93 protein-coding genes, 1 pseudogene, 2 riboswitches and 1 other annotated feature (1 of these 97 only partly in view) are annotated in these 115,343 nt (G+C 35.4%); of the genes and pseudogenes, 73 read left to right on the top strand and 21 right to left on the bottom strand.

The window, feature by feature from the left end; all coding sequences use genetic code 11:
- On the top strand, nucleotides 1-482 hold the 3' portion of the coding sequence (gene cbpB / locus ACTQ54_RS05480) for a cyclic-di-AMP-binding protein CbpB (protein WP_441755133.1). It extends 13 nt beyond the left edge of the window; the window shows 482 of its 495 coding nt (coding positions 14-495); the start codon falls outside the window, past its left edge; its stop codon occupies nucleotides 480-482.
- A 53-nt stretch (nucleotides 483-535) separates the two neighbouring features.
- Here cbpB and ACTQ54_RS05485 read toward each other — a convergent pair whose 3' ends face one another.
- Nucleotides 536-1,414, bottom strand: coding sequence for a mechanosensitive ion channel family protein (locus ACTQ54_RS05485; protein WP_441755134.1), 879 nt, complete (start codon nucleotides 1,412-1,414; stop codon nucleotides 536-538).
- A gap of 174 nt (nucleotides 1,415-1,588) precedes the next feature.
- On the opposite strand from ACTQ54_RS05485, the gene ACTQ54_RS05490 reads away from it, so the two are divergent.
- The 3 genes from ACTQ54_RS05490 (at nucleotide 1,589) to ccpA (ending at nucleotide 3,936) form a co-directional block, all read left to right on the top strand.
- Nucleotides 1,589-2,131, top strand: coding sequence for a DUF948 domain-containing protein (locus tag ACTQ54_RS05490; protein WP_441755135.1), 543 nt, complete (start codon nucleotides 1,589-1,591; stop codon nucleotides 2,129-2,131).
- Nucleotides 2,132-2,151: 20 nt separating this feature from the next.
- Entirely contained in the window at nucleotides 2,152-2,712 is a 561-nt protein-coding gene (locus tag ACTQ54_RS05495) for a YtxH domain-containing protein (protein WP_441755136.1), read from the top strand.
- Between the two features lie 225 nt (nucleotides 2,713-2,937).
- Nucleotides 2,938-3,936, top strand: coding sequence for a catabolite control protein A (gene ccpA, locus ACTQ54_RS05500; protein ID WP_441755137.1), 999 nt, complete (start codon nucleotides 2,938-2,940; stop codon nucleotides 3,934-3,936).
- Between the two features lie 219 nt (nucleotides 3,937-4,155).
- On the opposite strand, the gene ACTQ54_RS05505 is transcribed toward ccpA, so the two are convergent.
- Nucleotides 4,156-4,956, bottom strand: coding sequence for a hypothetical protein (locus ACTQ54_RS05505; RefSeq protein ID WP_441755138.1), 801 nt, complete (start codon nucleotides 4,954-4,956; stop codon nucleotides 4,156-4,158).
- Nucleotides 4,957-5,128: 172 nt separating this feature from the next.
- Nucleotides 5,129-5,219, top strand: a riboswitch (SMK box riboswitch).
- On the opposite strand from ACTQ54_RS05505, the gene metK reads away from it, so the two are divergent.
- Nucleotides 5,217-6,410, top strand: a complete 1,194-nt coding sequence (gene metK / locus ACTQ54_RS05510; protein WP_441755139.1) for a methionine adenosyltransferase — start codon at nucleotides 5,217-5,219, stop codon at nucleotides 6,408-6,410. It overlaps the preceding riboswitch by 3 nt.
- Here the strand turns inward: metK and ACTQ54_RS05515 are convergent.
- A complete protein-coding gene (locus ACTQ54_RS05515; protein WP_441755140.1) occupies nucleotides 6,400-6,975 on the bottom strand; it encodes a tRNA (mnm(5)s(2)U34)-methyltransferase in 576 nt (191 codons plus the stop codon). The two genes, metK and ACTQ54_RS05515, sit on opposite strands and share 11 nt — an antisense overlap.
- Before the next feature lie 145 nt (nucleotides 6,976-7,120).
- Here ACTQ54_RS05515 and ACTQ54_RS05520 point away from each other — a divergent pair, with 145 nt between their 5' ends.
- The 14 genes from ACTQ54_RS05520 to dnaJ all read left to right on the top strand — a co-directional run bounded on the left by ACTQ54_RS05520 (nucleotide 7,121) and on the right by dnaJ (nucleotide 28,438).
- Nucleotides 7,121-9,070 carry a LysM peptidoglycan-binding domain-containing protein gene (locus ACTQ54_RS05520; RefSeq protein ID WP_441755141.1) on the top strand — a complete coding sequence of 650 codons (1,950 nt, stop codon included), beginning with the start codon at nucleotides 7,121-7,123 and terminating at the stop codon, nucleotides 9,068-9,070.
- Between the two features lie 47 nt (nucleotides 9,071-9,117).
- Nucleotides 9,118-9,330: a binding site (T-box leader), on the top strand.
- Nucleotides 9,331-9,395: 65 nt separating this feature from the next.
- Nucleotides 9,396-11,813 carry a leucine--tRNA ligase gene (leuS, locus tag ACTQ54_RS05525; RefSeq protein WP_441755142.1) on the top strand — a complete coding sequence of 806 codons (2,418 nt, stop codon included), beginning with the start codon at nucleotides 9,396-9,398 and terminating at the stop codon, nucleotides 11,811-11,813.
- A 69-nt stretch (nucleotides 11,814-11,882) separates the two neighbouring features.
- Complete coding sequence (locus tag ACTQ54_RS05530) at nucleotides 11,883-14,915, top strand: oligosaccharide flippase family protein (RefSeq protein ID WP_441755143.1); 3,033 nt, start codon at nucleotides 11,883-11,885, stop codon at nucleotides 14,913-14,915.
- Nucleotides 14,915-15,634, top strand: a complete 720-nt coding sequence (locus tag ACTQ54_RS05535; protein ID WP_441755144.1) for a pseudouridine synthase — start codon at nucleotides 14,915-14,917, stop codon at nucleotides 15,632-15,634. The genes ACTQ54_RS05530 and ACTQ54_RS05535 overlap by 1 nt, the downstream gene beginning before the upstream one ends.
- An 18-nt stretch (nucleotides 15,635-15,652) precedes the next feature.
- Nucleotides 15,653-17,065: a dipeptidase PepV gene (pepV, locus tag ACTQ54_RS05540; RefSeq protein WP_441755145.1), complete on the top strand. Its 1,413-nt coding sequence runs from the start codon at nucleotides 15,653-15,655 to the stop codon at nucleotides 17,063-17,065.
- A complete protein-coding gene (locus tag ACTQ54_RS05545) occupies nucleotides 17,062-17,844 on the top strand; it encodes a TrmH family RNA methyltransferase (RefSeq protein ID WP_441755146.1) in 783 nt (260 codons plus the stop codon). The genes pepV and ACTQ54_RS05545 overlap by 4 nt, the downstream gene beginning before the upstream one ends.
- Before the next feature lie 165 nt (nucleotides 17,845-18,009).
- Nucleotides 18,010-18,594: an HD domain-containing protein gene (locus tag ACTQ54_RS05550; RefSeq protein WP_441755147.1), complete on the top strand. Its 585-nt coding sequence runs from the start codon at nucleotides 18,010-18,012 to the stop codon at nucleotides 18,592-18,594.
- A gap of 739 nt (nucleotides 18,595-19,333) precedes the next feature.
- Complete coding sequence (pheS, locus tag ACTQ54_RS05555) at nucleotides 19,334-20,359, top strand: phenylalanine--tRNA ligase subunit alpha (protein WP_441755256.1); 1,026 nt, start codon at nucleotides 19,334-19,336, stop codon at nucleotides 20,357-20,359.
- Nucleotides 20,359-22,782 carry a phenylalanine--tRNA ligase subunit beta gene (pheT, locus tag ACTQ54_RS05560; RefSeq protein ID WP_441755148.1) on the top strand — a complete coding sequence of 808 codons (2,424 nt, stop codon included), beginning with the start codon at nucleotides 20,359-20,361 and terminating at the stop codon, nucleotides 22,780-22,782. Before pheS ends, pheT begins: the two co-directional genes overlap by 1 nt.
- A 2-nt stretch (nucleotides 22,783-22,784) precedes the next feature.
- Complete coding sequence (locus ACTQ54_RS05565) at nucleotides 22,785-23,597, top strand: metallophosphoesterase (protein ID WP_441755149.1); 813 nt, start codon at nucleotides 22,785-22,787, stop codon at nucleotides 23,595-23,597.
- 149 nt (nucleotides 23,598-23,746) lie between these two features.
- Nucleotides 23,747-24,760 carry a heat-inducible transcriptional repressor HrcA gene (hrcA, locus tag ACTQ54_RS05570; protein ID WP_441755150.1) on the top strand — a complete coding sequence of 338 codons (1,014 nt, stop codon included), beginning with the start codon at nucleotides 23,747-23,749 and terminating at the stop codon, nucleotides 24,758-24,760.
- 24 nt (nucleotides 24,761-24,784) lie between these two features.
- Nucleotides 24,785-25,345 carry a nucleotide exchange factor GrpE gene (gene grpE, locus ACTQ54_RS05575; protein WP_441755151.1) on the top strand — a complete coding sequence of 187 codons (561 nt, stop codon included), beginning with the start codon at nucleotides 24,785-24,787 and terminating at the stop codon, nucleotides 25,343-25,345.
- Between the two features lie 22 nt (nucleotides 25,346-25,367).
- The gene (gene dnaK, locus ACTQ54_RS05580; protein WP_441755152.1) at nucleotides 25,368-27,197 is read left to right on the top strand and encodes a molecular chaperone DnaK; all 1,830 of its coding nucleotides are present in this window, start codon (nucleotides 25,368-25,370) and stop codon (nucleotides 27,195-27,197) included.
- A gap of 92 nt (nucleotides 27,198-27,289) precedes the next feature.
- Nucleotides 27,290-28,438, top strand: a complete 1,149-nt coding sequence (gene dnaJ / locus ACTQ54_RS05585; protein ID WP_441755153.1) for a molecular chaperone DnaJ — start codon at nucleotides 27,290-27,292, stop codon at nucleotides 28,436-28,438.
- A gap of 65 nt (nucleotides 28,439-28,503) precedes the next feature.
- Here dnaJ and ACTQ54_RS05590 read toward each other — a convergent pair whose 3' ends face one another.
- A complete protein-coding gene (locus ACTQ54_RS05590) occupies nucleotides 28,504-28,962 on the bottom strand; it encodes a hypothetical protein (protein WP_441755154.1) in 459 nt (152 codons plus the stop codon).
- A gap of 154 nt (nucleotides 28,963-29,116) precedes the next feature.
- Here ACTQ54_RS05590 and ACTQ54_RS05595 point away from each other — a divergent pair, with 154 nt between their 5' ends.
- The 5 genes from ACTQ54_RS05595 (at nucleotide 29,117) to ACTQ54_RS05615 (ending at nucleotide 35,728) form a co-directional block, all read left to right on the top strand.
- Nucleotides 29,117-29,881 carry an endonuclease/exonuclease/phosphatase family protein gene (locus ACTQ54_RS05595; RefSeq protein WP_441755155.1) on the top strand — a complete coding sequence of 255 codons (765 nt, stop codon included), beginning with the start codon at nucleotides 29,117-29,119 and terminating at the stop codon, nucleotides 29,879-29,881.
- A 9-nt stretch (nucleotides 29,882-29,890) separates the two neighbouring features.
- Complete coding sequence (locus ACTQ54_RS05600; RefSeq protein WP_441755156.1) at nucleotides 29,891-31,264, top strand: FGGY family carbohydrate kinase; 1,374 nt, start codon at nucleotides 29,891-29,893, stop codon at nucleotides 31,262-31,264.
- A gap of 150 nt (nucleotides 31,265-31,414) precedes the next feature.
- Entirely contained in the window at nucleotides 31,415-33,238 is a 1,824-nt protein-coding gene (gene lepA, locus ACTQ54_RS05605) for a translation elongation factor 4 (RefSeq protein ID WP_441755157.1), read from the top strand.
- 85 nt (nucleotides 33,239-33,323) lie between these two features.
- Nucleotides 33,324-35,042 (top strand): ABC transporter ATP-binding protein, encoded by a 1,719-nt coding sequence (locus tag ACTQ54_RS05610; RefSeq protein WP_441755158.1) that lies wholly within the window; start codon nucleotides 33,324-33,326, stop codon nucleotides 35,040-35,042.
- Between the two features lie 11 nt (nucleotides 35,043-35,053).
- Nucleotides 35,054-35,728, top strand: coding sequence for a uracil-DNA glycosylase (locus ACTQ54_RS05615; protein WP_441755159.1), 675 nt, complete (start codon nucleotides 35,054-35,056; stop codon nucleotides 35,726-35,728).
- A 154-nt stretch (nucleotides 35,729-35,882) separates the two neighbouring features.
- Here the strand turns inward: ACTQ54_RS05615 and ACTQ54_RS05620 are convergent, their stop codons facing one another.
- Nucleotides 35,883-36,551 (bottom strand): CPBP family intramembrane glutamic endopeptidase, encoded by a 669-nt coding sequence (locus tag ACTQ54_RS05620; protein ID WP_441755160.1) that lies wholly within the window; start codon nucleotides 36,549-36,551, stop codon nucleotides 35,883-35,885.
- Nucleotides 36,552-36,696: 145 nt separating this feature from the next.
- Here ACTQ54_RS05620 and ACTQ54_RS05625 point away from each other — a divergent pair, with 145 nt between their 5' ends.
- The 10 genes from ACTQ54_RS05625 to ACTQ54_RS05670 all read left to right on the top strand — a co-directional run bounded on the left by ACTQ54_RS05625 (nucleotide 36,697) and on the right by ACTQ54_RS05670 (nucleotide 47,212).
- Nucleotides 36,697-38,583, top strand: coding sequence for an ABC-F family ATP-binding cassette domain-containing protein (locus ACTQ54_RS05625; protein ID WP_441755161.1), 1,887 nt, complete (start codon nucleotides 36,697-36,699; stop codon nucleotides 38,581-38,583).
- 12 nt (nucleotides 38,584-38,595) lie between these two features.
- Entirely contained in the window at nucleotides 38,596-39,540 is a 945-nt protein-coding gene (locus ACTQ54_RS05630; RefSeq protein WP_441755162.1) for a thymidylate synthase, read from the top strand.
- A gap of 16 nt (nucleotides 39,541-39,556) precedes the next feature.
- On the top strand, nucleotides 39,557-40,048 hold the full coding sequence (locus ACTQ54_RS05635; RefSeq protein ID WP_441755163.1) for a dihydrofolate reductase: 492 nt from the start codon (nucleotides 39,557-39,559) through the stop codon (nucleotides 40,046-40,048).
- Entirely contained in the window at nucleotides 40,045-41,055 is a 1,011-nt protein-coding gene (locus ACTQ54_RS05640; RefSeq protein ID WP_441755164.1) for a serine hydrolase, read from the top strand. Before ACTQ54_RS05635 ends, ACTQ54_RS05640 begins: the two co-directional genes overlap by 4 nt.
- A 173-nt stretch (nucleotides 41,056-41,228) precedes the next feature.
- Nucleotides 41,229-42,398, top strand: a complete 1,170-nt coding sequence (locus tag ACTQ54_RS05645) for a Gfo/Idh/MocA family protein (RefSeq protein WP_441755165.1) — start codon at nucleotides 41,229-41,231, stop codon at nucleotides 42,396-42,398.
- A 15-nt stretch (nucleotides 42,399-42,413) separates the two neighbouring features.
- The gene (locus ACTQ54_RS05650) at nucleotides 42,414-43,427 is read left to right on the top strand and encodes a Gfo/Idh/MocA family protein (RefSeq protein WP_441755166.1); all 1,014 of its coding nucleotides are present in this window, start codon (nucleotides 42,414-42,416) and stop codon (nucleotides 43,425-43,427) included.
- Nucleotides 43,420-44,283 (top strand): sugar phosphate isomerase/epimerase family protein, encoded by an 864-nt coding sequence (locus ACTQ54_RS05655; protein WP_441755167.1) that lies wholly within the window; start codon nucleotides 43,420-43,422, stop codon nucleotides 44,281-44,283. Before ACTQ54_RS05650 ends, ACTQ54_RS05655 begins: the two co-directional genes overlap by 8 nt.
- Before the next feature lie 14 nt (nucleotides 44,284-44,297).
- A complete protein-coding gene (locus ACTQ54_RS05660; protein WP_441755168.1) occupies nucleotides 44,298-45,371 on the top strand; it encodes a Gfo/Idh/MocA family protein in 1,074 nt (357 codons plus the stop codon).
- A 97-nt stretch (nucleotides 45,372-45,468) separates the two neighbouring features.
- On the top strand, nucleotides 45,469-45,876 hold the full coding sequence (locus tag ACTQ54_RS05665) for a hypothetical protein (protein ID WP_441755169.1): 408 nt from the start codon (nucleotides 45,469-45,471) through the stop codon (nucleotides 45,874-45,876).
- Nucleotides 45,877-45,890: 14 nt separating this feature from the next.
- A riboswitch (Fluoride riboswitch) is annotated at nucleotides 45,891-45,968 on the top strand.
- Nucleotides 45,969-46,021: 53 nt separating this feature from the next.
- Complete coding sequence (locus tag ACTQ54_RS05670; RefSeq protein ID WP_441755170.1) at nucleotides 46,022-47,212, top strand: cation:proton antiporter domain-containing protein; 1,191 nt, start codon at nucleotides 46,022-46,024, stop codon at nucleotides 47,210-47,212.
- Nucleotides 47,213-47,365: 153 nt separating this feature from the next.
- Here the strand turns inward: ACTQ54_RS05670 and ACTQ54_RS05675 are convergent, their stop codons facing one another.
- Nucleotides 47,366-49,699, bottom strand: a complete 2,334-nt coding sequence (locus ACTQ54_RS05675; RefSeq protein ID WP_441755171.1) for an ABC transporter ATP-binding protein/permease — start codon at nucleotides 49,697-49,699, stop codon at nucleotides 47,366-47,368.
- Nucleotides 49,700-49,808: 109 nt separating this feature from the next.
- Nucleotides 49,809-50,450, bottom strand: a complete 642-nt coding sequence (gene trhA / locus ACTQ54_RS05680; RefSeq protein WP_441755172.1) for a PAQR family membrane homeostasis protein TrhA — start codon at nucleotides 50,448-50,450, stop codon at nucleotides 49,809-49,811.
- A 153-nt stretch (nucleotides 50,451-50,603) separates the two neighbouring features.
- On the opposite strand from trhA, the gene ACTQ54_RS05685 reads away from it, so the two are divergent.
- From ACTQ54_RS05685 to ACTQ54_RS05745, 13 genes are all read left to right on the top strand, one after another.
- The gene (locus tag ACTQ54_RS05685) at nucleotides 50,604-51,263 is read left to right on the top strand and encodes a DUF2140 family protein (protein ID WP_441755173.1); all 660 of its coding nucleotides are present in this window, start codon (nucleotides 50,604-50,606) and stop codon (nucleotides 51,261-51,263) included.
- A 15-nt stretch (nucleotides 51,264-51,278) separates the two neighbouring features.
- Nucleotides 51,279-51,494 (top strand): YozE family protein, encoded by a 216-nt coding sequence (locus ACTQ54_RS05690; RefSeq protein WP_441755174.1) that lies wholly within the window; start codon nucleotides 51,279-51,281, stop codon nucleotides 51,492-51,494.
- Nucleotides 51,495-51,511: 17 nt separating this feature from the next.
- Complete coding sequence (gene deoD, locus ACTQ54_RS05695) at nucleotides 51,512-52,237, top strand: purine-nucleoside phosphorylase (protein ID WP_441755175.1); 726 nt, start codon at nucleotides 51,512-51,514, stop codon at nucleotides 52,235-52,237.
- A 12-nt stretch (nucleotides 52,238-52,249) separates the two neighbouring features.
- Nucleotides 52,250-53,704, top strand: a complete 1,455-nt coding sequence (locus ACTQ54_RS05700) for a S41 family peptidase (protein WP_441755176.1) — start codon at nucleotides 52,250-52,252, stop codon at nucleotides 53,702-53,704.
- Nucleotides 53,704-54,297, top strand: a complete 594-nt coding sequence (gene lepB, locus ACTQ54_RS05705) for a signal peptidase I (protein WP_441755177.1) — start codon at nucleotides 53,704-53,706, stop codon at nucleotides 54,295-54,297. The genes ACTQ54_RS05700 and lepB overlap by 1 nt, the downstream gene beginning before the upstream one ends.
- An 18-nt stretch (nucleotides 54,298-54,315) precedes the next feature.
- Nucleotides 54,316-55,176 carry a ribosome biogenesis GTPase YlqF gene (ylqF, locus tag ACTQ54_RS05710; protein WP_441755178.1) on the top strand — a complete coding sequence of 287 codons (861 nt, stop codon included), beginning with the start codon at nucleotides 54,316-54,318 and terminating at the stop codon, nucleotides 55,174-55,176.
- Nucleotides 55,169-55,963, top strand: a complete 795-nt coding sequence (locus ACTQ54_RS05715; RefSeq protein WP_441755179.1) for a ribonuclease HII — start codon at nucleotides 55,169-55,171, stop codon at nucleotides 55,961-55,963. Before ylqF ends, ACTQ54_RS05715 begins: the two co-directional genes overlap by 8 nt.
- Nucleotides 55,964-56,054: 91 nt before the next feature.
- On the top strand, nucleotides 56,055-56,960 hold the full coding sequence (dprA, locus tag ACTQ54_RS05720) for a DNA-processing protein DprA (RefSeq protein WP_441755180.1): 906 nt from the start codon (nucleotides 56,055-56,057) through the stop codon (nucleotides 56,958-56,960).
- Between the two features lie 171 nt (nucleotides 56,961-57,131).
- Nucleotides 57,132-59,189, top strand: coding sequence for a type I DNA topoisomerase (gene topA, locus ACTQ54_RS05725; protein ID WP_441755181.1), 2,058 nt, complete (start codon nucleotides 57,132-57,134; stop codon nucleotides 59,187-59,189).
- Between the two features lie 136 nt (nucleotides 59,190-59,325).
- On the top strand, nucleotides 59,326-60,255 hold the full coding sequence (xerC, locus tag ACTQ54_RS05730; protein WP_441755182.1) for a tyrosine recombinase XerC: 930 nt from the start codon (nucleotides 59,326-59,328) through the stop codon (nucleotides 60,253-60,255).
- The gene (gene hslV / locus ACTQ54_RS05735) at nucleotides 60,252-60,776 is read left to right on the top strand and encodes an ATP-dependent protease subunit HslV (protein ID WP_441755183.1); all 525 of its coding nucleotides are present in this window, start codon (nucleotides 60,252-60,254) and stop codon (nucleotides 60,774-60,776) included. The genes xerC and hslV overlap by 4 nt, the downstream gene beginning before the upstream one ends.
- 17 nt (nucleotides 60,777-60,793) lie before the next feature.
- Nucleotides 60,794-62,197 carry an ATP-dependent protease ATPase subunit HslU gene (gene hslU, locus ACTQ54_RS05740; RefSeq protein WP_441755184.1) on the top strand — a complete coding sequence of 468 codons (1,404 nt, stop codon included), beginning with the start codon at nucleotides 60,794-60,796 and terminating at the stop codon, nucleotides 62,195-62,197.
- Between the two features lie 16 nt (nucleotides 62,198-62,213).
- Entirely contained in the window at nucleotides 62,214-63,110 is an 897-nt protein-coding gene (locus tag ACTQ54_RS05745; protein ID WP_441755185.1) for an aldose 1-epimerase family protein, read from the top strand.
- Nucleotides 63,111-63,174: 64 nt separating this feature from the next.
- Here ACTQ54_RS05745 and plsY read toward each other — a convergent pair whose 3' ends face one another.
- Nucleotides 63,175-63,813, bottom strand: a complete 639-nt coding sequence (gene plsY / locus ACTQ54_RS05750) for a glycerol-3-phosphate 1-O-acyltransferase PlsY (protein WP_441755186.1) — start codon at nucleotides 63,811-63,813, stop codon at nucleotides 63,175-63,177.
- A gap of 220 nt (nucleotides 63,814-64,033) precedes the next feature.
- Here plsY and parE point away from each other — a divergent pair, with 220 nt between their 5' ends.
- From parE to ACTQ54_RS05785, 7 genes are all read left to right on the top strand, one after another.
- Nucleotides 64,034-66,136 carry a DNA topoisomerase IV subunit B gene (gene parE / locus ACTQ54_RS05755; protein WP_441755187.1) on the top strand — a complete coding sequence of 701 codons (2,103 nt, stop codon included), beginning with the start codon at nucleotides 64,034-64,036 and terminating at the stop codon, nucleotides 66,134-66,136.
- On the top strand, nucleotides 66,129-68,612 hold the full coding sequence (parC, locus tag ACTQ54_RS05760) for a DNA topoisomerase IV subunit A (RefSeq protein WP_441755188.1): 2,484 nt from the start codon (nucleotides 66,129-66,131) through the stop codon (nucleotides 68,610-68,612). The genes parE and parC overlap by 8 nt, the downstream gene beginning before the upstream one ends.
- Nucleotides 68,613-68,858: 246 nt before the next feature.
- Nucleotides 68,859-71,087, top strand: a complete 2,229-nt coding sequence (gene pflB, locus ACTQ54_RS05765; protein WP_441755189.1) for a formate C-acetyltransferase — start codon at nucleotides 68,859-68,861, stop codon at nucleotides 71,085-71,087.
- A gap of 72 nt (nucleotides 71,088-71,159) precedes the next feature.
- Nucleotides 71,160-71,933 (top strand): pyruvate formate-lyase-activating protein, encoded by a 774-nt coding sequence (pflA, locus tag ACTQ54_RS05770; RefSeq protein WP_441755190.1) that lies wholly within the window; start codon nucleotides 71,160-71,162, stop codon nucleotides 71,931-71,933.
- 195 nt (nucleotides 71,934-72,128) lie between these two features.
- Nucleotides 72,129-72,803, top strand: coding sequence for a SatD family protein (locus ACTQ54_RS05775; RefSeq protein WP_441755191.1), 675 nt, complete (start codon nucleotides 72,129-72,131; stop codon nucleotides 72,801-72,803).
- Nucleotides 72,796-73,476, top strand: a complete 681-nt coding sequence (locus ACTQ54_RS05780; protein ID WP_441755192.1) for a hypothetical protein — start codon at nucleotides 72,796-72,798, stop codon at nucleotides 73,474-73,476. The genes ACTQ54_RS05775 and ACTQ54_RS05780 overlap by 8 nt, the downstream gene beginning before the upstream one ends.
- A gap of 77 nt (nucleotides 73,477-73,553) precedes the next feature.
- Entirely contained in the window at nucleotides 73,554-74,483 is a 930-nt protein-coding gene (locus tag ACTQ54_RS05785; protein ID WP_441755193.1) for a manganese-dependent inorganic pyrophosphatase, read from the top strand.
- A gap of 209 nt (nucleotides 74,484-74,692) precedes the next feature.
- On the opposite strand, the gene ACTQ54_RS05790 is transcribed toward ACTQ54_RS05785, so the two are convergent.
- Complete coding sequence (locus tag ACTQ54_RS05790) at nucleotides 74,693-76,402, bottom strand: Rqc2 family fibronectin-binding protein (protein WP_441755194.1); 1,710 nt, start codon at nucleotides 76,400-76,402, stop codon at nucleotides 74,693-74,695.
- Nucleotides 76,403-76,814: 412 nt separating this feature from the next.
- Here ACTQ54_RS05790 and ACTQ54_RS05795 point away from each other — a divergent pair, with 412 nt between their 5' ends.
- From ACTQ54_RS05795 to nrdH, 4 genes are all read left to right on the top strand, one after another.
- Nucleotides 76,815-77,789: an ABC transporter substrate binding protein gene (locus tag ACTQ54_RS05795; protein WP_441755195.1), complete on the top strand. Its 975-nt coding sequence runs from the start codon at nucleotides 76,815-76,817 to the stop codon at nucleotides 77,787-77,789.
- 2 nt (nucleotides 77,790-77,791) lie between these two features.
- The gene (locus ACTQ54_RS05800; RefSeq protein ID WP_441755196.1) at nucleotides 77,792-78,688 is read left to right on the top strand and encodes an ABC transporter permease; all 897 of its coding nucleotides are present in this window, start codon (nucleotides 77,792-77,794) and stop codon (nucleotides 78,686-78,688) included.
- A complete protein-coding gene (locus ACTQ54_RS05805; RefSeq protein ID WP_441755197.1) occupies nucleotides 78,688-79,488 on the top strand; it encodes an ABC transporter ATP-binding protein in 801 nt (266 codons plus the stop codon). Before ACTQ54_RS05800 ends, ACTQ54_RS05805 begins: the two co-directional genes overlap by 1 nt.
- 176 nt (nucleotides 79,489-79,664) lie before the next feature.
- Nucleotides 79,665-79,892, top strand: a complete 228-nt coding sequence (gene nrdH / locus ACTQ54_RS05810; RefSeq protein WP_441755198.1) for a glutaredoxin-like protein NrdH — start codon at nucleotides 79,665-79,667, stop codon at nucleotides 79,890-79,892.
- 64 nt (nucleotides 79,893-79,956) lie between these two features.
- On the opposite strand, the gene ACTQ54_RS05815 is transcribed toward nrdH, so the two are convergent.
- Nucleotides 79,957-81,120 (bottom strand): AraC family transcriptional regulator, encoded by a 1,164-nt coding sequence (locus ACTQ54_RS05815; protein ID WP_441755199.1) that lies wholly within the window; start codon nucleotides 81,118-81,120, stop codon nucleotides 79,957-79,959.
- Between the two features lie 317 nt (nucleotides 81,121-81,437).
- Between ACTQ54_RS05815 and ACTQ54_RS05820 the strand changes: the two genes are divergently transcribed.
- From ACTQ54_RS05820 to ACTQ54_RS05830, 3 genes are all read left to right on the top strand, one after another.
- Nucleotides 81,438-82,637, top strand: a complete 1,200-nt coding sequence (locus tag ACTQ54_RS05820) for a CapA family protein (RefSeq protein WP_441755200.1) — start codon at nucleotides 81,438-81,440, stop codon at nucleotides 82,635-82,637.
- Between the two features lie 84 nt (nucleotides 82,638-82,721).
- Nucleotides 82,722-84,350, top strand: coding sequence for an LPXTG cell wall anchor domain-containing protein (locus ACTQ54_RS05825; protein WP_441755201.1), 1,629 nt, complete (start codon nucleotides 82,722-82,724; stop codon nucleotides 84,348-84,350).
- Nucleotides 84,351-84,468: 118 nt separating this feature from the next.
- Nucleotides 84,469-84,852 carry a hypothetical protein gene (locus ACTQ54_RS05830; RefSeq protein WP_441755202.1) on the top strand — a complete coding sequence of 128 codons (384 nt, stop codon included), beginning with the start codon at nucleotides 84,469-84,471 and terminating at the stop codon, nucleotides 84,850-84,852.
- A gap of 232 nt (nucleotides 84,853-85,084) precedes the next feature.
- On the opposite strand, the gene ACTQ54_RS05835 is transcribed toward ACTQ54_RS05830, so the two are convergent.
- On the bottom strand, nucleotides 85,085-85,993 hold the full coding sequence (locus tag ACTQ54_RS05835) for an ArsR/SmtB family transcription factor (protein WP_441755203.1): 909 nt from the start codon (nucleotides 85,991-85,993) through the stop codon (nucleotides 85,085-85,087).
- A 192-nt stretch (nucleotides 85,994-86,185) separates the two neighbouring features.
- Between ACTQ54_RS05835 and ACTQ54_RS05840 the strand changes: the two genes are divergently transcribed.
- From ACTQ54_RS05840 to ACTQ54_RS05870, 7 genes are all read left to right on the top strand, one after another.
- Nucleotides 86,186-87,217 carry an aldose epimerase family protein gene (locus ACTQ54_RS05840; RefSeq protein ID WP_441755204.1) on the top strand — a complete coding sequence of 344 codons (1,032 nt, stop codon included), beginning with the start codon at nucleotides 86,186-86,188 and terminating at the stop codon, nucleotides 87,215-87,217.
- A gap of 19 nt (nucleotides 87,218-87,236) precedes the next feature.
- Nucleotides 87,237-88,409: a galactokinase gene (locus tag ACTQ54_RS05845; protein WP_441755205.1), complete on the top strand. Its 1,173-nt coding sequence runs from the start codon at nucleotides 87,237-87,239 to the stop codon at nucleotides 88,407-88,409.
- Between the two features lie 26 nt (nucleotides 88,410-88,435).
- On the top strand, nucleotides 88,436-89,941 hold the full coding sequence (gene galT, locus ACTQ54_RS05850) for a UDP-glucose--hexose-1-phosphate uridylyltransferase (RefSeq protein ID WP_441755206.1): 1,506 nt from the start codon (nucleotides 88,436-88,438) through the stop codon (nucleotides 89,939-89,941).
- 61 nt (nucleotides 89,942-90,002) lie between these two features.
- Nucleotides 90,003-91,880, top strand: coding sequence for a family 20 glycosylhydrolase (locus ACTQ54_RS05855; RefSeq protein ID WP_441755207.1), 1,878 nt, complete (start codon nucleotides 90,003-90,005; stop codon nucleotides 91,878-91,880).
- 4 nt (nucleotides 91,881-91,884) lie between these two features.
- On the top strand, nucleotides 91,885-93,306 hold the full coding sequence (locus tag ACTQ54_RS05860) for an alpha-L-fucosidase (RefSeq protein WP_441755208.1): 1,422 nt from the start codon (nucleotides 91,885-91,887) through the stop codon (nucleotides 93,304-93,306).
- An 18-nt stretch (nucleotides 93,307-93,324) separates the two neighbouring features.
- On the top strand, nucleotides 93,325-94,080 hold the full coding sequence (locus ACTQ54_RS05865) for a sugar-binding domain-containing protein (protein WP_441755209.1): 756 nt from the start codon (nucleotides 93,325-93,327) through the stop codon (nucleotides 94,078-94,080).
- Nucleotides 94,032-95,594, top strand: coding sequence for a glycoside hydrolase family 2 TIM barrel-domain containing protein (locus ACTQ54_RS05870; protein WP_441755210.1), 1,563 nt, complete (start codon nucleotides 94,032-94,034; stop codon nucleotides 95,592-95,594). The genes ACTQ54_RS05865 and ACTQ54_RS05870 overlap by 49 nt, the downstream gene beginning before the upstream one ends.
- A gap of 55 nt (nucleotides 95,595-95,649) precedes the next feature.
- Here the strand turns inward: ACTQ54_RS05870 and ACTQ54_RS05875 are convergent, their stop codons facing one another.
- Nucleotides 95,650-96,264, bottom strand: a complete 615-nt coding sequence (locus ACTQ54_RS05875; RefSeq protein WP_441755211.1) for an SDR family oxidoreductase — start codon at nucleotides 96,262-96,264, stop codon at nucleotides 95,650-95,652.
- A 346-nt stretch (nucleotides 96,265-96,610) separates the two neighbouring features.
- Here ACTQ54_RS05875 and adhE point away from each other — a divergent pair, with 346 nt between their 5' ends.
- The 3 genes from adhE (at nucleotide 96,611) to ACTQ54_RS05890 (ending at nucleotide 100,841) form a co-directional block, all read left to right on the top strand.
- Nucleotides 96,611-99,190 carry a bifunctional acetaldehyde-CoA/alcohol dehydrogenase gene (adhE, locus tag ACTQ54_RS05880; protein ID WP_441755257.1) on the top strand — a complete coding sequence of 860 codons (2,580 nt, stop codon included), beginning with the start codon at nucleotides 96,611-96,613 and terminating at the stop codon, nucleotides 99,188-99,190.
- A 123-nt stretch (nucleotides 99,191-99,313) separates the two neighbouring features.
- Nucleotides 99,314-100,126 (top strand): metallophosphoesterase, encoded by an 813-nt coding sequence (locus tag ACTQ54_RS05885; protein WP_441755212.1) that lies wholly within the window; start codon nucleotides 99,314-99,316, stop codon nucleotides 100,124-100,126.
- A gap of 94 nt (nucleotides 100,127-100,220) precedes the next feature.
- Nucleotides 100,221-100,841, top strand: a complete 621-nt coding sequence (locus tag ACTQ54_RS05890; RefSeq protein WP_441755213.1) for a carbonic anhydrase — start codon at nucleotides 100,221-100,223, stop codon at nucleotides 100,839-100,841.
- Here the strand turns inward: ACTQ54_RS05890 and ACTQ54_RS05895 are convergent.
- On the bottom strand, nucleotides 100,838-101,581 hold the full coding sequence (locus ACTQ54_RS05895) for a PAS domain-containing protein (RefSeq protein WP_441755214.1): 744 nt from the start codon (nucleotides 101,579-101,581) through the stop codon (nucleotides 100,838-100,840). The genes ACTQ54_RS05890 and ACTQ54_RS05895 overlap by 4 nt on opposite strands.
- A gap of 198 nt (nucleotides 101,582-101,779) precedes the next feature.
- Between ACTQ54_RS05895 and ACTQ54_RS05900 the strand changes: the two genes are divergently transcribed.
- Together ACTQ54_RS05900 and ACTQ54_RS05905 are read left to right on the top strand one after the other, a co-directional pair.
- The gene (locus tag ACTQ54_RS05900; RefSeq protein ID WP_441755215.1) at nucleotides 101,780-102,814 is read left to right on the top strand and encodes a DNA/RNA non-specific endonuclease; all 1,035 of its coding nucleotides are present in this window, start codon (nucleotides 101,780-101,782) and stop codon (nucleotides 102,812-102,814) included.
- A gap of 196 nt (nucleotides 102,815-103,010) precedes the next feature.
- Nucleotides 103,011-103,277, top strand: coding sequence for a hypothetical protein (locus ACTQ54_RS05905; RefSeq protein WP_441755216.1), 267 nt, complete (start codon nucleotides 103,011-103,013; stop codon nucleotides 103,275-103,277).
- A gap of 739 nt (nucleotides 103,278-104,016) precedes the next feature.
- Here ACTQ54_RS05905 and ACTQ54_RS05910 read toward each other — a convergent pair.
- From ACTQ54_RS05910 to ACTQ54_RS05945, 8 genes and pseudogenes are all read right to left on the bottom strand, one after another.
- Nucleotides 104,017-104,196, bottom strand: coding sequence for a hypothetical protein (locus ACTQ54_RS05910; RefSeq protein WP_441755217.1), 180 nt, complete (start codon nucleotides 104,194-104,196; stop codon nucleotides 104,017-104,019).
- A gap of 19 nt (nucleotides 104,197-104,215) precedes the next feature.
- On the bottom strand, nucleotides 104,216-105,181 hold the full coding sequence (locus ACTQ54_RS05915; protein ID WP_441755218.1) for a tyrosine-type recombinase/integrase: 966 nt from the start codon (nucleotides 105,179-105,181) through the stop codon (nucleotides 104,216-104,218).
- Nucleotides 105,182-107,536: 2,355 nt separating this feature from the next.
- On the bottom strand, nucleotides 107,537-109,123 hold the full coding sequence (locus ACTQ54_RS05920; RefSeq protein WP_441755219.1) for an IS1182 family transposase: 1,587 nt from the start codon (nucleotides 109,121-109,123) through the stop codon (nucleotides 107,537-107,539).
- Nucleotides 109,124-109,291: 168 nt separating this feature from the next.
- Nucleotides 109,292-109,951 carry a hypothetical protein gene (locus tag ACTQ54_RS05925; protein WP_078755731.1) on the bottom strand — a complete coding sequence of 220 codons (660 nt, stop codon included), beginning with the start codon at nucleotides 109,949-109,951 and terminating at the stop codon, nucleotides 109,292-109,294.
- A 2-nt stretch (nucleotides 109,952-109,953) separates the two neighbouring features.
- Nucleotides 109,954-111,738, bottom strand: coding sequence for a hypothetical protein (locus ACTQ54_RS05930; protein ID WP_441755220.1), 1,785 nt, complete (start codon nucleotides 111,736-111,738; stop codon nucleotides 109,954-109,956).
- 166 nt (nucleotides 111,739-111,904) lie between these two features.
- Complete coding sequence (locus ACTQ54_RS05935; protein WP_441755221.1) at nucleotides 111,905-113,338, bottom strand: 6-phospho-beta-glucosidase; 1,434 nt, start codon at nucleotides 113,336-113,338, stop codon at nucleotides 111,905-111,907.
- Between the two features lie 16 nt (nucleotides 113,339-113,354).
- On the bottom strand, nucleotides 113,355-114,797 hold the full coding sequence (locus tag ACTQ54_RS05940; RefSeq protein WP_441755258.1) for a glucose PTS transporter subunit IIA: 1,443 nt from the start codon (nucleotides 114,795-114,797) through the stop codon (nucleotides 113,355-113,357).
- 122 nt (nucleotides 114,798-114,919) lie between these two features.
- Nucleotides 114,920-115,216: pseudogene (locus ACTQ54_RS05945) on the bottom strand (transposase); the annotation flags it as partial.
- Nucleotides 115,217-115,343 lie beyond the last annotated feature (127 nt).

Genomic DNA, 115,343 nt, shown 5'->3' on the forward strand with positions numbered 1-115,343 from the left:
TACTTGAAGAAGTTCTTTGGGAGAACGTCGAAGAAATAATGATAAAAGCAGACAATGTTGCTAATGTGGCAACAACCAATACATTGAATCACGGTCTATTAGTTCTATCACAAATGAAATATACAGTCATTCCAGTTCTAACTCCTAAAAGCAAACTCGCTGGACTTGTCAGTATGCCTTTAATTATTAATGGTGTTATGACAGATGATGCTTTTTTGACTGAACAATTAGATACCATGCAAATTAAAGAAGTAATGCTTGATAATCCTGTTACCATTAATCTAGACGCAGATTTAGAGGATGTTTTGTCCTTATTAATTGATCATAGCTTTATCTGTGTTGTTAGTGAAAATGATAACCATTTTCTTGGTATCGTCACTCGAAGCGCTGTTCTAAAAAAGTTCACAAAATTTGTTCATACTTTTAATCGACAAGCGGAATTAAAAGAAGTGATTGATTTTATTTCGGTATTTCAATCATAAAATTAATACCTGTTATCATCACTTTGAAATAAGATGATAGCAGGTATTTTAGTTTATCCATTAAATGAACTCGTTGGGAATTTGATTCCATTTTCTTGAAAGGCTAGCAAATAAGCTTGATAAAACACACTTGTTAAAGCATACTGTCTGCCGTTAATGACTGAAAAATTGACCCGATAATTAAAGGTTTGATTTTCACCACGGACAATGCCATCGATATTCGGTTCTTTGGTGATTTCTTCCTGATAGTCTTGATACAATTTTGCTGTTTCGGCTTCTACGATTTTCATAATTTCTTTGATACGACTTTCATCATCGATGGGTAAGTCAATCATAACAGAAATCGGTTGGCGCGATTGATTCATGACTAAACGAATTTCACTGTTCGGAATATAGTAAAGAAAACCTGTCGCGGCTCTTATCTCGGTAGAACGAATGCCAACATTATAAATAGTACCAGATATCTCCTTTTCAGGAAGTGAGATAAAATCACCTACTTCAAAATGATTTTCTAAAATAATAAAGAAACCGTTTATGACGTCAGTCACAAACTCCTGGGCACCAAAACCGAGAGCAATCCCAGCGATTCCTGCACTCGCAACGAGAGTACCTATTGGAAAACCAAACAAACTTAAAATAATATAAGCATAAATGAAATAAAGAATATAATTAAAACCATTTTTAACCAAATTAGTAATTGTAGAAACTCTTTGTTTAGATGACCGGCGTGTCCCTTTACTGATATGAGTTGCTAGTCGATCTGTCAGAAGATGATTAATAATATAACGTAGTATAATAAATAATATCGTAAAGAGCACTAGTTGGATGATTACCTCAACTAAATCAACAGCCATTTCTCCCCATCGATTTGAAAAGAGTGTTCGTAATTCATCCCATAATGTTAATTCGATGTCTACTTCAAGTTCTTCCATTGGATAACCTCCTATCAGTTTTTTTACTTCTTTATCTTAACATATAAGTCAGCTTTGAAGAATAAATAAAATTTTAAAAAAATTTATTTGTTGAAAAGTGTTTTCAATTGTAAGAATACATCTTTCATGCTATATTAAATATAGATTTTAACAGTAAAGGAGTGAGGAACAAGCATGACATTAGGTGGTATAGCAGGCTTGATTGCAGCGATAGCATTTGCTGTTTTAGTTGTATTTATTTGCCTCAATTTAAGTAAATTATCAAAAATTATGGAAGATATTCAAAAAACGGTTCAACATGTTAATTCAACAATTGATGTTGTTACTAAAGATGTTGATAATTTATCAATCGAGGTAGAAGGATTATTAAATAAAGCAAATACTTTAGTTGACGATGTGAACGGTAAATTAGGGAAGACAGATCCGTTATTTACTGCAATTGGTGATTTGGGTGTGACTGTATCTGATTTAAATGAATCGACCAAAGATATGGCAAGTAATTTAGTTCATGGTGTTCAAAAGAAAAGAAAGAACCCTATTGATCGATTTGTTAAGACAGCCAAAGGATTTACAAAAACAAAAGATTACGTCAATCCTACTGAAGTAGCAGATTCAACAACTGAAGATTCAGCTGCTTTAACTCAGTTACAAAAAGAATTAGAAAGCTTAGCTAAAAATTCTCCTTCGAAAACCGCAGGGGAAATTACAATTAAATAAAGAATAGGAGATGTGTAATAATGGGAAGAAGAGATAATAGTAATGGGAAGTTTCTTTTAGGTGCAATGTTTGGGGCTTCAATCGCAGGAATCACTGCTTTGTTATTTGCACCAAAATCCGGTAAAGAATTACGCGAAGATATTTCCAAAGAAGTAGATTTAATGGTTGATAAAGCAAGTGATTATACTGATTACGCAGTAGAACGCAGTGTAGAAATGTATGATGCAGCGGCTGATGCCACTGAAGATATTAAAGTTAATTTGAAAAAATCAACGGATAATATTAAAAAACAATTCGGTGACTTAAAAGAAGATGCCAAAGATGAATGGAATCACTTAAAACATTCAGTCAATGAATCGGGTGAACGTCTTGCAGAAGAAACAGAAGATACGAAAGATAGTTTATCTGAATTCGGCGATGTTTTAGCAGATGAAACCAAACGCGTAGCGGATGAAGTAGCGGATGGAACGAGCCGTGTGGTTGATGAAGCGGGCGATCAAGCAGAAGATGTTGCTGATGAAGCAAAAGATGCGTATAATGAAGTAAAAGATGCTGCTGAGGATGCAGCTGACAAGGCTTAATTTTAAAATCGCTGGTCTTTGTTATAAAGTCCAGCGGATTCTTTTATTCAAAATCCTGATAAAATATTCTAATAAAACACACTGTTTTCTCTAAGATTATTCAAAAACCATTTTCACTTACTCATTGATGAGACAAATTTTAAATGTAAATAAAACGCTTGCATGTTGATGAGCAATATGTTAAATTATTTTTGAAAGAGTATTTTAATTGGAAGTGGGGATCTTATGGAAAAACAAACGATTACAATATATGATGTAGCCAGAGAAGCTGGCGTTTCTATGGCAACCGTTTCACGCGTTGTTAATGGGAACCCAAATGTTAAACCAAGTACACGAAAAAAAGTATCAGAAGTAATCGAGCGATTGGACTATCGTCCGAATGCCGTTGCTCGTGGATTAGCAAGTAAGAAAACAACAACCGTTGGAGTTATTATTCCAAACGTCACAGATTTATTCTATTCATCATTAGCACGTGGGATTGATGATATAGCATCAATGTACAAATACAATATTATCTTAGCAAACTCTGATGAAAATCGTGAAAAAGAAGTTCAAGTATTAAATACTTTACTAGCTAAACAGGTTGACGGAATAATTTTTATGGGAAGCACCATCGATGAGGCTATTTTAAAAGAGTTAAGAAGAACGACTACTCCAGTTGTATTAGCTGGAACCGTGATTTCTGAACCTGATATTTTATCAGTCAATATTGATTATCGCTCAGCAACAAAAGAAGCAACGACGAAGTTACTTGAACGTAACAGAACGGTTGCCGTTGTAACAGGACCAGGCGAATATGAAATCAACAAAGATCATATTGTTGCAGGTTATCGTGATGCATTTGATTTGCATAATGTGGCATTTAATAATGACTTGGTGATTCAAAGTGAGTATACTTTTAATGACGGTGACAAAATCGTTGATTTATTATTAGATGCAGGAGCCAATGCAGTTGTTGTATCAAAAGATGAAGTGGCGATTGCTATTTTAAATACCCTTGTTGAACGTGGTATAAACGTTCCAGAGGATTTTGAAATTATTACAAGCAATAACTCGATGTTAACCCAAGTGGTACGCCCACAACTAACAAGTATCCAATTCCCGCTGTATGATATCGGTGCAGTTGCGATGCGTTTGTTGACTAAAGTAATGAATAATGAAGAAATTGATGAGCGAAAAGTTCTCTTACCTCATAAGATTTTTACACGTCAATCGACAAAATAATTATGCGAGGTTAAATCATGAAAAATTCATGGCAAAAAATTAAAATTTACATTGCAATGGGAGCACTTATTTATCAAGTCTACCAATTAAGCAAAACCTTAAGAGAAGTCAATAAAGCTAACAATTAATATTTTACCAGCTAAACATCCTAGGATGTCTAGTTGGTTTTTTTATACAAAAAAACCGAATTCTAGCTAAACTAAAATTCGGAAATTCTTTTTAAAATAAATAACTCAAAGTATACAACAAATTAAAAATCAGCAAAACTGACGAGAAATAATTAATTTTATTTTGAGCTTGGGGCTCCTTAGTTGTTGAAATGATTAAAGGTAAGACTAAAACCGCGCTGACAATTAACATCACGATTTGTGCCATAAAGTATGATTGGCTAGGTAATGAATAATAGAAAGCTAAGGCAATTGCAACTAAACTAAAAGCAAAACTTAATTTACTCACTAACTGATTTGAAATTGCTTGTGCTTTATGGCTAATAATGGATCGAAGGGATGAGTGCTCCAGTTGTAAGCCAGCATTTAAGATAACAATTGGCAATAAAGCAAATAAGAAACTGTTGGTCACTGTTTGCGTTTGTATATAAAAAGCAATCGTCTGCAAGACAAAACTATTAAAAAAGACATTTAAAACAAAATGATAAAAAGTTTGTGTAAAATCATAAGGAAAATATTGGATATGGATAAACACCAGATATAAAATCAATAATAAATTAATAATCCAATGCTGGTTCAGTAAAAAGTAAATACTCGAAGAAATAAGGATGACCTCAAGTATGGCGATAATCACGATGGAAGTAGATTTTATTTCCTTTTTAACAAACCGTATAAAAAAGTATTGATCGATTAATTGGGTACATAACACAATAAAAAAAAGAACTATAAAATCGCCCCAATTAAATTGTTGGGTTAAATTGTAGCTAACCGCAGATCCAAAAAAGAAATAGGAAAAAGGAGCTACGATTATTTTAAGTAAGGGATGTTGTAAAAACTTAATAAGTGATTTCATCAAAAAAACCTTTCATTCATACAAAATATTTATTTAAAATAGAACTGTATTTTATAGTAAAGGAATATGAAAAGATAATCAATAAGAAGAAATAGTTTTCATCAGATTGTAAGAATTTTAGCAAGTTCTACTAAAAACTAATGATTAATTTTCAATTGTTCTGTATAATCAATTGTGTTACAATTCGCAATTCCCGATAGGGTTTAATTCTTTTTGAATTCAACATGCCTTGTAACCGAAAATAAAAAGGGGGAATTTATTTGTTAGAAAGAAAGTTATTTACTTCAGAATCCGTGACAGAAGGGCATCCAGATAAGATTGCCGACCAGATTAGTGATGCAGTCTTAGATGCGATTTTAGCACAAGATTCCTGTGCTCGTGTTGCTTGTGAAACCATTGTGAATACTGGGATGGTAGTCGTTTTTGGTGAAGTGACAACGAGTGCTCAAATCGATATCCAAAAAATTGTCCGTCAAAAAATAGCTGAAATTGGTTATGTGGATGGGAAATATGGCTTTGATGCAGAAAATGTCGCTGTCTTGGTAGCACTTGATGAACAATCGGCGGATATTGCTCAAGGAGTCGACCAAGCCGTCGAAACGAGAGGATCCAACACTGAACAAGAAATTGGTGCAGGCGATCAAGGGTTAATGTTTGGTTATGCGACGAATGAAACAAAACAATTTATGCCTTTAGCCATTGAGCTCAGTCATTTATTAGCCCAACAATTAACAGCTGTCCGGAAAAATGGAATCTTAGATTATTTAGGTCCGGATGGAAAAACACAAGTAACGATTGAATATGACGAAGAAAATCAAGTTCATCGCATCCATAACTTAGTCATCAGTGCTCAACATAGTCCCGATATTGAACTGGCTCAATTGAAAGCTGATATCATCGAACATGTGATTAAACCGGTTGTTCCGGAAAATTGGCTCGATGCTGAAACAAAATACTACATTAACCCAACTGGTCGCTTTGTAATTGGAGGCCCTGTGGGGGACTCCGGTTTAACTGGACGCAAGATCATTGTTGACACCTACGGTGGATTTGCACACCATGGAGGTGGGGCGTTTTCAGGAAAAGACGCTACGAAAGTAGATCGATCTGGTTCCTATGCGGCCCGTTACATCGCCAAAAACATCGTCGCTGCTGGTCTTGCTGAACGTTGTGAAATCCAAATTGCTTATGCCATTGGTGTAGCAGAACCTGTGTCCATCATGATTGATACATTTAACAGCAGTGCATTGACCAACGATCAGCTAACTCAAATGGTTCGCCAGTTATTTACTTTAACACCGAGTGGTATTATAAAAATGCTCGATTTAAGAAAGCCAATCTATGGTCAAACAGCTGCTTATGGACATTTTGGTCGTTATGATATTGAATTTCCTTGGGAAAAATTGGACCGCGTAGATGATTTGAAAGAAGCGGCTAAACAATTCAATCTTTAATCCGTTCAATGACCAAAACAAATGGCGGATTATTCGCTTGATTAATAAGCTGATATTGTAAAACTTGAAAGAACGTTTGTGGCCAAGAGGGTAATTTTTGGAGCAAGCGTTCTTTTTCTATTTGCCCTTCAGGGTGACCAGGGTATACGACCACAATTATTTTACCCCCTTTAACTAAATATCGCTGCATCTTTTCTAAAGCTTCCATGGTTGAATCTGCTCGTGTTGTGATAGAGTGATCTCCTTTGGGTAAATAACCTAAATTAAAAATTGCCCCATGAATTTGAGCGTCATTTTCTAAATATTGTTCAATATTAGCATGTGAATCCAAAATGAATTGATGGTTTGTAGCAGTGGTATTTATTTGATTGATCTTGGCTTGGCTTGTTTCCAAGGCTTGTTCTTGAATATCAAAAGCGAGTAAAGAACCTTTAAAGTCGGGATGTTGCATAAGATATAGACTATCGTGACCATTACCAAGGGTAGCATCAATAAATTGACCTTTTGGAAAATGTTGAATCAATTCATCCAGAATAAAATGAGAGTATTGAATAGCGTTTAACATAGAATCTCCTTTACATTACATAACTGTGACAAATATTACTTTTATTAAAAGTAGACTAAAAGACAACGATTTATGTATTTTTTATGAATTTATTTTATATAATTGATGAACGAGAAACAATCATTAAGATTGGGAGGAAATTGAATTGAGTCTTAAACGTCAAGATATCATTGATTCTAAAAATGCGCTAAGAAAGCTATACTATACAAAACAAATTATGACGACTGTTAATAAAGGTCTCGTTTTGCTTAGTGCGACTGCTGTTTTAACACAAGTAGCGACACAGCCCACAAAGGTAGAGGCTAATGATTCTGTCTTTACGACACGTGTTAGCAAATCGACCTTTTTATCTACTATTTCTGAGCATGCGCGTGCCATTGCTGCTAGCAATAATCTATATGCATCTGTCATGATTGCACAAGCTGCTTTGGAAACAGGCTGGGGTAATAGTACATTAGCTCAAGCACCTTACAATAATTTATTCGGAATTAAAGGTATTTATAATGGAAATTCCGTTGACATGAACACACTTGAAGATGATGGGACAGGTTCTTATTATGGCATTGTCGATTCATTTAAAATGTATCCTTCAATTGCGGAATCTTTAGCTGATTATGCTGATGTTATTATTGGCACAGGGTCACAATGGCGAGCTGAATTCTATTCAGGAGCTCGTTATAGCAATACGACCTCTTATCAAGATGCAACAGCACATTTAACAGGTCGGTATGCTACAGATACGCGCTACGGCAGTAAATTAAATCAGATTATTGAAGAAAATAACTTAACGCAATATGATATGATTCGCGAGGGGACCACACCGGTAGTGACAAATCCACCTGCTGAAGCAGTAACCCCGCCAAGCAATGGTAAAACTTACCGTGTTGTTGCAGGTGACACTTACTGGTCATTGGCGAAAAGATTTGGTATAACCGTAGCGGCTTTACAAAGCGCGAACAACGCAACAAATTCAAACCTTTTAATTGGAATGACATTAAATATCCCTGTTGCTGGCGCTGAACAAGGTGGGAATGAAACAACCACTCCTGAAGTTGAAACCCCAGTAACGCCAACACAACCTGAAGATAATAAAACAGAAACGCCAACAACGAGTTCAAATGTCTATGTTGTTAAATCTGGCGATACCTTCTGGTCTATTTCTAAAAAATATGGAACAACTGTTGCGAATTTATATGCTTTAAATGGTACAACTTCTAGTGCATTGCGCGTTGGACAAGCCATTAAAGTCCCTGGACAAGCTGATCCAACAACTAAACCAGAAGAAAATAATGCGAATCAAAACAATAATAACAATAGTAATAATGGTAACAACAACCAAAATAATAATACGCCAACACCAACACAACCAACAGCTAATACCTATACCGTTAAAGCTGGTGATACCTATTGGGCCTTGGCACAACGTTTTGGGACGACAGTTGCTAGTTTACAACAATTAAATGGTACAACATCAAGCAATTTAAGTGTTGGACAAAGTCTAAAAGTTCCATCAACGACATCGAATAGCAATGGAAATAATAGTAACCAATCGAATAATAGCAACAACAATTCAAATACCCCAACGAAACCAGTTGAAAACAAACCTACCGTTCCAAGTAACAACAATACCAATGGTTCATATGTTGTCAAAGCTGGCGATACTTATTGGGCAATTGCTAATCGTTATAATACAACCGTTGCAAACTTGCAAAGCTTAAACAATGCTACTAGTTCACTCTTATCTGTTGGTCAAACATTAGTTGTTCCAACTCAATCAACAATTGTTACTACACCAACTGTTACTGCACCAACTGAAAACAAGCTTGAAACAGTAACGCCAGTTGAAGAAGTTGTCACAGAAGTTGAAGAAACTGTTGTTGAAACGGCTACTCCAGAAGTGGTTGTTGAAACGGCTACTCCAGAAGTGGTTGAGGAAACAATAACTGAAGATGTGGCTGAAGTAGTCCAACAACATACGGTCAAAGCTGGTGAAACACTTTATTCTATCGCAAAACGTTATAACTTAAATGTTTATGATCTAATTGCACAAAATGGTGGAACAGTTATTCGTATTGGACAAGTGATTAGCTGGTAAGCGACTTGAAAGAATGCTAAAAGCATGATATGGTAATCAAGAATTAAATAATAAACTGTAGTAGAAATAGTAGGAAGTCATCCAGTAATAGAGAGCTTATGTGTGGTGGAAATAAGTCTGGAAAGCTTTTGAACTCATCTATGTTGGGCTATTTTGAATAAAGTAGAAATAGACGCTTAAGCTGTGTTATAGCTACTGAGGTAAATAAGTTTAGGTTATTTACGAACATAGGTGGTACCGTGCATGATTGCGCCCTATATTATTTAGTTTAACTAGATAATGTAGGGTTATTTTTATAGAGATATTTATTTTATGGAGGAAGAAAATGACTTATCAACATCGAATTATTGAATCAAAATGGCAGCAATATTGGGAAGACAAAAATATTTTTAAAACAGAAGACCGAGGGGTAGATTATCCTTCGTATTATGTTTTAGATATGTTTCCTTATCCATCAGGTAAAGGTTTACATGTTGGGCATGCCAAACCTTATACAGCGACTGATATTATTGCTCGTATGAAACGTGCGCAAGGTTATGATGTTTTGCATCCAATGGGATGGGATGCTTTTGGATTACCGGCTGAGCAATATGCTTTGGATACAGGGAATGATCCAGCGGTATTTACTGAGGAAAACATTCAGACTTTTAAACGTCAAATCAATGAGTTAGGTTTTTCTTACGATTGGGATCGTGAAGTGAATACAACGGATCCAGATTTTTATAAATGGACGCAGTGGATATTTATTCAATTGCTTGAAAAAGGTTTGGCATACCAAACAGATGTGATGGTTAACTGGTGTCCAGCTCTTGGAACGGTTTTAGCCAATGAAGAAGTTGTTGATGGGGTTTCAGAACGTGGGGGGCATCCTGTGTTCCGTAAACCAATGCGTCAATGGGTATTGAAAATTACAGAATATGCGGATCGTTTGTTAGAAGATTTAGAAGAGTTAGATTGGCCTGAAAGTCTAAAAGAAATGCAACGTAATTGGATTGGAAAGTCTGAAGGTGCTTTGATTAACTTCCCAGTTGTTGGTAAAGATCAAATTATTCAAACTTATACAACCAGACCGGATACGCTTTTTGGTACGTCGTATATTGTAGTGGCTCCTGAGGGAGATTTGGCTAAAGGATTGATTACGCCAGATCAAGAAGAAGAAGCATTAGCCTACATTAGCCAAGTAGAGTCTAAATCAGAATTAGAGAGAACGTCATTGACGAAGGAAAAAACTGGTGTGTTCTCAGGTTCTTATGTTATCAATCCTGCAACGAATGAAGAAATTCCCGTTTGGATTGCTGAATATGTAATCGCATCTTATGGAACAGGAGCGGTAATGGGGTCTGCTGGTCATGACAGCCGTGACTTTGAGTTTGCGACTAAATTTAATTTACCAATTATTGAAATTATTGATGCGGGTGAACAAGGACTGCCTTATTTGGAAGATGGCATTCATGTGAACTCTGAATTTTTAAATGGTTTAAATTCAGAAGAAGCGATTACGAAAATGATTGATTGGTTGGAAGAAAATAACCATGGGGAGCGGCAAATTAATTACCGTCTGCGTGACTGGGTCTTCTCAAGACAACGTTATTGGGGTGAGCCAATTCCTGTTATTCACTGGGAAGATGGTACAACAACCGCTGTTCCAGAAGAAGAATTGCCTTTACTTTTACCAGTGACCGACAAAATCCAACCAAGTGGAACGGGTGAATCACCACTTGCTAACATTGAAGAATGGGTAAATGTTGTTGATGAGAAAACAGGCATGAAAGGGCGTCGCGAAACAAATACGATGCCACAATGGGCGGGTAGTTCATGGTACTTCTTACGCTATATGGATAATAAATCACAGGATACATTGGTTTCAAAAGAAGCGATTGAAAAATGGCATAATGTTGATTTATATGTTGGAGGTGCTGAGCATGCGGTTCTTCACTTATTATATGCTCGATTCTGGCATAAATTCCTATATGATTTAGGAATCGTTGATACAAAAGAACCATTCCAAAAGTTATTTAATCAAGGAATGATTTTAGGGTCTAATAATGACAAGATGTCGAAATCTAAAGGGAATATTGTTAATCCAGATGATGTGGTTAAGGACTATGGAGCAGATACGTTACGCTTGTATGAAATGTTCATGGGACCATTAGACGCTTCTATTGCTTGGAGTGAAAATGGTTTAGAAGGTAGTCGCCGTTTCCTAGATCGTGTATGGCGCCTGTTTGTTAATGAAGAAGAAGGTGTCTTAAATACATCGATCCAAGAAAGTGATGACAAAACATTAGAACGTGTTTACCATCAAACCGTTAAAAAAGTGACCGAAGATTATGAACAATTGCATTTTAATACGGCTATTTCACAAATGATGATTTTCTTAAATGAAGCTCGAAGTGCAGATGTTGTTCCAATGGAATATGCTAAAGGCTTTATTAAGCTATTAGCTCCAATTGCTCCGCATTTAATGGAAGAAATTTGGTCCATTATGGGTGAGATAGAAAGTGTATCACTTGCGACTTGGCCTGAATTTGTAGAAGCATTAACCATTGAAGATCAAATTGAAATAGTTATTCAAATTAATGGTAAAGTTAGAACCAAGAAAATGATTGCTTCTGATTTATCTAAAGAAGAATTAGAAAAAATTGCTTTAGAAGATGAAACCATTCAAGCTGAGATTGCCAATAAGACTCTACGTAAAGTTATTGCAGTACCAAATCGTTTAGTGAATATTGTAGCTAATTAATAACAATCAGCATAAAAATAAGGTATACTATCAATAGATAACTTTTGTCTGCAAGGAGATGAGAACCGTATGCGGAATAATTTTAATTCACGGGATAATGAATCGGATTTAGAAAAAACGATTCAGTTTACTGCGGATGATTTAAAGAAATTACGCAGTCCAAATCGTCAGCCATTGGATGGGGATTATTTTACTAATAACCAATTCAATGAAGATGATGTTGATGATGAAAATTGGCAAGAAGAATTCAGTGATGATTTGGATGCTGAAAGCGAAAATATTTATTATGATGAAGACGATCGTGTTGAAGATGCAGAAGTAAATCCATTAGGTAAAGCTGTGGATTGGGATTATGGATATGTTGAGGATTTTGAAGCCGATGACGATTCACAAATGGGTGATTGGGATAATGACTCGTATGAAGAACAGGCTGAAGTAGAAGTGAATGAAGATGCTCCTGCTGACGAAAATCCCTTTGTCTATCATTCGATTCAAAATCGTTTACGTGAATCCATTGAAAAAGAAAAGTATGAGGATTTAAAAGAAAAAGAAGAACGGAAGAAAAATAGCTTTTTTAATACTTTATTTTCTAGTGACAATCAGGTGAAATATAGCACGCAGAAAATTGATGATTTAGATGATTATAATCAATTTGATGAATCGGATGATGAAGACTTTGATGAAAGTCTAGATACTTTTGTTCCAGAATATAATGAAGCGGATGTCACTATTGATGAATCTTATGAAGAGGAAATTTATGATCAAGTTTCTGCGGCGAGTTCAGATTTTCAAATGGATGACTTTATAGAAGAAGAAGCCGCAAATGCTGAAGTGAACTCGGAAGAAAAAGCAAAACCTTCTTTTTTCAGTCGTTTGTTTAATCGTAATCGAACAGAGGTCGTAGATGAGCAGGATGATTTTTCGGGTGTGATTGAAGTGCCTCAGGAAGATTCGGATACGGAAGTTGAATTTGAAAATGATGATGTGGCGCCGATGGATGAAGCTATTCAAGAGGATTTAACGGAGGATGAATCCGTTGAAGAAGAGATTCCTGAAGAAGTTGTTCAAGAAGCATCAACAGAAGCTGAAGTTGTAACTCAGCAGAAGTTACCTCGAAAAGCCTCTAAAGGTAAAAATAAGAAAAAACGTAAGCATGGTAAATCAGCTGCAAAAACAGAAGTTGCACCTGCGCCAATGGTAGCTAAAGAAGAAGTAGATGCTGAAATAAATCCAACGTCTGATGAAATTATAGCTGAAGAAAATCAAGTTGATGAAAGTCAGTTTGAAGAAGTTGCTGAAATAATAGAAGCAGCTGAAGTAAATGAAGTTAAAGATAAAGACCTGAAAAAAGAAGCCAAGGAATTTGGTGAAAAGGTGAGTCAAGCAACCGCACATTATCAAGAACCCCTCATTACAGATGCAAGTTTAAATGAGATGCGTGGTCAAGAAGATATTGTGGTTGAAAACAAAATGGAAGACCAGGCAGAAAATCGCTTTGCGAAAGGCGCTGCATGGTTATCCATTGGGAATATTGTGTCACGTATTATCGGCGCCTTATATGTTATTCCATGGGCTTCCATGTTGGGTGCAAACTATACGCGCGCAAACACCTTGTATAGTGTCGGTTATAAACCTTATTCCTTATTCTTAGCGGTTGCTACAGCTGGCTTCCCAAGTGCGATTGCTAAACAAATGTCGTTCTACCATTCTAAAAAAGAATATCGAGTAGCTGATAAACTCTTTAAAAATAGTATGTATATTATGCTATTAACAGGTCTTGTCAGTTCATTGATCTTATTTTTTGCTGCACCATTTCTAGCGGGAATGTCGGCGACAGATAATCCAGCGGCTGGAGCGATTGTGATTCGTTCTCTAGCACCTGCCTTATTAATTTTACCGGCGATGAGTCTTTTAAGAGGCTATTTCCAAGGCTTTGATGATATGATTCCTACTGCTGTTTCGCAAATACTGGAGCAGTTTGTCAGAGTTATTTATTTATTGGTAGCAACTTATGCCGTGATGGAAGTAATGAAGGGGACAGCAACTACTGCTGTTGCGCATTCAACCTTTGCAGCTTTTGTGGGAGCTTTAATTTCTCTATTATATTTAGTCTTTATTTACTTTAGAAAACGTCCTTTAATAAAAGAGTTGATGAATGAATCCGAAAATCGAATTGATTTAGACTTTAAACAAAGTGCCAAAATAATGGTCATGGATAGTATTCCGTTTGTAATTTTAGGATCTGGGATAATCCTTGCACAAATTATTGATACCTACTCATTTAGACAAATCATTCAAGCTACATCAACGATGTTACTGAGTGATATTAGTGAGTTGTATGGGGTACTAAGTCTGGATGTGGACAAATTAGTGATGATTATTATTTCGCTAGCCATTGCGATTGCATCATCATCCGTTCCATCGGTAACAAGTTTGTTTGCTCAAAAAGATTATCCAAGAACCAGTCGTTTAATTCAAAATATTGTAACGGTCTTTTCATTTATCATGTTACCTGCAGCCGTTGGTTTAGCAAGTATTGCTAACAATATGTATTTCTTCTTCTATCCATTAGGAAATGAACAAGGACCAACTGTTTTGATCTTGGGAGCATATCTAAGTATTGTTCTCGGTGCTTATACGATTCTTTCTACCGTCCTTCAATCGATGAACTTTAGACGGATTGCCGTGAGATATTTATTAATTGGGCTGGTATTAAAAGTCATTTTACAATTCCCATTTGTAGCCTTATTACATGCGAATGGGGCGCAATTGGCCACACTGTTTGCTTTCCTAATTACGACTGTCTTAATGTGGATTAAAATCCATAGCACCATCATCATTGATTATGTTTCCTTAGCGAAAGATTTAGTGGTGATTGTTGCTAGTACAGCTTTAATGGGGATTTCAACCTCACTATGGAATACTGTTTTTGATATGATGTTTGGACCTGTTGGACGATTGCTTACTTTTGTGAAAATTATGTTAGTTGTCCTTATTGGTATGTTAGTTTACTTAGGTATTATGGCTTTATTTGGTAAATTAGACATCCTTATAGGGAATCGCTATAAGAATTTACAAGATAAAATGCAGGTGTTTTATTAATGCGAATTGATCGATTTTTAGCCAATGAAGGTCTTGGTTCAAGAAAAGAAGTGAAGCAACTTCTAAAAGCCGGTCTTGTGAAAATCAATGATATAGTTGTTAAATCACCTAACCAACACCTTGATGTTGAAACGGATGAAGTAACGTTGAATGATCATCTAATTAGCTATCAACCTTTTGTGTATTTGATGTTGAATAAGCCACAAGATGTCGTGAGTGCGACTCAAGACAATCTTCACCCAACAGTGATCGATTGTCTTGATGGTGCTTACGGTCATTTAGAACTTTTTCCTGTTGGTCGATTAGATATCGACACAACAGGATTGCTTTTGTTAACGAATGATGGGCAATTTGCACACCGAATTCTTTCACCGAAAAACAAAATACCTAAAACCTATGCAGCGAGGGTTACAGACGAAGTGACAGCTGAAGATCAAGAAGCATTTGCTTCTTCTATGGACTTAGGCGATTTTGTAGCCATGCCTTCTGAGTTAGAGATTTTAGGCTATGATGCTGATTTAAATCAAACGGATACACACGTCACTATTTATGAAGGTAAATTTCATCAAGTAAAACGCATGTTTGAAAAAGTAGGCAAGGAAGTACTTCAGTTGGAACGCCTCCAAATGGGATCGCTCGTTTTAGATGAAAATTTAGACTTTGGTCGGTGGCGTGAATTAAGTGAAACTGAATTAGAACATTTATTAAGTAATTTATAACATGCTAGGAGGAGAAAAATGGAAAATATTAATTGGTTAAAAGAAGTTGAATCGCGACAAGATGCACTGATTGAAGATTTGTTTCGTCTATTAAAGATTGATTCTGTTCGTGATGATGAAAAAGCAACAGCTGAGGCTCCTGTGGGACCTGGTCCATTAGCTGCCTTGGAAGAATTTCTAACAATGGCTCAAGAAGATGGTTTTGAAACCAAACAATTTGGACCTTGGGCAGGTCGTGTAGAAATTGGTTCTGGTGATGAACTAATGGGGATTTTAGGTCACGTTGACGTTGTTCCAGCAGGAAGTGGCTGGGAAACTGATCCATTTGAACCTGTTATCAAAGATAATCGTATTTATGCTCGTGGTTCAAGTGATGACAAGGGACCAACTGTAGCAGCTTATTTTGCAATTAAATTATTACGTGAATTAGGTGTTGAATTTAATAAACGTGTGCATTTAATTATTGGTACCGATGAAGAGAGTGGTTGGCAATGTATGGACCACTACTTTAAAGAAGCTGAAATGCCTGATTTTGGTTTTTCACCTGATGCGAATTTCCCGATTATTAATGGTGAAAAAGGGAATGTATCAGCGATATTTACTTTTCCGCAAGTTGAAATAACTACGGTTGGTTATTCCTTAGTTTCATTCAAAGCTGGTTTGCGTCCAAACATGGTACCCGAAGATGCAAAAGCAGTTATTGAAGGATCGAATATTGAATTTATTCAAGAAAGTTTCGAGATATTTGTTGAACAACATGAGGACATTACAGCTGAATCGTCTGTAAGTGAAAACCGCATTGAACTAACGGTTTACGGAAAATCTGCTCACGGTTCAACGCCAAGTAAAGGGGTTAACTCAGCGACTTATTTAGCAAACTTTTTACAAAAATTCGAATTTAACAGCACGTCAGCAGGCGACTTTGTGCACTTATTAAGCCAATTGTTACATCTAAACTTTAATGGCGCTAAATTGGGTGTTGCCCATCACCACGAGGTAATGGGAGATGTCAGCATGAATGTGGGGATTGCTAACTTTGATATCGAAAAAGGTGGCAAAATCGATGCGAACTTCCGCTTCCCTGAAGGAACTGACCCTGAAACCATGTTAGGTCAAATAAATACCGCAGTTGAAAACTTTAGAGTAAACGTTGATATGACTGATGGGAAAGAGCCTCACTATGTACCAGCTGATGATCCATTAGTTGAAACATTATTAGATGTTTATCACAAACAAACTGGCTTTGAAGCGCATGAACAAAGTATCGGTGGCGGAACTTACGGGCGTTTGATGCCTCGTGGTGTAGCCTATGGGGCTTTATTCCCAGATTCAATTGACACCATGCATCAAGCCAATGAGTTTTTAGCGCTTGAAGATTTAACACGTGCGACTGCCATTTATGCAGAAGCAATTTACCGTTTAACACGATGAGTCGATTTGAAGCAAGCATTACATCCAAAAAAAATATGCAGTTGAAAAATTGGCGCAAGCTGAAGACGGCTAAAGGCCGCCAGCAAGCGCAGAGATATTTAATTGAAGGATGGCATTTGGTTGAAGAGGCAATTGCTAACGAGGCGGGCATTGAAACCGTGATTGTGAGTGAGGCCAATGTGGGAATTTTCTACGAGACTTTCACAACCTTGGCTGCTCCGGTCGAAATCATTTCAGATTTCCTGGTCGAAGAAATTGCTGAAACCCGGACGTCGCAAGGTGTTTTTGCTGTGTTACGATTGCCAGAAGTCGATGAAACTTGGGAACCCACCGCTAATAAATATCTCCTGATCGACAGTGTACAAGATCCTGGCAACTTAGGAACCATGATTCGTACGGCTGATGCAGCCGGATTTGATGGGATTATTTTAGGTGAAGGCACCGTTGATTTATTTAATGATAAAGTGGTCCGTGCGACCCAAGGTTCTTTATGGCATTTGGATATTCAAATGATGCCACTGGAAAAGGCTATTAGCTTGTTTAAAGCTAAGGGGATAGCTGTTCTAGCGACGGCTTTGCATCAAAATGCCTTAGACTATCGGCGAGTGGAATTCGATGAGGGAAAAGTTGCAATTGTTGTGGGCAATGAAGGTAATGGGGTACAAGCGTCCCTTTTAGACTTAGCGGATCAATTAATTTACATTCCGATGCATGGTCAGGCAGAATCTTTGAACGTTGCGGTTGCGGCAGCTGTTTTAATGTTTCATTATATTGTGTAAGTGTAAAAGTGTTTTATTACGATTTGCAGTCAAACTCAATAATGAAGCGCTTTCTGTAATAAGTTGACCTATTTTTTAATTAAATCTTTACAATATATTCACACAACATTTACAATCATTGGGTATAATAAAGGAGTAAGTTAAAAATGTGGAGGAATGCTGTTAATGACGAAAAAGTGGCAATCAGATGCTGATTATCAAACGTTAATTGAAGATTTAATCGAACATGTTGATGTTCAAAAATTGGAATCATATGTTCATCATAAAGTAACCAATCGTTTAGCTCATTCACTCTCAGTGTCATATCGTAGCTACCTTTGGGCAAAACGGTTTAATTTGGACACACGTGCTATCGCTAGAGCTGGTTTGTTACATGATCTATTCTTTTACGAAGGCTGTAACAAGCATGAAGTAGGCGGTAGAGGACACAATTATGAACATCCAAGAATTGCTTTAGAAAATGCATTAAAAATTACAGCATTGTCGGAAAAAGAGCAAGATATTATTGTCAAACATATGTTTGGTACAACCCTAGCGGCACCAAAATACGCTGAAAGTCTGATCGTAAGTTTGATCGACAAGCAATGCTCTATTATGGAAGTTAGTGGTGGCATCCGCGATGCAATATTCAATCGCTATCGCACTGCGTCATCTTTCTTCAGACGACAATTATCATTTAGTCCAGCCTATAGCAGTGAACAACACTATATGCAGATTGACGAAAATGAATTTAATCGTTATACTAAATAAAAATTTAAATAAATATCTCCAGCGATGATGAAATCCAGATACAATGCAACCACAGGGAAACTTAGCCTAGACTGAAACTAAGTTACGTCAGTCATTTTATCTTTTCAATTTCAGAGCTTATCTGTAAAAAATATTATTATATTTGAAAAGGATACCGCCAATCACGGTTATGATATTCGAGTGCTAACCTCTAAGTAGGTTAGAACGAGGGTGGTACCACGATGATTCGTCCCTATTTATAGGGGCGGATTTTTTGTTTTATCGAGAGTTTTGTGTATTGTGTGGGTTGGTGCTGTGGTGAGATGGTGAATGGGTTTACGTGGTATAAATGCGGATTAATGTGGGTGAAGAGTGGGTTTACCTGAGATATGAGCGGGTTAATGTCGGTGAACGATAGCGTTGACATACATTAAGTTGATTTAATGTGTGTGAAAGGTTGTGTTGACATACAATAACGAATTTTAATGTAGGTCAAAAGTGTAAGTGACATACATTAAATAAAGTAAATTCATGATAATATGCATAAATCAAGAAAATTATCAAACGCGAACCCAACAAAAGGAATTACTTCCCTGCGTTAACCCAAAGAGTAACAAACAAACTGACAACCAACCACCCGTACACCAAAAACCATCTCATCTCACCAAAAATAAATTAATAATCAAATCAAAACGATTTGAATTGGAGGGATTAAAGAATGAGCGATCATTTAAAGGAAAGTACAGAAGAAATTCTAGCGATGGAAACTGTTGCGATTGATGAAATCAACGCCAGTGAGTCGTTAAAAGATTTAGATGCGATACGTGTCAAATATATTGGGAAAAAAGGAAAGCTGACGGATATCTCTAAAGTCATGCGTCACTTGAGTAATGAAGAACGTCCCCAACTTGGGCAAGCCATGAATCAATTCAAAGATAACTTCAATACGGCATTAGAAGCACACAAAGAAAAGCTAGAAGAACAAGCCTTAGCAGAAAAACTGGCTTCTGAAAAAATTGATGTGACACTTCCAGGTAAGCAACCACTAAGAGGAAGCCGTCATATTATTACGCAAATTATGGAAGAAATCGAAGATTTATTTATTGGGATGGGTTATCAAGTAATTGAAGGACCTGAAGTAGAAACCGATAGTTACAACTTTGAGAAAATGAATTTACCGAAAAACCATCCGGCGCGTGATATGCAAGATACCTTCTACATTGACGAAGAAACCCTACTACGGACGCATACATCACCAGTTCAAGCACGGACAATGGAAGAACACGATTTTGAAAAAGATGGTCCATTGAAAATGATTAGTCCTGGGAAAGTCTTCCGCCGTGATACAGACGATGCGACGCATTCGCACCAATTCCACCAAATTGAAGGGCTTGTTGTCGATAAAAACATCACACTCGCTGACTTAAAAGGAACCTTATTACAATTTGTCCAAGCACTTTTCGGAGAAGACCGTGAAATTCGTTTGCGTCCTTCTTACTTCCCATTTACGGAACCTTCAGTGGAAGTCGATGTATCTTGTTTCAAATGTGGTGGGGAAGGCTGTAATGTATGTAAGCAAACGGGCTGGATTGAAATCCTAGGATCCGGTGTTGTTCACCCAGATGTACTGGAAATGTCTGGTATTGATTCAACTCAATATTCCGGTTTTGCCTTCGGTTTAGGTCAAGAACGGGTGGCAATGTTGAAATACAATATTGACGATATTCGTCATTTCTACCAAAACGATTTACGTTTCTTATCACAATTTAGAGGAGGGGACAATTAATGCAATTATCAATGGAATGGCTAAGTGACTTTCTAGATTTATCCGCATGGTCCGGCAAAAAACTCGCCGACGCCATGTCACTCACAGGAATTGAAGTGGAAGGCGTTGAAAACCTCGCCGATCAACTTTCAAATTTAGTCGTTGGAGAAGTTGTTGAAATGAGCCCAATGCCTGACAGCGACCATTTAAAAATCACCCAAGTAAATATCGGTGCCGATCAACCGCTACAAATTGTTTGTGGTGCGCCTAACGTCCACGAAGGAGCCAAAGTAATTACCGCTATTGATGGAGCGACACTACCCAATGGCATGCAAATTACAAAAACAGAATTACGCGGTGTTGAATCAAACGGGATGCTATGTTCACTGCAAGAAATTGGCTTTAGTGATCGTGTAGTCGCCAAAAAATATGCGGATGGGATATTTATTTTATCGGAAGATGCGCCAGTAGGTGCAGATGTGATTGACTACTTAAAATTGGATGATCCGATTCTTGAACTTTCAATCACACCTAACCGTGCCGATGCCTTAAGTATGCGCGGGTCGGCTTATGAAGTGGGTGCCATTGTTGAACAAACACCTACATTCAAGCCTCTCACTACAGAAAACACCATCAATGAGTCAGACTTGTTCGATGCAGTTTCAATCAGTATTGAAAGTCCAGAATTATCACAAGCCTATCAGTTACGTCTCATCGAAAATGTGACGATTAAAGAAAGCCCAGTTTGGCTACAAATTCGCTTGATGAAAGCTGGAATCCGTCCAACTAACAATGTCGTTGATGTGACCAACTATTTCCTTCTATTATATGGCCAACCAATGCATGCGTTTGACTATGATCAATTAGCAAACAAACACATTAATGTTAGCCGTGCTAAAGAAGATACAAACTTCACTACTTTGGATGGTGTTGAGCGTAAATTATCTAGTCAAGATGTACTCATCCAAGCAGGTGACGAAGCGGTTGCTATGGCAGGCGTTATGGGTGGCCTAGATTCAGAAGTAACGGATGAGACGACCAATGTCTTACTAGAAACAGCTGTTTTTAATGCACAAAACGTCCGTAAAACATCCAAGGCTTTCAATTTACGTTCAGAATCAAGCTTAAGATTTGAAAAAGGTACGAATCTGGCGACGATTACCGAATCCGGAGATCAAGCAGGGATATTTATTGCTAATTTAACAAACGGAAAGGTTGTTGCAGGACATAAGGAAGCCAGCACGCTTGAAGTGGCTGACAAGGAAATTACGGTTCCGTTGGCTTCAATCGAAAACAAAATTGGCATTACTGTTACGAACGAAGAATTACAACACATTTTTGACCGTCTTGGATTCAAAGTAAATATCACGGCAGACGACTTTACAGTGACTGTTCCACCAAGAAGATGGGATATTACCATTGAAGCAGATGTGCTTGAAGAAGTTGCTCGGATATATGGCTACGATAAGATTCCTACTACTTTACCGACTGTGCCAATTACACCAGGTAAATTGAGTCCGCGCAAAAAAGCTATTCGTCATATCCGCCATGTCTTGGAAGGCTACGGCTTAAATGAAGTTATTAGTTATATTTTAACGTCTGAAGCAGAAGCAAACTTAATTAAATCACAAGACTATCCATTTGTTCGTTTATCTTTCCCGATGAGTGAAGAACGTTCTATTTTACGCCAAAGTTTATTTGCTAGTTTCCTAGAAATCGCGCAATATAATCGGGCACGTAGAAATAAACCGCTTGCTTTTTATGAAGTGGGTAAAGTTTATTACGGACAAGGAAAAAATGTTCAACCGATTGAAAGCGAACGCTTAGCAATTTTAATTTCAGGTTCACTGACAAATAAAAACTGGCATTCAGATGAAGAAGTCGTTGATTTCTATAGTATCAAAGGGATGCTAGATGGCTACTTTGACAGTATTCGTTTAAGCAGTGATATTTATTATAAGGAAGAAGCGGAGATGGATGCGATGCATCCAGGGCGGACAGCGACTGTTTGGTTAGCTGATCAACAGATTGGTTATGTGGGGCAAATTCATCCGACAGTGGCGCGAAATCATGACTTAGAAGTGAATACCTATTTTGCGGAAATTGATTTGGATCTTATTTTCAGTGTTGAAAAAGATTTAACAACGCAAAGTCCGATACCAAAATATCCAGCGGTATCGCGTGATATTGCCTTATTGGTTAATGATGATGAAACTCATGCGAATTTAGAAGCCAAAATGTACGAACAAGCAAGTTCAATCCTAAAATCGATTGAATTGTTTGACCGATATCAAGGGGATTCCATTGGTGCAGGTAAAGTGTCCTTGGCTTATCATTTAACTTTCCAAGATCCTAACCGTACCTTAACCGATGACGATGTGAATCAAGAAATGGATAAAATTATCCGTTCGCTACAAACCATCGATGGCTTGGAAATCCGTTAGTCATGAAATTAGGTTTTATTTCGGATTTACACATTGATGTCAATCCTAAAGAAACGATGGAGGATTATTTTATTGCCATTTCCAAAGCCATTTTTGATCAAGAATTGGATTATTTCTTTATCGGTGGGGATATTGCTAATCACCACTCCATCACACTTGATTTTGTTGAAAAACTACAAACCCAAGTAAATATCCCTGTCTACTTTGTTCCGGGTAATCATGATTACTGGCAAAGAGATGAAATGCTTTTATCAGGCGATGAAATTCATCAAAAATTTGTCGAACATCCACAATCTTTGATGAAAAAGCCAATCAAAATTAATAATCGATACACCGTTGTTGGCCATGGTGTTTGGTACAATCATGCATATTATGCAGACCGATTTTCAAGCGAGGAATTAGAAATTGGAAAATACCGGCATGGGCTTTGGCAAGATAAAAAATTTATTCAATGGCATAAAACCGATAAAGAAGTTTCAAAGCAATTTGCTGCCGAGCTAGAAAAAGATTTGGTAAGTGTACAAACGGACGCAATCATTCTTGTGACCCATATGATTACCCATCCAGCTTATATCGTGCCGATGCCCCATAAAGTCTTTGATTTTTTCAATGCATTTATTGCAACAGATGATATTTTACCATTTTATGATCAATATCCCATAAGCCATAGTATCATGGGACATGTCCATTTTAGGGCGCAACGTGACTATAAAAATACTAAAATGATTGTGAATTCACTGGGGTACCGACGCCAATGGCGAATGAAAAACCTAAGTGATGAGCTGAAACAAAGCATGTATATAATAAATATCTGAATAAAAACCATTGGACTAGCACTCTGTAATAAAGAGTGCTAATTTTTTTGTTTTTTTGGGTAAAAACCCTTGACAAGCGAGTCGAATGGCGGTATTATATAGACATGTTAGCACTCGTAACAAATAAGTGCTAAAAGTGAGGTGAGGATATGTTAACGCCGAGGCAACAACAGATTCTAAGTCTGATTGTCCAGCTTTACGGTGAGCTAGAAGAACCAATTGGTTCAAAAACGTTATTAAAGGAAAGTCTTTTAAAGGTAAGTTCAGCTACCGTTCGTAATGAGATGAAAACACTGGAAGATCAAGGTTATTTATTAAAAACCCATACTTCAAGTGGACGCATTCCATCGTTTAAAGGTTATCGCTTGTATATTAATCATTTGATAACTGAGAAACAGCCTGTTAACTTATTAGAACAAGATAGTGAAGCTTTTAATATGTTATTCCGCGAAAGATCTAGTAACCCTATCCAACTTGCGCAAATGGCAGCCAATATTTTGGTTGAATTAACCGGATATGCTGCTGTTGTTTTAAACCGTACCGCTGTTAAACACTATATTGATGAGTTTCGACTTGTTTATTTAAATGATAATAGTGTGATTGCGACTCTGTTAACCGATCAAGGGCATGTGGAGAGTCAGTTGTTTAATCTGAATTTTTCTACCACTAAAGAAGCAATTAGCCAAGTATCTGATTTAGTTAATTCAGAATTAAATGAACTGTCACTTGAAGCAGCTTCTCAAAAGTTAAAGTTAACAATTCCATTGTTAACCCAAAGATTGGTCGGCTATCAATTAAATTTTTCATCATTGATTGATAAAACAAACCATACTTTACAAGGTCATCGGTATTATGTTATTGGTAAAAATAATATTTTTGATTTGGTTGAACATAAATCTGGTGAACATATTAAGGAGTTATTTAACTTAATTGATGGTTCGTCTAGAATGCTACAACTATTAGAAAATCGTCAAAATGGTATTGAAGTACTTTTTGATCAAGAAATATTAAATAATCATTTAAATCAACTAACATTGGTGACTGGGACATACCCATCGAATGATTTATCAATTACAGTTGGTCTTTTAGGTCCAACAACCATGCCATTTGACCGTATTATTGCAATGATTGAAAAAATGATTGAAGAATTAACGATTATATAAAATGAATATTGAGGGGTGTATTGATTGGCAGAAGAAAATAAAGAAATCATTGATGAAAAAATCGATGAAACTTTGACTGATTCTGAAGAAATGGATCAAGAAGAAACTTCTACTGAAGAAGTTATCGAAGAAAAAGATCCTATTTCAGAATTAGAAGAAAAGATTCAACAATTAGAAGAGCGTAACCTACGTTTACAAGCGGAGGTTGCCAATATGCAACGAAGAAACAACCTAGATCGCCAAGAAGCAGCAAAATATCGTTCGCAAAAGTTAGCGACGCAATTATTAGATGTCGTTGATAATTTAGAACGTGCCTTAGAAACAAGATCTGAGTCAGAAGATGCTGTGGCAATCAAAAAAGGTGTTGAAATGGTTTATAACCAACTAATCAATGCATTTGATGCGGAAGAAATTAAAGTGATTAATCCAATTGATGAACCATTTAATCCTACCTTCCACCAAGCGGTAAGTACACTACCAGCTAAAGAAGGTCAAGATAAAGATGTTGTTGTAAATGTTTTACAAAAAGGTTATAGCGTTCACGATCGTGTACTAAGACCAGCAATGGTTATCGTGAGTAATTAATTTATAAAGGAGATAATAAAATATGGCAAAAATTATAGGTATTGACTTAGGTACAACTAACTCAGCAGTTGCAGTTTTAGAAGGTAACGAAGCAAAAATTATTCCAAATCCGGAAGGAAATCGTACAACTCCTTCAGTTGTTGCGTTTAAAAATGGTGAAATTCAAGTAGGGGAAGTAGCAAAACGTCAAGCAGTAACGAACCCACACACAATTGCTTCTATTAAACGTCATATGGGTGAAGCAGGCTACAAAGTAAACTTAGATGGTAAAGATTATACACCACAAGAAATTTCAGCCATGGTTTTACAATACTTAAAATCATATGCAGAAGATTATTTAGGTGAAAAAGTAGATAAAGCCGTTATTACTGTTCCAGCTTACTTTAACGATGCTCAACGTCAAGCGACAAAAGATGCTGGCCGTATCGCTGGTTTAGAAGTTGAACGTATTGTTAACGAACCAACTGCAGCAGCACTTGCTTATGGTTTAGATAAAATGGATAAAAACGAAAACATCTTAGTATTTGACTTAGGTGGAGGTACATTTGACGTTTCTATCCTTGAATTAGGTGACGGAGTATTTGATGTATTATCTACCGCTGGTGATAACAACCTAGGTGGAGATGACTTTGACAACAAAATTATCGACTACTTAGTAGCTGAATTCAAAAAAGAAAATGGCATTGACTTAAGCAAAGACAAAATGGCTTTACAACGTTTGAAAGATGCAGCTGAAAAAGCTAAAAAAGACTTATCAGGTGTTACTTCAACTCAAATATCCTTACCATTTATTACAGCTTCAGATGCTGGTCCATTGCACTTAGAATCTACTTTAAGCCGTACTAAATTTGATGAATTAACAGTTGATTTAGTTGATAGAACGAAAAATCCAGTACGTCAAGCGATTAAAGATGCTGGCTTATCTAAAGATGAAATTGATGAAGTTATCTTAGTAGGTGGATCTACACGTATCCCTGCAATTGTTGAAGCCGTTCGTAGAGAAACTGGTAAAGAACCTAACAAATCAGTTAACCCAGACGAAGTAGTAGCAATGGGTGCTGCTATTCAAGGTGGGGTTATCTCTGGAGACGTTAAAGATATTGTCTTACTTGACGTAACACCATTATCATTAGGTATTGAAACAATGGGTGGCGTATTTACTAAATTAATCGACCGTAATACGACAATCCCAACATCTAAATCTCAAGTATTCTCAACAGCAGCTGATAACCAACCAGCTGTAGATGTACACGTATTACAAGGTGAACGTCAAATGGCAGCGGACAACAAAACACTCGGACGCTTCCAATTAACGGATATTCCACCTGCACCACGTGGAGTACCACAAATTGAAGTAACCTTTGATATCGATAAAAACGGTATTGTTAACGTAAGTGCGAAAGATTTAGGTACGCAAAAAGAACAAACCATTACAATTAAATCATCTTCAGGTTTAACGGATGAAGAGATCGAACGTATGGTACAAGATGCAGAAGCGAATGCTGAAGCTGATAAAGCTCGTCGTGAAGAAGCTGACTTACGCAATGAAGTTGACCAATTAGTCTTCACAACCAATAAAACATTAGCTGACTTAGGTGATAAAGTTTCTGAAGAAGAAGTTAAAGAAGCTGAAGCAGCTAGAGATGAATTACAAGCAGCAATTGATGCAAATGACTTAGACCAAATGAAAGAAAAACGTGACCGTCTAAACGAAGTCGTTCAAAATCTATCTGTTAAGTTATACGAACAAGCTGCACAGCAAGCACAAGCTGAAGCAGAAGCAAACTCAACATCAGAAAATTCTGATAATGACGATGTTGTTGATGCAGATTTCGAAGAAGTTGATGAGTAATAAATATCTCTACTAAAAAATGCTTGGAAACCAAGGATCTGTCCTTGGTTTTCAGTTTTTAGGTTAATAAGATATTTTTAAGGAGGTAAAAAATGGCAGAAAAACGTGATTTATATGAAGTACTAGGGGTATCACGTGATGCATCCGATGCAGAGATAAAGAAAGCATACCGTCTACTTTCTAAAAAATACCATCCCGATATTAATAAAGATTCTGATGCTGATGAAAAATTTAAAGAGATTGCTTCAGCCTATGAAGTATTAAGTGACCCTCAAAAAAGAGCGGCTTATGATCAATACGGTCATGCGGCCAATGATCCAAACTTTAATGGTGGATTTGGTGGGTTCGGCGGCGGATTCGGTGGCGCTGGCGGCTTCTCAGGATTTGATGATATATTTGATACATTCTTTGGTGGAGCAGGGGGTCGTGCAAGCCGTAATCCAAATGCCCCAAGAAAAGGGAATGATTTACAATATACCATTACCCTAACGTTTGAAGAAGCAATTTTTGGTAAAGAGGAAACCATTAGTTACCAGCGTAATGAAGAATGTCATACTTGTCATGGTTCAGGTGCAAAACCAGGAACTAGTCCTGTTAATTGTAGCAAATGTCATGGTAGCGGTGTGATTCAAGTTGAGCGTAATACTCCATTTGGGCGTGTCATGACTCAAGCAACCTGTGATGTATGTAATGGTACAGGTAAAGAAATTAAAGAAAAATGTACGACTTGTCACGGTAGTGGAACGGAATCACAAAGACATTCAGTTAAAGTTACTGTGCCAGCAGGTGTTGAAACAGATCAACAAATGCGCTTAAATGGCCAAGGTGAAGCTGGATCCAACGGTGGTCCGTATGGAGATTTATATGTAGTTTTCCAAGTGAAGAAGAGCGATAAATTTGAGCGTGAAGGTACTGAAATTTACTATGAGTTACCAGTTTCCTTTGCCCAAGTTGCCTTAGGAGACGAGGTCGTTATCCCAACTGTCCATGGAAATGTTAAGTTAAAAATTCCAGCAGGAACACAAACGAATACAACTTTTAGATTAAGAGGTAAAGGGGCACCTTCAATTGGTGGAGGTTATACAGGTGACCAACACGTGACCGTTAATGTTGTGACACCTAAAAAACTATCGGAAAAAGAGAAGAATTTGTTTGCTGAATTAGCTAAACTTTCCGGTGAAGATGTTAAAGGTTCGGATCCTGGCTTCTTTGACCGTATTAAAGATGTTTTTGATAAATAATGTATACAAATTAAAAGAGCAAATCTCAATTAGTGAGGTTTTGCTCTTTTTTGTATTTGTCTTAATTAGTCAGATGTCCCATCAGTTCGTGCACTAAAAATAGTTCTGACTTTATCTTCAATTTGACGAATATTATGTTTTGTAGGGAAATGCTCAACCATAATATTAGGCGTTACGACACCTTTAGGTAATTTAAAGTTAGTAATAATTAAATCTGAATCAAGTTTATTCACTTCTTCTGCTGTCAGTGTAAGGTTGTTGTACACCGTAAATTGAGGATTAACTGTTAGTTGAGAGTTAATATAGTCAGCTATAAACTCTCCATGCGATTTGTGACCATCACTAATAATTGTTACATTCAATGAATAGTATATTTTATTCAGTTGAGTGAATAGGTTATCCCATATTGTTAGTAGAGTATAAAGGCTATGATTTATATTTTTATCTTCTAAGTCTAAACCTAAATTCTGACGAAAGCTACTAACAATTTTATGTAATTGTTCAGTAACAGTTGGAAATAGCAATCTAAACTCCCTAATAAAGTGAAAATCTCTATCAAATAAGATAAATAAGTTGCTTTTAGAACCGTATGAAATCTAAATGATTTCATACGGTTTTTTGACGCTTATTCATGTTATGATAGATGTGGAAATTAATTCTTTTTAAGGGGTTTAAACGATGCGTGTAATGACTTTTAATATTCGCCGAGATATGGCAATAGATCCACAAAGTTGGTCTGAACGTAAAGAAAATGTGATTCGAGTGATTGAAGATTACCAACCAAAAATCATTGGCTTTCAGGAAGTAATGAATACAATGTTTGAAGATTTAAAAGCAAAACTTTCAAATAAATACGACTATTATGGAGAGTTTCGTTCTCTGGATTCAGATAGCGAGATGGTGCCGATATTTATTCAAAAAGATGTTTTTAGTATTGTAGATTCAGGTTCATTTATGTTGGCAGAAAATCCTGAAGAACGCTTTGCGATGGGCTGGGATGCGGTCTGCCCTCGAATTACTTCTTGGGTTGCGCTTAAAAATAAAGATAATCAATTATTCTATGTGATGAATACACATTTCGACCATATGGGAGTTGAAGCAAGAGTCCAATCCAGTCGATTAGTCCTAGAAAGATTGTCTGATTTAACACATAATTTCGATTCAACGGCTATTTTAATGGGGGATTTGAACACATTGCCAACAGAAAATATGATTGATAATTTGTTAGAAGCTGAAAGTTTACAAAACTCTTATGTGAAATTGGCTCAAACAACAACGACGGATTTAGCAACTTTCCACGATTATGAAGGGAAGAGGGAAGGATTACCGATTGATTATATTTTTACCAGTCAAAATCTCCCTATAAAAGAAGCAAAAATCATCTACAATCAGTATGATGGTTTTTATCCTTCTGACCATTATCCTGTTATCGTTGATTTATAGGAGATTAGAATGGCGCAAAATATAAGCATTGATATTGGTACCACAAATTTGAAAATGAGTTTGTTTGATGAAGATTACAAGCAAATAGATGCCGTTCACTACAGCTATCAGGACTTGGTAATTGATACAATTAAATATGAACTAAACTTAAAAGAAATCCTGGCTGCGGTTAAAGACGGCTTGAATCTATTAGTTAATAAATATCAGATAACTGATCTAGAAATATTTTTAACGACAGCCATGCATAGTATTCAACTACTAAATTCTGATATGTCTTTAGTCGGTCATGCGATAACTTGGGCCGATAGAAGAGGGGCTGACTTAGTACTAGAAAGGTCTAAAATTGAGCGGAATTTGCAGTATACAACAACGGGAACTCCTAATCATAGTATGAATCCCTTTTATAAACTTTTAGCTCTAAAAGAACAATTACCAGCGCATAAAATTGGCTCCATTAAAGATATTTTATTTTACTATTTAACGGGCCAATGGTTCATTGATGTTGCTTCTGCATCAAGCAGCGGCCTATACTCGCTGAAGGAATTTACATGGGATAACATCTTACTAACCGAACTAAATATCACTATGAATCAACTACCAGAAATAGAATTACCGACATATGTTGCAGAATTAACATTAGATATACCTGATTCATTACAACAAGCCAAAGTATATTTAGGAAATTCGGACGGCGTATCATCCAACTACGCCTTTGCTAACTTAACAAATGCAGCTGTCTTATCGATTGGAACTAGCCATGCTGTGAGAGTTGTAACTGAACAGGCTAAGACCGATGAAAAAACGCAAAATTTCTGCTATCAAATTGACGCTAACTATTTTTTAATAGGTTATCCTTCTAATAATGGAGCGAACGTTCTACGATGGATTTCAGAGATCTTTAATATTTCTTTGGAAGCAATAAATGAAATTATTGAATCTAGACCTGGGATCGAAGGCGTCTTTTTCCCATTTATTAATGGGGAGCGTTCGCCCATTTGGGACGATTATATTACAGCTAGTTTTTCAAATATACAAAGAGAAAGTAATAGAGAGTCAGTTATCTACACCATGGTTTGTGGAATGGTTTTTAATATTAGACAAAATATTGAATTATTGCATAGTAAACATGCTTTTAATCGTATCGGTATCGTTGGTGGAGCAACCAAACAAAGGGCTTTGATACAATTGATTGCTGATGCACTAAATATGGAAGTGTATGTTCCAACTACGCTACAAGCTGAAACACTAGGAACTATAAATTTGGTCAAAAACATACAAATCGAAACAAATTATGAACAAAACCAACCAAATATTAAACAAACAACTATTTTGGATAAACATTTCAGAGAGTATACAAATCAGCTGTATAAGTATCTTAATTAGTGGAACCCGGTTGTTATGTAGTAAATATTGGCTCCCAAGGTCAATATATTCAAAACACATTAAAACGGCTATTAATTTAGTCGTTTTTTTGGTATTATAGAAGTTGAGCCTGTTTTATCTGAAGGTTTTTAAAGGAAGTGAAGAAAATAAATGGATATAGAAAAATTAAAACAAAGACAAAAAATGATTCGTAATTTTTCCATCATTGCCCATATCGACCATGGAAAATCGACTTTAGCTGACCGTATCCTTCAGCAAACAGAAACAGTAGCTGATCGTGAGATGAAGAGTCAGTTGTTAGATTCCATGGATTTAGAGCGTGAACGTGGTATTACCATTAAATTAAATGCCGTTGAATTAACATATACAGCAAAAGATGGCCAAGAATACATCTTGCACTTAATTGATACACCTGGACACGTCGATTTTACTTATGAAGTGTCACGCTCATTGGCTGCTTGTGAAGGTGCACTTTTAGTAGTGGATGCTGCACAAGGGATTGAAGCACAGACCTTAGCCAACGTCTATTTAGCAATCGACAATGATTTAGAAATTTTACCTGTTATTAATAAGATTGATTTGCCGGCTGCAGATCCTGAGAAAGTTCAACTTGAAATTGAGGAAATTATCGGTATTGATGCTTCTGAGGCCGTTCATGCAAGTGCTAAGGCCGGTATTGGTATTACGGATATTTTAGAACAAATTGTTGAAAAAGTTCCTGCACCAATGGGAGATATTGAAGAACCGTTACAAGCTTTAATTTTTGACTCAGCTTATGATAGTTACCGTGGGGTTATTTTAAACGTTCGTATTATGAATGGAATCGTAAAACCTGGTGATAAGATTCGTTTAATGAGCAATAATAAGCAATTTGAAGTCGTTGAAGTGGGTGTCTTTTCACCTAAACCACTTGAGCGTGATTTCTTAATGGTTGGAGATGTTGGTTATATTACCGCAAACATTAAAACAATTCAAGACACACGTGTAGGGGATACTATTACATTAGCCAATAGACCTTCAAAAGTGGCCTTAGAAGGTTACCGTAAATTAAATCCAATGGTTTATGCGGGATTATATCCAGTTGATTCGAATGATTATAACGATTTGCGTGAAGCTCTTGAAAAACTTCAATTAAACGATGCAGCTTTGCAGTTTGAAGCTGAAACGTCACAAGCTCTAGGCTTTGGTTTCAGAACGGGCTTCTTAGGATTATTACATATGGATGTTATTCAAGAGCGTTTAGAACGTGAGTTTAACATTGATTTAATTATCACGGCACCGTCTGTTATTTATAAAGTAAGTAAGACTAACGGTGAAGAAGTAATTGTAAATAATCCATCTGAAATGCCAGATGCTACTGAAGTTGAACAAATCTTTGAGCCATATGTAAAAGCGACCATAATGGTACCTAGCGAATATGTTGGGGCAGTGATGGAGCTTGCACAAAGAAAACGTGGCGAATTTGTTAATATGGACTATTTAGATGAATACCGTGTGAATGTTATATATGAGATTCCAATGGCAGAAATTATTTATGACTTCTTTGACCATTTGAAATCCAATACAAAAGGTTATGCATCTTTAGACTATGAAGTAATTGGATACCGTCCTTCTAAATTAGTGAAGTTGGATATCTTATTAAATGGCGATGTTATTGATGCTTTCAGTTCGATTGTACATAAAGACTTCTCATATAATCGTGGTCGTAGTTTAGTCGAAAAATTAAAAACAATTATCCCAAGACAATTATTTGAAGTGCCTGTCCAAGCAGCTATTGGACATAAAATAATTGCCCGCTCTACTATTAAGGCTTTACGTAAAGATGTTACAGCTAAATTATATGGTGGGGATGTTTCGAGACGTAAGAAATTACTTGAGAAACAAAAAGAAGGTAAGAAGCGGATGAAACAAGTGGGTAGTGTAGAAGTACCACAAGAAGCGTTTATGGCTATCTTGTCAATGGATGATGAATAAATAAATTAATATGGATGTTTTGATTATTCAGAACATCTTCTTTTTTTGTATACGGTTGAACTATGGATTAAATTAGGAGGAAAAAATGTTTAGAGAATTTTATCAATACTATAAACCTTATAAACGCCTATTTATTATTGACTTTACTTGTGCGGTTGTTTCAGCCATATTAGAATTATTTTTCCCAATAGCTGTTAATTATGTAATTGACCAGGTGTTACCAGATGGAACTTTAAAAACAATTGCGATGTTTAGTGTTATGTTATTAGCTTTATATTTATTTAATGCGACCTTAAATTATATTGTCGTAGCTCTAGGTCACCGTTTAGGGATTAATATTGAAACAGATATGCGTCGTGAGTTGTTTGCGCATTTTCAAGATCAATCCTATTCTTACTTTGATGAAGTAAAAACGGGTGAACTGATGACACGTTTAACAAATGATTTATTTGAAGTCAGTGAATTAGCTCACCATGGTCCGGAAGATGTATTTATTACGATTATGACCTTAGTGGGATCATTCATGTTGATGATGAATGTTCATGTGCCACTGGCTATTACAACGGTTATTTTGATTCCTTTATTAGCTGTAGCTTTAGCTTATTTTAACCGTCAAATGATGGGGATTAACAAACGTATTTACCAAAATATCGGTGAATTTAATGCTGGTCTTGAAAATACCTTGAGTGGAATACGTGTGGTTAAGGCTTTTGCGAATGAAGAACACGAAAAGCATTTATTTGAAAAAATGAACCAAGGATATCGTCAGACTAAAATTACTTTTTATGAAACGATGGCTGCCAGTTCAACGTTTAATTATTTATTAGTGCGTTTAATTAATTTGTTTGCCTTTATCGCTGGGTCTTACTTTACCCTAAAAGGTGATATTTCAATGGGGGACTTGGTTGGATTTATTTTATTATCCAATATTTTTGTACGTCCGATTGAAAGACTGAACGCCATGATTGAAATGTATCCTAAAGGATTTGCTGGTTTTAAACGTTTGAAAGAAGAATTAAGTCGCAAACCTGAAATTATCGATAGTGTCGATGCCATTGAAGCGCCATTATTTGAAGGAAATATCTCTTATAATAATGTCTCATTTGGTTACAATCCCGAAAAACCTGTGTTAAAAAATATAAATTTAGACATTAAAGCAGGAGAAACAGTTGCTTTTGTAGGTCCAAGTGGGGCAGGAAAAACGACTTTAGTCAATTTATTACCTCGCTTTTATGAAATAACTAATGGAACAATTACGATTGATGGTAAAGATATCCGTGATTTCACTATGGAATCCTTACGTGATCAAATTGGGATTGTCCAACAAGATGTCTTCTTATTCGGTGGTACTATTCGCGAGAATGTTTTATATGGGCGTTTAGATGCGACGGAAGAAGAAGTGAATGAAGCAATTAGAATGTCTAAGTTAGAAGATGTGATTAGCAACTTGCCGGATGGACTTGATACACAAATCGGTGAGCGCGGTGCGAAATTATCTGGTGGTCAAAAACAACGTCTATCCATTGCACGTATTTTCCTAAAAAATCCATCAATTTTGATTTTAGATGAAGCAACAAGTGCGCTTGACACGCAAACCGAAATGTTTATCCAACAATCACTGGATCAATTAGCAGAAGGTCGCACAACACTAATTATTGCCCATCGTCTAGCAACAATTAAACATGCTAACCGTATTATTGTGGTCACACCAAGAGGTATTACAGAAGATGGAACTCATGATGAATTAATGGCGTTACAAGGTAGTTATGCGCGCTTGTATCAAACGCAATTTGGTCCTTACTAAGAGGTACAACCATGGAATATACGCTCATTGATTCTTGGCAAAATAAGTTGAAACAGACTTTTCAGCAACCATCTTTCCATAATTTAACCGATTTTTTGGAAACCGAATACCAAACACAAACCATTTATCCGCCACAAGAGGAAATTTTTAACGCTTTGAATTACACGCCATTTGATCAGGTAAAAGTTTGTATTATTGGACAAGATCCCTACCATGGACCTCAACAAGCCAATGGATTGGCTTTTTCTGTTCATGCTGAAACAAAATTACCTCCCTCTTTAGTTAATATTTACAAAGAATTAGCGGCTGATTTACAAGAGGGAGTCCCGCAGAATGGGGATTTATCTCATTGGGCGAAACAAGGCGTCTTGTTATTAAATACTGTCTTAACAGTTAGAGCTGGACAAGCTCATTCTCACCGTGGCAATGGTTGGGAAGAAGTGACGAATGCAGTCATTCAAAGTTTAAATCAGCATCCAGAACCCATTGTCTTTATTTTGTGGGGAAAACCTGCTCAAGCTAAAACGAATCTGATTGATTTACATAAACATGCAGTCATAAAAAGTCCACATCCGAGTCCTTTGTCAGCTTATCGCGGTTTTTTCGGTTCAAAACCTTTTTCAAAAGCCAATAAATATCTCTTGAGTTGGGGAAGAACACCGATTGATTGGGTAGGGAAAATTTAGTCTAATTAAAAAGCTGATTATAGTATGTGAGCAGCTCCCTTGACCAACATAAAAGCTACTAATTTAAAGAAACACAACAAAAAAACAGAAATCACTAATTCGTCAATGAATGAGTGGTTTCTGTTTTTTTGCAGTGATATTTATTTGAAGGGTTTTAGAGTAAAACGTACATCAAGATGACTGCAATGGTGTTATTAATGAAGTGGAAGAAAATTGAAGCGACGACATTGCGGTCGTAATCGAAATAATAACGGACTAAGACAACGGCTAATGGTAGATAAAGTAAAAAGTCTGCGAGTTCGAAGGCGTGTAGGAGGGTGAAAATGATAACCGAAAGTGCCCCCATTAACACTACGCGATTATGATTATTTTTATCGACCCAACCGATAAAGGCTTCGCGGAATACGAGTTCTTCCACAATCGGTGCGTAGATAGAAACCATGAAAAACATGATTGGAAAGGATAAGGTCGCGGACATGTCATTTAATGATTGTTGGTTTTGTAGTAAATTTTCTACGTCCATAAAGTTCATTAATACCATTAAAACGACGACACGTAACACATAAAGTAATAAATAATAGCTGATGGCTTTTAGACTGAATTTTCCCCAACCTTCAAATTGTTCCTTGAAACGTTGGTAGTCAGCTTTTAATTGACTGCCGTAAAGTAATAAGGCGATGGCTAGTAAAATGACTGAAGTGGCGATGGTTGTTGTATTTAATGATAAATTTAATGTTTGAAATAAAATAGGTGAAACGATTAATTGGATAAGAAAATAACTCACAATCATGACAATGGCTCGTTTACCTTTTGATAAATTCATATATATCCCTCTTTTCATGGTTAATCTTTATTATTATTACATAGTGTATTTTTTTAAGCAAATAATAATACTACCGTCATTTAATCGTTTTATCATTGTCTATAAACTATGCTATAATTTAGCTATTGAATTTAGGAGACGTGTTATGAAAGAATTAGTCATTGAAAATTTAAGTAAGAGTTATGGTATGAAACAATTGTTAGATGATGTGACTTTATCGATCCGAAAGGGTGATAAAGTGGGCTTAATTGGGCCTAATGGGACTGGTAAAAGTTCTTTTTTGAAAGTCATTGCAGGTCTTGATAATTATGATAATGGAATAATTTCGACCCCTAATGATTATACAATTGCCTATTTAGATCAACATCCTGAATTAAATAAGGATTTATCGATTTTAGATACCGTCTTTCAAAGTAAAGCAAAAATCATTCAATTGGTGCATCGTTATGAGCAATTGAATCAAGAATTAGAAATGAATCCTGAAGATCCACAGCTACAAGAACGATTTTTAAAGATAACAGACCAAATGAATCACGAGAATGCTTGGGATGCGGATATTCGAGCTAAGACGATTTTGTCACAATTAGGTTTGAAAAATTTAGATCGTAAAGTGGGTGAGTGTTCAGGTGGGGAACAAAAGCGGATTGGGATTGCACAAGTTTTAATTGAAAACCCTGATTTACTGATTTTGGATGAGCCAACCAACCATTTAGATGTGGCTTCTGTTCAGTGGTTAGAAAAATATTTAGCTGTTTTTCAAGGCGCGCTCATTTTAGTGACGCATGATCGTTACTTCTTGTCTAATGTCGTGAATAAAATAATTGAACTGCGTTTTGGTAAACTGACAACTTATGAAGGAAATTACGAAAGTTATTTAACCAAGCGTGCAGAAAACGCTGTGATAAATGAAAAAATGCAACAAAAAGAAGACCAGTTATTTAAACAAGAATTGGCTTGGATGCGAAAAGGAGCAAAAGCTAGAACTACCAAACAACAAGCTCGGATTGATCGCTTTGAAGAAGTAAAATCTTCGATTGAAAATCGTAATCAACAAGCTTCCGATATTGATTTTAACTTTAATCAACAACGTATTGGAAAACAAATTATTGAGTTGGAAGACATTTCGGTTGATATTAACCAACAAAAGGTCATCGAAAATTTTACGAAATCATTCGTTAAAGGTGACCGTATAGGTATTATTGGAGAAAATGGTGTTGGTAAAACCACCTTATTAAATACCATTGCTGGCTACCATCCGATTAGTTCTGGGACGTACAACATTGGACAAACCGTTAATATTGCTTATTACCGTCAACTCGACCAAGATTTACCGGGTGATATGCGGGTTTTAGCTTATTTGACTCAAGTAGCGGATAATTTTAAGCGGCCGGATGGTTCAACCGCTTCTGCGGCCCAAATGTTAGAGCAGTTTAATTTTCCAAGGGAGTCACATGGAACTGAAATTAGTCGTTTGTCCGGTGGAGAAAGAAGACGGTTATATTTATTGTCCTTATTAATTCAAGAACCAAATGTTTTGATTTTGGATGAGCCGACGAATGATTTGGATATTGATACTTTGACGGTATTGGAAGATTATATTTTAAATTTCCAAGGCGTAGTTTTTGCAGTGTCGCATGATCGTTATTTTTTAGATAAAACGGTCGATCAATTGTTAGAATTGCAAGGCGATGGAAAATTTGAGTTCTACTGGGGTAATTATACTGATTATTTAGACACACAATCAGTAATGTTAGCGGAAGAATCTAAAGCTGCCGTTAGGAAAGAAATTCCTGAAGTTAAAGAGAAACCAAAAGCCAAACGGATGACCTATTTTGAAAAACAAGAATGGGCAACGATTCAAGAAGACATTGAAAAAATAGAAGCAGAGATTGATGACATCCAGGAAGAAATGTCACAAATCACATCTGATGCTGTAAGGCTCATTGAATTAAACGAACAGTTAGAAGCAAAAGATGAGTCGTTACTACATCTATATGAACGTTATGAATATCTAAGCGAGTTAAGCGAATAAGGGGTGTAAATAATGACAAGACAGTATCAAGATTTAGTTAAATTTGTATTGGAAAATGGAGACCGTAAAACAGACCGTACGGGTGTTGGGACAGTGAGTACTTTCGGTTACCAAATGCGTTTTGACTTAAATGAAGGCTTTCCTTTACTCACTTCCAAAAGAGTGCCATTCAAGTTAGTAAAAAGTGAATTATTATGGTTCTTAAGAGGCGATACGAATATTCGTTATTTATTAGAAAATAATAATCATATATGGGATGAATGGGCATTTGAACGTTATGTTAAAAGTGATGCTTATCATGGACCGGATATGACAGATTTTGGCTTAAAAGCGATAGAAGACCCCGAATTTAATGCAGTTTACCAAGAAGAAATGAAAAAATTCCAAGAAAAAATCTTAGCAGATGAAGCATTTGCGACTGTATATGGTGAACTTGGAGATGTTTACGGTAAGCAATGGCGGAGTTGGGAACTTCGTGATGGTGGGACTTTAGACCAAATTGCTAACGTGATTGAGCAAATCAAAAAAAATCCTGATTCAAGACGTTTAATTGTAACGGCTTGGAATCCAGAAGATGTGCCAAATGCCGCTTTACCTCCTTGTCATACACTCTTTCAATTTTATGTGAATGACGGTAAATTAAGCTGTCAATTGTACCAGCGAAGTGCAGATATTTTCTTAGGGGTTCCTTTTAATATTGCTAGTTATGCATTATTAACGCACTTGATTGCTAGAGAAACTGGACTAGGTGTTGGTGAATTTGTCCATACGCTAGGAGATGCTCACTTATACAGCAACCATTTAGAGCAGGCTGAATTATTAATTAGCCGTGATGTTCGTAGTTTACCGACCTTACATATTGAAGGGGACGCACCGATTGATCAAATTGACATAGATGCCATTACGGTGACTGACTACCATCCACATCCTACAATCAAAGCACCAATTGCAGTCTAGAAAAGAGGCGTAATTTATGATTACTTATGTATATGCACAAGATAATAATGGAACTATTGGTTATCAAAACCAAGTACCTTGGTCACTTCCAAACGATATGGCTTTTTTCAAAGCGACTACAATGGGCCATCCCATATTAATGGGGCGAAAAACCTTTGAATCTATGGATAAACGCTTGTTGCCTGGCCGCCAAACCATCGTGATGACTAACCAACCCCATTATGGTGAAGACATTGAAGGCTTAATGGTTGTCCATACAGAAAATCAAGTGCTTGAATTAGCAAAAAACCAAGAAGTCATGGTAATTGGTGGAGCACAAATATTTAAATTATTGATGCCTTATGCGAATATAATTATTCGTACGGTGATTGATGGCCAATTTCCTTCAGATGTAACAGTTGATGAAATTGATACGACAAAATGGACCTTGGATAAAACTGAAGAAGGCATCGTAGATGAAAAAAACCTCTACCCACATCGCTTTGAATGGTGGAGTCGTAAAGTATGAAAATAAAATTCTTGTTTTTAGCAGTTTTGTTATTTGTATTTTCGTATAATACTGTTTTAGCTCAATCTGAAGGGGATTATGTCATCGAAGAGGTCGAGGAATGGATTCAAGAAAGTGAAAGCCTAGACCTTGACGAAGCGGAAGCTTTAATTTTAGACGATAAAAATCTTATTTCGATTGACCTTTCCCAAAACCAACTAACACAAATAAATACCGCTATTGATAACTTACAATCGTCATTAGACCAATTAGGTTTGTACTTACAAATTAGTGATAATGTAGTACATTTTGAAGTAGATGAAAATGATTCAGCAAGCTTTCAAATGCCTTCGGCCAGTGTGATTAAGTTATTTATTTTGGCGGTTTATTATAAGCAAGTTGCAGATGGTGAAATCGATCCGGAGGAATTATACAGCCTAGAAGCTTCGGATATTGTTGGGGGAAGTGGTGCCTTACAAAGTTTACCTCTTGGCAGTGAACACAGCTTAGAAACTTTAGCTCAATTAATGATTCAAGTCAGTGATAATACCGCAACCAATGTTTTAATAGACCGTCTTGGTGGTTTAGAAGCAGTGAATGATGCGATTCATGAGTTTGGTTTTTTACAGACAGAATTAAATCGCTATATGATGGATCAAGCAGCAGTTGATCGTGGTGAAGAAAATCTAACTTCAGCGATTGATGTGGCTAATTTATTTTTAGCGGTGATTAATGGTTTTATTAATGGTCCTGAATTGGACAATGATATGTTAGCCTTAATGTCACAACATGGACCGGTTAAACATACAAGGGATTTAGATAATAATCGTGATTATTATGGTAAAACAGGTGAATATCCTTTGGAAGGTATTGAAAATGATGCCTTAATGTATTTTGTTGAAACAGATGAAGGTGATATTCCTGTTATTATCGTTTCGCTAACACAAGGCGATGATTCGGCCCTGCAAATTGATGCAATGGCTGAATTTGGCAGTGAAATTGAACGGATTATTAAGGAGAATAATTAAATTAGCGGGCCTAGTTGAGGATTAAGTTCCTGAGCTGGGCTTTTTTCTATGAAATGAGCTTAATTTCATTGATGTAATATTTATTGATGGTTATAATGTATACGCATACATAAAGGAGGTTGCTGTGTTTTTATTTATTAACTAATAATGGTAACACGAAAGGAGATATTTAATTGAACAAAAAACTAAAATTTGCGGTAGTTGGTTGTGGGACACAAGGTTCAACTTATGCGGGTTTAATTGAAGCAGGAAAAATCCCAAGTATGGAACTCGTGGCTTTGTGTGATATTGATTCAAGTAAAAGGGAGAAATTAGCTGAACTTTATCCGGATAAAAAAATTTTTTCTGACTATAAAGAACTGATTGATAGCGGCTTGGTTGAAGCCATTATTACGACCGTCCCGCATTATTTACACCCTGAAATTGCTATGTATGCCATTGGTAAAGGGGTCCATGTCTTAAATGAGAAGCCTGCGGGTGTTTATACGAAACAAGTGAAAGAATTAAATGCTTTTGCGAGTCAACATTCAGAAGTTACCTATGCAATTATGTTTAACCAACGGAACAATCCCCTATATCAACGGATTAAAAAAATTGTTGAAGATGGAGAAATTGGTAGTATCCGTCGAACCAATTGGATCATTACAACTTGGTACCGCCCAGATGCCTATTACCAACAAAGTGAGTGGCGTGCCACATGGGGTGCCGAAGGCGGTGGCGTATTAGTGAATCAAGCGCCTCATCAATTGGATCTTATTCAGTGGATTGCTGGTGTACCAAAGACGGTCTATGCCAAAACATCCAATGGTTTTATGCGCGACATTCCCGTTGAAAACGAAGTGACAGCGATTCTTGATTATGGAAATGGAGCGACAGGGGTATTTATTACGGCGACACACGATATTCTTGGAACAGATCGTTTAGAAATATTTGGAGATAAAGGTAAAATTATTGTTGAAAATAGTAATAAGGTGACCGTAAAACGTTTATATAAATCCGAGCAAGAAATTAATGAGGGTATTGTAGCAACAGGGACAAGTTTTGAATTTCCAGATAACAAAGAAGTTCATGAAATGATTGAAGAAGAAGTTTTTACGACTGAATCGGCTTGGGGCGGTCAACATGAAGGTGTTTTAGAAAATTTTGCCCGTCATATTTTGTTTGACGAACCATTATTGGCGCCAGGAATTGAAGGAATTAATGGTGTGCGTTTAGCGAACGCCATCCATCTTTCCTCTTGGTTGGGGGAAGAAGTTTCGATTGAAAACTTCGATGATGAATTATATCTGAAATTGCTTAACGAAAGAATTACAGCAGAAGGAAAATATTCAACGAAGAATTAGATTGGAGGATAGTACGTGCTGAATGTTGCCATAATCGGCTTAGGCGATGTGTCCGCTATCCATTACCTAAGCATTGAAAAAAGCCCCAATGCACAATTACTGGCGGTTTGCGATCAAAATATTAATTTAGAAAATAAATATCCCCAAATTCCATTTTATTCAGATGTTGAAACAATGTTAAAGAATGAAAAACTTGACGTCGTTCATATATGTTTACCACATCATTTACACTATCCGATAACAAAACTTTGCGTAAGTTATGGTGTGCATGTTTTACAAGAAAAACCATTGGCCTTATCGTATAAAGAAGGTTTGGCGTTGAGTGATTTACTTGCTCAAAGTTCGATTAAAGTTGCTGTTTGTTTCCAGAATCGCTACAATCTTAGCTTTTTAAAATTGCTGGAAGAACTGAAGGAAGCTGAAACAGGGAAAGTTTTAGCTGTTAAAGGTTTGGTTACATGGCATAGAAACGAAGCGTATTACAAAGAAAAACCTTGGCGTGGCAAATGGTCGACTGCTGGTGGAGGCACGATTATTAACCAAGCCATTCATACATTGGATCTTATGCAGTTGATTGCAGGTTCAGTTAATGCCTGCCATGCAAGTTTATCCAATATTGCTAACATGCAGATAGAAGTTGAAGATACTGCCGTCGCGACTTTTGATTTCGAAGATGACATTCATGGTTTTTACATGTCAACTAATGCTTATCGCTTCAATTCAAGTGTTCAAATTGAAGTTGTGACAGAAGCAGCGATATTTAATTTAATAAATAACTCTTTAATGAAGCGGGTTGGGGATGAAATGTCGGTTGTTATTGCGCAGGATGTTCTTATGGAAGGGAGTAAGTCTTATTATGGGGCGAGTCACGGTGTGTTGATTCAGGCCTTTTATGATGCGATTATCCACGATACGGATGATTATGTTCATGTCAGTGATGCGCTGCCTTCTATGTTGATGATAGATGGAATGAAACGTTCTTCAAATGAAAATAGAAAAATATTAATGGAGGAATTGATGCATGGTTAAAGTAAAAATTGGTGCCCAAGGATTTACAGTTAAACAGCAATTTCAAGATTTAGGTCCTTATGAAACGATGAGACGTATTGCTGGTATCGGCTATCGAGCGATTGAAATTTCACAAGTAGATATGACAGCTGAAAATGTTGATCAATTAAAACGTGCAAGTGAAGATTTTAGTATTGAAATTGCCTCATTGAGTGCACATTTAAAGCCAAATTTTCCTGGGCATGAATCTTTAACGACGGACTATGATAAGATTGTGCAAGAATGTAGGACGTTAGATTGTGATTTATTAAGAATTGGCATGCTTCCAAGAGAATCGATGGAGTCGTTGGAGACTGTTTTGGCATTTTGTCATGAAGTGAATGAAGTGACCAGACGATTAAAAAAAGATGGGATTACACTTTATTATCATAATCACCATATTGAATTTGCTAAATATAACGGGCAAACGATGTTGAATATTATCCGTGAAAATGCTCCTTTGCTTGGATTTGAATTGGATGTTCATTGGATTTGGCGTGGTGGAGCTGACCCTGTTAAAGTGATTAAGGATTACAAGGGTAAAGTTGAATTGATTCATTTAAAAGACTATCGTATTAGTCCCTTACCTGAGGAAGCATTTGAGGCTTCACGCAAAGGGGACCATGCTACTTTTGGTCAATATTTTAATAATTTAATTCAGTTTGCTGAATTGGGCACGGGAACATTAGATTTAAAAACCATTATTGAACAAAGTATTGATTCAGGTGCGCGATATTTATTGGTAGAACAAGATGATACCTATGGACGCGATCCTTTTGAAAGTTTAGCAGAATCCTTGCAACATTTAAAAGACTTAGGTTATGAAGATTTAATTTAAGGAGGGGTGAAGTCTTGTCTAAAAAAGAAGGAATGAATTACGCTCCAAAGGGTGAAGCGGTTTATGTAGTAGAACCAGGTGAATTTAAAGTTGGTGTCACGGCTTTAGATCACGGCCATATATATGGGATGTCGAATGGTTTGATTGAAGCAGGCGCAAGGATTAAATATGTCTATGATCCTGATCCAGAAAAAGTAAAGGCTTATTGCGAAGCTTTTCCCGATGTGGAAGTGACGGAATCGTTAGAGCAGATTTTAGACGATGAAGAAATTAAATTAGTGGCGGCTGCAGCTATTCCTGCATTACGTAGTGAATTAGGAAATCGTATTTTGCGTTCTGGTAAAGATTATTTTACAGATAAGACAGGTTTTACTTCGTTAGAACAATTAGAAGAAACCAAGAAAGTTGTTGCGGAAACTGGCCATAAATATTGGGTATACTTCAGTGAACGACTGCATGTGGAAAGTGCTGTCCTGGCAGGGCGTTTAATTGAAGAAGGCCGTATCGGTAAAGTTATTCAAGTGACTGGTTTTGGACCACATCGGTTGGATAAGGAGAAAAGACCCGATTGGTTTTTTAAGAAGGATTTGTACGGCGGTATTTTGACGGATATCGGCAGCCATCAAATTGAGCAGTTTTTGTATTATTCTTCAAATAAAGATGCACAACTTTTACATAGTAAAGTGGCCAATTACGCCAATCCAGATGTTCCAGAATTGGAAGATTTTGGAGATGCTACTTTAGTAGGTGAGAACGGAACAACTTTCTACTTTAAAGTGGACTGGTTTACGCCCGATGGTTTGTCAACTTGGGGAGATGGCCGTACTTTTATAACTGGAACAGAAGGAACCATTGAGGTTCGTAAGTATACTAATGTAGCAACTGATGTGACGGGTGATCATGTGTTTCTAGTAACTAAAGATGGGGAAGAGCATATTCGCGCAAATGGTAAGGTTGGCTTCCCGTTTTTCGGTGAAATGATTCTAGATATTTTGAATGGAACCGAAAATGCAATGACTCAAGAACATATTTTTAAAGCTCAAGAGTTGTGTTTATTGGCACAGGATCAGGCGATAAGGATTCAGTAGTATAGAGTTGAATAAATTTTAAAGTTGATAACTTTGCAATGATTGTATTGCGGAGTTATCAACTTTTTTGTGTGAAGGGGAGTGGGGGAATTTATTAATGGGTTTGTTGGAATACGTGCTTGTCAAATTAGAAGAGTTTTATCTACTTAGCAAACGCGTTATAGCTTTTGCGATGCTCTATGATCTGTTTACCAAACGCGTGCCCCTCAAACCCAAATACTTCCCTGCGTTCCTCAAACGTGTTCCCCTCAAACGAAAATACTTCCCTGCGTTCCTCAAACGTGTTCCCCTCAAACCCAAATACTTTCCTGCGTTTGTCAAACGCGTTCCCCTCAAACCCAAATACTTCCCTGCGTTTATCAAACGCGTTCCCCTCAAACCCAAATACTTCCTTGCGTTCCTCAAACGCGTTCCCCTCAACCCATTAACAAAACACACCTCTTTCCCAACCCCCTCAAATAACCTTACCCTCAAATCTCCCCATCCTATTGAGTCATCCACCTAATTATGTTATAATTTCCTCAATAAGGGAATGAAGTTCTCCCTGCGCTATCAAAGCCGAACCACTTGTTAAAAGTTGATGACTTCTGCAATGAATAAATTGCAGAGTTGTCAACTTTTTTTGCTTCTCTGCATAAAGGAGAATGTATATGTTGTTAAGTCTTGCACTCATAATTTTATTAGGATTCATCCTAAGCGATGCCGCCCAAAGACTCAAACTCCCAGGCCTCGTTGGCATGCTGTTAACCGGAATCATACTGGGTCCATACGTCCTCAACCTCATTTCCCCCAACCTATTAAATATCTCTGCTGACCTAAAAATGATGGCGTTAATCGTGATTTTACTCAGAGCAGGTTTAGCTTTAGATATAGAGGATTTGAAGAAGGTGGGGCGACCAGCGATTTTAATGTGTTTTGTACCAGCAACATTTGAAATAATAGCAACAACCATTATTGCACCCATTCTTTTTCCAATATCACATATTGAAGCTGCCATCATGGGGGTAGTACTCGGAGCGGTTTCACCAGCGGTTGTAATACCAAAAATGTTGACGATAATGGAGACGGATTACGGCAAAGATAAAAGTATCCCTCAATTGATCATTGCAAGTGCTTCTGTTGATGATATTTATGTGATTGTATTATTTACATCTTTTATGGGGATTTACAGTGGGGGAAGCTTTGATTTTGTAAAATTACTTAATATTCCCATCGCCATTGTTGTAGGATTAATTATCGGAATCATAGTAGGCTTGAGTCTGATTTATTTATTTAAAAAGATCCGTGTGAGAGACACGGTTAAATTATTAATTATTTTAAGCTGTGCATTCTTTTTAGTTTCTTTAGAATCAGCAATTGAGACCTATGTACCGATGTCAGCCTTGTTAGCGGTCATGGCGTTGGGAGCAACGATTCTAAAGCAATATGGCGTTTTAGCCAAACGTCTATCACGAAAATTTTCGAAAGTTTGGGTTGGCGCAGAATTAATGTTGTTTGTCTTGGTAGGAACAACAGTGGATATTAGCTATCTAGCTGAAGCTAGTTTTGCAGCTGTCGTGTTGATATTGCTTGTATTGTTGATTAGAGTTTGTGGTGTTTTTGTGAGTTTAATTGCCACTGACTTATCAATGAAAGAGCGCCTTTTTTGCGCCATCGCCTACTTGCCTAAAGCTACTGTTCAAGCCGCAATTGGTAGCCTTCCGCTTGCCGCAGGTGTCGGGGCAGGCAGACTAATTTTAATGGTCGCGGTATTAGCAATTTTGATTACAGCACCTTTAGGTGCCATTGGAATTGACGCAAGCTATCAAAAACTACTAACAAAAACTAAACCTTTTGAATAAATATCTGTTTGAAACAGATCTGATGAAGAACATCTAAACAATCAAAAACAACATACTTTAGAAAATCGTTACCGCGAAATTTTTCTTTAAACCATCAATAAATGTTAAAAACCTGTTGCCAACATAAATAGCAACAGGTTTCTCATTTGTCGTTTAATCCATTCGTAAAGCTTCAGCTGCATCTAATTGAGCCGCCATTCGTGCTGGAATATGGCCACCAATCACGGTTAGAACCGTCGAAACGATCACCAAAACCACCGCGTGTATCGGATCCAATTGCGCAACATTAGGTAAATTGGTTAAATTCTCAATAACACTATTAATAGGGAAGGTTAGCAGATACGCAATCCCAACCCCTAAAATCCCTGAAGAAATCCCCAAAATAAATGTCTCTGAATCAAACACTCGGGTAATATCTTTCTTACGTGCCCCAAGTGCTTTTAAAATACCAATTTCTTTTGTCCGTTGAATTACCGAAGTATAAGTAATAATTCCAATCATAATCATACTGGTAATCAATGATATTGCTGCGAAAGCAACTAAGGCATAAGTAATAGCATTCATCAAATTACCTGTTAGGCCACTGACCACGCTAGCGAGATCATTATACAAGACTTGATCTTCTTGAGCTTTCCCTTCATTCCAGGTATCTAAATAAGCTAATATTTCATCTTTTTGCTCAAAATCATTTGGATAAATATAAATGGAAGATGGGATGGCGTCGCCACCTAACATGCTTAAAAAGGCATTTCGTGCTGCATTAGATTCAAATGGCTGATTGGTCATCACATTATTGTCAGTTTCTTCTTGGGCTAAAACAATGGCAGACGTTTCATTGGCTTGCAACATCAATTGATTCAAACCATCACTATAAGCAAAACCAGGTGAAAGTAGGGCGAGAGTCGCATCTTCAGGTGCTCTTAAAATACCAGAAATGGTTAGTGTCACATTGTTATCAGATTCATAGACTTGTTTTAAATCATCATTAGGAACAAATTGATTCGTTGGCAATTCCATATAGTAATCATCATTTGTGACTAATTGAATTTCTGTCCCAATAATCTCATCAAAATCTAAGGTATCATCCACATTAACATCAAAGCCTAAATTCGTTAAGCCATAAACACTGGTTGTATTATCACTATCTAAGATTAAGACAACATCCGTTGCCTCCGTTGGATATTCACCAGCGAGTAAGTTATAATTTTCTTGTAAAAAGTCTGTTTCATTGCCTTGGCTATCGGTAGGGAAGGTGTTTAATCCGACACCTGTAAAGGAAGCAGCCATATTGCCTTGATTCATTTGGGCTTCGGGATTATCATTTGAAAACTGGACTCGTTGGATATTGCCATCAACTTCTCTTAATAAATTTAAATTTAAACTACGGCTAAACCCAATATTATTTACTAATTTAGGGTCAATTTCACTGATATAATTAATGTAATCCTCATCGATGGGATTAATATGCATCACCGTTTCAGCGACATCTCCAACGGCAATGACTTCTTGACTGTCTGGAAATTCTTCTCGGGGTTCATAATCGGCAAATACAGTTGGGTCGCTCGCATAAGAAGCAATCGTAATTGGAAACTGCCCTAAAGTTTGTGTTTGTGTCCGATCAATTTCATTTTGAAAACCATTGGACAAGGACAAGACAACCCCGATACTAATGATCCCGATACTGGAAGCAAAGGATGTTAAAGATGTTTGTCCCAATTTAGTCCGTAAATTATTCCAAGATAATTTTAAGGCTGTGAAATAACTTAATTTGGTTTTCTTAATTTCAAAATTCTTAGCCGCTTCGACTTCTTCATAAGGAAGGCTGTCGGTTATGATGCGACCATCTCTAAATTGCACAATTCGATCAGAATATTGTCTTGCAATTTCATTATTATGCGTCACCATAATAACTAGTTTTTCTTTCGAAAGTTCCTTAATCAATTCCATGATTTGTTCACTAGTTTTTGAATCAAGCGCACCTGTTGGCTCATCACACAGTAAAATATCAGGGTTATTCACCAAAGCACGGGCGATCGCTACCCGTTGCATTTGACCACCAGATAACTCGCTCGGCTTTTTATACATATGATCTTCTAAGCCGACTTTAGCAAGAGCTTCTTTACTCATCTTATCGCGGTCTTCTTTAGGTACATTACTTAATGTCAAACCTAATTCCACATTATCGATAACACTTAAATGACTTATTAAGTTATAACTTTGAAAGACAAAACCAACGGAATTATTGCGATAGGCATCCCAATCGCTGGCTTTAAAATTTTTGGTTGATTGATTGTTTAAAATTAAGTCACCACTGTCATAGCGATCAAGTCCACCGATGATATTTAATAAAGTGGTTTTACCAGATCCACTCGGTCCTAAAATGCTGACAAATTCTTGTTCACGAAACGTAATGCTCACTGAATCGAGTGCAGTTGTTGTAATACTTGGGGTTTTATAGGTTTTAACAACCTTTTCTAATCTTAACATGTGTCCACTCCTTGTAACTTCCTCTTAATAAAATCATCTTAAATGATTTAACTAAACTAAAAATAAACAAATAAAAACTCGACGGCTAGAAACCTTCGAGTTGATGAATTTATACATATAGATATATCGATACGAACATAAATGCCGCCCCAGCAATAACAAACAAATGCCAGATAACATGCATCCAAGGATTATGTTTTTGACGGTAAAAAATTGTTCCTAAAGTATAAGCAATCCCACCGATTGCAAGTAAAATAATCGCATTGAGTTCGACAGATTTAAATAAAGGATAGATGATAAAAATACTCATCCAACCTAAACCAAGATATAGATAGGTGCTTAGTTTAGGCCATTTATTAATCGTCATGATTTCAAATGCCAATCCGGCCAAAGCCAAAGCCCAAATGATCACTAAAAATAAATATCCCAGCCAACCACCAATGGAAATCATTAAGTAAGGGGTGTAACTGCCAGCAATTAATAAATAAATGGCAGCATGATCTAGCTTTTGGAATATATGGCGATATTTACTTGAAGAGAAACTGTGGTAGAGAGTTGAATTTAAAAACAAACAGAAAAGACTTAAGCCATAGATAATATAAGCTATAATAGCTGTTGTCGAACCAGTATGAATTCCTTTTGACACGAGCATAAAAATAGCGATAATACTTAAAACAGCGGCTACACCATGGGTAATGGCATTAAAAAGTTCTGGTAAATCATACCGTTTTTGGGTTAGTTGTTCACTCATTAAATACCTCCTTTATTAGAATAGTTTATCATATCAAAATAAATATTACTGTAAAAGTTGCTAAAATGTTACAATTCTTAAAATTTTTGCAATCAATTTCTGAAAACAGCATGAACATGCTATAATAACTTTAATGTTATGAAGAGGTGAGTTATGTCAAATGATCAAATGAGTAGGGTTAATAAGTCTAATAAACGATGGGGTTGTTTTTCCGTTATTTTTTTAGCCTTATTAATCAATGTGGTTTTTTTAGCGACGGCTTATGTTTTAATTAATCGACAATTAAATATGGCTAATGAGCAAATTGAAGAAAAACCTTTAGAAGAAATTGTTGTATCGGGTGATGAGTCGATTGAACTTGTTTTGAATCGTGACGTTGTTAATCGCTTATTTAATGAAATGCTTTCAGCTAATAGTGCTAATGGCTTGGACTTGTCTTTAAGTTGGGAAGATGATGCGATTGTTGCACGGACACAAATTAATCAAAATGGTTTTCAAGCGCCAGCAACTATTCTTGGAGATGTGACGATCTCACCGGAAAATTATTTAGTGATTGATATTCAATCTGTGAAATTAGCAGAGATTCCAATACCTACTGAAACGGCTTATCAACTTTTTGTAAGTCAGTTAAGTTTGCCTAATGGTGCAACTTTTTCTGCTTCACAACCACAAATATTGATTAACCTGAATCAACTGGATGGCATTGATCCTTCTTATAGCTTAATACCTAAATCTGTTGATTTAGAAAATAATGAATTAGTAATTGAAGTGAATTATGATGCAACAACGAATCCGCTATTACGATTTAATTAAGGAGTGTTCTTTTTAATGCAAATGAGTTTTTATACATTTATTAAACGCTTTGTAGATTTTGATGCTGACGATCCGATGAGCCGATTGGCGAATGTTGTCAGTAAAGATATTGGTTTTCCAAAGCAAAGCCAAGATTTTCATGAAGTTTCAAGCTATATGGAGCATTCCGAACAATACAGTCGTTTAATGACCGTATTTGATGATGCGTGGTTAAAATATACAAATCAATAAGAAAAGAGAGTGAAAAAATGAGTGTACATATTAATGCAGAAAAAGGTGCCGTTGCACCAATCGTTTTATTCCCAGGAGATCCTTTACGTGCTAAATTTATTGCAGAAACATTTTTAGAGGATGTTCAACAATATAATACTGTTAGAAATATGTTTGGGTATACCGGAACTTATGAAGGTGTTCCTATTTCTGTACAAGGGTCTGGTATGGGAATTCCTTCAGCCATGATTTATGCAGAAGAGTTATATCAGTCGTATGATGTCGATACGATTATCCGAATTGGTTCGGCAGGAGCTATGAAAAATAATGTAAAAGTTCGTGACATTGTTTTTGGACAAGGTGCGACAACAGATTCTGCTATTTTAGCCAATATTTTTGACCAGCAAGTACATTATTCAGCTATTGCAGACTTTGACGTTTTAGACACGGCATATCATATTGCAGAATCATTAATTCCAAAAGAAAATATCCATGTCGGAAATATTTTATCATCGGATCGTTTTTATAATGAGGAAATGGATAAAGGGAAACTGGCTGACTATGGTGTGTTAGCTGTTGAGATGGAAGCCGCAGGCTTGTATGCAGTGGCTGCTAAACATCAACGCAGAGCATTAGCCATGTGTACAATTAGTGACCACTTATTAACAGGTGAGGAGACGACTGCTCAAGAAAGAGAACAAACATTTACACAAATGATGGAAGTAGCATTAAAGACAGCTGTCAAACTCTCAATTGAAAAATAAGGAGATGTTTCTATGAAAAAAAGTGCCACAAACAAACCATTAAAATGGTTGACAGTCGGATTAACTTCAGCTGTTTTTGTGTTAGCCTCCAACCATAATGCGCCATCAGTAGAAGCTTTAAATTGGTTATTCCAAGATAATTCAATATCTGAGGAAAAACAGTTAACTGAAGAAGATTTAAAAATGATTGAAGATATCTATAATACGATTCAAATCAATTATATTGAAGAGTTAGATAAAAATGACCTATTAGAAGGTGCACTTAAAGGGATGGTAGACGCCATAGGTGACCCTTATTCTGAATATTTAAATAAGCAAGAATCGACATCTTTTGATGATAGTATAACGGGTTCTTTCCAAGGGATTGGTGTACAATTTATGTCTCAAAATGGCAATGTCACTGTCATTAGTCCTATCGATGGTACGCCTGCTGCCGATGCGGGAATCCAACCCAATGACATTATATTAGAAGCTGACGGGATTGAATTGACTGGGATGGATACGAATCAAGTAGTAGAATTAATTCGTGGTCCCGAAGGAACAGAAGTTGAGCTGAAAGTCCAAAGAGGTTCTTCAACTTTCGATGTCACCTTAGTCAGAGCAGAAATTCCAATTATTAGTGTGACAGGTGAAATCGATGCAGAACACGCTAATGTCGGAAATGTTCGTATCAGTCAATTTGCAGCGAATACTTATGATGAATTAGTTGAAATCATTACCGATTTACGTGACCAAGGAGCAGACCGCTTTGTATTTGATTTGAGATCTAATCCAGGTGGTTTGTTAAATCAAGCTTTAAACTTAAGTAATATGTTTGTTGAAGATGGTGACGTGATTATGCAAGTGGATGAAAGGAATCGTGAGATAGATATGTTTCACGGTGATGATGCTAAGTATGGTGATTTTCAAGTAACGGATCCTTATGTTGTTTTAATTGACGGAGGAAGTGCAAGTGCGAGTGAAATATTAGCTGCTGCCATTAGTGAAAATACTGATAATAAATTAATTGGAACAACTACTTTTGGGAAAGGGACAGTCCAAAATATTACTAACGAATCTGATATTGGAGAACTAAAATTAACTATTGCTAAATGGTTGACGCCAAACGGAACTTGGATTCATGATACCGGCATTAGTCCTGATATTACAGTAGAACCCGAAGAGCTTACTTCGGCTTTATTACTCAACACAAGTGAAGAATTAACATTAGGTGATAGCTCTGAATTTGTCCAAAGTTTATCCTTAATATTAAGTAGCCTTGGTTATGACATTCCAAATCAAAGTTATTATGATGAGAAAATGGCCGAAGTGGTGAAACAATTCCAACTTGATAATGAATTAGAAGCAGACGGTATTGTAACAGGAGATACGGCTCAAAAATTGAATGATCAAGCGCGGCAGTATTTAGACGAACATGATGTCCAATACAAAGCCGCTGTTGAATATTTGCTTGAGGAAGATGCTTAATGCAGTTTCTTAAAAACTTAATGGTTGAAATTGTTAATGTTCTTTTTTCCATTGTCATTGCCATAGTGATATTTATTTTATTGCGAGATTACATTGTGCAACCTTTTCAAGTTGAAGGACATTCAATGGATAATACTTTAGCAAATGGCGAACAAATGTTGATGTTTAAACAAACAAGCATTGAGCGCTTTGATGTCATTGTCTTTCCAGACCCTATGGGGTCTGGAAGTTCTTATGTTAAGCGCGTTATTGGTTTACCTGGAGATTCCTTAGAGATGGTTAACGATGTTCTTTACATCAATGATCAAGCTGTGGAAGAACCCTATTTAGAGCCACTAAAAAGTCAAACTACTGAAAATTTTACTTCTGATTTTTCACTTTGGAATACGATTGGAGTCGAAGTGATTCCTGAAGGTTATTATTTTGTTATGGGAGACAACCGCCCACATTCAGGTGATAGCCGGCAATTTGGTTTAGTACCGATAGAAAGTGTAGAAGGGGAAGCTAATTTTATTTATTTTCCTTTTTCTGAGTTTGGTAAATTAGAGGAATATACATTAAGTGATAATGGATCAATCATTATTTCGGAATAAGTTAGATGGAGTGAAAATATGAGAACAATCCAATGGTTTCCAGGCCATATGGCTAAAGCTAGACGTGAAGCCACTGAAAAAATGAATTTAGTTGATATCGTACTTGAATTAGTCGATGCGCGTTTACCAGAATCGAGTCGCAATCCCATGATTAATGAAATAATTGGGAATAAGCCTCGCATTATTGTCTTAAACAAAATGGATATGGCAGATCCTGCCATTACCGATTTTTGGGTGAAGTATTATCAAGAGCAAGGCATTAAAGCTGTCGCGATTGATGCGCAACATAATAAAGGTCTGAATAAATTACAAAGCTTATGCCGTGAATTAATGTCAGATTATTTTGAAAAAAGATTAGCACAAGGTGTTAAGCCACGCCCAATCCGTTTAATGATATTAGGGATTCCAAACGTTGGAAAATCAACCTTGATTAACCGTTTTGTAGGAAAAAACCAAGCGATTACTGGTAATAAACCTGGAGTTACAAAGGCACAACGTTGGCTTAAAATCGGTAAAGACTTTGAGTTACTTGATACACCAGGAATTCTGTGGCCAAAATTTGAAGACCCTGAAGTAGGTTTAAAATTAGCTGCCAGTGGAGCGATTAAAGATCAGTTGTTAGCCTTAGATGATATTGCCTTGTATTTGTTAGGATTTATGAAGCGATTTTACCACCAAGCCTTATTAAAACGCTATGCCATTACAGAAAGTGATTTGCAGAATTTAAGTTTATCAGACTTATTAATATTGTTAACCGAGAAAAATGGTTTTGGCGATGACTATACCCAAATGAGTCAACGAATGATATATGAATATCGTGAAAATAATTTAGGGCAAATGACTTTAGACCGTCCAATTCGTGAGGTGACCAATGCATAATCGAACCATTAAAGAAATCGATCAATTATTAAGTCAAATAGACTCCTTAACAGATTCTTTATTTTTGGAATTGAATTCAGATTCGCGCAAAGGTGTCCAATTACTTGTTCAAAAACATCAAAAGCGCATTCTTAAATTTGAGGAATTAGTTAAGCAACATAATAGTCGCTTAACATTTGAACATCAACTTGAAGAGAAAGGTTATCGTTTAATTGCAGGGGTCGATGAAGTTGGTCGTGGCCCATTAGCTGGACCCGTCGTTGCAGCTGCCGTTATCCTTGACTATGACGACCCGGATTTAATTGGCATTACTGACTCTAAACAATTATCTGCGAGTAAAAGAAAATCCTATTGTGATATCATTAAATCAAAAGCTATGTCCTATGCCATTTCAGTAGTAGATTCGAAAATAATTGACCAAATAAATATCTACGAAGCATCCAAATTAGCAATGCTTCAAAGTGTTCAAAAATTAGCAATTCAAGCGGAATATTTGTTAATTGATGCGATGGTGATTGATTCAGCTATCAAGCAAATGTCGATTGTTAAAGGAGACCAACGATCTTTATCCATTGCAGCTGCCAGTATTATCGCAAAGGAATATCGCGATCAATTAATGTTTGAATACAGTCAAATATACCCTGAATTTGCTTTTGATAAAAATGTGGGCTATGGAACAAAAGAACATTTGGATGCATTAGCTTACTTTGGAAAAACACCAATTCATCGAGAATCTTTTGCGCCAGTTGCTAACACTAAGAAAATTTTTCAGCCTACTTCTGAATAAAAATAGAATATTAAACTTTTGTTAAATATTCAAAAATAAAAATGCCTTTCGTCTTTTTATGTGTATTTATTAAAAAGAGGAGGTTTTTTTTATGTTGCTTTCTGCAAAAGAACAATTAATCGTGTTATCACTCAAAGGATTTAGCTATAAAGAGATGTACAATTATTTAAATGATGTAATAAAAAATAATAGACTCGCATGGTCAATTTCACCCCAAGAATTTATTCAGTACTTGTCTACTTTAGAAAAACGTGATTTAATAGCATTTAATTCGCGAATATCATTAAATGATGTTATTAACGTAAAAAATCAAATTGAAAATACTCTCCCATCAACCATCATGCTCGGTGAAAGTTTATATCCGACTCTTTGGTTAAGTATCCCACAACCACCGATTATCATTTTTTATCGGGGTAACCTTAATTTGTTAAATCAAACAAAGGTAGCTGTTATTGGGACACGCAAAATCAGTGACTACGGGAAACGTGCCACAGAAGATATCGTTAATGAATTAGTTAGGGAAAATATAATGATTGTTTCAGGTTTAGCAAATGGGGTTGACCGCATGGCTCATGAAACAGCAATGAATCACAAGAAACATTCAACGATTGCTATTATTCCAACAGGCTTTGAAGAATACTATCCTTACAACAATGCAAATCTTCAGGATGAAATTGGAATCGATCATTTGCTTATTAGTGAATACCCACCTTATGCTAGAGTTAGAAAGCATCATTTTATTATGCGAAATAGATTAGTAGCTAGCTTGTGTAATGCGGTGATTGTCATCGAAGCAGCTAGTAAAAGTGGAAGTTTAATTACGGCCAACTACGCCTTGCAGTTTAATCGCGAATTATTTGTTTTACCTGGAAGAATTTATGATGAACAATCTCAAGGCTGTAATGATTTATTAGCTTTAGGTGCTAATATGATCTTAAATAGTAAACAATTAATAGCTGATATTAAAGCACTCAATTCAAATCAAATGATTGAATAAATTAGTATGAAATGTGTCTTTATTAGTCTGTGTTTATTAAATTGATTTTTTTAAATGTAATTTATTATTTGACAACTAAAAAGCTTTCATCTAATATAGGTTCGATTTTACATTTATTAAATAGAAGCTAAATAATAACGCAAATTTTTTTGAAAGGGGTGTGATGATTGAATGGCAGTAAAAAATTTAGTCATTGTCGAATCACCAACGAAAGCTAAGACAATTAATAAGTATTTAGGTAGAAATTATAAGGTTGTTGCAAGTAAGGGACACCTTAGAGATTTACCTAAGAGTAAAATGGGGGTTGATATAGAAAATAAATTTGAACCTCATTATATTAGTATTCGTGGACGTGGGGATACGATTAAAGAATTAAGAAAATTAGCCAAACAATCAGATAAAGTCTATCTCGCAGCCGACCCGGATAGAGAAGGGGAAGCCATTGCTTGGCACTTAAGTCACCTTTTAAATTTACCAGAAGGCGAAGAAAACCGTGTAGTATTTAATGAAATTACTAAAGATACGGTTAAAGAAGCCTTTAAAAGCCCACGTAAGATTGATCAAGATTTAGTTGATGCACAACAAGCCCGCCGTATTTTAGACCGTATTGTCGGTTATTCAATTTCTCCATTACTATGGAAGAAAATTAAAGGTGGTTTAAGTGCAGGTCGTGTTCAATCAACGACTTTAAAACTAATTATTGATCGAGAAAATGAAATCCGAAACTTTGTTCCAGAAGAATATTGGTTAATTCCAGCAGTATTTCAAAAAGGCAGAAGTAGCTTTGATGCTAATTTTTACAGCTTTAAAGGTGAACGGACGGAATTAGCCAATGAAGCGATTGTTAATGACATTGTGAGTCATATCAATCAAGAAGAAGATTTTGTAGTAACGAATGTCGTAAAAAACGAACGGAAAAGAAAATCTCCTAATCCATATACTACAAGTACTTTACAACAAGATGCTTCGAATCGTTTGAACTTTAGAACAAGTAAAACAATGATGATTGCCCAACAACTATATGAAGGGATAACCATTAATCGTACAACCATCGGTTTAATCACCTATATGCGTACGGATTCAACGCGAATTGCGCCATCCGCAATGAATGCAGCAAGTGATTTTATTAAAAGTGAATATGGAAATCAATATAGCCAAGCCAAAGGCAGAGCTAATCAATCAGCTGCAGGACAGGATGCTCACGAAGCCATTCGTCCTTCAGATGTGACTTTAACACCAGAGAAAATTAAAGATTCACTCTCAAAAGATCAATATAAATTGTATAATTTAATTTGGTCACGTTTTGTAGCTAGTCAAATGTCTGATGCTGTTTATGATACGGTTCGTGCAGATTTAACGCAAAATGAAGTGGTCTTTAGAGCATCAGGTTCGCGTATTAAATTTGATGGATTTCTAAAAGTGTATTCAACGGATTCGAAAAAGGATAATTATTTACCTGAACTTGAAGTCAATGACATAGTTAAATTAAAAGAATTTGAAACCAATCAAATGTTTACACAACCACCTGCACGTTACACGGAAGCAAGTTTAATTAAAGTGCTTGAGGAAAATGGGATAGGTCGTCCTTCTACCTATTCACCAACGATTGAAACACTTCGCAAACGTTACTATGTTAAATTAGTTAGTAAGAAATTCGAACCAACTGAGTTGGGTGAAATTGTCAACAGTGTTCTATCGGAATACTTTCCACAAATAGTAAACTCTGAATTTACTGCCGGTATGGAAAATACCTTGGATGAAATTGAAGAAGGTAAACGTGAGTGGGTAGGCGTTCTAGATGAATTTTATTCATCATTTGAACAAGACTTGAAAAAAGCCGAAGTTAATATGGAAGAAATAACCATTAAAGATGAGCCAGCTGGCTTTGACTGTCCCGTTGATGGACATCCGATGGTTATAAAAATTGGACGTTACGGAAAATTCTATGCATGTAGTAATTTCCCAGAATGTCGTCATACAGAGCCGATTGTGAAGAAAATTGGCGTAACCTGTCCAACTTGCCATGAAGGTCAAGTAATCGAACGTGAATCGAAGAAAAAACGTATTTTCTATGGTTGTGATCGCTACCCAGCTTGTGAATTTGTATCATGGGATAAACCAATAGGGCGTGACTGTCCAAAATGTGATCATTATTTAGTCGAAAAAATAGTCCGCAAACAACGTCAAATTGTATGTAGCAATTGTGATTACGCTGAAAATGCTGAATAAAATGAATCTTTTCTGAGCAAAGTAAGAAGTAATTTATAATGAATTGCTTAAATTTTAATCATTAAGACCTTAGATTGACCTCTAAGGTCTTATTTTATAGTATTATAATAGTAATAGATGTTTTTGGAGTGATAAAATGGAACAATATATCCAAGCCTTTCTACAATTTTTGAGTGTTGAAAAACGCTATTCGGATCAAACCATTAAAGCCTATACAAGAGATTTAGATGAATTTGTAAATTTCATTAATAGCACAGGTTCCAACTCAATCAATAACATTCAATATGCAGATGTTCGACTTTATGTGGCTCACTTAACCGAACATGGTTATGCACGTACATCGATTGCTCGTAAGATTTCTAGTTTGAGGTCTTTTTTTAGTTATGCTGTTCAACAGGAATGGATTGAACAAAATCCTGCCGAACTGATTAACTATAAAAGTAAAAAGAACCACTTACCTGAATTCTTCTACGAGCCAGAAATGAAAGCTATCATTGATGCGGCTAAAAAAAGTCAGTTAGCTAATCCACAACGCAACCTGGCAATTATCGAATTATTATATGCAACAGGCATGCGTGTGAGCGAACTAATCGATTTAACAATTGACCAAATGCAAACGGATATGCAAATGTTACGTGTGATTGGTAAAGGAAGTAAGGAACGGATTGTTCCCTTTGGAGATGCTGCAATGGAAGCAATTACAGACTATCAACAAAATGAACGTCCTCAACTCCTGAGTATTTCTCAAAACCCCACCCATAATAAATATCTCTTCTTATCCGACAAAGGTAAGGCAATAACAGCGGATCAAATCAGAACGATTTTATCAAAAATAGTTAAAGAAGCATCGTTAAATCTTGATATACATCCCCATAAATTACGCCATACGTTTGCGACTCATCTATTAAATAACGGAGCTGATATGCGGAGTGTCCAAGAATTATTAGGACATGCTAATTTAAGCTCAACACAAATTTATACCCATGTAACAAAAAATCAGTTACGAAAAGAATATTTAAAGGCGCATCCGCGCGCAAAACGACAATCACAGGAGGATGAAACATGACAACAATATGTGCAGTAAAAAAAGATAATCAACTAGCAATGGCAGGGGATGGACAAGTCACAATGGGTGAGTCTGTTATTATGAAAGGTAGCGCAAGAAAATTGCGTCGTATCTATAATGATCAAGTCATCGTAGGCTTTGCTGGTGGAGTAGCTGATGCGATTACCTTATCAGAAATGTTTGAAGAAAAATTACAGGCCCATCAAGGACAATTACGCCGTGCTGCGGTAGAAGTAGCCAAACAATGGCGCACTGATCGTAGCTTACAAAAACTTGAAGCTCTACTCATTGTAATGAATGAAGAAACAATACTCTTAGTGAGTGGAACGGGTGAAGTCATCGAACCTGATGATGGAATTTTAACAATCGGTTCTGGTGGAAACTTTGCTTTGGCTGCTGCTAGAGCGATGTTGCGCAACACTAATGAAATGTCTGCCAAAGATATTGCCTACCAGTCATTAAAAATTGCCAGTGAAATTGATATTTTTACCAATGATAATATTATAGTAGAAGAAATGTAAAGGAATGTGATTAATATATGACAGATTTTACACCAAGACAAATTGTTGCAGAATTAGATAAGTATATTGTAGGCCAAGCAGATGCTAAACGTGCTGTTGCTGTTGCCTTACAAAATCGACTTAGACGCTTAAAATTAGATGATGATATGCAAGCAGAAGTTAAACCTAAAAACTTATTGATGATTGGACCGACTGGTGTCGGGAAAACAGAAATTGCTCGTCGTTTAGCATCCGTTGCTAATGCACCTTTTATCAAAGTAGAAGCAACCAAGTATACTGAAGTAGGTTATGTGGGTCGTGACGTTGAATCAATGGTAAGGGATTTAGTAGAAAATAGCATCCGGATTGTTAAAGAACAACAACATGAATTAGTTCATCATGAAGCAGAAACTAAAGCTATTAATCGAATTGCAAAAGCATTAAGACCAGGAGAAAAAGTTGAAAAAGCAAAACCAGCCAATAATACCTATGGTTTCCCTAATTTTCAAGAAATGTTTGGTCAATTTGGACAAAACCAACCAGAAGAGGAAGAAGAAATCGTGACAGATGAAATTGCTTCTTCACGTCGTCAAATTAGACAACAAATTCGCGATGGTTTATTAGACAATCATGAAGTGACGATCAAACTTGAAGAGAAAAAAATGTCACTGGGTAGTATTAACCCTGCCATGGAGCAAATGATGGAAATGCAAGACAGCCTAAATGCACTCCGTCCCTCGAAAAAAATTGAACGTACAGTAACGGTAAAAGAAGCTTTAGAGTTATTAACGGAAGAAGAAGCAGATAAGTTAGTAAACCAAGATGATATCAATCAAAAAGCTTTAAAATTAGCTGAAGAACGCGGTATTATATTTATTGATGAGATGGATAAAATAGCAACGAAAAACCAAAATAGTGGTGAAGTAAGTCGCCAAGGGGTACAACGTGATATTTTACCTATTGTTGAAGGGAGTCGCATTCAAACCAAATATGGTTATATTGACACGGATCATATTTTATTTATTGGTAGTGGGGCTTTCCATTTTTCAAAACCTTCCGATTTAATACCTGAATTACAAGGACGTTTCCCAATTCGAGTGAACTTAAATGATTTAACCAAAGAAGATTTTATCCGTATTTTAACGGAACCTCAAAATGCTTTAATTAAGCAGTATCAAGCTTTATTAGCTACAGATGGCGTAGAAGTGATATTTTCAGACGATGCAGTTGAGAAAATGGCTGAATATGCGGTTGACTTAAATCAAGCAACTGATAATATTGGAGCTAGAAGGTTACATACCATCCTGGAGACTTTGCTTGAGGAAATTTTATTTGAAGCTACAGATATGCAAATGGGCACGATCAATATTAATGCCGCCTATGTCGTAGAAAAATTAGATAAGATTGTCGAAAACAAAGATCTCAGCCATTTTATCTTGTAGTTAGGAGGACTATACGATGGTTACTTTAGAAAACCACCGTTTAAAAGTAGAAATTAATCCCTTGGGAGCTGAGTTAACTTCTGTTATTGATCGCGCAACTGGCCATGAATTTATTTGGCAAGCCGATGAAAAGTACTGGAATCGTCACGCACCTGTTTTGTTTCCTATTGTTGGCACTTTGAGAGATAACCAATATAAAGTTGGAGATCAAAGTTTTGAATTATCCCGCCATGGTTTTGCTAGAGATGCTATGTTCACGACACAAACGGTCACATCTAATTCGGCTACCTTTAATCTAAAGAGCGATGAAGAGTCTTTAAAAGTGTATCCCTTTGAATTTTCATTTCAAATTAACTATATTTTGCATGATAATACTGTTACGGTTAGCTATGAAATTTTAAATCCATCTTCCAGTGAAGTATTATATTATAGTGTTGGAGGGCATCCTGCTTTTAATGTGTCTGTTACTAAAAAGGGAAATAATATTTTTGATTTCAATCAAGTGAGTTATCAATTTAGCCCAAGTGGTCAATATTTACGCATTCCTTTAACAAATGAAGGCTTGATTGATTATTACAGTGCGAAATATGAACTTGTCGATGAAATTCCTTTGAAGCACAAATCCTTTAGAAAAGATGCCATTATCTATCAAATTAACGGACAGACTGAAGTTAAGTTAATTGATAAAGTAGCTAAATCACAAGTTTTAATTCAAATGAATGAGATGACTTATTTTGGCATTTGGTCACCATATAACAAGAGAGCGCCATTTATTTGTTTAGAACCTTGGGCAGGAATTGCTGATGATGGCTATACAAATGAAGACTTTACTGAAAAACGCGGTATTAATTTTTTAGAACCTCATCAAATTAAAACGCATGATTTTTCAATGGCTTTTTCAATAGAAGAATAGAGATCAACTAAGACAAAGATACCCCTAAGCATAGTCCGCTGACTATTCCTAGGGGTAATGTTATTTATTTAGTGTCTTTTTTTGGGTTGCGTAAACCCCAGTTAATTCTTGATTCGGATTTATTTAAGAGACGTTGAATATTTGAACGGTGACGGTACATCATAAAAAGGGTAATAAATACAAATCCTAATCCATAAATACGTTCATCATATGTAAACAATATATATAAGCTACCAAGGGTGTAGCTTGTCATGGCAGATAAACTAATAGTACTCGTTATGTAAATTAATGCGAATAAAATGAGAGCCGTAACAAGACCAATACTAAAGTTAAAACCGACTAAGACACCAAAAGAAGTCGCAACAATTTTTCCGCCTCTGAATTCTGCGAAAACTGGATAGGCATGGCCGACGACGGTGGCGATTCCAACAAGCATAATGATTAATGCTTCTTGAGGATACATAAGTCGCACAATCAAAATTGGAATCCATCCTTTTAAAATATCAATAACGGATACGATGACAGCAGCCCTAAAACCAAAGTTTCTTCCAATATTTGTAGCTCCACTATTTCCACTACCAAGATTACGTACATCGATTTTATGGAATATTTTTGAATATACGACCCCTGTTGGAGTTGAACCTGCTATATAAGCGATTAAAATCCAAATAATTTGACTAAAAAGTGAAAGATTTGATTGCATGAGTAACCTCCTAAATTCATGTCATCATTTTACCATGAAAAAAGTATTTAGTTTAGCTTTATCTGAAATTATCTAATATTTAATAAAAGGTATATATTTATTTTATTAACATAAATCTTGAAAATAGCGTATAATTAATAATTGTGACTAAAACATTGCAAAGTTATTTTATATAATGTTATAGTGTTAAATTGAAATGAAACAGAATTTGAGGTGTACAATGACGACAAATGAGACAGCATTAAATACATATAATGACGAGTCGATTCAGGTACTTGAGGGATTGGATGCAGTCAGAAAAAGACCAGGGATGTACATCGGGTCAACCGATCAAAGAGGGATGCATCACCTAATATATGAAGTCGTTGACAATGCAATAGACGAAGCTTTAAACGATTTTGCTGATACAATTGATGTCACCATCCATGCGGATGGCAGTGTATCAGTAACGGATAATGGACGAGGCATGCCAATTGGTAAGCATGCAAGTGGTGTCCCTACGATACAAGTTATTTTCACCGTCCTCCATGCGGGAGGAAAATTTGGTCAAGGTGGCTATAAGTCTGCGGGTGGACTACATGGGGTTGGAGCTAGTGTGGTGAATGCACTATCATCATGGCTTGAAGTTGATGTGTATCGCCAAGGCTATCGCTATCATATGCGATTTGAAGAGGGTGGCAAGCCAGTCACGAAACTCGTGAAATCCAAGCATTCCAACAAATCCGATTCAGGAACAAGAGTCCATTTTTTACCTGACAGCAATATTTTTGGTCAAACACGTATTAATATTGAAACGATTGCGGAAAGAATGCGTGAATCAGCTTTTCTATTAAAAGGCTTAACCATTAATTTAACGGATGAAAGAACCGACTACCAAGAAGTTTTCCATTATGAAAATGGTCTTGAGGATTTCATTAAATATCTCAATGAAGAAAAAGATACATTAGGTCCAATCGCTAACTTTAGTGGCACAGTCGATGACTTCGAAATTGATTTTTCGATGCAATACAATGATGGTTATTCTGAAACAATCTTATCTTTTGCCAATAATGTTCGAACCAATGGTGGGGGAACTCACGAAATTGGGATGAAAACGGCCATTACGAAGGCTTTCAATGAATATGGCCGGCAAGTAAATTTGTTAAAAGATAAGGATAAAAACCTTGAAGGTAGCGATGTTCGAGAAGGACTATCTGCCGTCTTATCCATTAAAATTCCAGAACAATACTTACAATTTGAAGGGCAGACAAAAGAAAAACTAGGAACTCCTATTGCTCGTTCGCTCGTCGATAATTTTATTAATGAGCAATTATTAATCTTTTTAAATGAAAATGGTAATTTTAGCCAACAAATTTTACGGAAATCCATTCAAGCGCGTGAAACACGAGAAGCAGCCCGCAAAGCAAGAGATGCAGCCCGTACTGGAGCTAAGAAAAGCCAACAAGAGCGCCTTTTATCTGGAAAACTAACTAAGGCACAATCTAAAGATGCAACAAAAAATGAGTTATATATTGTCGAAGGGGATTCCGCTGGTGGATCTGCCAAATTAGGACGTGATCGCCGTTATCAAGCGATTTTACCTTTACGTGGTAAAGTAATTAATACCGAAAAAGCTAGCATGCAAGATATTATGAAAAACGAAGAAATCAATACCATGATCTACACCATTGGTGGAGGCGTTGGAGCTGATTTTGATATTTCAACCATTAACTATGATAAAGTTGTTATTATGACGGATGCGGATACCGATGGTGCCCATATTCAAGTCTTGCTATTAACTTTCTTCTACCGCTATATGAAACCTTTATTAGAACATGGAAAAGTCTATCTCGCGATGCCTCCTTTATTTAAAGTATCTAAAAAGGTTGGTAAAAAAGAAGTTATCGAATACGCTTGGACGGAAGACGAATTAGAACAACAAATCAAAAAAGTTGGTAAAGGATATATTTTACAACGCTATAAAGGTTTAGGGGAAATGAATGCTGATCAATTATGGGATACAACCATGAATCCTGATAGCCGTTTATTAATTCGGGTGACCATTGACGATCAAGCCCAAGTTGAAAGACGAGTGACCACTTTAATGGGGACGAAAGTCGAACCAAGAAGAAAATGGATTGAGCAAAATGTCCAATTCAATTTAGATTCTGAAGATACCTTATTAAATGAACAAGATAACCCCCATCAAAACCAGCAGCATCAAAAGGTTGAAAAATTGATTGCTGAAGCCAACGATATAGATGCCTTAAGTGAGGACGATTTACCAGAATTTGATGATGATGGTCAAGGAAGTCTATTTGTAGGAGGCGATTTAAATGAGTAATGAAATTGGAATTCAAGAACTAGGTTTCGCAAATGTCATTGGCGATCGTTTTGGACGCTATTCAAAATATATTATCCAAGATCGCGCTTTACCAGATATTCGTGATGGCTTAAAACCTGTTCAGCGACGCATTTTGTTTGCCATGTTCCAAGAAAGAAATACTGCCGAAAATCCCTATCGTAAATCAGCGAAAACAGTAGGAAATGTGATTGGTAATTACCATCCGCATGGGGATTCTTCTGTTTACGAAGCCATGGTTAGGATGAGTCAAGATTGGAAATTACGCTATCCGTTAGTGGATATGCATGGTAATAACGGTAGTATGGATGGAGACCCAGCTGCAGCGATGCGGTATACGGAGGCCCGTTTATCTCCTATTGCCGGTGAATTATTGAGAGACTTAAGAAGTCAAACGGTTGATTATTTACTCAACTTTGATGATACGCTTGAAGAGCCGACTGTCCTGCCAGCCCGCATTCCGAATTTGTTAATTAATGGTGCGACAGGGATTTCTGCCGGTTATGCGACCGAAATACCACCACATAACTTAAAAGAAGTTCTAGATGCCTTAATTTACATGTTAGGCCATAAACGTTATGACCTAGATAAAATTATGACATTTATTCAAGGTCCTGATTTTCCAACCGGTGGTATTATTCAAGGAAAAGACGATATCCGAAAAGCATTTAAAAAAGGACAAGGTAAAATTGTTGTTCGTGCTTTGACTGAAATTGAGAATTTAAAAGGAAGTAAATCACAAATCGTGATCACTGAATTACCTTATGACGTCAATAAATCAAAATTAATTCAACGCTTGGATGATATCCGAATCCAGAAGAAAATTGATGGTATAGCAGAAGTTCGCGATGAATCAGACCGGACAGGTGTTCGGGTAGTTGTTGAATTACGCCGTGATATTAACGCTAACGATGTATTGAATTATTTATTAAAAAATTCTGATTTACAAATCAACTACCACTTAAATATGGTGGCCATTAATAATCGCCGTCCTGAAGTGGTAAGCTTATTACAAATTCTAGAAGCTTATTTAACCCACCAACGTGATATTATTCGTCGACGAACAGAATTTAATCTGAATCGTGATCAAGAGCGTCTACATATCGTAGATGGATTAATTCGAGTTGTTTCCATCTTGGATGAAGTGATTGCGACTATTCGCGCATCTGAAAACAAGGCCGATGCTAAAAATAATTTAGTAGAACAATTCGATTTTTCTTTAGATCAAGCAGAAGCAATTGTTTCTTTACAATTATACCGTTTAACTAATACCGACGTTGTAGCCTTACAAAACGAGAAACTAGAATTAAACGAACAAATTTTAATGTATCAAAACATTTTAAATAATGAAGAAACTTTGAATAAAGTTCTTAGCCAAGAGTTGAAAGAACTTAAAAATAAATATCCCAGCCAAAGACGGACTAAAATTGAAGACGAAGTAGAAGAAATTACCGTTTCAACGGCTTTAATTATTCCAAAAGAAACCGTCAATGTTTCAATTACAAAAGAAGGGTATATAAAACGCACCAGCGTACGTTCATTTGCCTCTTCTGATACGATGGACTTAGGAAGCCGTGATTTTGATTACCCGGTCTTTGTTAAAGAAATGTCAACGCATGATCAACTTGTGATTGTGACAAATAAGGGGAATTATATCCACTTACCGGTTCATGAACTTCCCGATATTCGCTGGAAGGAATTAGGTCGTCATCTATCTCAGTATTATCAATTAGAGCCGAACGAACAAGTACTGAATGTTTTCGAAGCTGCTGAAGATATTGAGGGGAACGAAAAAGATGGAGCAAATGATTTAATTGTTTTAGCAAGCAAACTAGGTAAGATTAAACAAACCTTCATGAATCAATTTACTACTTATCGAAGCTATAAGACTAAAACAGCCATGGCCATGAAATTGGCCGATGATGACGAATTAGTCAGTGCCAATCGTGTAAAAGCGGATCAAGCTTACGAGGTAGTTATTTTAACACAGCGAAGTTATGCTATTCGTTATGATTTAAATGAAGTAGCAATTAGTGGATTGAAAACCCAAGGTGTTGTTTCTATTAACCTAAAATCAGATGATGAAATCATTGCGGTAATAATTGATCCACATGTCGATTCTGACTCTGAAATTTTAGCCTTGACGCAACGGGGGAATCTGAAACACTTTAAGACGGATATTATTCCATTGGTTAACAATCGAAATAGTAGAGGTCTTTTGATGTTGAAAGAACTTAAGCAAAACCCACATCGCTTTATTGCCGCTTTCTTAATTGAACAGAATGATTTACCTTTTGTTATTCAAGGGGATACAGGTGATAAAATTGAGTTATTTGCCAAAGATATTCCGCTTTCTGACCGTTTGGCTAATGGATCAACGATTAAAGATCTGGATAAATTAGGTCAAATTATTACGATGCACCCCGCACATTTAAAACTATTAGCTGAAGAAAATTAGAAAAATACGACCTCATGAGTTAAAGAGGTCGATTTTTTATTTAATAAATAATTTTTAATAGAAGTAGGTTTAAAGTAGTGTTCCATTTCACATGATACAGATTTAAACAGTTAAGAACATTTTAATAGTACAGAATAGGACAACTGTTTCAAATGACAAATTTCACAATAAGTATTGATATTATTTATAGATATGCTATACTAAAGGCGTAGGTTTAATGCAGTAATATTTATTAGGAGGAATTTTATGGAACAGTGGCAAGGTTTTAAGGGAACAACATGGCAAAATGAAATTAATGTTCGTGACTTTATTCAAGAGAATTATACTGTTTATGAAGGCGATGACTCATTTTTAGCTGGCCCAACGCAAGCGACAACTGATTTATGGGATCAAATTATGGATTTATCACGCCAAGAACGTGAAGCCGGTGGCGTTTTAGATATGGATACAAAAATCGTTTCAACGATTACTTCACATGGAGCCGGTTACTTAAACAAAGAAACTGAGAAAATTGTGGGTGTTCAAACAGACGTACCTTTCAAACGTAGTTTACAACCATTTGGTGGTATTCGTATGTCTGAAGCTGCTTTAAGTTCATATGGCTATGAAATTGATCCAGAAGTTAAAGATATATTCACTCACTATCGTAAAACGCATAACCAAGGTGTATTCGATGCTTATACGCCAGACATGCGTGCAGCCCGTAAATCTGGTGTTATTACTGGTTTACCAGATGCTTATGGTAGAGGGCGTATTATCGGTGACTACCGCCGTGTTGCATTATACGGTGTTGATCGCTTAATGGAAGAAAAAGCGAAAGACTTTGCCAATATTGGTTACGGAACTATGTCAAATGATGTTATTCAATTACGTGAAGAAGTTAATGAGCAATACCGTGCTTTAAGTGAATTGAAAGAATTAGGAAATATTTATGGCTTTGATATTTCAAAACCTGCTACAACAGCGCAAGAAGCATTCCAATGGTTATACTTGGGATATTTAGCTGCTATTAAAGAACAAAATGGGGCTGCGATGTCATTAGGACGTACATCAACCTTCTTAGATATTTATATTGAACGTGACTTAGCTGAAGGCCGCTTAACAGAAGAAACAGCTCAAGAATTAGTAGACCACTTTGTTATGAAATTACGTTTGGTAAAATTTGCCAGAACACCTGACTATAACGAATTATTCTCAGGAGACCCAACTTGGGTAACTGAATCGATTGCTGGTATGGGAGTAGACGGTCGTCCACTAGTAACAAAGAGTTCATTCCGTTTCTTACATACATTAAGTAATTTAGGTCCCGCACCAGAACCAAACTTAACTGTTTTATGGTCACCAAAATTACCTGAAGCCTTTAAAAATTTTGCAGCAAAAATGTCGATTGAATCTTCTGCGATTCAATATGAAAATGACGAAGCTATGCGTCCAATTTATGGTGATGACTATGCTATTGCTTGTTGTGTATCGGCAATGGAAGTTGGTAAACAAATGCAATTCTTCGGTGCTCGTGCCAACCTTGCTAAAGCCTTATTATATGCGATTAATGGTGGGGTAGATGAAAAATCTAAAGCTCAAGTGGCACCTGCTTATGAAAAAATTACGTCAGAATACTTAGATTACGATGAAGTAATGGAAAAATATGATACTATGCTAGAATGGTTAGCTGGTTTATATATTAATTCATTAAATATCATCCACTATATGCATGATAAATATAGCTACGAACGTTTACAAATGGCTGTTCAAGATACAGATATGAAGCGTACAATGGCAACTGGTATCGCTGGTTTCTCAGTAGCTATCGACTCATTATCTGCTATTAAATATGCGAAAGTTAAAGCTATCCGTGATGAAGACGGTATTGTTGTAGACTATGAAGTTGAAGGCGACTTCCCTAAATATGGTAATAACGATGATCGTGCTGACCAAATTGGGGTAGATTTACTAAAATCATTTATGTCTAAAGTTAAAAAACATCCAACTTACCGTGATGCCGTTCATACCACATCCATCTTAACCATTACGTCTAACGTTGTTTATGGTAAGAAGACTGGTAATACGCCAGATGGCCGTCGTGCAGGTGAACCATTTGCACCAGGTGCTAACCCAATGCATGGCCGTGATACACACGGAGCTTTAGCTAGCTTGTCATCTGTTGCAAAAATGCCTTATGAATATTCATTAGACGGTATTTCCAATACTTTCTCAATCATTCCTAAAGCTTTAGGTAAAGATGATATGACACAACAAGAAAACTTATCTAGCCTATTAGATGGTTACTCTAAAAAAGGTGGTCACCACTTAAACGTTAACGTATTTAACCGTGATACTTTATTAGATGCGATGGAACATCCAGAAAATTACCCTCAATTAACCATCCGTGTTTCTGGTTATGCTGTTAACTTTATTAAATTAACCCGTGAACAACAATTAGATGTAATTAATCGTACAATGCATAGTTCAATGTAATGACTTGTTTCTAAAAGACTGATCATTGCGATCAGTCTTTTAGTTTATCATACAAAGAGGAGGTGACATCATTTGAATAATACAGTTGCTGCACCGACGACAGGATTTGTTCACTCAACGGAAAGTTTTGGTTCAGTTGACGGTCCCGGTATACGTTTCATTACTTTTCTGCAAGGATGTCGCATGCGTTGTGAATTTTGCCATAATCCCGATACTTGGAATACTAAAGGTGGGACAGAATATACACCTGAACAATTGTTCAACGAAGCCATTCGTTATAAGGATTTTTGGGGAACAAAAGGGGGAGTCACTGTCAGTGGTGGTGAACCTTTACTTCAAATTGATTTTATTATCGAGTTTTTCAAAATATGTAAAGCAAATGGTGTGAATACTTGTTTAGACTCTTGTGGGGGTCCATTTACACGAAAAGAGCCTTTCTTTAGTCGTTTTGAGGAATTAATGAAATATACCGATCTGATGTTATTAGATATTAAACACATTGATAACGAAGGTCACCGTAAATTAACCGGTCATCCTAATGAAAATATCATTGAATTAGCCCGCTATCTTGATGAAATTAATCAGCCTATTTGGGTACGTCATGTGTTAGTGCCAGAACGAACAGATTACGATGAATACTTAATTCGCTTAAGTGACTTTGTGAGTAGTTTATCCAATGTTTTAAAATTTGAAATTTTACCTTACCACAAGTTAGGGGTCTACAAATATGAAGCCTTAGGTATTCGTTACCGACTAGAAGGTATCGAACCACCGACAGCTGATCGCGTAGAAAATGCGAAACGCATCCTAAGAACTGAAGAATATAAAGGTTATTTAAATGCTTAATTGATATTAATCCTGCCGAAATTGATTTTGGTAGGTTTTTTTGCGTTACGATACCTTTATAAGGGTATCATTTGGAATGATACCTTATTTGGGGTATCAACTTGAATGATACCTTAAGAAAGGTATCAAATCGGATGATATCTCTTGAAGGATATCATTATATTTGTTAAAATCAGTCCTGAGGAGTTGGGTGACTTGAAAAAAAACTATATTGTGATCATGGGGGATATTGTTTCTTCTAAACAAATAAATAACCGCGCCAAAGTACAAGATAAATTACGCGATGTCCTAAAAGACATTAATTTAAAATACAAAGCATCCATTGCTTCTAACTTTATGATTTCTTTAGGCGATGAATTTCAAGGGTTAATTACGTCTCCGAAAGAGATATTTAATATTATTGGGGATATTGAGGCAAAAATTGCACCGGTCAAAATTCGTTTTAGTGTCGGAATTGGGACGGTGGCGACAGAGGTAGTGGCAACGTCTTCTATTGAAATGGATGGGACAGCTTATCATCGTGCGCGACAAATGCTTGTCGAATTAAAAGAAATTGAAGGGCAATATACAAGTCCGCAAACAAATATACTGCTTAAAAGTCATGTGAAAAATATGACAGTTGATGGCTTAATTAATAGTTTGTTGGCATCCAATTATGCCTTAAAGTCAAAGTGGACCGATCGACAAGTAGAAGTGATTCAAGCCTATTTGAATCATAATCAAAATCAGTATCAAACGGCTGCCTTTTTAGATATTGCCCAGCCAAATGTATCCAAATCGTTGAGTAATGCTAAATTTTATACTTACATTTCTGCAATTAAAGCTATTGAAGCCTTTTTAGTGTCTGAAGGAGAGTGGGCTGATGAATGAAACAGTAACTAAATTATTAATGCTTGCACTTATTATTGTGGAGTTTTATTTGCCTACTAATTTCAGCTTTTCTCCCAGCCTAATTTATGGGCTACTTCAACTCATTTTTATTATTCCATTTTGGAGCCTGCCGTTATTGGTCCTAATTATTGTCTTAACGATAATTCATTTCACTATAAATGCTTTTTGGACTTATGATGGCGATCGAAAGAAATTTGTCGTGTTTGTATGTTTGTTAGCTTGTATTTATACTGGCGATATTTATTTGATTTTAAATGGTTTTTCATTGAATCCGCTTGGCTGGTTTGCTCAACTACAACAATTATTACAATTTGATGTGGACCAATTGGTTTCTTGGGCGGTATTGTTGCTGTTAATCCATCGGCCCGCAAGCCAATTGGTCAAGCATAGTTTATATCGTTTTAGGCCGCATGAAGAAACGATTGAACAAGGCCATCCTAATGCGGGAGCATTAATAGGGAGTTTGGAACGAATAATGATTTTGTTGTTTCTATCACAAGGACAATTTGCAGCGATTGGCTTTATTTTAACGGCAAAGTCGATTGCTCGTTACAATAAGATTGTTGAAGACCCTTATTTTTCTGAATATTTCTTGCTTGGGACTTTATTTAGTACCATCATCGTTATTGGAAGTTTTTATTTATTTTTCTAAAGATTTAAAGAAGGGTCATTTTTTGCTATCTTTGTGTTAAAATAAATACATTACCACTACATAGGAGGATTTAATCCATGTCAAAAATTTTAGTATTCGGTCATAAAAACCCCGATACAGATACGATTGCTTCTGCAATTGCATTTGATTATTATCTTGAAAAATTAGGTTATGACTCTGAAGCAGTTGCGCTTGGTGAGCCTAATGAAGAGACAGCTTATGCCTTAGAGCATTTTAACATTGAAGCACCACGTATTATCGAAACGGCTGCTAATGAAGTGAGTCAGGTAGCATTAGTGGACCATAACGAACCTCAACAATCTGTCAATGATATTAAAGATGTTGAAGTAACGTATGTCATTGACCACCACCGTATCAATGGTTTTGAAACAGCACATCCTTTGTATTACCGAGCTGAACCGATTGGCTCAACTGCGTCTGTTTTATATAAAATGTTTGAAGAAAAAGACTTCGATATTCCATCTGCTGTCGCTGGTATGATGTTATCGGCAATTATTTCTGACACCTTATTATTAAAATCTCCAACCACTACTCAAGAAGATGAAAAAATTGCTTATAGATTAGCGAAAATCGCTGAAGTTAATTTAGAAGAATACGGTTTAGACTTGCTTAAAGCCGGCACAAATCTATCAAGCAAATCAGCTGAAGAATTACTTAATTCAGACTCAAAAGTATTTGATATGCATGGCCATCAAGTTCAAATCGCACAAATAAATACCGTTGATTTTGCGGATGTAACTTCTCGAAAAGAAGAAATTATTGAAGCCGTTAATGCAACTTTAATAAACTCGGATGTTGAATTGTTTGTCGTATTAGTCACAGATATCTTAGAAAATAATTCCTTCGCTTATGTTGTCGGACAAAATATGGATGCAGTCGAAACAGCTTTCCAACAACAAGTTTTTGATCAAGAAATCCAATTACCAGGTGTCGTTTCACGTAAGAAACAAATCGTCCCACAGTTAACGGATGCTTTAGAAGGATAGTTAGATACAATAAATAAAACCGTAAGTCGCCCCTTAAGAAATAAATGGGTGTCTTACGGTTTTTTGGTTTATAGAAGTGAGATGGTCGGCGCGCTCGTTTGAAAAGGTTGTTTCATCCGAGCGGCGATATCGCAGTGATTTGAAATCCCAGTTTCATCCAAGCGCTACCGCCTAACCAACCACATTCAGTCCCGCCATCTCCCAATCACTTACTTATCCTTCACAGCCAAAGCTTGAATGGTTTCTTCTTTCGGTGTTACATACAATGTCCGCTGGCCTTCGTAGATGACGAATCCAGGTTTGGCACCATTAGGTTTATGCAGGGCTTTGACTTGGACAGTATCCACTGGTACATTGGCTGAATATTGAAACTTCGAATAATAGGCGGCGATTTCTGCTGCTTGGGTGAAAGTTTCTTCTGAGGGATTATCTGATTCAATGATCACATGGGCGCCTGGGATATCTTTGGTATGGAGCCACCAATGATTTTTAGAAGCTTTTTTCAAACTTAATTCATCATTTTGTTGGTTATTTCGACCGACATAAATCATGACACCATCGCTTGATTTAAAGCGACGTGGTTTGGATTGCGTTTTGGTCCGTTTTTTAGAGTTATTTTTTCGCTGGGATTGATAACCCTGTTTTTGTAATTCGTTTTTAATATCTTCTACATCTTCTAAATCGGCTTGGTTCAACTGCACTAAGACAGAATCCAAATACTGATTTTCCTCCAAGGTTAACTCTTTTTGTTGATCAATAAATTTTAAGGCATCGCGGTACTTCGCATACTTTTTAAAATATTGTTGGCTATTTTCAATAGCGGTTAAATTAGGATCTAATTCAACTTCTAAAGGTTCATTGTCTGCATAATAATTATCCAATCGAACGGTCGTTTCACCTTTATTTATTTGGTAAGAATACGCACTTAATAATTCACCTTTAATCCGATACAAATCGGCATTCTGGGCGACTTCATAATCTTCTTGGAGTTTAACAAGTTTCTTTTCATTTTTTTCAATGATATTTTCTAGTTGTTGAATAATATTCCCGCTTAAGTTTTTAATGCGATCTAATCGGATTCTTTGTTCGTAAAATTGGTCCACCAATTCAGATAAGGAATCAAATTCTTTTCGGCTTCCCTCGATTTGAGGCAGGTCAATAGCATAAAATCCTAACTGATCATTGGATTCAAACATCATGGGCGTTGGATTTTTAATCCCATTCATCAAATACATTAAAGCATCAAAGGCAGAATATTTTTTTTCCTTCATCAAATAAATAATTGCCTGACTGGCCGTTTTACCTAGGCCTTGAATCCACTGCTGGTTTTTGCGGTTAGAAATTTCTTCTTCATGAGTTGAAACCCATTTTCGTAATTCTTCGTTTGATAAAGCAAAAGGATTAATCTGTTGATCATTTCTAGGAGGACGATGGTAATCCGCACCAGGCAATAAAGTACGAAAACTATTTTGGCTGGATGGGATGTGCTTAATGCAATCAATAATTTTATTCGTCTGTGGATTAATTAATATAATATTACTATGGCGTCCCATTAACTCAAATGTTAATTGATATTGTTGAACATCTCCCAACTCATCACGACCACTTAAATCAAAATCAATGATACGGTCATTTTCAACTTGTTCTATATTTTGAATAAACGCACCTTCCAAATGTTTGCGTAAAAGTCTGGAGAACATCGGTGCAAGTTCAGGATTGAGTGTACGTTCTTGGGTTACATTGATATGGTAGTAAGTAGGATGAATTGAAGAAGCTAACCGTAAATTTTTACGATTGGCACGGATCACAAAATGTATTTCTTGTTCAAATGGTTGATAAATTTTTGAAATTCGTCCATTTAATAAATCATCTCTAAGTTCTTTCACTAAAGCTTGAATAAAAAAACCATCTAAAGTCATCGTAACCCTCCTTTCAAATAAATTTTCACTTAATATTGTATCGTATCAATGGGATAATTGAAAGATTTAGGACAAGCGATAACTAAAATAACTTTTTCTATATTAAAATAAAATGAGATATTCATTGACATTTTGAAAAACTATCGTTATGATTGAAATAATAAAAGAGAGGAGCTATATATTATGTTTAATTTCGCATTCAATTTAGTACGCTGGCAAAGCTGGTATAGATAGGTTGTAGACTTGGACATAATTCCATGGATACAGCCCAGTTTAGACTGTTCTGTATCTATATGGCGAATCATCCAGTTTACCATATAGATGTATGTTGAAATTACATTCTATGTGGTTTTTTTGCGTTTAAATAAATAACATAGAATGGGTGTATTTATTTAAGAGAGGAAAAATAATTATGAAAAAAATACTAAAATATCTATTCACGGCCTTAGCCGTCGTTTTATCGTTTTCACACACAATAGCAAAAGCAGAAGCGCCTTTAAATGTCGCCATTGTTCAATTAGTCAGTCATCCATCATTAGACCAAATAGTTTCAGGAATTTATGAAGGTTTGGAAGACCAAGGCTATGTAGAAGGGGATAATTTGACCGTCGATTTTAATAACGCCCAAGGTGACATCAACTTGCTGAACCAAATTGCAGAAGGGGTAGTTAATAATAATCCTGACATCATTTTTGCGGTAACAACCCCGGTTGCCCAATCCTTTCAGCATCTAACGTCGGAAATCCCAATAATTATGGTAGGTGTAACAGATCCATTTGCTGCAGGCTTAGTGGAAAACATGGAAAATCCTGAGGCAAATATCACCGGTGCGAGTGATTTAGCACCCATTGAAGCGCAATTTGATTTATTAGTTAAATTATTCCCTGAAGCAAAATCGGTTGGAATGATTTATACGACAAGTGAAGATAATTCATTAGCCGATGTCGAAGCTGCCAAAAAATTGGCTGAAGAACGAGGGCTTGAATTTATCGTTGAAGGAATTAGTGCCAGTTTAGACATGCAATTAGTGGCAGAAAACCTTGTACCTAAAGTCGACGTTATTTATATTGGTTCCGATAATACAGTTGCCAGTTCTTTTGGAACCTTACTAAATATCACTGATAAATACCAGGTTCCTGTAATCACATCCGTTTACGAAATGATTGAACAAGGTGCGTTTGCAGGTGTATCCATTGAACAAAAACAAGTCGGGATACTAGCAGCTGAGCAAGCTGTAACAATTGCGAATGGGCAAAGTATTAGTGAGACACCTGTTGCTTATGTGACAGATTTAAAAAGTATTTACCGATCAGATTTGTTAGAGCAACTAAACTTAACTGTTGATAGTAAAGCTTTAGGTGAGTTAGAAGATATAAGCGAGGAATAAACATGCAATTATATTACAGTGCAATATTTGAAGGCATCTTATATAGTATTATGGCTTTAGGCTTATATATTACCTTTAGAATTTTGCGTTTTGCTGATTTAACAACAGAAGCCTCCTTTACCTTGGGGGCAGCTGTTGCTGTTAGCTTAATCAGCCAAGGAATGAATCCCATTTTAGCGACCTTACTCTCGATTGTTGGAGGGATGTTAGCAGGTTTTATTACGGGACTACTGATGACCTACTTTGAAATTCCTTCTTTGTTAGCTAGTATTATAACTTTAACCGGTCTGTATTCCATTAATCTAAGGGTTATGCAGCGACCTAATATTAATTTACGTGGTTTTGATACTATTTTCTCCATGATTGAGCCATGGATTAATTCAGCTAACATTAGAGTGTTAGTTATTGGCCTTATCATTGTTCTAATTTGTATTAGCTTACTCGCTTTCTTTTTCAAAACGGATTTAGGCCAAGCCATGGTAGCAACAGGTGACAATGAAATAATGGCTAAATCAATTGGTATTAATACATCCGCTATGAAAATATTGGCTTTAATGATTGCGAATGGTTTAATTGGTTTTTGTGGAGCATTCATTGCTCAAAACAACGGTTTTGCAGATGTTACCATGGGAAATGGTATTGTTGTTATAGCCATGTCATCGATCGTCATAGGCGAGGTATTTTTTAAAGACTTATCCTTAGCAGCTCGTTTAATGTCAATTGTCATTGGATCAATCGTGTATCAAATCATTATCGTATTTGTTTTACAACTTGGTCTTCACCCTACGGATTTCAGATTGATATCAGCTTTAGTTATGGCTGTATTCTTATCATTCCCAACGATCAAAAGAAAATTAACCATTCAATTTGCTAATCAGAAAAAAGGGGGTACACATTAATGAATGTAAAACCTCAAATTCAATTAACAAATGTTTATAAACAATTTATCCGTCAAACCGGTGAGCAAGTAGTTGGTCTACAAGATTTAAATTTATCTATTTTTCCCCAAGAAGTTATTGGTATTATAGGAACAAATGGTGCCGGAAAATCAACCTTATTTAATTGCTTAACGGGTCAAATTCCCGTTGATTTAGGCGATATCGAAATAGAAGGCCAATCGATTTACAGCATGTCCACTCAATCTTTAGCCCGTCAAATTGGACGTGTTTTTCAAGATCCAAACATGGGAACAGCTCCAAGGATGACCGTATTTGAAAATCTTATGTTAGCCAACAAACGGGGTGAAAAACGCTTAATGGGACGTTCCTTAACGGCAAATAATCGTCAAGGACTCATAGAAAAATTAAAACCTTTTAAATTAGATTTAGAGAACCGTTTAGATGTTCCCATTGAAAATCTCTCAGGTGGTCAAAGACAAGCTGTTTCATTGGTAATGGCAACCTTATTACAGCCAAAACTTTTACTATTGGATGAATATACAGCATCTTTAGATCCGCGAACGGCTAAAGACGTCATGGATATGACATCGCAATTAATTCAAGAATACAAATTAACAACCATCATGATAACCCATCAACTACAAGATGCACTAGAATATTGTGATCGAATCGTTGTGATGCATCAAGGAAAAATCGTTAAAATATACAGTAATGAACAAATCAAATCCACATCTACCACGGACTTATACCAATACTTAGTAGATTTAGTTGATATAGAAAGTAATAAAAACAATCCTTGATATAAAAAATTAATCATCTATAATAAATATCAGACATATAGAGTAGCGTTTGCTATTTCAAACAAATAACGACTATATATTGTGTATAAAATAACTTCAACACACAATATATAGTTGTTTTTTGTTTTAGTTTAGTTTATGATGTATACATCAATGAATTCAAAGGTGGTTATCAAATGAAAAATATTATCGTTTATTCAAAACCAAACTGTATGCAATGTAATTTTACCAAGAAATTTTTAGATTCAAAAGACATTGAATATACAACTTATGATGTATATGAAAACGAAGAGGCTTTAAACCATGTAAAAGAATTAGGCTTCCAGTCATTACCTGTCATCGAAATTGAAGGAGAAGAGCCATTCTTTGGATTTCGACCTGATTTATTAGAAAAATTAGCATAATCATTTCAAAATAAAATAGCGTAAGAATCTCTTGACAACAAATGAGATTCTTACGCTGTTTTTGCTATTTTACAATTGATTTTGCATAACTAGATGGACTTAAACCGTATTTTTCACTAAATACACGAGAAAAATATTGGCTCGAACCATAGCCAACAGCTTTAGAGATTTCAGTTAAATTCATTTGCGAGTTTCGGATAAGTTCTTTACTATATTCAAGTTTTATCGTATTGATGTGTTCTTTTGGCGTTTCATTGGTGTATTTTCTAAAATACTTTTGAATGGATGAGCGTGATAATGAAAATTCCTCGACTAAATCACTAATTTGAATTGGTTTTTCAACGTTTTCCTTAATAAAGCTAATCATTGATTCTAAAATGTCACTTTCATAATTTTCTCGCATGGATGTATTTGTTTGTGTTTCAATTTCTATTGGACCAGCAAGCATGTATAGGAGAACAGAATGCAAAATTTGATAAATATAATCTATTCCATAAGGGCTTTCTTTAGCATTCATTAAAAACTTTATTTGATTTGAGACATAGGGTAATTGATTTTTTAACGAAAATATTTTATTTTGAATTTGAATTGGCATCGTGCTTAAATCAAAAATCAGCGATAAGTAAGCAATATCTTGATCAGTAGTTGTTGTATTTTGTACTTTTTGATTTGGATAAATCAAGAGGCTATCTTGTCGATCTAAAGTTAACTTTTTCTCATCTAACTGAATACTTAATTGCCCACAATCTACAATGATTAGTTCAAAATATGGATGGCTCTTAACAGAATTATTTAGTTGTGTAAGGTTAGAAAAATAGTTCATGCTGAAAATCTGTTCGATATTCAGGACAGGTTTTGGTAAAGCAATAGAAATACGTTTGGGTGATGCTAGTAATTTAGGTTCATCATTTTTAGCTGATTCTAAGTAAATTTGACTACTATTCGTTAAAGCTATTACATTAAAGTAGACTTTAGATGGTATTTCAATCGATCCTTCTAAAAGAAAACGATGCAATTGACTTGGTTGCGATAAATCATCTGTTAATGCGATAATTGAAAGTCCTTCTTTTGCTGAAACAGTAACGGCTTGTTTAAATAAAAATAAAGTATCTGTATAATTGGAGCGGATGTCTACTAAAGCATCTTGAGGCTTTTCGTCTAAGATTGGGTTCTCAGTTATTAAGGCAAAATAAGCTGATTGAGTATTAATCGTTGATTGATTGTACATAATATCTCCTTTCGTATACAAATTAAGCAACTAAACAATTAATACTATTATAACCTAATTAGAAATCGTTCACCATAATATTTATAAATAAGAATGCTCTTTATTTGTTATTAAACATCACTAATTTGTACAAACATTAATAATTTATCCAAATCAGTATTTCTTTATATTAAAACAAATGATATTTATAACAATTAGCTTACAGTTGTTTAAGAAAACTATATGATAACTATAATAATATGCTATAATATTAACGATTTAATATAAAATACTTACTTAATAATTGAATCCCATTCAATAATTTCTTAACTAAAGGAGTGGTTATAATAAAACCATTAAACAAAACATTTCATCACATCATTAAATTAATTCCTCTCATTTTTGTCATTATGTTTATTGCAGCCTGTGGCACCACCAATCAAAATACTGTAGAAGAATCAACATCGATAACAGTGAATGAAAGTCAGGAAATTGAAACTGAGGAATCAAGCACCAGCACACCCAATCAAATATCCATGACGAAGACCGAAACTGTTACTATTCGTTCCATCGGAGATATTTTAATCCATGATTTTGTCTACAATGATGCTAGAACAGCTGACGGATTTGATTTTACATCAATGTTTGAACCGGTTAGAAGTTATTTAGAAAATGCTGATATTACTACCGCTAATTTGGAAGTGTTAGTGGCAGGTGAGGAGTACGGTTTGTCTTCCTATCCAATTTTTAATGCACCAAGTCAGTTAATCGACAGTTTACAAGAAGTTGGGGTTGACTTGGTTTCAAACGCAACCAATCACACGATGGACTTTGGTGCATCTGGTGCACACCGGTCGATTACTAATTTACAAGAAAAAGGATTAGCTTATGTTGGTTCCTATGCTGACTGGAATGATTATAATGATTTACGAATTATCGAGAAGAATGGGATATCCATTGGTTTTTTAGCTTATGCCGATCATGCCAATGGCAACTATATTCCTGAAGATGAACAGTATTTATTGTCGTTAATTGACGAAGAGTTAATCCCATTAGAAGTTGAATATATCAATGAAAAAGTAGATTTTTCTGTCGTGATGCTTCATTACGGAGAAGAAGGCCAAACCTTGCCAAATTACAATCAACTTGAATTAAGTTCGCTGATTCGAGATGCGGGTGCAAATTTAATCATCGCAACCCATCCACATGCATTACAACCAGCGATTTCATATAATGATCAGCAAGCAGGTGTATATTCTTTAGGAAACTTTTTATCAGGTCAAATTCAAATTGAAGAAAAATTAGGAGGCATACTAGAATTTGAATTAAGTAAGCAGGGCGAAGAAACTAAAATCTCTGCTATTCGCTTTATGCCGACCTATAATTTCGGTACTCCGTCAGAAGGAGGCTATTTAGTAGTACCTCTAGCAGACTGGGAAGAATATGGAATCCCCGATGGAGAAGCATTATTCAATGAAATTAGCCAAAGAATGCGGTACTATTCGAACAAAGTTGAGGTCGTTTCTTACCTCGATTAGTCCAAATAACAAATTTTTTCAAAACTCTAATCTAAAATAATGGATTAGGGTTTTTTTTACGTATATATGTATAGGAGGTGTCATATGCACAAAAAAAATTCTTATACATTCCTCGTCGCATTGGTTATTTTCTCTTTCGCACATAATATTTTCAAAGTTGGTGCAGCAGAAGCTTTTATGATCTCACAATATATTTACACTGAAGACATTGAAAGTGAGAGTTGTATTCAATTAATTCGTCAACAAGCCAGTCTAAGTGATACACAGTCGTTAGAATCAATCGAAATTGTCAATCACCTTGAATCAATTAGTCAAGAACTTGAAATCGTTAATTCAAATTATGAAGCGCTAAATCAACAAATTAATGATTGGTATTATGGGGAAGAACATTCACTAACCTATGCTAATGCACAATTAGATTACGTGATTGAGTTAATTTATGCAGAATACCAACATGATGAAGCCTTTTTAGCCCTAAGTGTCGATGAGCAAACGGTAATCATTCAAGAACATGAAGTCGTTATCGAATGGTTAGATTATATCGTTCAAATTGAAAGTTTAATTAATCAAGCAATTGTTGAGAGAACAGACTTAGAAACATACTACAATCAACTTAATTACAACTATGAACTATATGTCAATCAATTAGATCAAGATAAAGTTAATGAATCCCAACTGAATCAATGCTTGTTATTTCCTTATTCCGTTAGCAAATTAGCCAGTGAAGATAGTTGGTTCAATAGTCAATCGCAATCGTTGGATGAGGTTCTGTTGCAAGTGGATCAAATCATGCAAACAATTGTTCCTGTAGCATATAGAAAAGTTGCCTTCAGTGATATTTTCCGAATATACAATCAACTTTATCAGCAAACACATTCAGAAAATAATGACGAATCAAAAATGTCGATTTATTTAGATGAAAATGGTTTAAAAGAATATCGATTTAAACGTGAATTGAGTTTAAAGGAAATAGAAGTCGTTGCAGGACAAGCTTTTGAACATTTCTTAGTTTCTGGTGATTTTAATGCATATCTATCAAACTATCAGACACTTTTAAACATTAAAGAAGAACAATTAAGATACTGGTATCAGATAAATGAAGAGGCCATTGAACAGTTAAAAACAAATTTAGCCAATTATTTAAATGAGCATGCTTGGATTAATGAAGAAGCGATTGATAAAATCAAAACCTTACATCAAAGATACCAAATTAAGTTGATTTTATTTAATGATAATACGCAAAGTTGGTCACCAGCGCCTTATTTGGAGAGTGGGTATTTGTATGAATACAGCGAAATGGACTTGAATGAGCCTTATTTACCTTTTAGTCAACAAAGTCCACAATATCAAACATTAATTACGAATGAATCGATTATTTCCAACAGCCCTGAGTCCATCGAATCTTCATCCTCACATTTGACCAATAATTTAGATGATATACAAAGTCGTATTAATCGCTCAAATCAAGAATCATTTTCACAAAAATCACTGCCGAAGCCAGGAGATATTTCTTCTTACCCCAGATCGGAAAATGCTGATGAAACACAATCGAATTTAAAAAATCAACCGATAACTCTACCATCAACCGGAGAAAAACAAGGACTAACATATCTTGCTATTGGACTCTTACTAGTGGGAATGTTACTCCTTTTAATAAATATCATCATAAAGCGTAAGCAGAAAGAAAAGCTAGAAGATATTGAATTGGATTAAAAATTTATAAACGTTTCCAATTGCTTTCTATCAGCATCAAAATGAAAGTTGATTTGAATTTACATCATGACATGCTGTATAATGTAAATAATTTATAAAAAGAAATGAGAGTGTCAAAATGGAAGTAGAGAATTCTAAACGTTTATTTCAAGCACAAACGTTTATGAGGTTTTTTTATTGGAATCGCGATACTCAAATAATAAGTAGGCGTTTATTACTGATATTCTTATCGTTTATTCAAGTTGGATGTACGAAAACTTCATTGAATGTTCAATCAATTGAAAAAGTACAAATTTTTGAACAGGTAGATACGGATGTATCTAATAAACAACAAACAGATGTTGTGGTTTTAACCGAAAATAAACCATCTGCTCCAATAGAACAAATGGTAGTTAATAATGAAACACAAGGCATCACAATCACCTATGATCAATTGGAAAGTTATGTCCATGACTTATCAATTGGGACGATTTTAAATCGACTTTTTAAATCATTTAACTAATCATACGAATATTGAACTGGATTCAAATTATTATTTTGTTTTAGATGATTCTGAAAATGAAGGATTTATCTGCATCAAGATTCTTAAAGGCTCGGTAAGTAAGGGAGTACTCGTCGACGAATATTTTTATGATTTAACTTCGGGTGAGCTAACTAAATAAAGTCTACACAAAATAAAGCCGAACATTTTTATGATGAAGAATTAAAAACTCATCCTAAAAATGTTCGGTTATTTAATTATCACTATAGTAAAATATCACACGAATATTTTGTTGGTAGTTCCCAAAGTGTTCTCCAAATAGTGTTAATCCACCCACATTCTTACTGTTTGGCAGTACAGAAAGCCTCAAGGTAAAAAAAGTAGAATCAAAGTCGAGATTTGCTAGACGATAGTGAGAGATGTGTTCACCGTCAATTTGCGTTTCATTAGGCGTAATTCTCAGTGTTTTAAGAAGGCCGTACTGACTATATTCACTTGGCCACCAGCTAGGATTCAATTTTCCTCGAACATCAGCGAAATTACCCGGAATGGTCCATTGACCGATATTTACTTGATTTAAACTAAAACTTACATCGGATGGCCATATGAAATTATTTTCAGGAAATTCAGAAGCCATTTCGAAACTAATTTCAACTAAATGAACTTTAGCTCCTTCATCAATAGGGTTCAAGAAGTTGTATTCAACGAAGCCTTCAGCAAACCACAAGAGCTGGGCTTCGTGTTTGTTCGGGTTCATGAAATGTTTTGGATCATCTTTGCGGCCGATAAAATCGTATTCACTTGCTAAACCACAGGTCGGACGAACTTGATAGTTTGAAAAGTCACCCATGCGGATATCAATTTCATGTCTTTTATAAGGTTTATGAATTTTAGCCGGAAAATTGATTTGAAGTTGATCAATTTTTAATTTGCAAAACTTTTGTTGACCTTTACTGTTGGGATTTACATAAGTTGATACTATATTTGCTTTTTCTAGTTGTTGAATATGTCTTGTTACAATGGCAGGCGACAACTTTAGTTTATTTGCAATGGTTGTAATATTGCTAGGTTCATCTTGTAGAAATTCAATGATATTAATACGTGTCTCGCTTGTAAGAGCTTTTAAAATAGGTAAGTTTTCTTTGTTTAGTTCTATTTGCATGTTTATTAACCCCCTCGGTCTTGAAAAAGATATTTAATTATATTAAAGATATCATTTATTAACCAAAGGGTAAACAAATAGATGAGATATTTCCCAACTAGTGCTTTTCTATGTTGTAAAGCAATAAATCAAGGCTATAATTATAGTTGTAAAGGTTTACGAAATTATACAACAATAAAAGAGGGGTTAAGCATGAAATATACGATTGAATCATTTGGTAGATATGAAGGCGTTCAATATGATGAAATTTTTGTCGAACATGATGGGGTCACCATTTCTTTTTCTAACTTTGGAGCACGTATTAATCGTTGGCTAGTACCAAACAGTAAGGGAGAACAAAAAAGTATTATTTTAGGTTATGATAATGTTGAACATGCAGTTTTCGGCAAGGGTTACTATTACGGGGCTATGATTGCTCCGATTGCGGGGCGGATTAACTTAGGTAAATTTACAATCGATAATCAGCTATTCGAATTGGATATCAATGACGGAAATAATCATTTACATGGTGGTGATAAAGCCGTCGATTTACAAAAATGGGATTATAAGATTGAAAACACAGATAAACAATTCAATATAACTTTTACCTTCTCTTGGCCAGATGGCTATAACGGTTATGCAGGTCCAATTGATATGGCTGTTAGTTATAGTTATTCAACAGATCACATTTGGAGAATAGAATATACTGCAAATACAGAGAAAAAGACGATTTTCAATCCCACGAATCATGTTTACTTTAACTTGAATGGCGATAATGAAGATAATATTTTAAATCATACTTTACAAATTAATGCCGATAAATTCTTAGCTGTAAAAGAAGATGGATTGCCAGTTGGGACACGTGAAGATGTTGAAGGGACTCCTTTTGATTTACGACAAGGGCAAATGCTTTCAAATGTTTTGCAAAGTGACCATGAGCAAGTTGCTATCAAAGATGGTTTTGATCATCCATTTTATTTAAATGGAAAAGAACCACAAGCGATCCTATCAACAGAGGATATAAGTATTGAGTGTCGAACCTCTAGTCCTGTTATTGTTGTTTATAGCTCACAAGTAACCGACCAGGCCATCGATATTTGGGGACATCCAATCAGAAAATATGGTGGTATCACTTTAGAAACCCAGATTGAGCCAGATGCCATTAATCATACTGATTTTAATAATATTATTTTAGAACCACAGCAAACTTTTAGTAGCTGGACTGAATATCAACTAAAGATTTAATAGTTAAAGGAGTTATATTATGTCAAATTTAGAAGCATTAAATCAAACATTTATCGATATTTTTAACCATCCTGTCGAACGTCATTTCTTTTCTCCAGGAAGAATTAATTTGATTGGTGAACATACCGACTATAATGGTGGTCATGTGTTTCCTTGTGCGATTACCATCGGCACTTATGGTTTAGTATCAATTCGTGAAGATAAGCTTGTTCAATGTTATTCAACCAATATGGCGGATACAGGTGTCATTACTTTTTCATTAGATGAATTGGAAAAAAATGAAGAAGTTAGCTGGATCAATTATGTGATAGGCATGTTAAAATATGTTCAGGCTTCAACTAAACCATTTACACATGGATTTAACTTGGTCATTGAAGGTAATATTCCAAATGGAGCTGGGCTTTCTTCAAGTGCCTCATTGGAAATGTTAATTGGTACTATTGCAGATGAAATTTATCATTTAGAACTAGACCGTGTAAAAATGGTTAAGCTCGGCCAACAAGTTGAAAACAAATTTATTGGTGTTAACTCAGGGATTATGGACCAATTTGCCATTGGGATGGGGCAAGCAGAACAGGCTATGTTTTTAGATGTAAATACCTTAGATTTCCAATATATTCCAGCGGAATTTGGTGATTATCGTATTTTAATCATGAATACAAACAAACGTCGTGAATTAGCTGATTCAAAATATAACGAGAGACGCTCTCAATGTGAAGCAGCTTTAGCTCAATTAAAAACTGAACTGACAATCAATTCATTAGGAGACTTAGATAACGAAACCTTCGATGCAAATCGGAATTTGATAAATGATCCAATCTTGGCGAAACGCGCTAAGCATGCTGTTTATGAAAACACACGTACCATTGAAGCCAAAGCTTTATTACAAGCGGGTGAATTAGAGAAGTTTGGCAAATTATTAAATGCCTCACATATTAGTTTACGTGATGATTATGATGTAACCGGGATTGAGTTAGATACTTTGGTAGAAAGTGCATGGTCACATCAAGAAGTTTTAGGAGCAAGAATGACGGGTGCTGGTATGGGAGGATGTGCTATTGCATTAGTTCATAAAGATGCCATTGATGAAGTAAGTGCAGCCATTCGATCTGACTATACAGAAAAAGTAGGGTATGCACCAAGCTTTTATATTGCACAAGTTGGAGATGGTTCAAAAGAGTTAACAGTTTAATTATTTATTTAGAAGGAGTTTATAAAATGACTATTTCTCAGGTAATTCAACAATTTGTTAATTTAGCAGTTAATGAGAAAAAATTAGATGAATTAGATAAAATATATGTAACTAATCGCTTATTAGCTTTACTTAATTTAAGTGATTATACTCCAACTGAAACTACTGAACAATCTGATAATCTTTTAGAACTAATGGATGCAATGGTTCAGTATGCTTTTGAAAACAACCTTATTGATGATTCATCGAGTGCTAAAGAACAGATGGAAGCCGCCATTATGGATTTGATTACACCTCGGCCAGCTATTTTGAATCAAATATTTTGGAATAAGTATGAAAATAACCCCGAAGAGGCAACAGATTATTTTTATGCACTTTCACAAAACAATGATTATATTAAGACACGCAATATTGCTAAAAACATAGGCTTTACGACAACAAGTAAATACGGTGATTTGGAGATTACGATCAATCTTTCAAAACCTGAAAAAGATCCTAAAGAAATTGCGAAAGCACGCGATGCTGTTACTTCAAATTATCCTAAATGTGCCTTATGTATGGAAAATGAAGGTTATCAAGGTCGAATTAACCATGCAGCTAGACAAAACCATCGCATCATCCGTTTTAACATTGGAGATGAAGTGTATGGTCTACAATATTCGCCTTATGTTTATTACAACGAACATAGTATTTTCTTAAATGAAAAACATATACCGATGAAAATCGATCGTAAATGTTTTAATAATTTGTTATCAATTGTTGAAATATTTCCACATTATTTCACAGGTTCAAATGCAGATTTACCGATTGTGGGAGGGTCTATTTTAGCGCATGACCATTATCAAGGTGGTCATTATAGCTTCCCAATGGAAAAAGCGCAGGCATACGCTACTTCATCATTAAAAGCTTTTCCAAATGTTGAAGTAGAATTTGTTAATTGGCCGATGACTGTCATCCGATTACGTTCTTCTAACAAAGATGACATTGTCGATGCGAGTGAACTCATTTTAAACCATTGGCGAGAGTATTCTGATGAAGATTTAGATATCTTAGCTTATAGCCAAGATACACCACATAATACCATCACACCGATTGCGCGTAAAAAAGATGACCAATTTGAAATGGATTTAGTGTTACGAAATAATCGTACAAGCGAAGAATTCCCTGATGGAATATTCCACCCACATCCAGATGTTCAACATATTAAGAAAGAAAATATTGGTTTAATCGAGGTAATGGGGTTAGCAATTTTACCGCCACGTCTTGTGGGTGAATTAGCTACAATCGAACAATTCATTCAAGACCAACTTCCGTTAGAAGAAGTAGCAGACATGCACCAAGCATGGGCAAAACAATTAAAAACACAGTGGCAAGAAGAAGGACAACAATTAAATAACGCTGTTGATTACTTTATTAAAAATGAGGTAGGTCATAAATTTGAAAGAGTTTTAGAAGATGCTGGTGTGTTTAAACTAGATGCTGAAGGAAAAGCAGGTATTTTACGTTTTATTGATTCTGTTAATGCCATTTAATAAATTAATTTAAGGAGTTTAATTAATGCCATTTAATAAATTAATTTAAGGAGTTTAATTAATGACAATTGAAAAGATGAAAATTCAAATTGAAGATCCACAATTAAAACAAACATTAGAATTATTGAGTCAAGAGTTACATACTGAAATATCAGAAGATGGCTATCAAGTAAAATATTTACCAAATGATTCATTAACTGTTCAAGTTGAGACAAGAGATAATGTCATTGAAGTATCGGCACCAGACTTACCACACTTTTTTGGTGCGATTGCGCAAGTCGCTATGCGTTTGCAAAATAAAGACGCTTTAACCTTTGAGTTAGCCTATAATTTTGAACGTAATGGTATTATGCTGGATTGTTCACGTAATGGAGTTGTGAATGTTGAAACGGTTAAGCAGTTTATTCGTCAATCGGTAGCGATGGGCCATAGCTGGTTAATGTTATATATCGAAGATGTTTATGAAGTACCAGGCGAAGAATATTTTGGTGCATTCAGGGGACGCTACTCACAAGCTGACCTAAAAGAATTAGACTCTTACGCTGTACAATTTGGCTTAGAATTATTCCCAGCCATTCAAACCCTAGCCCATGTCAATCAATTTTTAATGTGGGATCATGAAATGCATCGTTTTGGAGATATCGATGATATTTTCAATGTGAAGCGTGAAGCAACTCTAGAATTAGTTGAAAAAATGATTGCATCATTATCTGAATGTTTTACATCAGATCGCATTCATTTAGGGATGGATGAAGCCTATAACTTAGGTCGCGGGACGTTTTTAGATGAAAATGGTCTTCAAGATAAAACACAAATCATGTTAGATTACCTAGATAAACTGGTTGCTATTTGTGAAAAATATGATGTGAAGCCACTTATGTGGGATGATATGTTCTTTTCTCACTATTCTAAATTTGATGAAGGTGAATCGGTTAAAATTCCAGAAGCGATTGATTTGATGTATTGGGATTATTACCATAATACGCAAAATCACTATGAAGAAAAAATTGACCAACGTAGAGAAATTGCAGATGAAACCTCATTTGCTGGAGGTTCATGGCGCTGGACAGGTTATGTTCCGCATCATATTAAAACCTTACGGACAACATTACCTGCATTAAAAGCTGCAAAAGCAAAAGAAGTAAAAAGAGTCATTTCTACTGCTTGGGGAGATGATGGTTCAGAAGCGCCATTTGAAACAGCTTTATTTGGCTTAACCCTATTTGCCTACTTTGATACAAATGATGACTATCAAAAAGACAAATTTAACCAATGGTTAGTGTTTTATACAGGAATGTCGCTTGAAAGTTGGTTAAAACAAGGTGAATTAGATTTCCCTCAAGGTCAAGATGAAGCCGTCTTTATAGATGCTAACCCATCTAAATATCTCTTGTACCAAGACTTGTTGCTCCCAGTATTTATGCCTTATATCGACTCTTTAGGATTTGATTATGGAAAACATTTACTTGAAATTGCAGACTACTTTGATGCCAATCCGTCGTCTGAAAGTCTGTTACCAGCTTTTTATGCTACATATGCACGTACTTTAGCCCAAAGATGGGATTTACCTTTATTAATTTGGGAAAAATATCATCAACAAGATACCCAAGGGTTAAAACAACTCATCGAAGAACGCATTCAACCAAATATTGAATCATTAAATCATTTATTACAAAAACGCCGTGAAATTTGGCTCAACGAAAATAATCCGATGGGGTTAGAAATTCTTGAGCAACGTTTTGGTGGTGTTATTATGCGGACAAAAATAGCGATTGAACGTTTAAATGCTTATATTAATGGAGAAGTTAAACTATTAGAAGAGCTAGAAGAAAAACGTCTCGATCCATTAGCATGGCATTATCAAAATAAAGAGATTCCACAAGCAGTTTCTTACATTAGAACTGAAAGAATTATGTCTCGTTCTCGATACAGTTGGTAAGATTATGAATATTAACGAAACAATTAAAATCCTTCCCAACGACCGCCAATATCAATGGCAACAAATCGAATTTTTTGGATTTATTCATTTTGGAATGAATACGATGAATGATGTTGAATGGGGGGATGGTAGCGAGTCTCCCCAAGTATTCAATCCCTCACAAGTTGATTGCTATCAATGGGTAAAAGCCTTTAAAGATGCTGGGATGAAAGCAGCTATTTTAACTTGTAAGCACCATGATGGTTTTTGTTTGTGGCCAAGCAAGTATACGCAACATTCAGTCGCTTCTTCACCTTGGAAAAATGGCCAAGGTGATTTAGTAGCTGAGTTTAGTCAAGCATGTCGAGATTTGGATATGAAATTTGGTGTCTATTTATCACCTTGGGACCGTGCTGAAGCCACTTATGGTCAAGGGCAAGTTTATGATGATTATTTTGTCAATCAACTGGAAGAATTATTAACAAATTACGGAGAAGTCTTTGAAGTTTGGTTTGATGGTGCAAATGGTGAAGGACCTAATGGGAAAGTTCAACATTATGATTGGGATCGCTACTATGAGACCATTCATCGTCTTCAACCTGAAGCTGTTATTGCTATTAGTGGACCTGACGTACGTTGGGTAGGGAATGAAGCTGGTAAAACACGTGAAAATGAATGGAGCATTGTGCCTGTTCAGTATAGTGATCAAAAGTTTATTGCTGAACAATCCCAGCAAGTTGATGATGGTAAGTTTATTGAAAAATATGATGCTACTGATGAAGATTTGGGTAGCCGTGAACGTCTTGCAAATTACCAGGGTGAATTAATTTGGTTTCCAGCTGAAGTCGATACTTCTATCAGACCGGGTTGGTTTTACCATGAAGACCAAGATGATAAGGTACGTTCTGTAGAAGAGTTATTTACCATTTATAAAAAAGCCGTAGGTGGTAATTGTGCCTTCATCTTAAATGTCCCCCCAAACAAAGAGGGGCAATTTGCACAAGTTGATATCGAACGATTACAAGCTTTAGGCCAACAAATCAAAAAGCTGAAACAAGTCACAGCAAAAGGCAGTGTCACTTACCACGCTTCATCCAATCAATTATTATTAGATACAGCTGAATTAAATAAACAGGGACTGTCAGATACATTTTGGTCTAATGAACCAACGGATACACATCCATCTCTCAAGATAACATTAAGTGAAAAACAGGCAATCAACACTATCATACTTCAAGAACATATTTTAAAGAGTCAAAGAATTGAAAACTTTAGCATTTATTATATGAACAATGGACAAAAACAACATTTATTAGATAGTGGTACAATTGGTTATCAAAGAATACTTGAGTTTGATACGATAAAAACAGATGAGCTGATAATCGAATTCAAGTTATTCCGAGGCGAAGAGATTTATATCAATACCTTTGTTGTTGGTTTTCTATAATTAATTAAGGATCTAATTATGTTAATTGATAATTATTTTGAAGATTATACTACATTTCAAGTGAATGCTTTACCAAGGCGGAATTATTTTATCCCCTATGCTTCAAGAGAAGAAGCTGATCTATTAAATCGTCGTAAATCTAGTTATTATCATGATTTAAATGGGCAATGGCAATTTAAATATTTTGATAATGTGCGCTTGATTCCAGAAAAATACTGGTTATCTGAATTCAAGGATAGTATTGAATATGACCAAATAGAAGTGCCAAGTACTTGGCAAATGAATGGTTATGATCAAATTCAATATACAAATGTGGAATATCCATTTCCATTTAATCCACCTTATGTTCCTTATGATAATCCTGCAGGACTATATCATCGTAGCTTTACAATTGATAACTTTAATCCAAATAAAGATTACCATCTTAACTTTGAAGGGGTCGATTCTGCCTTTTATATTTGGGTGAATGATAAATTTATTGGTTATGGTTCAATATCTCATAGCAACAATGAATTTGACATTAGTTCAGCTATAAAAGAAGGTGAAAACAATATTTCCATTCTAGTTTTAAATTGGTCATACGGTTCTTACTTTGAAGATCAAGATAAATTTAGATTTAGTGGTATTTACCGTGATATTTATTTACTTGAAAGAGCGGCTGAGCGTTTCAATCACTTCAATATCCATCAGAATTTAAATGATGATTTTCACAAGCAGAAATCCGTTTGGAACTACGTGATAGCCAAATCAAGGATAACTATCGTTATGTATTAGTAAGCCCGAATGGGAATACCCTAGAAGAAGGGGATTCAGCTGGCGAATTAATCTTAAATGTGTCTAATCCTAGCTTATGGAATGCTGAACAACCAAACTTATATCGCTTGTATATCCATGTAGGTGATGAGTGGTATCTACAAGAAATTGGCCTTAGACGACACGAAATTATTGGGACACAATACTATGTCAACGGTCAATCCATTAAATTCTCAGGTGTTAATCACCACGATACCCATCCTGAAAAAGCGTCTGCTGTTAATATTGAAGATCATCTTATTGATTTAAAATTAATGAAAGAGTATAACTTTAACGCTGTTCGAACCGCTCACTATCCTAAAACCGCAGAGTTTTATGAATTAACGGATCGTCTAGGTTTTTATGTGATGAGTGAAGCCGATATAGAGTGTCATGGAGTCGTTGACTTAATCGGTTTAGGTGGTTATGGCAACTATAATATGATGATGAATGATCCAGTTTATGAAGAAGCATTTGTTGAACGCATGATTGCTAGCATGGTGCCATTTATGAATTATAGCTCCATTGTTATGTGGTCGGGTGGGAATGAGTGTGGTTATGGTTATAATTTTGAAAAAACAGGTGAAGTTGCTCGTCAAATAGATCCTATTCGTCCACTACACTATGAGGGTTGGTGGCATCGTGATCGTGAACGTGATAATGATTCCCAATATGTGGATGTTATTAGTCGTATGTATGCTTCAATTGAAGAAATGGATGAACTTTACTTTAATCCTGAAAATCCGATTGATCGTCCGTTTATGTTGTGTGAATATATTCACGCAATGGGTAATGGACCTGGTGATATTTTAGCGTATTATGAATCGATGCTAGCTCTCGATGAATTTATCGGTGGTTTTGTTTGGGAATGGGCAGATTATGCAGCAAATATTGCTGAATCTGAAAACGATGAACCATTATATTGTTATGGTGGCGATTTTAATGACTTCCCGCATTTTGACAATTTCTGTATGGATGGCCTTGTTTATCCAGACAGAACGCTACATACTGGCTTGCTTGACTATCAACAAATATTTAGACCAGTAAGAATAACAAACGTCAACAAAGATGTAGGTTTAATTACTTTACGTAATCAATATGATTTTACAAGTTTAAATGACAATATTACACTTGAACTTGAAGTTTATAATAAGCGTCTTGAAACAAACATTGACGATTTATACGAACCATATGTTAAACCACAGGAAAATGGTAGCCATAATGAAAGTAAAGAATTACAATTAACAAATGAATTGAATCTTAAGTTGAATTTCCAAAGCAATGATTCGTTTAGCTTCAATCTATCGCATTTTTCAACGCAGCAATTGACTGATACGCGCCTCCGTGATGAATTGATTAAAGAAGATTCAGTTTACCTACATATAGATACTCAACAGAGTGGAGTAGGTAGTGCAGCGTGTGGTCCTGAGTTAGCAGAAATTTATCGCCTAAATGACAATCATTTTGCTTTAAACTTCTCATTAAATATTAAATAAATAATTGTATTAAAAAACAAGGCAAGAAGTTAAATCTTCTGCCTTGTTTTTTTTATTATTTAAGTTGCTTAAGTGCTTCTTTAATTTCTGTATTTCCTTGTGTCACATTAAACGATTGACCAATTGTTTCTGGTGTATCAAGAGCCGTGACAATAATTTTTGCAACATCTGCACGAGTAATACGGTCAATATTAATGTCTTCAAATGATTCAATGGCAATTTTTCCTATGCCATTGTCATCTGTCAATATATTAGGTTTCACAATTGTATAATCCAAGTTACTGTTAATTAAGGCTCGATCTGCATAATGCTTTGCCACATAATAGGGAACAATAGACTCCCAACTTTCACGATTTTCAGCGCCAAAAGCACTTAAGAGAATAAAACGTTTGATACCATTTTGTGCAGCTGCTTCCATAGCTTTAACAGCTCCATCTAAATCAATTAATAGAGTCTTATCAGCACCAGTACTTCCTCCAGATCCAGCAGTAAAAATTACTGCATCAATATAAGTCATTAATTTTGCTAGAGTAGAGACCGAATCTTCTAAATTACCAAGACGCGTTTCAAATCCTTGCCCATTATATTTCTCTATTTGCTCTTCTTTACGTAAAAAGAGGACTGGATCATATGCTTTATTATTCTGAAGTTCTTGGCTGACTAGCTGCAAACTTTGCCATTTGCTCCAATAACTAAAACTTTCATCTCATCAATTCCTTTCTATACTTAAAATACCATAAGAATTAACACAGACAAAACTATCATCTTCACCATTGTTCGATGATTCACATGATAAAGATATTTGTGAATTGGTATTTTAACAAAAGTAAGTGCTTTCATTATGAAAACTGATGCTTTAAGCGTTTACTTGAAAATTAATGTGATTTTTATCACAAAAAAGCTTTACAAATCCTTGTGAATGTTTTAACATATACTTGTAAAACAAATAGAGGAGAGATCACATGACTTTACAAGAAAAAATAAATTTAACTATTGAAGTTCCTTCCACGGAAGAAATGATTGATTCACTTGTCACTAAAGCTCTAGAGGCATTAGATGATTATCAGAATTATGACCAAAAGCAAATTGATCATATTGTAGCAAAAGCTTCCATTGCTGCGCTCGACCAACATGGTAGTTTAGCTAAACATGCAATAGAAGAGACTGGTAGAGGAGTTTTTGAAGATAAAGCGACCAAAAACATCTTCGCTTGTGAACATGTGACCAACTATATGAAGAAACAAAAGACTGTGGGTATTATTTCTGAAGATGATGTGAGTGGCTTAATTGAAATTGCAGAACCTGTGGGTGTTGTTTGTGCAATTACACCAACGACTAACCCAACTTCTACTACCATTTTTAAATCTTTAGTTGCTCTAAAAACAAGAAATCCAATTGTTTTTGCTTTCCATCCATCTGCACAGCAATCCTCTGCTCATGCAGCTCAAGTTGTAAAAAATGCAGCAATCGCTGCAGGTGCACCAGAAAATTGTATCCAATGGATTGAGTATCCATCTATGGATGCTACTAGTCATTTAATGAATCATCCAGGTGTAGCAACTATTTTAGCTACAGGTGGTAATGCAATGGTTAAAGCGGCATATTCTTGTGGTAAACCAGCATTAGGAGTTGGAGCAGGGAATGTTCCAGCTTATATTGAAAAAACAGCAAATATTAAGCAAGCTGCAAGCGACCTTACATTAAGTAAATCTTTTGATAATGGTATGGTCTGTGCTTCAGAACAAGGAGTCATTGTTGACAAGGAAGTGTATGAAGCATTTAAAAATGAAATGCTTTCCTATCATGCTTTTGTAGTCAATGCAAAAGAAAAAGAAAAATTAGAAAAATTCTGTTTTGGTGTCACTGCATATAGTGAGAATGTTGCTGAAGCAAAACTAAATTCAAATATAGTTGGAAAATCTGCTGTATGGATTGCAGATCAAGCAGGGTTTAAAGTACCAGAAGGAACTAATATCTTAATTGTTGAAGTAGAAGAAGTTGGTGAAGTCGAACCAATGACTCGTGAAAAATTGTCTCCTATTTTAGCAATGGTAGAATCCTCATCAACTGCAGATGGAATCTCAAAAGCAGTACAAATGGTTAATTTCAATGGCTTAGGACACTCAGCTGCTATTCATACTGCAGACAATGAAATAGTTAAAGAATTTGCTAAACAAGTTAAAGCGATTCGGGTAATCTGGAATTCACCATCAACCTTCGGAGGGATAGGTGATGTGTATAATGCCTTTATTCCTTCATTAACACTAGGATGTGGTTCATACGGTGGAAACTCTGTAGGTGACAATGTCAGCGTCTTTAACTTATTGAATATTAAAAAGGTAGGGAGAAGACGTAACAATATGCAATGGTTTAAAGTGCCACCTAAAGTTTATTTTGAACGTAATTCAATTACATACTTGAAATCTATGCGTAATATTAGCCGTGTAATGATTGTCACAGATAAATCAATGGTAAAACTTGGCTTTACAAGTAAAATTATTCAACAATTAGAAGCTAGACCTAACGAGGTTATCTATCAAATCTTTAGTGACGTTGAGCCGGATCCTGATATTACAACAGTGAGACGTGGGGCGGAAGATATGAATGCTTTCCAACCTGATACAATTATTGCACTAGGTGGAGGTTCCGTAATGGATGCTGCAAAAGTAATGTGGCTATTTTATGAGCAACCTGAGATTGATTTTAAAGATTTAGTTCAAAAGTTTTTAGATATCCGTAAAAGAGCTGTTCGTTTCCCTGAGTTAGGTGAAAAAGCAAAATATGTAGGAATCCCAACTACCTCAGGAACTGGATCAGAAGTTACACCATTTGCTGTTATTTCGGATAAAAGTAAAAATATGAAATATCCTTTAGCAGACTATTCACTGGTACCAAATGTGGCTATCGTTGACCCAGTTCTAGTTGAAACAGTACCTACTTCAGTTGCTGCTGATACAGGAATGGATGTCTTAACTCACGCAATTGAAGCATATGTCTCAGTCATGGCAAGTGATTTTACTGATGGATTAGCGCTACAAGCTATTCAGTTAGTTTTTGATAATCTGGAAAAATCAGTCTTAGAACACGATTCTGAAGCAAGAGAAAAGATGCATAATGCTTCTACACTTGCTGGGATGGCTTTCGGTAATGCCTTTTTAGGAATCTGTCACTCAATGGCCCATAAAATAGGTGGCTTTTACGACACAGTTCATGGTAGAACTAATGCGATTCTATTACCCTTTGTCATTGAATATAATGGACAAAAACCGTCCAAACAAGCCAATTGGCCTAAATACAATTATTATCAAGCAGATGTAAGATACCAAACGATTGCCAAACAACTTGGCTTACCAGCAAAGACAGCTGAAGAAGGGGTGAAGTCATTAGCCAAGGCAGTTTTTGATTTAGGATGTCGCGTTGGTATCGAAATGAATCTAAAAGCACAAGGTGTCGATCAAATTGATTTAGAAAATCGAGCGACTGAAATTGCTTATCTCGCTTTTGAAGACCAATGTACCCCTGTTAATCCACGACTAGCCCTAGTCAGTGATATGGCTGAAATAATAAAGAAAGCATATGACGGTTATCAAGCGTAAAACCATTTAAATAAATATCACCTTAAAAAATAATTAAATAAAGAGTCACCTTTGTATCTTACTTCTAAAATTGGGTATAATTAACTTTAACAGTTTAGAAAGAAGAACGAGGTGATTTTTTTTATGAAAAAGCTGCTCTTAAGTATTATGGGGATTTTATCTTTCTTTGTATTTGCCAATTTTGCTTTGAACAAAAAATTAAAAATTGTTAATTACCGATACCACCATGAAAATATTAAAACCCCTGTTAAAATTGTTGTTTTAACGGATTTGCATAATAACCTATATGGAAAAAAACAAGAAGAACTTATTAAGCCAATAAAAGAAATCAATCCCGATTTAATTTTACTAGTTGGTGATTTATTTGAAGTTAACAATGGAACAGAAAATACGCGTTATTTACTTGAATGGGTTGGAGCAAATTATCCAAGTTATTTTGTAACGGGTAACCATGAGTATTACACTAAAGAAGTGAATACATTAAAAAATATTGTAGAAAGTTATCAGATTCAAGTTTTAGATGGTAAAGTTGATTTGCTTGAAATTGGTGATACACAATTACAAATTGGAGGAATCGATGATGGCAAGCACAGCAGTAATTATCCTTATCAATTACGACAACTTTCTGAAAGTTATGATTCAACCTTAGATAGTTACAATATCTTATTAAGTCATCGTCCAGAGATATTTAATGATTTTAAGGATTTACCGATAGATTTAATTTTGTCTGGCCATGCTCATGGTGGGCAAGTACGAATTCCTTTCATTTTAAATGGCTTATTTGCACCTGATCAAGGGTTTTTTCCTAAATATGCTGGTGGCGAATATCATTTAGGGGATAGGCAGTTGGTTGTGAGTCGTGGATTAATTTTTCAAAACCAACTTCCTAGAATTTTTAATCGGCCAGAATTGGTGACGATTGTACTTGGCGAGTAAATGAAAAAAACGTAGCTGTTTCAATAACAGCCACGTTTTAAATTTAACAAAACCATTGCTAAAAAAATATATGCTAAGAGGTTGAAATTATAATATGAAAGATTTTCGTAAAGGTATTAAACTTTTTAAAGAGAATGATTTTACAATCAACCATGAGCTTTATGAATCATTGAGTGATTCACAATCACCGCATACACTTTTTATTAGTTGTTCTGATTCAAGGGTCAGCCCTGAAAGACTGATGCAAGCTTATCCCGGTGAATTATTTCAGTTAAGAAATATCGCAAATATTGTACCACCATTTGATCATAGTTATGAAAATATTGAAGCAGCATCTGTTATTGAATTTGCACTAAAAGTACTAGAAGTGGATAATATCATCGTATGCGGTCATTCCAACTGTGGTGGGTGTGCTGCCGCAATAAATCCAGATTTTGATTCAGAATTGTTACCCTATACTGCAGACTGGATAACACAATTACATGATTTAAGTGCAGAAATCAATGATATTTATCCTGAAATTTCTCCAGACGATAAAGCAAAAAAATTGGAACAACTTAATGTTAAGCAACAATTATCAAATTTAATGACATTTCCTACAATTAGGCAAAAAGTAGAACAGGGGACACTGACTATAAATGGCTGGCACTACCATATTGGAACAGGTGAAATTTATATTTACAATTCACTGGGCCAAGATTTTGAATTAGGTTAATTTACTACTAAAGATTGGTTGGTTTTCTCTAAATAAAAATCAATGATAGGTTTGATATCAAGGACATATTGATTGATACCTTGGTATTCACCATTCTCGTCATACATGCCACGGTAATAGTGTACAACATATTCATCGTCATTACTGGTTGGCATGACGACTGGAACAACTTCTTGTGTACGGTTTCTAAGTGAATGAACTACCCAAGCCACATAATTATGAATCATTTCTGGATGTGAGCCTCCTAAAGGATCACCAATTTCTTCAATTGTCCGAGCTACGAGCATCTCTTCAGCATCCTTAGTTTTGTTAAAGTATAAAAACTGATTGTTGCTATCAACAAATGAAGATTCGAAAGGCATAGTTTTTAAAAAGTTATTTATTTGATTAACTGTTAGTATTCCACTGTCTAACTGGACATAGGTGTCACCGCTGACAGCATTTGTCATTTTAATAGCTTTTTCCAACCATTCTGGATCTTTTTTATCAATCTTTAAAGTTGTGTTAATTTCTCCACTGGCAGATAAATCTTCTAATTCAGCAGCTTCTTCAGGACTAACATCTCCAAAATCTCCATACATTTCTTCATCTAAAGGTCTTTCGGATGCACCACTTGTTACATCTTGCGAACTAGCTAATGTACGCATAATCATAGGTAACTTTTTAACACCATATGAAACTCCAATATATAATACAATACCTAATATTGCACCTAATAAAATATACTTAAAATTCTTCATAATATCTCCTTACGGTTAATTTTCACTTTATTTATTATATAAATAATATTTATATATTTCAACAGTGTTTATCTATAAATGTGAAAATTTTGCTTTAAGCATTGATTTTAAAACCGTTTTGATTTTATAATGGTATAATTGTTTGTAATAAATCATTGAATTGTATAAGTTAGTTTATTTTAGAAAGGGATGGATAGAGTGAAAAGATTTATTAATTCAAATATTCTAAAAATTGTTTTTTTATTTTCAATTTTATTTACAAATAATTACTTTGTAAAAGCGGAAAACCAGATAATTGATTCTAGTGGTTTTTCAATAACAACACAATTGCCTAAATCTGCACCTGAAGTAGGAAAAGGTGAATTGTATGTTGAAGTCAATGATAATAAACCTTATTTTACAAATAATGATTTGACAATAGCAGATCCATGGATTGAGTTTAGTCAATTGGATGACTATGGACGTACTGGTCCAGCCAATGCCGTTTTGAATGCAGATTTAATACCAGCAGAAAAGCGTGGGAATGTATCTAAAATTACTCCTAGTGGATGGCAGCAAGTTCAGTATGATGGACAGTATTTATATAATCGGAGTCATTTGCTTGGATTTCAATTAATTGGAGATGGCATTCCAGAACTTAACTTAATGACTGGAACACGTGAATTTAATGCGGATGGAATGGTACCTTTTGAGAATTTTGTGGCGATGGTTATCGAATCAGGATTAACCGTAAGATATCGTGTAACGCCATTTTATGAAGGTGGTAATGCATTAGCAAGTGGTATCTTCATGGAAGGATTTTCAATAGAGGATAATGGTGAAAGTTTATCATTTAACTTGTATATACCTAATAGACAGACTGGTATAGCCATCGATTATGGGACTGGTTTAAGTATAGAAGGGGATGCGATCACCCAAACGGATACAGGCCATGATTCTTATAGGCAAACCGAAACTGTTTTGCATTATTCTTTTAACCGAGATGGTAGCTTAAATAATAATCAAACAGTCAATCATTCAACTACTACATCCGAATCAATTGTCGAAAACAAAACAGCTACTGAAGAAAAATCATTGACTGCTCAATATATTGTGAATACAAATACGGGAAAATTTCATTACCATTATTGTTCCAGTGTGGATCAAATGGCTGAACATAACAAGATGCCTATGGATGATTATGACGCAATTATTAATATGGGGTATGTTCCATGTAAAAGATGTAATCCTTAAAAACAACATTTTGAAATTATTAAAAAGAATGACTAGCTGCTTTATTTTTATATTATGCTACTCATTTTTTGAAAGTTGAATAGTTATTTCATTGGGAAATAATTTAGTTAAAGCATTTTCTAAGTATTATTAAAGTTTTGCAATTATCGATTTTTTTATTTTGTAAGATATAGTTTATCTTCTATCTAAATTATCGATGGTATTTATTGGCTTAAATGTTTTGCTTTACTTACGTGTAAGTACTTTTATTTCTATGTTTGTAGAACAATATATTGCTGTCATAGGTTTACTAATTTTCTTTGTCAGTGGTGGTTTTGCTTTTGTTTCGCAAACATCATTTAATCTAAATTGGATATTACTATTTAATTATCTTAATACGATTTCTATTGTAACAGGTGAAAGTGCAATACTTAGTGAGATGCCAAATCTAAATGATTATGGGACTATTGTGTTATTAGTTTGAATTATATTTTTCGATATTTTGTGTCGAATTCGGACTAAGTATATGAAAGTGATTCAATAGAATGATAATATGCTACAAGCTTTTATGGATTGGCTTGTTGCATATTATTTTTATGCAGCTTAGTGAAGACTTTAAATAATTTATAGAATTAAAATAATATAATATATATTATGTAAACCCAAATTTGATAAATTAAAATAAACGATTAAATTAACGAAAGTTCATTAACTTAATTCGCTCTCTTCTCTCTTTTAAAGATAAAAGGTCTTTGCGTATCCTTTATCGCTCCACTCAATGATAATTAAAAAATTCATTGTGTATCATGGCAATAAAATAGCTGATATTGGCTTTCTTGGCGCATTATCTTTCACAGCATAGCAGGTAGTTTCTTCTACCGATAGTCCGCATTTCACCGACTGGCTTTTATTTACAATAGGTCTGCTAAGACCTGTTAGGTAATAATCGAAAATTACCATTCATTTGTCAATGAACAATTAAGAGAACATCCATTCGGCTCTCGTTAATGAAAGTTTACCAAATTGTTTACTATAAATCAAGTTAATATTGAATATTTTAGATAATTAAATATTGCTCTTAAAGCTTAGTGTTGCAAGATATTTCTCCTAATACTAAATGTTAACTAAATATATTAAATGTAAATTAAGCTTTAAATGTTCATTTGAGTGTTGAATTGTAACGTATGGGCAAAGAAACAGAATTTTATTTATATTTTATTTTTTTAATAAAATTTTTTGTTTCTAAGATCTCTCATATCACGCATTGCACCTGCATATTTCACAATGTCCTCAAGTAAGAAAATACGGTGCGCGCGATACTTTCCTTTACCATATTCATGCACTAATCTCAACGTCCCTCTATCAACCGCAGTGACTAATTGTCCGTTATGCACATCTGCCAAATGCGTGGCTTCTGTTTGATTAGTTGTATATTTGTTTAATAATACTTCCAGTGCTTGTATCTTTTCTTCCCTCTTGAACGATTCGAAGAGGTGTAATAGTTCCTCTACATTTTGTGATTTTTCCATTTTCATTATCTCCCACTCTGACTCTTAGTTTGTTTATCTCTAATTGTCCTTTTTGTAAAAAATTATCAGTTAGTGTGTTAAATCGAATTATCTGCTTGATATTGCCTATACCCATATAATTAGCAATATATATTTCTGGTATCCCTGCATTTAAACAATCTAGTACAAAACGATTTCGTAAATTCGTTGGATTTGTATAGATATCGTACCGCTTAAGTTTTTCAAAGACCTTTGTGATATGATGTTTTTTTATGGCTTTATTATTTTTATCTAATAAGAGAAATTCATTCATTGATTGGTATTTTTCTTCATAGTAATTAAAAAAACAGGTCCTGTCGTACTTGTATAAACTTATTTGTAGCTCTTTATTATTTTTAACAAATCTCACAGTAGAATTTTTAAGGTCTACATCACTCATTTTTAATTCAATTATATCTTTGGGTATCATTCCATGGTTCATTATTAATATTAGAATTATTTTTTCGTATTGATCAAACTTAGTTGAATTTTTAACTAACAAATCAATTTTATTGGTATGTTTTTTGCTTGTGCAGACTGGTAACTTATTATATTTAAGTGATTTAAAATAATATATACGTTGCAAATCTGGATTTATATTTTCAATTGAAAGATAGTTAAAAAATATTTTCATTGAAGATAATTCACTATTATACGAGCTTTTTGTTTTTTTATCCTTGATGTATTCTAAATAAGTATAGATGTCCTTAATTTTAACACTTTCGGTATCTAAAGATTGTTGAGATATAAAACGATTAAATTTTTGAGCATAATGCAAATGTGTAGTAATTGAATTACTACTATACCCTTTTTCTTGTAAGTATTCTGAATAATATTTCATAGAATTACACCTTCTCTTCTAACAACCATTCTATCATGTTTTCGCTTGCTTTTTAAATTGTAATAGAAAGACGAAACGTTATTAAATTAACATTTGAATTTTAGATATTGAGTTGTATTAAATCTATTCCGGTAGTTTCTAAAAAGAAATGTATAAGAAGATTTTATGGAACATGAACTAAGCTACTGATAATGAAAACATATTAAAGTAAATGGTTTAATCTTCAACCGAACAAGGAAAGAATAGTGCCCTATTGTAATTTCTTGTTTTCACGTATATATTAAATTTATTTAAAGGAGCTTTGATTTGACGTTTGGACTCTTGAGTAAGTTATTTTACGAAGCAATGGAAGAAACTTCATTTGAGGATTATTTAAAGGAAAACTATTGCTAACTTTAGATGGTGGTATTTCACTGGGAGCTTGCTGGAATTTTTATTTTCTTTATAGATAAAGATGAAAGTGCTAAACATGTTTATATTAGATATAAGCACACTCGTATAAAGTCTGTTTGTTTTTTGAAAATTAACTATAATGTTTTGCTATTTAACAAGTACATTTTGTATAAAATATAATAATAAGGAAGTAGAGAATATAAATGACCCTACTTTCTTATTTGTTAATGCTTTTTTTCATTACAATTCAACTAGCATAATCTTTTATATTTCAACTGACCCTCTACTTATGTGAAAAATATTACCGCAGTAACTTTTAATAATTCCGTCTCAATATCTGCGATTAGATTTAGAGACGTCTATCGCTGCTTATTGCATTGAAACGCTTCAAATAAATTCTGTCCTATTTCTTCCATGTACATACGCATTCACAGAATGTAAACATAATTTGAGTCCTTAAAAAAATTATTCAATATAATTGTGTTTAATAAGAAAAAAATCATTTAGCCATTTTCTGTCATTATAGTTTCTAGCAGACTTAAACAGTAAACGATCATATAAAACGCCCTTTAATAATCAAACTAAATGATGTTCGTGTTATGAAGTGTAAATATTTTTAAGTGAGATTTTATAAATTATTGCTGATATTGTTCTTATGTTTGTCATTAATTCGCAGATAGATTGATTGACTGATTATTTTTTAGGTTGATTCAATATATTGTGGAGATGTAAAGACTCAAACCTATAAATAGGCCGACTTGAGAGTGCGGAATAATCACTATTTAACACTTACAAAAAGCAGCTAACTTTTTTAATTGTTAACTGCTGTATTATTTTTAAATTCGCTTGAAGTGAAACTGAATTTTCGCCACTTTTGAAAAAAATGTTGTTTTCATCATCAATTTTAATTTACAAATGGAAATAAGCATGAAATTTCTTATTAGTTTCCTACCTGATAAGTGTTCTCAATTATATAATTTCACTTTTATATAACAATTCTATGTAAACTTTAATGGCTCTTCATTTATTTTGAGATAAAGTAACATATCCGTATTAATATCCAAAATATCAATGAAAGTATTACAATCAATAGTATTATTAATACCTATTTTAAAGGTAGCATTAGAAGAATAATTTATATCAAGATGATTTAAAGGATGAGTAAATTTCCATTCTCACGTTCCTTATCATAATCATACCTTAAGTATCCCGATTCAAATACTAGTAATTCCTTTAATATTTGCCATATTTGATCTTTGTTTGGTCTTGTGTCGAAACTAGATAATATTTGCATTATTTCAGAGTCTAAATCAAGCACTCCTTGATTGTTGGATATGTCGCTCTTAAAGAGCCATCTCATCGGACTTAAATGAACCACTTAAAACGCTCACTCTTGAGCCAGATAAATCGGGCCATTGAACCATTTTCATGGTTCTTTTTTATATTTAGTTACTAATAATTAATTCTATTCCCATTCTTCTCCTCAAGTCACGAAATGTTCCTATTCGTCACATTTCTGTTCTTGATACGCAGATGGGCCGTCAACAACTCTGCTTTCGCTTATCAGCTTAGCATTCGTTGGATGGACGTAGAATTAATCACTTGTGATTAATTCTACTCCCACTCAATAGTCCCTGGCGGCTTATCCAATTCTCCTTTTAAAATATATTTTGTTACAAAAATAGTATAACGGTAGATTGTTTAAATTCAGTAAATATCATGTAAATTTTACGTAAATATAACTAAATTTTATATCATAATTTAATACCTATTTTTTAAGACTCCTATAATAATGCACTTAGATTGATTTTAAATATGAAAGATTTTTCATATATTTCATCAAAAAAAGGGGCTGGGCAATAAGTCCCAACAACACTTAGACCAAACAATATAAATAACCATCTCAGTCGATTTCAAATTACTGTGATGGTTATTTTCATTTTATAGAGAATCTTTCTAGTATTACCCAATCTGAGTGATACCTTTTTTAAGGATGCCACTCAACTTTGTTAAATTCATGCTCATTAGAAGCAGTCCGAGATCATTTCTCACCCCGACTTCTCCTCTGACATGAACTCTACGCACACCAAAGTTACGCTTCATACGCCCGAAAACCGTCTCAACATCAATCTTACGTTGAGCGTATTTTCGTTTGCCTGAATCGCTTTCTAATGCTTCTTTTGCTTGGTTTTTGTAGAAGTCCCACACGGCATTGATACTGATTGTCCGTTGATGACCTGAAGGTGTCAGCACAAGGGTGTCTAGTTCTGGACTGGCTTGCGTTTTATCTGCTTTATACACTTTGAAATCCCGTGTAAAGCCTGATTTGTCGGTCCGTTGGCTGTGATGGCTAAAACTAAATTGGACACCATCATGATCAACGTAACAGTCTAACACTTCATCATAGGCACAATTGTGTCGTTTGGTTGGATCGTTTTTATAAGCTTTTGTTTGTTCTTTGCGGTACATGCCATGAGGAATTAACGCTTCTTTTTCTAACTCGTTCATTAGGTAAGCGTAATTTTCCTCACTTCCATACCCTGCATCAGCTACAATACTTTTGAATAAACTTAACGTTGGTAGCGACTCAAGAAAAGGCCGTAAGGTCCGAGAATCACCTGGATTCGGAAAAATTTCAAACCCAACTACATACTGATCATTGGTCGCAATTTGGAGATTATATCCCGGTTTCAATTCACGGTTTTTCATAGGATCTTCTTTCATGCACATAAAGGTCGCACTAGTGTCTGTTTTTGAGTAACTATTTCGACCTTGGAATGTTGCGTTCGCCTGCTCATAACGCTGCTTGCGAGGTAAGAAATTAGTCACAAGCTTTCTCAAATGTTTTTTGATTGTGCGACGCTCCCGTTTATTCGCAGAACCACCTTTAATGGCCTTTGCTTCTGCCTCAATCACTTCATCTAACGTTCCAATGCGTGCTTCAGCTGCTTGAATCATTTGATTCAAGGCTTGACTAGTATTTAATTCATCCTCAGCCATCGCTAAGGCAACCTTGCGTTCAATGAGTTCGTCATACAGTGCTTTGATATCTGCATCCAATTTCGCTTCATATTTTTCGACCGCTTTACGCCAAACAAAAGAATACTTATTGGCATCCGCTTCTACTTTAGTCCCATCTACAAATAAAGCCTCATCTTTCAAATAGCCATGTTCACTCAAAAGAAACGTGAAGTAGATAAATGTCTTTTGAACCAATAATGACGTTTCTGGCTGGACACGAAACGAATTAATCGAGCGATAACAGATATATTCATCGTGAGTTAACCACTTCATCGGAATCAACTCTTCATTCATTTGTACGATTTTACGGCCGCTGAAAGTGGCACGAGAATAAGCAAATAATAACATTTTGAGTAACATGCGCGGATGGTGAGCGGGACGACCTGTTAACGCAGGCGCATGAGTGAACTCTTCATCCGGGATTGAGTCAACAAATAGACTGATAAAACGCGCATCGTGAGTGAGCGGGATATCAAAATCAAGATTTAGTACTAACGAACAATCGGGTGTGTTATAATTTTTATACATGGAAGGTCCTCCTTTTTTTGGTCCCTATGGTTTTGTGGTTATTACTATTATACCACGGAGGCGCTTCCATTTTAATTTTAACTAATCAAAAAAACGGGTTTCTCACAGTGATTGTGGAAACCCGTTTTTCTATTTTAGAGAAGTTTTTGCCCAGCCCCTTGCAGAACACTAGAACATTGACATATACATTGAGGCAAAATAGAGACTAACTAATATTAAGAATATTCCGCCTACTTTTGTGGTAAAAATATAAAATTCACTCGGTTCTGCATCTTTAATCGTCAATCTCACTGAAAATCTTGATATTTCTTCAGCGAATTTAAAGACAAGAATCCCAATAATCAATAAAACAAAGACTCTCAAAGATGATAAGAGGATGGAGAAATTATTGTTGCGTATTTCGGCTTGATTCTCTTTAGCATTGGCATAAGCGACATTTAATACTCCATCCAGTATATCTGAATCTTGATCTTTAGCTACCACTTCATTATCCTTGATTTCATAAGCAATGGTTTCATTAGGACTGATAAATTCTTTAGTTAAGAAATTCAGTTTACCAGTCACATTGTTAATATCCTCATTGTTGTCAATGGTCATAATTGTATTAAGGAAGATGGTGTGGCTGATACTCTGTAGCCTCTCATACTCAGGAACACTCCCCGCTTGGCTTTGATTAATTCCTTCATATTTTTCTGCTTGTTCAAGAGCTACTTCATTTAAGGCTTCATAGCGGGTAGCGACAGGAACGGTGGGCCAAAAGGAATGAATCCAGGAACCTACTAAAGCAATCAATACCACTCCCAGTAATATGTAATACCATTTTTTCATATCTATTCCTCCTCTTCCTTAATAATTTCAAAGGATTCAAAGGATTCAAGGGTATATGAAGGTAACAAATTAATTCTAAATTTATCCAACCGAATCCCATTATTACGAATCAATCCTGTCAATTTATCCCCTATTTCAACTTCCTCTTTTATTAAATCCTCTGGTACTTGAATTAGGATTGAACTTCCTCTACTTCCTGTTTCAAAAATATAAAAGCCATTTTCTACATTAATTTCAACAATTTCACCCTGATAATTCCGAAAATCAAAATCTACACTATAGCTATTAGAAAAATTATCCATCACTCTTGAATAATAATCACTATAGATTAATGGTGTGACAAAATCTTCGTCTAAAATCGGTTCTTCAGACATGATTGATATATCATTTTCAACTTCCCCAATTAAATTTGTTTCATCATTTATTAAAGGCTCTAGCTTAGGATTTGCTAATGACTCTGTGTAGTTAGGAGCTTCACCCGCTGCTATTTCATCAGTCAAATCACGCCTTAAATATAGGACACCCTTTTTGAGACCTTCTTTTAATAGAGTAATATCTCCTAATTGAAAATCTTCATCCGTTTCTATCCATTGATCAAAAGCTGACTTGATTTCCTCTTGACTCAAACTACTATCTAATGTTTTAGTAAAAATTGAAAAATAATTAAATAAATCATCATACTTATAACCTTGCTTGAGAATTTCATCATAAAAGTTTAACTTATTGTTGGCCAACCTCAACTCGATTAAATGACGATCATCATAAATACCTGAGTACATATAGAGTTCAAAATCTCGTCCAGGATAAAAATAAGCGGTATTGGAATCATTACCATAGCTATATAGCCCCTTTGCATCTTGGAGATACTTATTGACCTTAAATAATTCTAAAAAGATACGATTGAGATATTCGCGATTAACAAGTGGATTTTCTATCTCCGGATAATCTTCACTAAATATATTGGGGATATCTTCAATTTCATAATCTATCATATTATGATCATAATCAACATCCCAATTACCATGCAATTCATTAATGATTAATTGATTTGCCTGATTATGGTATTCAATGGCCAGATTTGCTTGCTCCTCATTATACTGATTGATAATATCAGTACTAATTAATAAGTCATTTTCTTGTTCTTCTGGTAGACTCCAAGCGTAGTTTGGATAGATTTCGTCATCAATTTCATCACTCAAATCTCTTTCTACGGATATAGTACTCGTGTCACGAGTGACTTTAACTTCTCCGATTTGATAAGGAGCATCGGATTGAAAATTCTCTTTATAAGCCTGGTATATTTCATCCGCCGTAAGAGAGTTATCTAAGGTCTTAACGACTCTACCTAACAAATCAAATTCATCATTAGAACCTAAGGGTAATCTAGAATTTCTGAAGGTAATTTTAAGTGCTTGACCTTGATTATTATCGGTAGATTCGAAGGTCCAAGCTTGATTATCACGATCAAAGATAATAAACCTTCCTTCGTCAAGATCAGATACGTCATAATACTCATTCTTAACTAAAGGAGGATCAAAATTATACTCACTAATATAGTTTATTTCAGACCGTAGTTCTTCATAAGCACGATTTATCCAAGCGGATTCAGTCATAACTTCTTCTTCTCCTGAATAATCTTCAGAATAAATATCCTCAGGTTCAAAGATTTTAACTAATACTTTAAATAGATCTTCTTCTACGGATTCTATTTCAAATGCCTTAATATTTATTGGAGATATTAACAATACAAATATGAATACGGTAATCCAGCTCATTCTCTTAAACATGACTTCCCCCCCTAAAAATGGTATTATATAATTTAATTATAGTTTAACATTTCAAAATTTAATTCACAATTTATTAGGTTTTATCTATGTATAGACAATAGAAAAATAAAATAAATAAAAAAAGTCTGTTGAATTCAACAGACTTATTCTAGCAAATAATATTCAATTAATTACCTAAATCTTCGCCATTACTTTCAATGACTTTTTTGTACCAATAGAAGGAATCTTTACGCGAACGTTGTAAAGTCCCCTTGCCTTCATTGTCGCGGTCCACATAGATGAAACCATAACGTTTAGACATTTCTCCCGTACCAGCTGATACTAGGTCAATACATCCCCAAACTGTGTAACCCATAAGTGGAATACCATCTTCTTCTACAGCAACTTTAAAGGATTCAATATGCTGTCTTAAATAATCAATACGATAAGGATCATGAATGGACCCATCTTCTTCAACTTGGTCAATAGCTCCTAATCCATTTTCTACAATAAAGAGAGGTTTTTGGTAACGATCATAGAGGGTATTCATTGTCGTTCTAAGACCTAATGGGTCAATAGCCCAACCCCATTCAGATTTCTCTAGATAAGGATTGACCGCCCCTTTAAAGGCATTCCCTTGAGTCATCGGCACATCTGTATTAGCAGGGTCCACTGAGGTCCGGGTTGAATAATAGCTGAAGGAAATATAATCTACGGTATTTTCCTTTAGTAAGACCTTATCTTCTTCAGTTAAACCAATATCAATTTGGTCTCGTTCAAAGCGTTTCAGAGCCCAAACTGGATACTCACCACGAGATTGGACATCGATGAAGAAGAAGTTATTTTGATTATCGATTTGAGCTTGACGTTGGTCTTTAGGATTGGCACTGTAGGCATAGTAGTCTCCTGCCGCAATCATACAGCCCATTTGAGCTTGAGGATCAATTTCCCGGAGTCGTTTAGTGGCTAAAGCGCTAGCTAACAACTCATGGTGAGCAGCTTGGAACATAACTGTATCCCGGTCTTCCCCTTCTTCAATATAGAGACCTGCTCCCATAAATGGTAAGTGAAGAATCATATTGATTTCGTTAACTGAAATCCAATACTTTACTTTGCCTTTGAATCGTTCAAAGAGGGTCACAGCTAATTTCTCATAAAGCTCAACCATTTCACGACTCTTCCAAGAACCATATTCATCGACTAAATATTTTGGAACATCGAAATGGTTAATGGTTACTACAGGTTCAATACCATATTTAAGTAATTCATCAATGACATTTTCGTAGAAAGCTAAACCAGCTTCGTTAGGCTCAGCCTCAATACCATTTGGATAAATTCTTGCCCAGGCAATAGAGAAACGGTAGCATTTAAAGCCCATTTCAGCAAATAGGGTTATATCCTCTTTGTAATGGTGATAGAAATCAATGGCTTCATGACTTGGGTAATATTGGCCTTCAGGTACATCGCTATAGTGTCGGTTTCCTGCAGAAATAGGACGTCTAAACTCTCCATGAGGTATTAAATCAACATTGGTTAAACCTTTACCATCCGCTAAATAGCCACCTTCCACTTGGTTAGCAGCTGTCGCTCCACCCCATAAGAAATTTGCATCTAAGGTCATTTCAAGTCCTCCTTAATTATTTGACTGAAGTAAAAAGATAATCTCCTGCCTTAATTATATCATCTGTCGTAAAAATCACATCTGTATAGTCTCCAGATTTAGTTACAATGACAGGTACAACTGAAGATTTTCCAGCCGCTTCAATTGTCGCAATATCAAATTGGATGAGAACTTGACCTGCCTGAACAGTATCGCCATTTTCCACTAATTTAGTAAAGCCTTGGCCATTCATTTCCACAGTATCAATCCCAATATGAATTAGAATTTCAGTTCCTAAATCAGTAGTAATACCAATAGCATGGCCAGTATCAAATAAGGCTGTGACTTTTCCGTTAGCAGGTGCCTTAACAAGGCCTTCACTCGGTTTAATCGTAATTCCTTTACCTAGAGCCCCACTTGAGAATACAGCGTCAGGGGTTTCGCTTAATGGCATAAGTTCTCCAGATAGAGGACTGGCAATAATTTCTTCATCTTCTGCAACTACAGGAACTGGAGTCACATCATTAGTATCATTAACTATCACATCATCAGCAACCGCCTCAGTCGCTTTATCTAATCTTTCCACAGGGAATAACATTTGTAGAACAAAAGCCACTAGGGTAGCAATAGCAAAACCAATTAAGAAATTCCAGAAATTGGCACCTAAAGTTCCATCTGGATCGATTCCTCTAAACATTGAGAAAATTCCTAAACCACCAGTACGGTAAGAAACTGTATTTGTGTAACCAATGTAAGCTCCCGCAATAGCATTAGCAATAATTGCGTAAATGAATGACCGTCTTAGAGGTAACATCAAACCATAAACTGCCGGTTCAGAAATACCAAATAGAGCTGAGAATGAAGCCGGGATAGCAATTTGTTTCACTTTGTCTTCTTTAGATTTAATAATCAGAGCCAGTAAAACCCCTAAAATACCAAAGGTTGACATCATAGTTGTTGCACTCACTGGTTCAAAACCTTGTTCAGCTAAGAGTAAGAACTGAATAGGAATAATTCCCCAGTGTAAACCAAAGATAACTAAAATTTGCCAGATAGCTGCTAAGAGAGTACCGAATAAGATAGGACTGATATCATAAATACCAACAAAGAACTCTCCAATAATAGCCGATAAGAAGTTAGCAATTGGACCAATGATTAATAAGGCAATTGGGAATGCAATCAAAACGGTAAAGAATGGCGTTAAGAAAGATCTCAAAATCTTAGGTAATCGTTGGCTAAACCATTTTTCTAGCTTAGAACCAAACCAAACTGAAGCGATAATCGGAATAATTGAGGCATAGTAACCACTTCTCGGTAATATTACGGGTAAACCTAACATAGATAATTGAACATTGGATTCAAATGGAGTTCCCGCAAATAAAGTATAGAGAACCTCACGATTATTGATAGTGCCTAAGCTGGTAGTGTCAAATATTTTGTGTAACCTACATATTAAGATTGTAATATAATTAATAACTATTTATTGAATTTCACCTTGCCTTTTAGATGAATTATCATAACGACCAGTGAACTTGTACTTCCTCTCAACAAGATAATTCATCTAAAAGGCAAGGCCAGCAACCGAAGGGCGCTAGTTAAGCCTCACATGATACTTGAGGATTTTTCTGTTCCTCTTCTTAAGTTGAATTCATTAACCGGCCTTTTGAGATCTATCAGCAGTTGAAGTTCAAATGCAACCTTCCCAAAGCCTTTATGAATACGATTTGCGAACTTGGCATTATATTCTATGACATAACAATAGACTGTCTTTTCTAGGGACGCCTCATGTGGAAATTGTTCTTTAATTTTCGTTCGCTTCTTCAATTGCTTATTAAAGGCCTCGGATAGATTGTTTGTATAAAGTGATGGCCATATCTCTTTGGGAAAATGCATGAACGAGAAAAGGTTCTTTTTATGATAGAATCACAAATTAGTTCAAATAATTATTTGGCGAATAAAAGTTTGATTTTGTTTATCTTTGGAGTGAAATCAACAAAGTTGATAGCCAGCATAACCATTTTATCTA

Origin of the sequence: Fundicoccus sp. Sow4_H7 (assembly GCF_052115865.1) — a bacterium.
In the GTDB taxonomy this organism is placed as follows: domain Bacteria; phylum Bacillota; class Bacilli; order Lactobacillales; family Aerococcaceae; genus Fundicoccus_A.

What these genes read in the sequence shown, in the direction of transcription:
- pflB (WP_441755189.1), top strand. Translation starts at nt 68,859, where the DNA reads ATGGAACAGTGGCAAGGTTTTAAGGGAACAACATGGCAAAATGAAATT.
- ACTQ54_RS05830 (WP_441755202.1), top strand. Translation starts at nt 84,469, where the DNA reads ATGGAAGTAGAGAATTCTAAACGTTTATTTCAAGCACAAACGTTTATG.
- ACTQ54_RS05795 (WP_441755195.1), top strand. Translation starts at nt 76,815, where the DNA reads ATGAAAAAAATACTAAAATATCTATTCACGGCCTTAGCCGTCGTTTTA.
- ACTQ54_RS05690 (WP_441755174.1), top strand. Translation starts at nt 51,279, where the DNA reads ATGCAAATGAGTTTTTATACATTTATTAAACGCTTTGTAGATTTTGAT.
- ACTQ54_RS05800 (WP_441755196.1), top strand. Translation starts at nt 77,792, where the DNA reads ATGCAATTATATTACAGTGCAATATTTGAAGGCATCTTATATAGTATT.
- ACTQ54_RS05640 (WP_441755164.1), top strand. Translation starts at nt 40,045, where the DNA reads ATGAAAATAAAATTCTTGTTTTTAGCAGTTTTGTTATTTGTATTTTCG.
- ACTQ54_RS05790 (WP_441755194.1), bottom strand. Translation starts at nt 76,402, where the DNA reads ATGACTTTAGATGGTTTTTTTATTCAAGCTTTAGTGAAAGAACTTAGA.
- pheT (WP_441755148.1), top strand. Translation starts at nt 20,359, where the DNA reads ATGCAATTATCAATGGAATGGCTAAGTGACTTTCTAGATTTATCCGCA.
- ACTQ54_RS05600 (WP_441755156.1), top strand. Translation starts at nt 29,891, where the DNA reads ATGGCGCAAAATATAAGCATTGATATTGGTACCACAAATTTGAAAATG.
- ACTQ54_RS05825 (WP_441755201.1), top strand. Translation starts at nt 82,722, where the DNA reads ATGCACAAAAAAAATTCTTATACATTCCTCGTCGCATTGGTTATTTTC.
- ACTQ54_RS05635 (WP_441755163.1), top strand. Translation starts at nt 39,557, where the DNA reads ATGATTACTTATGTATATGCACAAGATAATAATGGAACTATTGGTTAT.
- ACTQ54_RS05785 (WP_441755193.1), top strand. Translation starts at nt 73,554, where the DNA reads ATGTCAAAAATTTTAGTATTCGGTCATAAAAACCCCGATACAGATACG.
- ACTQ54_RS05530 (WP_441755143.1), top strand. Translation starts at nt 11,883, where the DNA reads ATGCGGAATAATTTTAATTCACGGGATAATGAATCGGATTTAGAAAAA.
- ACTQ54_RS05610 (WP_441755158.1), top strand. Translation starts at nt 33,324, where the DNA reads ATGTTTAGAGAATTTTATCAATACTATAAACCTTATAAACGCCTATTT.
- ACTQ54_RS05665 (WP_441755169.1), top strand. Translation starts at nt 45,469, where the DNA reads ATGGGTTTGTTGGAATACGTGCTTGTCAAATTAGAAGAGTTTTATCTA.
- galT (WP_441755206.1), top strand. Translation starts at nt 88,436, where the DNA reads ATGACTATTTCTCAGGTAATTCAACAATTTGTTAATTTAGCAGTTAAT.
- ACTQ54_RS05930 (WP_441755220.1), bottom strand. Translation starts at nt 111,738, where the DNA reads ATGTTTAAGAGAATGAGCTGGATTACCGTATTCATATTTGTATTGTTA.
- ACTQ54_RS05505 (WP_441755138.1), bottom strand. Translation starts at nt 4,956, where the DNA reads ATGAAATCACTTATTAAGTTTTTACAACATCCCTTACTTAAAATAATC.
- ACTQ54_RS05890 (WP_441755213.1), top strand. Translation starts at nt 100,221, where the DNA reads ATGAAAGATTTTCGTAAAGGTATTAAACTTTTTAAAGAGAATGATTTT.
- ACTQ54_RS05620 (WP_441755160.1), bottom strand. Translation starts at nt 36,551, where the DNA reads ATGAATTTATCAAAAGGTAAACGAGCCATTGTCATGATTGTGAGTTAT.
- ACTQ54_RS05895 (WP_441755214.1), bottom strand. Translation starts at nt 101,581, where the DNA reads ATGAAGAATTTTAAGTATATTTTATTAGGTGCAATATTAGGTATTGTA.
- ACTQ54_RS05885 (WP_441755212.1), top strand. Translation starts at nt 99,314, where the DNA reads ATGAAAAAGCTGCTCTTAAGTATTATGGGGATTTTATCTTTCTTTGTA.
- deoD (WP_441755175.1), top strand. Translation starts at nt 51,512, where the DNA reads ATGAGTGTACATATTAATGCAGAAAAAGGTGCCGTTGCACCAATCGTT.
- ACTQ54_RS05615 (WP_441755159.1), top strand. Translation starts at nt 35,054, where the DNA reads ATGGAATATACGCTCATTGATTCTTGGCAAAATAAGTTGAAACAGACT.
- ACTQ54_RS05485 (WP_441755134.1), bottom strand. Translation starts at nt 1,414, where the DNA reads ATGGAAGAACTTGAAGTAGACATCGAATTAACATTATGGGATGAATTA.
- ACTQ54_RS05550 (WP_441755147.1), top strand. Translation starts at nt 18,010, where the DNA reads ATGACGAAAAAGTGGCAATCAGATGCTGATTATCAAACGTTAATTGAA.
- ACTQ54_RS05670 (WP_441755170.1), top strand. Translation starts at nt 46,022, where the DNA reads ATGTTGTTAAGTCTTGCACTCATAATTTTATTAGGATTCATCCTAAGC.
- ACTQ54_RS05815 (WP_441755199.1), bottom strand. Translation starts at nt 81,120, where the DNA reads ATGTACAATCAATCAACGATTAATACTCAATCAGCTTATTTTGCCTTA.
- lepB (WP_441755177.1), top strand. Translation starts at nt 53,704, where the DNA reads ATGCAGTTTCTTAAAAACTTAATGGTTGAAATTGTTAATGTTCTTTTT.
- ACTQ54_RS05915 (WP_441755218.1), bottom strand. Translation starts at nt 105,181, where the DNA reads ATGAAATATTATTCAGAATACTTACAAGAAAAAGGGTATAGTAGTAAT.
- hslU (WP_441755184.1), top strand. Translation starts at nt 60,794, where the DNA reads ATGACAGATTTTACACCAAGACAAATTGTTGCAGAATTAGATAAGTAT.
- lepA (WP_441755157.1), top strand. Translation starts at nt 31,415, where the DNA reads ATGGATATAGAAAAATTAAAACAAAGACAAAAAATGATTCGTAATTTT.
- ACTQ54_RS05595 (WP_441755155.1), top strand. Translation starts at nt 29,117, where the DNA reads ATGCGTGTAATGACTTTTAATATTCGCCGAGATATGGCAATAGATCCA.
- ACTQ54_RS05515 (WP_441755140.1), bottom strand. Translation starts at nt 6,975, where the DNA reads ATGTTAAACGCTATTCAATACTCTCATTTTATTCTGGATGAATTGATT.
- ACTQ54_RS05805 (WP_441755197.1), top strand. Translation starts at nt 78,688, where the DNA reads ATGAATGTAAAACCTCAAATTCAATTAACAAATGTTTATAAACAATTT.
- adhE (WP_441755257.1), top strand. Translation starts at nt 96,611, where the DNA reads ATGATTGATTCACTTGTCACTAAAGCTCTAGAGGCATTAGATGATTAT.
- ccpA (WP_441755137.1), top strand. Translation starts at nt 2,938, where the DNA reads ATGGAAAAACAAACGATTACAATATATGATGTAGCCAGAGAAGCTGGC.
- ACTQ54_RS05865 (WP_441755209.1), top strand. Translation starts at nt 93,325, where the DNA reads ATGTTAATTGATAATTATTTTGAAGATTATACTACATTTCAAGTGAAT.
- trhA (WP_441755172.1), bottom strand. Translation starts at nt 50,450, where the DNA reads ATGAGTGAACAACTAACCCAAAAACGGTATGATTTACCAGAACTTTTT.
- ACTQ54_RS05745 (WP_441755185.1), top strand. Translation starts at nt 62,214, where the DNA reads ATGGTTACTTTAGAAAACCACCGTTTAAAAGTAGAAATTAATCCCTTG.
- ACTQ54_RS05655 (WP_441755167.1), top strand. Translation starts at nt 43,420, where the DNA reads ATGGTTAAAGTAAAAATTGGTGCCCAAGGATTTACAGTTAAACAGCAA.
- ACTQ54_RS05845 (WP_441755205.1), top strand. Translation starts at nt 87,237, where the DNA reads ATGTCAAATTTAGAAGCATTAAATCAAACATTTATCGATATTTTTAAC.
- hslV (WP_441755183.1), top strand. Translation starts at nt 60,252, where the DNA reads ATGACAACAATATGTGCAGTAAAAAAAGATAATCAACTAGCAATGGCA.
- ACTQ54_RS05840 (WP_441755204.1), top strand. Translation starts at nt 86,186, where the DNA reads ATGAAATATACGATTGAATCATTTGGTAGATATGAAGGCGTTCAATAT.
- ACTQ54_RS05700 (WP_441755176.1), top strand. Translation starts at nt 52,250, where the DNA reads ATGAAAAAAAGTGCCACAAACAAACCATTAAAATGGTTGACAGTCGGA.
- dnaJ (WP_441755153.1), top strand. Translation starts at nt 27,290, where the DNA reads ATGGCAGAAAAACGTGATTTATATGAAGTACTAGGGGTATCACGTGAT.
- ACTQ54_RS05920 (WP_441755219.1), bottom strand. Translation starts at nt 109,123, where the DNA reads ATGTATAAAAATTATAACACACCCGATTGTTCGTTAGTACTAAATCTT.
- ACTQ54_RS05935 (WP_441755221.1), bottom strand. Translation starts at nt 113,338, where the DNA reads ATGACCTTAGATGCAAATTTCTTATGGGGTGGAGCGACAGCTGCTAAC.
- ACTQ54_RS05905 (WP_441755216.1), top strand. Translation starts at nt 103,011, where the DNA reads ATGGTATTTATTGGCTTAAATGTTTTGCTTTACTTACGTGTAAGTACT.
- ACTQ54_RS05925 (WP_078755731.1), bottom strand. Translation starts at nt 109,951, where the DNA reads ATGAAAAAATGGTATTACATATTACTGGGAGTGGTATTGATTGCTTTA.
- ACTQ54_RS05490 (WP_441755135.1), top strand. Translation starts at nt 1,589, where the DNA reads ATGACATTAGGTGGTATAGCAGGCTTGATTGCAGCGATAGCATTTGCT.
- dprA (WP_441755180.1), top strand. Translation starts at nt 56,055, where the DNA reads ATGTTGCTTTCTGCAAAAGAACAATTAATCGTGTTATCACTCAAAGGA.
- pheS (WP_441755256.1), top strand. Translation starts at nt 19,334, where the DNA reads ATGGAAACTGTTGCGATTGATGAAATCAACGCCAGTGAGTCGTTAAAA.
- ylqF (WP_441755178.1), top strand. Translation starts at nt 54,316, where the DNA reads ATGAGAACAATCCAATGGTTTCCAGGCCATATGGCTAAAGCTAGACGT.
- ACTQ54_RS05780 (WP_441755192.1), top strand. Translation starts at nt 72,796, where the DNA reads ATGAATGAAACAGTAACTAAATTATTAATGCTTGCACTTATTATTGTG.
- ACTQ54_RS05715 (WP_441755179.1), top strand. Translation starts at nt 55,169, where the DNA reads ATGCATAATCGAACCATTAAAGAAATCGATCAATTATTAAGTCAAATA.
- ACTQ54_RS05565 (WP_441755149.1), top strand. Translation starts at nt 22,785, where the DNA reads ATGAAATTAGGTTTTATTTCGGATTTACACATTGATGTCAATCCTAAA.
- nrdH (WP_441755198.1), top strand. Translation starts at nt 79,665, where the DNA reads ATGAAAAATATTATCGTTTATTCAAAACCAAACTGTATGCAATGTAAT.
- leuS (WP_441755142.1), top strand. Translation starts at nt 9,396, where the DNA reads ATGACTTATCAACATCGAATTATTGAATCAAAATGGCAGCAATATTGG.
- xerC (WP_441755182.1), top strand. Translation starts at nt 59,326, where the DNA reads ATGGAACAATATATCCAAGCCTTTCTACAATTTTTGAGTGTTGAAAAA.
- pepV (WP_441755145.1), top strand. Translation starts at nt 15,653, where the DNA reads ATGGAAAATATTAATTGGTTAAAAGAAGTTGAATCGCGACAAGATGCA.
- ACTQ54_RS05630 (WP_441755162.1), top strand. Translation starts at nt 38,596, where the DNA reads ATGACAAGACAGTATCAAGATTTAGTTAAATTTGTATTGGAAAATGGA.
- ACTQ54_RS05545 (WP_441755146.1), top strand. Translation starts at nt 17,062, where the DNA reads ATGAGTCGATTTGAAGCAAGCATTACATCCAAAAAAAATATGCAGTTG.
- ACTQ54_RS05835 (WP_441755203.1), bottom strand. Translation starts at nt 85,993, where the DNA reads ATGCAAATAGAACTAAACAAAGAAAACTTACCTATTTTAAAAGCTCTT.
- ACTQ54_RS05675 (WP_441755171.1), bottom strand. Translation starts at nt 49,699, where the DNA reads ATGTTAAGATTAGAAAAGGTTGTTAAAACCTATAAAACCCCAAGTATT.
- ACTQ54_RS05535 (WP_441755144.1), top strand. Translation starts at nt 14,915, where the DNA reads ATGCGAATTGATCGATTTTTAGCCAATGAAGGTCTTGGTTCAAGAAAA.
- parE (WP_441755187.1), top strand. Translation starts at nt 64,034, where the DNA reads ATGACGACAAATGAGACAGCATTAAATACATATAATGACGAGTCGATT.
- hrcA (WP_441755150.1), top strand. Translation starts at nt 23,747, where the DNA reads ATGTTAACGCCGAGGCAACAACAGATTCTAAGTCTGATTGTCCAGCTT.
- topA (WP_441755181.1), top strand. Translation starts at nt 57,132, where the DNA reads ATGGCAGTAAAAAATTTAGTCATTGTCGAATCACCAACGAAAGCTAAG.
- ACTQ54_RS05495 (WP_441755136.1), top strand. Translation starts at nt 2,152, where the DNA reads ATGGGAAGAAGAGATAATAGTAATGGGAAGTTTCTTTTAGGTGCAATG.
- ACTQ54_RS05860 (WP_441755208.1), top strand. Translation starts at nt 91,885, where the DNA reads ATGAATATTAACGAAACAATTAAAATCCTTCCCAACGACCGCCAATAT.
- parC (WP_441755188.1), top strand. Translation starts at nt 66,129, where the DNA reads ATGAGTAATGAAATTGGAATTCAAGAACTAGGTTTCGCAAATGTCATT.
- ACTQ54_RS05855 (WP_441755207.1), top strand. Translation starts at nt 90,003, where the DNA reads ATGACAATTGAAAAGATGAAAATTCAAATTGAAGATCCACAATTAAAA.
- ACTQ54_RS05685 (WP_441755173.1), top strand. Translation starts at nt 50,604, where the DNA reads ATGTCAAATGATCAAATGAGTAGGGTTAATAAGTCTAATAAACGATGG.
- dnaK (WP_441755152.1), top strand. Translation starts at nt 25,368, where the DNA reads ATGGCAAAAATTATAGGTATTGACTTAGGTACAACTAACTCAGCAGTT.
- plsY (WP_441755186.1), bottom strand. Translation starts at nt 63,813, where the DNA reads ATGCAATCAAATCTTTCACTTTTTAGTCAAATTATTTGGATTTTAATC.
- ACTQ54_RS05625 (WP_441755161.1), top strand. Translation starts at nt 36,697, where the DNA reads ATGAAAGAATTAGTCATTGAAAATTTAAGTAAGAGTTATGGTATGAAA.